The following is a 115,343-nucleotide window of genomic DNA, read 5'->3' on the forward strand; positions in this document are numbered from 1 at the left end:
GGCTGGTGGGCATTCTGTTCTGCCTCAATGCCTGGATCGGCGCCCGCTATCGCAGGAAGGCCCGCAAGGCCGATATTCCGGGCGGCGCCTTCTGGGGCATTCTCACCGGTCTCACTAGTTTCGTATCGCATTCCGGTGCGCCGCCGTTTCAGATGTATGTCCTGCCGCAGCATCTGGAAAAGCTCGTCTTCGCGGGCACATCGACCATCCTCTTTGCCATCGTCAACGCCGTGAAGCTCGTTCCGTACTGGCAGTTGCAGCAGTTTTCCAATCTCGACCTGTCGATGGGCCTCTGGCTGATCCCTTCTGCAGTGATCGGCACTTTCGCGGGTGCCAAGCTGACACGGCTTCTGCCGGATGGGCCCTTCTTCCTGCTCGTGCAACTGACGCTGTTCGGGCTTTCCATCAAGCTGATAGCCGATTGGGTCATGCCGTATTTCTTTGGTTGAGACGCTTTCGCAGTTCTTGCCAGATGCCTTCGCTTCCGCCACCATGTGCGCGAAAGTAAGGGGAGGATGTGCGAGTGGCAGACGCGGATGCGATCATCATCGGCGCGGGGCTGGCCGGTTTGGCCGCAGCGAACGAACTGACCAGCGCGGGCAAAACCGTCATCCTTCTGGAACAGGAAGGCGAGAACTCCATCGGCGGTCAAGCCTTCTGGTCGCTGGGCGGCCTGTTCATGATCGATACCCCGGAGCAGCGCCGTCTTGGCATCAAGGACAGTTTCGACCTCGCCGCACAAGACTGGTTCGGCTCGGCGCAGTTTGACCGACCCGAAGATCTTTGGCCCCGGAAATGGGCCGAAGCCTATCTGCAATTCGCGACCGGTGAGATGCGACCATGGCTGCGCAACCTCGGCATGCGCTGGTTTCCCGTTGTCGGCTGGGCAGAACGTGGCGGCGCACTCGCCCACGGGCATGGCAACTCGGTGCCGCGTTTTCACGTCACATGGGGCACGGGCCCAGGCGTCGTAGCCCCATTTGAACAACGGCTGCGAGACGCAATGGCGAAAGGCCTTGTCACGCTGAAATGCCGCCACCGCGTCAGTCAGATCACCAGCGCGAACGGACGCATAACCGGCGTTTTCGGTGAAGTGCTCGCCCCTTCGACGGCTGAACGCGGTCAGCCATCTTCCCGAGAAGTTATTGGTGAATTCGCATTTGGCGCTGACAACGTTATCGTAACGTCCGGCGGTATTGGCGGCGATCCGGAGCGCGTGCGCCGGGCATGGCCGCGCGAGAGGCTTGGCAATCCGCCGAAGGAGATGGTGCTGGGCGTTCCAGCCTATGTGGACGGGCGCGGCATCGATATGGCGGTAGAGGCAGGCGGACACGTCATCAATGCTGATCGCATGTGGCATTACACCGAGGGTTTGCGCAACTGGAACCCGATCTGGCCCAATCATGGCATCCGCATCCTGCCCGGACCATCGTCGATGTGGTTCGACGCACGCGGCAACCGGCTGCCAGCTCCCTATCTTCCCGGCTTCGATACGCTCGGCACACTCAAGCACATTCTCTCCACCGGCTATGACTATTCCTGGTTCATTTTGACCGAAAAGATCATCCGCAAGGAGTTTTCACTGTCTGGTTCCGAGCAAAACCCCGATCTGACCGGCAAAAGCTGGAAATTGCTGCTGAAAAGCCGTCTCGGCAAAGCCCCGCCGCCGCCTGTCAAAGCCTTTATCGACAACGGCGCGGATTTCATAACCGCCAAGACGATAGAAGAGTTGGTCGCGGGCATGAACACTTTGAGCGGCGAAAAACTGCTCGATGTGCGACGCATTCGCGACCAGATCGAAGCGCGGGACCATGAAGTGGTCAATCGTTACACGAAGGACGCGCAGATCATGGCGATCCATAATGCGCGTGCCTATATCGGTGACAGGCTGACGCGCGCCGTACCGTTGCATGCGCTGCTCGATCCGGCCAACGGCCCGCTGATCGCCGTCAAGCTGCATATCCTGACGCGCAAGACGCTGGGCGGCCTGCACACCAATCTCCAGTCGGCAGTTCTGGGCGAGGATGGCGAGCCGATCCCCGGCCTTTATGCGGCGGGCGAAGCCGCCGGTTTCGGCGGTGGCGGTTATCACGGCTACAATGCGCTGGAAGGCACATTTCTTGGCGGCTGTATATTTTCCGGGCGGGCGGCAGGCCGGGCAGTCGCTTCGATCTGAATCGTGAGGTAGCTCCCGATAAGGCCGCCAACCAACTGATTCAATGAAATTTTCAGCCGTATTGTCTTCAACGAAGACCAATGCGCGTTATCCTGTTTTCTATATGAGATTTTTATATCCCGGCCGGTTTCCCCGTCTCGAAACCCTATGCCGTAAGGTCACATAATCCCTGCATGGCAAAAAGCCTTCACAACAGGGAGCCCCGCAAGGGGACGACATTATGGACATCGCCGTCCTGGCAATCGGCATCGGCTTCTTCGCTCTGCTCTTCGGCTATCTGCGCGTCTGCGAAAAGCTTTGAGGGCGTAACATGCTGATCGAATACATCGCTGGCGCTTTGGTCGCCATCTTCATCGCGATCTATCTTCTTTATGCGCTCATTCGACCGGAGCGGTTCTGACCGGCCCCACGAATAGCGGCCCTGTAGGGGCTTGGGAAAAACCATGACAATCAATGGATGGATACAGATCCTCGTCTTTTGCGGGATCATCATTCTGCTCGTAAAGCCGCTTGGCGGTTATATAACGCGTGTCTTCAACGGCGACCGGACATTCCTCTCGCCGGTTTTCGTGCCTGTCGAACGCGGGCTATATCGTCTTGCGGGCACAGGCGAACGCGAGGAGCAGCACTGGACGAGCTACACCGCCGCCATGCTGCTGTTCAATCTGGCCGGATTCCTTCTGCTTTATGCCATGCAGCGGTTTCAGGGCGTATTGCCCTTCAACCCCATGGGCATGAGCAATGTGCCTGCCGATCTCGCCTTCAACACCGCCACCAGTTTCGTGACCAACACCAACTGGCAAAATTACGGCGGCGAAAGCACCATGTCCTATCTGACCCAGATGGCCGGACTGACGGTGCAGAACTTCGTCTCCGCCGCAACGGGCGTGGCAATCGCGATGGCGCTTATCCGAGCTTTCTCGCGCAAATCAATGAAAACGCTCGGTAATTTCTGGGTCGACCTGACGCGCTGCACGCTCTATATCCTGCTGCCGATCTGCATCGTGATGACGCTCGCCTTCGTCGCGCTTGGTGTGCCGCAAACGCTTGGCGCATATGCGCAGGCCACGACGCTTGAAGGCGCGCGGCAGGTCATTGCGCTTGGGCCGGTTGCATCGCAGCTGGCAATCAAGATGCTCGGTACCAATGGCGGCGGCTTCTTCAACGCCAACTCCGCACATCCGTTTGAAAACCCCGACGCCATCTCCAACATGATCCAGATGGTTGCGATATTCGCTATCGGCGCATCGCTGACCAATGTCTTTGGCCGTATGGTCGGCAATGAAAAGCAAGGCTGGGCGATCTTTGCGGCCATGGGCGTGCTGTTCGTTGCAGGCGTGGCCATCTGCTATTGGGCAGAAGCTGCGGGTAACCCGCTGATCCACGCGCTCGGCATCGACGGCGCGAATATGGAAGGCAAGGAAGCCCGTTTCGGTATCGCCATGTCCGCCCTTTTCGCCGTGGTCACGACTGCTGCATCCTGTGGCGCGGTCATTGCCATGCATGACAGCATGATGGCGCTTGGCGGCATGATCCCGATGATCAACATGATGCTCGGTGAAATCATCATTGGCGGTGTCGGCGCAGGTTTTTACGGCATCATCCTGTTCGTCATCGTGGCGATTTTCGTGGCTGGTCTGATGGTCGGTCGCACGCCTGAATATCTGGGCAAGAAGATCGAGGCCAAGGAAGTAAAGATGGCGATGCTGGCCGTCCTCTGCCTGCCGCTGTCGATCCTCGGCTTTACGGCAATCGCCTCCGTCATTCCGGCAGGCTTGAGTTCCATTGCCAATCAGGGACCGCACGGTTTTTCGGAAATCCTCTATGCCTATACGTCGGGCACCGCCAATAACGGCTCGGCATTCGGCGGGCTCTCCGGCAACACGCCCTGGTACAATATCACCATCGGCCTTGCCATGCTGATGGGGCGCTTCCTCGTCATCGTTCCCGCCATGGCCATTGCCGGATCGCTGGTCGCCAAGAAAATCGCACCGCAATCGGCAGGCACCTTCCCGACCCATGGTCCGTTGTTCGTAGGCTTGCTGATCGGCGTCATTCTGGTTGTCGGCGGGCTGATCTTCTTCCCCGCGCTGGCGCTGGGACCGATCGCCGAACACCTCGCCTTGATCCAAGGAAAGACCTTCTGATGCTGAAACCATCGAGTTGCATTCTGTCGATCCTCGCTGCCGCCGTCGTGCTCATTCTGGCCGTCAGGCTGGTGAGTCAGCTCGTGGGGCAATAGCGGGATCGCGCCAAGCAGTCCGGTTTGCACATTAAACTACTGGAGCCTCGTTATGAGCCAGTCCAAATCCGCGAGCATTCTCGATGCCCGCATCCTTATTCCGGCGGTTGGCGATGCCTTCCGTAAACTGAATCCGAAAAGCCTTGCCCGAAACCCGGTCATGTTCGTCGTGGCCGTCGTTTCGGCCCTCACCACGGTGCTGCTTGCAAAAGACATCGCGACCGGTGGGGCCAATGTCGGCTTTTCATCGCAGATCGTGCTGTGGCTCTGGTTCACGGTGCTGTTCGCCAATTTTGCCGAAGCGGTTGCCGAAGGGCGCGGCAAGGCACAGGCGGAATCGCTGCGCCGCACACGCACCGAAACACAGGCCAAGCTTCTGAACGGCGACAGCAAGACCGATTACAAAACCGTCGCCGGAACCAGCCTCAAGGTCGGCGATATGGTTCTCGTCGAAGCGGGCGACATCATCCCGTCCGATGGCGAGGTGATTGAGGGTGTCGCTTCGGTCAATGAAGCCGCCATTACCGGCGAATCCGCACCTGTCATCCGCGAATCCGGTGGCGACCGTTCCGCCGTCACCGGCGGCACGCAGGTCCTGTCGGACTGGATCAGGGTGCGCATCACGGCGGCTCAGGGCTCGACCTTCATCGACAAGATGATCAGCCTCGTGGAAGGCGCCGAGCGCCAGAAAACCCCGAACGAGATCGCGCTCAACATCCTGCTTGCGGGGATGACACTGATCTTCGTTCTGGCCGTGGTGACAATTCCAAGCTTCGCGACCTATGCTGGCGGCTACATCCCGGTCATCGTGCTGGTTGCCTTGTTTGTAACGCTGATCCCGACCACCATCGGCGCTCTGCTGTCGGCCATCGGCATCGCAGGCATGGACCGTCTGGTGCGCTTCAATGTGCTGGCCATGTCGGGCCGGGCGGTCGAAGCGGCAGGCGATGTCGACACTTTGCTTCTCGACAAAACGGGCACGATCACGCTCGGCAATCGTCAGGCAACCGCCTTCATGCCGGTAACCGGCATCAGCGAACAGGAACTGGCCGACGCCGCGCAGCTGGCCTCGCTTGCCGATGAAACACCGGAAGGTCGGTCCATCGTGGTTCTGGCCAAGGAGAAATATGCCATTCGCGGTCGCGATATGCAGAACCTGCATGCGACTTTCGTGCCCTTTACGGCACAGAGCCGCATGAGCGGTGTCGATATCGACGGTTCGTCCATCCGTAAGGGCGCTGTGGATGCCGTGCTGAAACATGTGGGCCAGAACCGTGCGACCGAAGAAAAAGTCACCCACGAACTGCAAGCCATTGCCGATACGATTGCAAAATCCGGCGGCACGCCGCTGGCCGTGGTCAAGGATGGCAGGCTGCTTGGTGTCATCCATCTCAAGGATATCGTCAAAGGCGGCATTCGCGAGCGCTTTTCCGAACTGCGGCGCATGGGCATCCGGACGGTGATGATCACCGGTGACAACCCCATGACGGCAGCGGCAATTGCCGCAGAAGCGGGCGTGGATGATTTTCTGGCGCAGGCAACGCCAGAGAACAAGCTGGCGCTGATCCGCGAGGAACAGGCTAAGGGCAAACTCGTCGCTATGTGCGGTGACGGCACCAATGATGCGCCAGCGCTTGCACAGGCCGATGTGGGTGTCGCCATGAACACCGGCACGGTGGCTGCCCGCGAGGCAGGCAATATGGTCGATCTCGACAGCGATCCGACGAAACTCATCGAGATCGTTGAAATCGGCAAGCAGCTCCTGATGACACGCGGCGCGCTGACGACCTTCTCCATCGCCAACGATATCGCGAAATATTTCGCGATCATTCCGGCCATGTTCCTTACGTTCTATCCGCAGCTCGGCGCGCTGAACATCATGAACCTTGCCACGCCGCAAAGCGCCATTCTCTCGGCCATCATCTTCAACGCGCTCATCATCGTGGCCCTGATCCCGCTTTCGCTGAAAGGCGTGAAATACAAGGCCGTTGGCGCAGGCGCCCTGCTCTCGCGCAACCTGCTCATCTACGGCCTCGGCGGCGTCATCGTCCCGTTCATCGGCATCAAGGCCATCGATATGGCCATCGTTGCCCTTGGTCTCGCATAAGGATTTTCACCCATGTTGAAGCAACTTCGTCCCGCATTGGTCATGATCGTCGCGCTCACCGTGATCACCGGGTTCATCTATCCGCTCGGCATGACCGGCATTGCTCAGGCAATCTTTCCGCAACAGGCCAATGGCAGCCTGATCGAGAAGGACGGAACGGTCATCGGTTCTGAGTTGATCGGCCAGAATTTTAGCGGCGACCGTTATTTCCACGGACGCCCATCCGCCGCAGGCAAGGATGGCTACGATGCATCCAGCTCGGGCGGCTCCAATCTCGGCCCCACCAATCCCGCTTTGATCGAGCGGATCAAGACCGAGGCCGAAACCTTGAAACAGGCAACGCCTGACACTGCGATCCCTATCGACCTCGTGACTACCTCGGCCAGCGGCCTCGACCCGCATATTTCGCCGGAAGCCGCCCTTTATCAAATACCCCGTGTCGCCAAGGCGCGAGGCATCAGCGAAGCCGCTCTACGTGGCATTGTCGAGCAGCAGGTGGAAGACCGTGAGCTCGGATTTCTCGGTGAACCTGTGGTCAACGTCCTGAAACTCAATCTTGTTCTGGACAGAACCGCAGCTAAATAAAGTAGAATACGGGCGGCGCAAACGATGCCGCCCGCTTCGCAGGAGCATTATCATTAATGTCGGACGACATTCGCGCTGACAACACCCGGCCCTCTCCCGATGCCCTGCTCGAACAGGCGGAGCGCGAAACGCGTGGCCGCCTCAAGATATTTCTGGGGGCGGCTCCCGGTGTCGGCAAGACCTATGAAATGCTGATGTCCGGCAGAGCACGCAAGGCAGATGGCGTCGACATGGTGATCGGCGTTGTCGAAACCCATGGCCGCCGCGACACCGAGGCCTTGGTGGACGGGCTGGAAATCATCCCTCGCGCCAGCGTTGCCTATCACGGCCATGAACTGGAAGAGATGGACATTGACGCGGTGTTGGCGCGCCGTCCGCAGCTGGTTCTGGTGGATGAACTCGCCCATAGCAATGCGCCGGGCAGCCGTCACCCCAAGCGCTATCAGGATGTGGAGGAAATCCTTGCGCAGGGGATAGATGTCTACACCACGCTCAACATCCAGCATGTCGAAAGCCTGAACGATGTGGTGGCCCAGATCACACGCATTCGTGTTCGCGAAACCGTGCCGGACAGCATTATCGACCGCGCCGACGATATCGAGCTGATCGACCTCACGCCCAGCGACCTCATCAAACGACTCAATGATGGCAAGGTCTATCTTCCCAAGACGGCCAAGCGCGCAATCCGCAACTATTTTTCGCCCGGCAATCTGACGGCGCTCCGCGAACTGGCGCTGCGGCGCACCGCGCAGCGGGTAGACGAGCAGCTTCTCACCCATATGCGCGCCCACGCCATCGAAGGCCCGTGGGCGGCGGGCGACCGTATTCTCGTTGCCGTGGATGAACGGCCGCGCAGCGCATCTCTCGTGCGCTATGCGCGCCGTCTGGCCGACCGGCTGCGCGCGCCCTGGGCGGTCATTCACATTGAAACGCCGCGCTCTGCCAATATGTCGGAGGATGAAAAAGACCGGCTGTCGGCAACCATGCGTCTTGCCGAACAATTGGGCGGCGAGCCGATCATCATTCCCGGCCAGACAGTGGCGGAAGACATTATCCGCTATGCCAGCACGCATAATTTCACGCAGGTGGTCGCCGGAAAATCCGCCAAGCCGCGCTGGCGCGAAATTGTCGAAGGCTCGGTCGGGCACGAACTGATCCGCCGGGCAGGCGCCATCGATGTGCACATTACGGCAGGTATAGATCAGGAGGCGGCCAGCACCGCGCGCAAGGTCAAGACCGCTGCCCCATCGGCAAGCCTGCAAATTCTGCCCTATGCAATCGGCACGGCAGTCGTCGCAGCCGCGAATGGCGTCGGGCTGCTGCTCGATCAGTTTCTCGATGTTCGCAGCATAGCGCTGGTCTTCGTCGTCGGCGTTCTCGGCGTTGCGGTTACGCTTGGTCTGTGGCCTGCGCTGTTCGTTTCCATCATCAGCGCCTTTGCCTATAATTTCTTCTTTCTGCCGCCGCTTTACACGCTGTCCATTGCGGACCCGGAAAGCGTGGTGGCCCTCGTCTTCTTCCTCCTCGTCAGCTTTGTAGCCAGCAATCTGGCAAGCCGCGTGCAGCGTCAGGCAGCATCGGCACGGCAGCGCGCGCGCATGACCGAAGATCTCTATCTTTTCAGCAAGAAGCTCGCGGGCACCGGCTCGCTGGACGATGTGCTTTGGGCAACGGCATTCCAGATCGCATCCATGCTGAAAGTGCGTGCGGTTATCCTGCTGCCGGAGCGCGAGAGCATCGCGGTGCGCGCTGGATACCCGCCAGACGATACACTCGACGATGCCGATATCGCCGCTGCCCATTGGGCTTGGGAGCACAATTTGCCCGCAGGGCGCGGCGCGGATACGCTGCCCGGTGCGCGCCGCCTTTACCTTCCACTGCGCACGGCGCGAACTTCGGTCGGCGTTATCGGTCTCGACAATGATCGTCAGGGACCGATACTCACGCCCGAACAGCAAAGACTGTTCGAAGCGCTGGCCGATCAGGCCGCCATCGCCATCGAGCGTGTGCAGCTGGTGGAAGACGTCGAGCGCGCAAGGCTTGCCGCAGAAACCGACAAGTTGCGCTCCGCACTTCTGACCTCGATCTCGCACGACCTGAAAACCCCGCTAGCGGCCATCATGGGCGCCGCGACCACATTGCGCGAATATCATGGTTCCTTGCCCGCTGAAGATCAGGCCGATCTCTATCAAACCATCGTGGACCAGTCTGAGCGCCTCAATCGCTTCATCGCCAATCTTCTCGACATGACCCGCATTGAAGCGGGTGCAATGGAGCCGAACCTCTCTCCGCATTATATCGGTGATATCGTCGGTGCCGCCTTGCACAGAGCCGCAAAAATTCTTGCGCGTCATGCGGTTCGCGTATCGGTGCCCGCCGATCTGCCGATGCTGCGGCTGGATGCGGTTTTGTTCGAGCAGGTTCTGTTCAATCTCCTCGACAATGCCGCGAAATACGCGCCGGAAGCCTCTGAAATTGCTATTGAAGCGCATATCAGCGGCACGCGGCTCGTTCTGGAGATCGCCGATCAGGGGCCGGGCATTCCTGCCGATGACCGGGAACGGATTTTCGACAGTTTCTACCGCGTTCGCAAGGGTGATCACGTACAAGCAGGCACGGGCCTTGGCCTGTCCATCGCGCGCGGTTTTGTCGAAGCAATGGGCGGCACTATCGCCGCTCGCAATCGTAGCGACCACGACCATAATCGGTCTGGCGCGGTCTTCGTCATCTCACTGCCGCTACCATCTGGCGACGCTGAAACGGAAACAACGCAATGAATACGCAAAGCGTCAAAGTGCTGATTGTTGATGACGAACCGCCGATTCGCAAGCTCCTGCGGGTCGGGCTGACCACCGAAGGTTACACGACCGTTGAGGCTGCCAATGCCACTGAGGCGATGGAGAAGATCGAGGCTGAAAGCCCTGACCTTGTGCTGCTCGACCTTGGTCTGCCGGACATGGACGGCCACCGGCTTTTGCTGCAATGGCGGCAGGAAGGGCGCAGCCTGCCCATCCTCATTCTTTCAAGCCGCACCGACGAGGTGGGCATCGTCAAGGCGCTGGAACTCGGCGCTGATGATTATGTGACCAAGCCCTTCGGCATGCGCGAACTTGCGGCTCGCATCCGCGTTGCGCTCCGTCACAAGCTGCAACAGCAAGGCGAAAAGCCGATTTTCCAGAGCGGCGGTCTTTCGGTTGATCTGGTGCGGCGCATCGTCAAGGTCGATGGCAACGACATCAAGCTGTCGCCCAAGGAATATGACATTCTCCGCCTTCTGGTGCAGCATGCGGGCAAGGTTCTGACCCATCAATATATTCTCAATCAGGTCTGGGGCCCGGCGGCAGATGTGCAATATTTGCGCATCTATGTGCGCCAGCTTCGCCAAAAGATCGAAGCCCTGCCCGACCAGCCGCAATATATTCTCACTGAAACCGGTGTTGGCTATCGCCTGCGCGAAGCGGACGCCCTATAATCAGAAAGACGCTGAGAAAACCGGTAACGGAGATATTCGATGGTCGAGCTGACGAACAGTCTGGACAATCTGGAATTCATCATTGCGAAGGCGCGCGAATATGACGTGCAGGTGCCCGCAGTGGATGAAGACTCCGGCTCCAATCCCGGTGACGACAGAGACGTCGATATTCTCGATGCTTCGCTCGACAATCCGACCCGGAAAGAGCTTTTCGCCGCCATCCGCTCCCTGAATGAAGACCAACGCATCGAATTGCTTGCCTTGATGTGGGTTGGACGTGGCGATTTTTCGCCCGAGGAATGGGACGAGGCCTTGTCCACGGCAAGCGACCGTCATAACGGGCGCGAGGCAAAATACCTGATCGGAACGCCGCTTCTGGGTGATTATATCGAGGAAGGCCTCGTATCGCTCGGCATCGATGTCGAAGCTTACGATAATGAATAAGAAAAATTGATGATCCCATCCGTCCTTCTGTTTTGACGCTGCCATATCCGGGCATTAAGGTTGCCCGCAAATGCATGCCGGTTCGATTTGGATCGGCTTGCAGAACAACATATGGGAATTCAAAAAACGACGGAGGAAAGCGCCATGCTTCAGAAGAACCTGGTTCAGAAAACGGATTTTTACATCGACGGCGCCTGGCGGGCTCCAATCGAGGCCAAGAGCATCGAAGTCGTCAATCCGGCCAATGAAAAGCCCTATGCGGTGATCTCGGGCGGCTCGGCTGCCGATATCGATCTCGCGGTTGCGGCTGCCCGCAAGGCATTCCCGGCATGGGCCGAAACGCCTGCGAAGGAGCGTATCGCCTATATCCGCCGTATCGCTGAAATCTACGATTCCCGCATGGATGAAATGGCCAAGGCCATTTCGCACGAAATGGGTGCGCCGATTACGCTTGCGCGTGAATCGCAGGCTGCTGTCGGCGTGTCGCACATCAAGGCTTTTGTCGCTGCCTTCGAGAATTTCGAGTTCGAAGAAATTCTTTCTCCGAAATTTCCAAACCAGACCATCGTGCATGAGCCAATCGGCGTTTGCGGGCTGATCACCCCGTGGAACTGGCCGATGAACCAGATTGCACTGAAGGTCATCCCAGCGATTGCCGTCGGCTGCACGGTCGTGCTCAAGCCGTCTGAAATCGCACCGATGTCGGCAATGCTGTTCGCAGAATTCGTTGATGCAGCCGGTCTGCCAAAGGGTGTGTTCAACCTCGTCAATGGTGAAGGCCCGGTGGTCGGCGAAGCCCTGTCGCAGCACCCGGATGTGGACATGATGTCCTTCACCGGCTCGACGCGCGCAGGCACGGCGGTTTCCCGCGCTGCCGCAGCGACCGTCAAGCGCGTGTCGCTCGAACTCGGCGGCAAGTCGCCGAACATCGTCTTTGCCGATAGCGATCTGGAAAAGACCATCGAGCGCAGCCTTGCCCATTGCTTCGAGAACACCGGTCAGTCCTGCAATGCGCCAACGCGCATGCTGGTTGAGCGCTCGGTCTATGACAAGGCCGTCGAATTCGCGAAGAAGGTAACCGAAGGCACCAAGGTCGGCGATCCTGCAGAAGAAGGCGATCATATCGGGCCGCTTTCCTCGTCGATCCAGTTCGAGAAGGTCCAGAAGCTGATCCAGAAGGGCATCGACGAGGGCGCACGTCTCGTTGCTGGCGGCACGGGCCGTCCGGACGGCTTCACGGAAGGCGATTTCGTCAAGCCGACTGTCTTCGCCGACGTCAACAACGACATGACCATCGCACGCGAAGAAATCTTCGGACCGGTGCTGGCCATGATCCCGTTTGAAACGGAAGAAGAAGCCATCGCCATCGCCAATGACACGCCTTACGGTCTTGCCGCCTATATCCAGACCGGCAGCCCGGAACGCGCCAAGCGCGTTGCACGCAAGCTTCGCGCCGGCATGATCCAGATCAACGGCACGTCCCGCGCTCCGGGCAGCCCGTTCGGCGGATACAAGCAGTCGGGTAATGGTCGCGAAGGCGGCAAGTGGGGTCTTGAAGACTTCATGGAAGTGAAGCTCATCAGCGGCTGATCTTGACCGGCAAATGTGAAAAATGAAAAAGCGCCGTTAAACGGCGCTTTTTCTTTATAAAACTTGCTCTTCGAACCGGATAATCAAGCAACCGGCGTGGATGGCAACAAGGCTTGCAAGGCATCGTAGCATGCCAGCACCGTTTCCATTTGCGCGGTGTGGCCTTTGACGAACGCGCTGCCATAGATCGTCTCATCCGGATATTCGGTGATGAGCGTCAGTGGCACCGTGTGGCGATCATCGACGCCGACAAGGCACGGGAAACCATTGATGATGCGGAAGCCCGTTTCGCCTGCATGTTGCTCGAAAAGCCTGATCTGCGCGTTGTTATAGGCAACCAAGCCGTCAATGGCGGCCAGATGTTTTGTCACGCGGTCGATCAGTTCTTCTGCTTCCTTTTCCCAGGAGGCATGGTGGCGGATGATCAGGAAAAAGCCCTTCGGCAGCGTCCACATGGCGAAGGAACGCGGCACATAGCCGGAGAGTGGGCGCGTCCATTCATGCGACGGATAGCCGTGCAGATTGACGTGGAGTTTCGCGTCCGTCCGCTTTTCAGCCTCGACGCGAATGGCCTTTTCGTAAAGCCCTTCGCCGCTGCGATATTCCAGATCGTCACCGAGCGCCGTATAGCGCGCGGCGTGATGCATGTGATGCGGCTGAAGTGCGCAAAGCCGTTTGTGTATCTCGTATCCGTCCGGGTTTTCCTGCGGGGAGATCGTGAAATGCGCGCCCTCGCGCGTCGCAAGCCGGTTGGCCGCGCGCAACGCGCCAACAACACCTGTCGTCTCATTGGCATGCTGACCGGCGCTGATCATCATCGCGGCATCGCTGCCGTTGCGATAAGTCGCGCGTACCGTTCTGCCAGAACGGGTTTTCGCTTCAAATGGCTCACCGCCCAGTCTGGCGATTTCACGGCGGATTTGATCGGCGGAAAGCGGCGCTTCCGCTGTCTCCAGAACCTGTTCTGCCGTCAATGCATCATCGGTGGAAAGCGGTCGCGTTTCCACTTTGACGGATGGTTCGGCATCGCGAAAACGGACTTCCGGCACGATCTGGCCCGGTTGCAAGCCACGGTCGCCAACCGGGCGACCCGACTTTTTCTGGAAAACCTCGAGCAGCGAGAAATAGATATCCTCATGCATGGCTTCGGTGAGGCTCAGCGTCTCCTCATCGTAAGGCAGGCGGCGGTCGGTGATTGGCAAGCTGACCGCGATGTTCAGCTCATCGAAATAGGGTTCGCCGCGCTTCCAGTCATGGGTCGCGATGGTCGAGACCGTGTCATGAAAGAGCTTTTCATAGGATGTCTCATAGCGTGCACTTTCCGTCTTGCCGCCTTGCGTGACCGTCAGCCAGCCGGTTGGCGACACCAGCGTTTCGCCGATAAAATCCACATGCACGCGGTTCGGTGCAAAAACCCGATGGCTTTCGCTATGACCATCGGCAAAGGCCAGATCGACTTCATAATGAAAGTCGTCATTGCCCGAAGCTGCGAAAGTCACCTCCACCTTCGGCAGCAACGCGGACAAGGGATAGGTTTCGAGCAGGAAACGGTTCTGTACGCAGGCGTCATGGCGCGGATAGCGGATTGCAGCAGACTTCAGTGCCGAGCCATCCACTTCCTCCAGAAAGAAATGCAGAAGCGGCTTGTAAGCCGAATGCAGCCGTGCCTCGACGCCTGCTTCACGCAGCTTCGTTTCGGCGGCAAAGCGGCTCGGCTGATCATCGAACAGCCATGCGTCCACCGTCGCGCCGCGCATTTCCGGTTTCAGAAAGTGCTCGACAAGCGCATGAACGGTGCGCGGATAGGTTTTCTCAAAAAGCACGCTCATCGGGAAGTCCTGCCGGTTGGGTCGAGGCTGTCACGCAGCCAGTCGCCAAGAAGATTGAGGCCAAGCACGGTGAAGAGAATGGCGAGGCCCGGGAAAATACTCACCCACCATGCGGTCTGGAGATAGGTGCGCCCGTCGGCCAGCATGCCGCCCCAACTTGGAATGGTCGGATCAACACCGAGGCCGAGGAAGGTCAGGCTCGATTCCAGCAGAATATTGTTGGCCACATTGAGCGTCATCAGCACGATCACCGGACCGAGCAGGTTCGGCAGCAGATGCTGGAAGATGATCCGCCAATCCTTCACACCTATGGCGCGGGCGGACAGGATGAACTCGCGCTCGCGCAGCGACAGCACCGAGCCGCGCACCAGTCGCGCATATTGCACGCATTGCGAGACGATCAGCAGGATGATGGTGTTGAACAGTCCGCCGCCCAGAATGGCCATGACCGTGATGGCAAGCAGGATGAACGGCATGGCCAGCTGAACATCGACAAAGCGCATCAGCGCCATGTCCCAGAAGCCGCGATAATAACCTGCGACGAGCCCCATGATCGTGCCGATAACCACAGAGCCGATCACCGAAACGAAACCGACAAACAGCGAAATCTTGCCGCCTGTGATAACCCGCGCCAGCACGTCACGCCCCAGCGGATCGGTGCCGAAAACATGGGCCGGATTGACGAAAGGCGGCGTCAGGCGCGCCAGAAGATCAATCTTGTTGGCGCCGCCCGGAAACAGATAGCCGGAGAAAACCACCGCCAGACAGATGCAACCGGTCAGCACGACGCCGACGATGAATTCAAGACTCGCAAAACGCGAAAACAGAACGGATGAGGTTTTGGTTGCCATGGGTCCTACTCCGTGCGGATACGCGGATCGACAAGGCCATAGGCGATGTCCACGAGAAGATTGACGCCGATGATCAGCATGGAAAGGATCGCGATGGTGGCCTGCAGGACAGGATAATCGCGCCCGGCAACGGCGTCGAAGGCAAGCGTGCCCATGCCCGGCCAGTTGAACACGCGCTCCACCACGACGATACCGCCGAGAAGACCGCCAAACTGAAGGCCGAGATAGGTGATCAGCGGAATGGCGCAATTGCGCAGCGCATGCTTGTAGAGCACCTTGTTCTCGCTCAAACCCTTGGCGCGCGCCACCATGATATATTGCGATTGCAGCGTCTCCAGCATCGCCGTGCGCACAAGGCGGACATTGGTTGCTGTCAGGATGATGCCCATGGTGAGCGCAGGCATGATGAAGCTTGCAATGCCGCTCATGCCGCTTGGCGGCAGCCATTGCAGCGTGATGCCGAACAGCAGAACCAGCATCGTCGCCAGCCAGAAGTTCGGGAAGGACAGACCCACCAGCGAGCAGATGCGGATGAGCTGATCTGCCCATTTTCCACGCGACACCGCAGCCTTGATGCCAAGTGGGACGGAAATCACGATGGAAACGAACAGCGAGGCGAAAGCCAGCATCAACGTGGCAGGCAGAGCGCCAGCGACGAGCGTGGAAACCGGCGTGCCGCCAAGGAAACTTCGCCCCAAATCCATTGTGAACAGTCCCTTGAGGAACTGCCAGTATTGAACGAAGAACGGCTGGTTGAGACCGAGACCTTCGCGGATGCGTGCGAGGTCGGCTTCGGTGATGCTGCCAGCGCCTTGCGTCAGCATCAATGCCGGATCGCCTGTCAGGCGGACCGCGAAAGCGACAAGCAGCGTCATCGCGACAAGCACGAACAACGCCTGCAAAATTCGTTTGATCAGAAATCCGGCCACCAGTGCGCCTCCGAAATGCTGCGGCAAGCCGGTCATATCCGGCTTGCTGTATTGTCATTCTTGCTTACTCGACAGTGACGTCCGTCAAACGCAGACGGCTGTCAGGCACCGGCACGAAGTTCTTCACACGCTTGTTGACGCCGAAGATTGCCTTGAGATTGTAGAGCGGCATTTCCAGTGCGCGGTCGGCTGCGTAATGCGCGATTTCCTGCAGGAGCTTTTCGCGCTCGCCGCGATCAATAACCGAGCGCTGCGCTTCCAGCATCTTGTCGAGCTTTTCGTCCTTGTCGTACGGGTTCCACTTTTCGCCCGAATGGTACATGGAATAGGCGGTGTTATCGTAGTCGAAGGTCCAGCCGCCCCACGCCTGCTGGAACATCGCGCCGGTCTTCCCCTGCGGGATGACATCGTTCAGCAGAACATTGGTGTCGTAAGGCTTGATGGTTGCATTGACGCCGACCATCTGCAGGAAGCTTGCGATAGCCTGTGCCACTTCATTGAAGCTTGCATCCTGACCGCGCACGTCGATCTGCACATTTGCGCCGGGCTGAACGCCCGCTTCTTCGAGCAGCTTCTTCGCGCCTTCCGGATCGTAAGGCAGCGGCTTCATGTTCGGGTCGAAACCGAAGGACAGCGAACCCTGGAAACTTGCAATCGGCTCGGCCTGACCTGCCAGAATGGACTGGATGATCGCGTCGCGATCAACCGCCATTGTCAGCGCCTTGCGCACGCGTTCATCCTTGGTGATGCCGTCAGCCGTGTTGAAACGCAGGGCATAGACCGTCGGGCCTGCGGTTGTGACGAGTTCCAGCTTCGGATCGCTCTGAATGGTGGGGATCATGCCAATCGGAATGGTCGGCGGGATGACCAGATCGACGCGACCGGCCTGAAGTTCGGCAACAGCGGTCGAAGGCTCGGTGATGAAGCGATATTCGAGTTCGGAAAGCTTCGGCGCGCCGCCCCAATGATCGGCGAAAGCCTCAAGCTTGATGTTGACCTTCGGCTCATAGGAAACGAATTTGAACGGTCCGGTCCCGACCGGATGAGTGTTGAAATAATCGTCGCCCTTTTCCTGAATATATTTCGGCGGAACAATCATGCCGCCATAACCGGCCAGCTTGGTGATGAGGACCGGGTCCGGCGCCTTCAGATGGAAATCGACAGTCTTGTCGTCGATGACTTCCACCTTTTCGATGGCGATATAGTTGGAACGCTGCGGGCCTTTCGCGCCTTCCTCACCGAGCAGGCGATCAAAGGTGAACTTGACTGCTTCAGCATTGAACGGCTCGCCATCGTGGAACTTGACGTTCTCACGCAGATGGAAGCGGATGCGCTTGCCATCATCCAGCTCGTCCCAAGAGGTCGCAAGCGCCGGAACGATCTTGAGGTCTGGTCCGCGATAGACGAGACCATCGAAAATATTGGTAGCAACAGAAGCCCAGTTGACGAGGAAAGTGTCGATCGGATCCCAGCTGCCCGGGTCCTGCGGCGACGAAACGGTCAGCTTTCCGGCAGCGAAAGCCGGAGCAGATGCAAACACTGCCGCCGAGAGAGCGGAAGCCATAAGAACGGCTTTAAGTGTTTTCCTTATCATTGTTTTTTCCCCTTTGGGTTTCTGTTGAACTTTGTGCGTCAGGCTGTTTCGGCCACGAAATGCCCGGTTGCGACCTCGCGATGGCGATAGATCGGCGGCTTGTCATCGATCCGGCGCGTCGTGCTTGGAATTTCACCTTCCAGCGCAGGCCGGTTGGTGCGCGCCGACGGATCGGCAATCGGCACCGCCGAGAGAAGCCGTTTCGTGTAGTCATGCGACGGCGTTTCGAAAACCTGCTGCCGCGAGCCGAGTTCCATGATCTGGCCGAGATAAAGAACCGCAACGCGATGGCTCATCTTTTCGACCACCGCCATGTCGTGGCTAATGAAGAGATATGCCAGTCCCTGCTCTTTCTGCAAATCCATGAACAGGTTGATGACCTGCGCCTGAATGGAAACATCGAGCGCCGACAGGGCTTCATCGGCGATGATGAGCTTCGGCTTGGAAGCAAGCGCCCGCGCGATGCAGACACGCTGGCGCTGACCACCGGAAAACTCGTGCGGATAGCGCTTGGCGTGTTCCGGGCCGAGGCCAACCCGCTCCAGCAATTCCGCCACACGCGCATTGATTGCCTTGTCATTGTCGAGAAGGCCATGCGTGCGGATGGGTTCTGCAATGGAAAAGCCAACCGTCTTGCGCGGATCGAGCGATGCGAACGGGTCCTGAAAAATATACTGCACTTCGCGGCGCATGGCGTAGCGCTCGGCAGCGCTCATGGCCGAATAGGCCTTGCCGTTGAAGCGAATATCGCCGGAAAGCGGCGTCTGCAGTTGCTGGATGGTGCGCCCAATGGTCGATTTTCCCGAACCGGATTCGCCGACCAGCGCCAGCGTCTCGCCCGGATAAATATCGAAGGCGACTTTCGAAACCGCGTTGCAGACATGCGTGACCTTGCCGAACAGGTTCTTCTTGATCGGAAAGCGCACGTAAAGATCGTCCACGGAAAGCAACGGTTTGTCACTATAACGCGCCGTGTCCTGAATGCGCTCCTCACCCGTCAGAACAGGCACACCGTCGCGCATGGTCATGACCGGCATCCGCTTGGGAAAAGCTTCCCCCGTCATGCTGCCAAGCTTCGGCACTGCCGACAGCAGCGTCTTGGTATAGGCATGTTCCGGCTTCGAGAAAATCTGACCGACCGGGCCTTCCTCGACCTTCTTGCCCTTCCACATGACGACGACATCGTCAGCCATTTCCGCCACCACACCCATGTCGTGCGTGATGAAAATCACCGCCATTTCAAGCTCTTGCTGCAAATCTCTGATGATGTGCAGTATCTGGGCCTGAATGGTCACATCGAGCGCGGTCGTCGGCTCATCTGCGATCAGCAGTTTCGGACGACAGGCAAGCGCCATGGCGATCATGACGCGCTGGCGCATACCGCCGGAAAGTTGATGTGGATAGCGTTTCATCAGACCTGCCGCATCCGGCAATCGCACCATTTCGAGAAGCCGCGTCCCTTCGGCAAGCGCTGCCTGCTGGGTCATGCCCTCATGCAGCATCAGCACTTCGGATAGCTGGTTGCCGATGGTGAAAACCGGATTGAGCGACGTCATCGGCTCCTGGAAGATCATGGCGATCTCCTTGCCGCGAATGCCCCGCATTGTCTTCTGATCGGCCTTGAGCAGATCGCGTTCGCCGAACAGAATGCGCCCAGACGGGAATTTCGCACCGCTCATATCGGCAAGCCGCATGATGGAAAGCGACGTGATGGACTTGCCCGAACCGGATTCGCCCACCACAGCCAGCGTGCGACCGGGATGGACCGAGAAGCTCAGATCGTCAACGACACGACTCGCGCCAAATTCGACACTGAGGCCATCGACGGTCAGGAGAGGTTTTGAAACTGGTTCGCTCAACTCGGTTCCGCTCAAACTTTCAACCCTCTTAAAGTGTGATGGCAGACCGCGTGGCCTGATTGAATGCACCGGACATGAAGCGCAAAAGGGCAGCCACTTCGGAAAGCGTTTCTTCCGAAGGGCGCGCATTGGCAGTGGAATCGACCAGAAGGCGCTCGCGAATCTGCGCATAGCGCGCGCAGGCGTCCGCGCCCTTGGCGGTGATCTTCACCGTCTTTTCCTTTGCCGCCTTGCCGGTCGTCAGCAAGCCCGCATTTTCAAGCTTGCGGATGGCATAGGTGGCAATATGCGTGTCTTCAATGTCGAGAACGAGGCAGATATCGGCAAGCTTCTTCTCCCGATCACGGTGGCGGATCGAATGGAGAATCAGCACTTCGATTGGCGACAGTCCCGGCAATCCCGCCGCAGCCATGCAGCGAACCATCCAGCGCGAAAAGGCGTGCGATGCGAGAATGAGGCCGTATTCAACCTCGGACATGCCGGGCGAACCGCCTTCAGCCAGATGCGCGGATGAGACAATGGGGCCGATCGAGGCAACCGGGCGCAAATGCTTGGGCAGCGTGACTTCATCGAAACCAGCCTCCTGCATTTCGTCTCCGGTTTCAGGCTCTTCCTCAAAAGCCTTATCTTTACCCATTTTGAAGCTCCCGCTTTTATGTGAATTTTATGTCATCATCTTATCGACATTTTGTCAATAAAATGTGACTATCAATTTCAGAAGTGTTTTCAGAATACACAACTCAATGCATCTGGAATTTTGTGTGAGGGAGCCAGCGATGAGCGGAACGGGACGCGGAGTATGGGACTTCTGGATCGACCGCGGCGGTACGTTTACGGACGTCATCGGGCGGGATCCGCAGGGCCAGCTCCATGCACGCAAGGTTCTCTCCGAAAACCCGTCTGCTTATAAGGATGCCGCCGTTCACGGCATTCGCCTGCATCTTGGCCTGAAGACCGGCGAAGAAGTTCCCGCCGGAATCATCGGCGAAGTTCGCATGGGCACGACGGTCGCGACCAATGCGCTTCTGGAGCGTAAGGGCGAGCGGCTGGCCCTTGTCACCACCAAGGGCTTTCGCGATGCGCTGCGCATCGGCTATCAGGAACGCAAGAACATCTTTGCGACCGAAATCATCAAGCCGGAAGCGCTTTATGAAAAGGTCGTGGAGCTGCACGAACGCGTTCAGGCAGACGGCACAGTTGAAACGGCGCTCGATCCCTCCGAGGCCGAAGCAGCACTGGTTGCATTGAAGGAACAGGGCTACAAATCCGTCGCCATCGCCCTCATGCATGCTTACAAATTTCCCGCGCATGAGGCTGAAATTGCTCGCATCGCACGCGGCCTCGACTTCGAGCAGGTCTCCGTCAGTCACGAAGTTTCGCCGCTGATCAAGCTGGTGGGGCGCGGTGATACCACGGTCGTCGATGCCTATCTGTCGCCGGTTCTCCGCCGTTATGTTGCGCAGGTATCCAACGAGCTGGATGTCGAGCGCACCGGCGCGCGCGTCATGTTCATGATGTCGTCCGGCGGTCTCACGGCAGCCGACCTGTTTCAGGGCAAGGATGCGATCCTGTCCGGCCCGGCAGGCGGCGTTGTCGGTCTCGCCCGTACCGGCGAAACGGCTGGTTTCCCGAAAGTCATCGGCTTTGACATGGGCGGCACCTCCACGGACGTTGCGCATTTCGACGGCGAATATGAACGGGCCTTCGAAACGGAAGTTGCCGGGGTGCGCGTCCGCGCGCCCATGATGCTGATCCACACCGTTGCCGCAGGCGGCGGCTCGATCCTGCATTATGATGCCGGACGTTTCCGCGTCGGCCCGGATTCCGCAGGCGCCAATCCCGGTCCGGCCTGCTACCGCAACGGCGGACCGCTTGCCGTCACCGACGCCAACGTCATGCTGGGCAAGCTGTTACCGGAATTTTTCCCGGCGATCTTCGGTCCCGAACAGAACCAGCCGCTTGATGTGGAACGGGTGCGTGAACTCTTCACCGCACTCGCAGCCGAAATCGGCGATGGCCGTTCGCCAGAAGCCGTTGCCGACGGCTTCATCCGCATTGCGGTTGCCAATATGGTCGAGGCGATCAAGAAAATTTCGGTGCAGCGCGGCTATGATGTGACGCGCTATGCGCTCAACTGCTTTGGCGGCGCGGGTGGTCAGCACGCCTGTCTCGTCGCTGATGCACTTGGCATGAAGAATATTCTTCTTCATCCGATGTCCGGCCTGCTTTCCGCCTATGGCATGGGTCTGGCCGATATTCGCGCCACCCGTCAAAAGGCGCTCGGCGTCGCGCTCGATTCGAGCGCGCCCGTAGCCCTGAGGGAGCTGGGTGAAGAACTGGCGCAGGAATGCGTTGCCGAACTTCTGACCCAGGGCATCGAGGCCGCAGCCGTGCAGCGTCATCTGCGCGCCCACATCCGCTATGCGGGCACAGACACTGTGCTCTCCATTGAGGCCACCTTCCCCTCTGAGGACAATACCAACCGTCTTCGCGCCGAGTTCGAGGTGGCCCATAAGCGCCGTTTCGGCTTCATTGCTGAAAACAAGGCTCTCGTTATCGATGCCGTGGAAGTCGAAGCCGTTGGCGGTGGTGCAGGCGAAACCGAAAGCGCCCAATCGCTCGACAGCGATCTGGAAGCTGAAACCGCCAAGCGGACCCGCTTCTTCTCGCAAGGCGCGTTGCACGATGCGGGCGTGGTCCTACGCGAGCAGATGCAGCGCGGCCAGACCGTTACCGGCCCGGCGATCATCATTGAGAAAAACCAGACTATCGTCATCGAAGATGGCTGGCAGGCCCGCCTCACCGCCCATGACCACGTGGTGCTGACGCGCATCAAGGCGCTGCCCGTGCGCACGGCTATCGGCACCGAAGCCGATCCGGTCATGCTGGAGATTTTCAACAATCTCTTCATGTCCATTGCCGAGCAGATGGGCGTGACGCTTCAGAACACCGCCTATTCAGTGAACATCAAGGAACGTCTGGACTTTTCCTGCGCGGTTTTCGACGCAGCAGGCAATCTTGTCGCCAATGCGCCGCATATGCCGGTGCATCTCGGTTCCATGGACGCATCGGTTGCCACCGCTATCCGCGAAAACAGCGACATCAAGCCGGGCGACGTGTTTCTCATCAACGCGCCTTATAATGGCGGCACCCATCTGCCCGACCTCACGGTCTGCACGCCGGTTTTCGATGACGATAATCGCGAAATCCGCTTCTGGGTCGCAAGCCGTGGCCATCACGCCGATATTGGCGGCATTGCGCCGGGTTCCATGTCGCCGCTTGCGGTCAATATCGAGCAGGAAGGCGTCTATATCGACAATTTCAAACTGGTCGATCGCGGCACGTTCCGCGAGGAGGCGCTCGCCGCTCTCCTGACTGGCGCCACCTACCCCGTCCGCAACCTGACGCAGAACGTCAATGATCTGAAGGCGCAGATCGCCGCTAACGAAAAGGGCGTGGCCGAGCTGAAAAAGATGATCGGTCTTTTCGGCGAGGATGTCGTGAAAGCCTATATGGGCCATGTTCAGGACAACGCCGCCGAAAGCGTGCGCCGCGTGCTCGACAAGCTGCCGGACGGCCATTTCACCTATGAGATGGATCAGGGCTGCCAGATCGAGGTGCGCGTCACCATCGACAAGGAAAAGCGTGAAGCGACCGTCGATTTCACCGGCACATCGGAACAGCGTTCCGACAATTTCAATGCGCCGGAGCCCGTCACCCGCGCGGCTGTGCTCTATGTCTTCCGCGTGCTGGTCGAGGGCGACATTCCGATGAATGCGGGCTGCCTGCGACCAATCAGGATCGTTGTGCCGGAAGGCTCGATGCTCTCGCCGCAATATCCAGCGGCAGTCGTGGCAGGCAATGTTGAGGTCAGTCAGGCTGTCACCAACTGCCTGTTCGGCGCGACCAAGGCAATGGCCGCAGCACAAGGCACCATGAACAATCTGACCTTCGGCAATGACGAATATCAGTATTACGAAACCATCTGTTCCGGCGCGCCCGCCGGTCCCGGTTTCAACGGTGCCGATGCTGTGCACACCCATATGACCAATTCGCGCCTGACCGATCCGGAAATTCTGGAAACCCGCTTCCCCGTCTTGCTGGAAGACTTCCATATTCGCGAAAATTCCGGCGGCAAGGGCAAATGGCATGCGGGCGACGGCACAAAGCGCACGATCCGCGCATTGAAGACGCTCGAATTCGCCATTCTCTCGGGGCATCGCCGCGTGGCGCCTTTCGGTCTGGAAGGCGGAGAAGCTGGCCAGACGGGGCGCAACGAAGTGCGCCGCAAGGACGGTTCGGTCGATGTACTTGGCAATTGCGACCAGACTGTTCTGGAAGCAGGTGAAGCCTTCACCGTCATCACGCCGACCGGCGGCGGTTTTGGCAAGCCTGAGTAAATCGTTCCCGTAAGCGACCAAATTCCAACGATAAATGAAGCGCCGCCAGCTAAAATTCTGGCGGCGTTTTACGTTCCGACGTAGCAAAATCGCCCCACGGATAAGTGGCTAGCGAACGCTTTTTCCGCCCTTCCGATCCACACCGGAAAATGTTAGAATTATTCACCCAAATTCGTCCGATAATTAGGAACACATCCTAATAATTGTGCCTTAATGGTCGTTTTGGACGCATCTTTAGAATTAAATTTCTGCGATCAATAGAACATCAACCAGTTCACGGATACCGAAAATGAAATTCGCTCAGATCATCGCTACCGCAGGCATCATTCAGGCAGCTCTCTTCACCGGCGCAATGGCCGGAGAAAATCTCGACGCCATCAAGTCGGCGGGCGTACTGAAGATCGGCACCGAAGGCACCTATGCGCCTTTCACCTATCACGACAAGGACAACAAGCTCGTCGGCTTCGACGTGGAAATCGGTGAAGCCGTGGCTGCCAAGCTCGGCGTCAAGCCGGAATTCGTCGAAGGCAAGTGGGACGGTCTGATCGCCGGTCTCGACGTCAACCGTTATGATGCCGTTATCAATCAGGTTGGCATCACCGAAGAGCGCAAGAAGAAGTTCAACTTCTCCAACCCTTACATCGTTTCCAAGGTTGTTCTGATCGTCAACGACAAGAACGACACGATCAAGGATTTTGCCGATCTGAAAGGCAAGAAGTCGGCACAGTCGCTGACAAGCAACTACGGCAAAATCGCCAAGGAAGCCGGTGCGGAACTCGTGGCCACCGACGGTTTCGACCAGTCGATCCAGCTCGTTCTGACGGGCCGCGCCGATGCGACGCTCAATGACAGCCTGTCCTTCCTCGACTTCAAGAAGCATCAGCCGAAGGCTCCGGTCAAGATCGTGGCCGAGAAGGAAAACGCTGACGCTTCGGGCATTATCGTTCGCAAGGGCGACGACGATCTCGTTGCAGCCATCAACAAGGCGCTGGACGATATCAAGGCCGACGGCACCTACGACAAGATCGCACAGAAGTATTTCGGTCAGGACGTTTCCAAGTAAGCTCCTGATCGCCGGAAATAGAGAAGCCGGAACAGGATTCCGGCTTCTTTTTTGTGACGATAGACAATTATTTCTAGGCTAAGCGCCGCTTTTAGTGTCTGAATCAAAAAGCGGCAGGCCGTGGCGAAAATGGTGATTTCGAGAACCGGAGCGCAGCGTACTTAAAGGTACGTGAGCACCGGAAGCGTAGAAATTGCCATTTGCAGACCGGCATGGCACTTTTGGATCAGACACTTAGCGAAGGAGCCGTACTACGTGCCTGACTGGCTACAACTCATGATCGAGTCGCTACCGACCCTTCTCTGGGCGGGGCTGATCTTCACCATTCCACTGACCTTGCTATCCTTCATCTTTGGTCTGGCGCTGGCTCTTTTGACAGCGCTCGTCCGGCTTTTCGCTCCGGTCTGGCTTTCGTCGATTGCGCGCTTCTATGTCTGGATATTCCGTGGCACGCCGCTGCTGGTGCAGCTTTTCGTGATCTTCTATGGCTTGCCGAGCATGGGCATTTATCTCGATGCATTCCCGGCGGCGCTTATCGGCTTCACGTTGAATGTCGGCGCCTATAGTTCGGAAATCATCCGGGCGGTAATCTCATCCGTGCCCAAGGGCCAATGGGAAGCTGCCTATTCCATCGGCATGAGCTGGCGTCAGGCATTGATCCGCACCGTTTTGCCGCAGGCGACCAGAATCGCCGTGCCGCCGCTTTCCAACACATTCATTTCGCTTGTGAAAGATACGTCGCTCGCCGCCGCAATCACCGTGCCGGAGCTTTTCCAGTCGGCACAGCGCATCGTCGCCACAACCTACGAACCGCTGATCCTGTATATCGAAGCCGCGCTGATCTATCTGGCGCTGAGTTCGATATTGTCGGCCCTTCAGGTACGGCTTGAGCGACGCTTCGGGCGTTATGGCGGCACGCTGGAGACAAACGCATGATCGAGCTGAAACACATCGTAAAGCGTTTTGACGACGCTGTGATCCTCAACGACATCAATGTCACTATCTCCGAAGGCTCGGTTACTGCTCTCGTCGGCCCGTCAGGCGGCGGCAAGAGCACGCTTCTGCGCTGCATCAACCTGCTTGAAGTGCCCACATCCGGCAGTCTGTCGCTGGGCGGACAGACGCTGACTTTTGAGCCGGGACGCAAGCCAAGCTGGCAGGCGATCCAGTCCATCCGCCGCCAGACCGGCATGGTGTTCCAGAATTTTCAACTGTTTCCGCACCAGACAGCGATCCAGAATGTCATGGAAAGCCTCGTAACCGTGCTGAAATGGCCAAAAGCCAAGGCCCGCGAGCGCGCCATGGAGCTGTTGCAGAAAGTTGGCATGGCGCATAAGGCCGACGCCTGGCCGTCGACCCTGTCCGGCGGACAGCAGCAACGCATCGCGATTGCCCGCGCTCTGGCGCCGTCGCCCCGCGTGTTGCTGTGCGACGAACCCACCTCGGCGCTCGATCCGGAACTCGCCTCGGAAGTGGTGGACGTTCTGAGCAAGCTCGCCAAGGAAGGCACGACGATGGTGATCGCCACCCACGATCTGCGCCTTGCCTCCAAGATTTCCCAGAATGTGGTGTTTCTGGAATCAGGCAATATCGTCGAAACCGGCTCCGCACACGACGTCTTCTCGCGCCCGTCCCGTGAGCGTACCAAGCAGTTCGTCGCGACCATCAACGCCGCGCATAGTTACGACATCTGACCGACCATTTTGTCTTTCAGGAAAGGGCTTTCGCATTTGCGAAGGCCCTTTCGTTTTTGGCCTTATCGCAATTCATACGATCTTTTCGAAATTTTCCGCCGAGTCTCACCGGCCTGCCCCTTGGTAAAAGAGAAAACCGCTGTTACATTAAGGGCAACGTAATAAATCAAGCGTCCTGCTTGCGTCCTTTCGGTTCGCGCGGCGCTTATAAGGATCAGTACCTTGAAAAACCCCGAGGAGCGCCCCGTAGAAAAGGCGCAACAAGGGGCGTCCGGCGGACAATCGGGAAATGCTCAAGCCCGGAATCCGTCGACTAACGGCAAGCGCAAACCGCGCAAGGAAGCCGTTGCAGAAGCCGGGAATGCGCGTAGCGCACCCGATTCAGGACGCCCAAAGCCGCAAAGTGAAGCGGATGACAAGGGTTCCGGCAGCCAGCGGAAGCGTGCGCGCCGTCGTCACCGTGGCAAAGCGGCACGGCGACCGGAAGCGGCTGTCGCGCAGAAAGCTGCCGAAGACACCACTCTTCAGGAAGCCAAGTCCCCCGGCAAAATTTCGAATCGCCGCAGGCGCGCCCGCAAGAAGAAGCAGGCGCAGCAGCAGAATAATGCCGCGCCGCGGACCGCCGAAAACGCGCCCAAGAGCGCGCACGAAACGCCGCGTCGTGACAATCACGCGCAAGCATCGTCGCATGCCAAGCGGAAAAACGGCGCTGCACAACCGCCACGCCACAACCACGCCGAAGCGCCGCTTTACGCAGCGCTCGACCTTGGCACGAACAATTGCCGCCTGCTGGTCGCATCGCCGACCCGGCCGGGACAGTTCCGCGTCGTGGATGCGTTTTCGCGGATCGTGCGCCTCGGCGAAGGGCTGAGTGCTACCGGCAGGTTGAGCGACAACGCCATGCAGCGCGCTATCGAAGCGCTCAAGATCTGCCGTGACAAGCTGGCTGGCAAGAAGATCCGCCGTTCGCGCCTGATAGCGACCGAGGCTTGCCGTGCGGCTTCGAACGGCGAGGAGTTTCTGGAGCGGGTACGCGAAGAAACCGGGCTTGAACTGGAAATCGTCGATCGCCAGACGGAAGCGCGTCTTGCCGTTTCCGGCTGCGGAACACTGGTTGCGCGCGAGACGGAAGCGGTCGTTCTGTTCGATATCGGTGGCGGTTCCTCTGAAATCGCACTGATCGACGTTTCGCAGCGCCGGTCTCCGCGCCTTGCCGAACATATCATGGCATGGACCTCCCTGCCCGTGGGCGTTGTGACGCTTGCGGAGCGTTTCGGTGGACGCAACGTCACGCAGGAAAGTTTCGAGGCGATGGTCGGTCATGTGACCGAGCTTCTGTCCAGCTTTGCCGAACGGCACTGCCTTGGCCAGCTCGCTACAAGCCCGCGTTTCCATTTGCTCGGCACATCCGGTACGGTTACCACGCTGGCGGGTATTCATCTGGGGCTCGAACGCTATGACCGTCGCCGCGTCGATGGCATGTGGATGGGCTCGGAAGACGTGACGCAGATGACGAGCCGTCTTCTGTCCTGGGATTTCGACGCGCGTGTTGCAAATCCATGCATCGGTGCAGACAGGGCCGATCTGGTGCTTGCGGGCTGCGCCATTCTCGATGCCATCCGCAAGGTCTGGCCGAGCGAAAAACTTCTGGTGGCGGATCGCGGCTTGCGTGAAGGCATCCTGACCGAACTAATGTCGCGCGACGGCGCATGGCGGCACAATCGCGCGCAATTGCGCCAATAAATGCGCTGTTGGCGCTAGAACAGGCAACTGAAAATGAGCAAAGCAGGCGGAAACAAGGGCGGCACGAAGACGGGTGCCAAAACGGGCGGACGCGGTGGTGCGGGCACCAGCAATCTGCACGTACGCGTGAAGAAAAAGGCAGGTACGATCAAGGAATCGTCGCGTCGCTGGCTGCTGCGTCACCTGAATGACCCCTATGTGCACAAGTCCAAGCAGGACGGCTATCGCTCGCGCGCGGCCTACAAGCTGATCGAAATCAACGATCGCTACGATCTGCTCAAGAAGGGCCAGAAGATCATCGATCTTGGTGCCGCACCAGGCGGTTGGTCGCAGATAGCAGCCAAGATTGTCGGTTCCACCGACGAAGATCCGCATGTTGTCGGCATTGACTATCTGCATGTCGATCCATTGCCGGGCGTCACCCTGCTGGAGATGGACTTCCTTGATGATGAAGCGCCGCAGAAACTGATGGAAGCGCTTGGCGACAAGCCCGATCTCGTCATTTCCGATATGGCTGCGCCGACCACCGGCCACCGCCGCACCGATCACCTGCGCACGGTACACCTGTGCGAAGTGGCGGCTGAATTTGCTGTCTCGGTGCTCAAGCCCGGCGGTCACTTCCTGACCAAGACTTTTCAGGGCGGCACGGAAAATGAGCTTCTGGCCATGCTGAAGCAGAAATTCCGCTCCGTGCACCACGTCAAACCGCCCGCATCGCGTGCGGAATCAGTCGAGCTTTATCTGCTCGCACGTGATTTCAAAGGCTGATTTTCAAACGAAATCGCAAAGTCATGACAGGGGCCGCCGCGGCCCCTGTTATTTGCCCGCTGACGAGTTTGCCGCTTCGACTACGGCACGCTCTGTGCTCTTCGGTTTAACGACAGTCGGCCCAGCCAACTCGTGTCCCGCGTCTGGTGAAAGCCGCGCAAACCAGAAGAATGCGACAACGGACACCAGGGCCACGACAATAAAGCCGACATGGAAGTCGACCAGGGCCAGCGGTGCACCGCGCACGCCGCTGCTGATTTCCAGCACGCCGCCTGCAAGGGCAACGCCAATCGCCAGTGAGACCTGTTGCGCAACGGCGGTGATCGGCGTTGCCTGACTGGTCTTTTCATCCGGAATTTCAGCATAGGCCAGCGCATTGACGCCAGTGAAGAACAGGGACCGCGCAAAGCCGCCGACCAGCAGGAAGCTGAGAATGATCCAGATCGGCGTCATGGGCGTGAACAGGCTGTTGACCGCAATAAAGCCCGCCGAAATGATCGAGCCCGACATCAAGGCGCGCCGGAAGCCGATCTTAGCGAAAATCCGCTTCGCGCCAAACTTCATGCTGATCGCGCCGATGGCCGAAACGAAGGTTATCATACCTGACTGAAACGGCGTGAAGCCGAAGCCAAGCTGAAACATCAGCGGCAGCAAAAACGGAATTGCGCCGATTCCGAAGCGGAAAATACTGCCGCCCAACACGGCCGACCGGAAAACCTGATTGTCGAACAGCCGAAGATCGAGCAGCGGATCTGCACTGCGGCGGGCATGGATGATATAAAGCACCGAACTGACCAGACCGACCGCCACCGTCACGAAACCGATGGCGGGCGGCAGTGCAGGCAGACTTACCACAGACAGGCCGAAGACCACGCCGGACATGGCAATGCCGGACAAAAAGAAGCCGGGCCAATCGAGGCGCTTGACGATGCGCTCGTCATTATCGGGCAGAAAGCGCGTGGCGAACCAGATACCAATAACGCCGATAGGCACATTAATCAGGAATATCCAATGCCATGTGAGAAAGGTCGTGATGAAACCGCCGACCGGTGGTCCGACCAACGGACCGACCATGGCGGGGATCGTCAGCCATGCCATGGCGGAGACGAGTTCGCTGCGCGGTGTCGAGCGCACCAGCACGAGACGCCCCACCGGCGTCATCATCGCGCCGCCCATACCTTGCAAAAAGCGTGAGACGACAAAGGCAGTCAATGAATTGGCCGCCGCACAGGCAATCGAGCCGACGACGAAGACGGCGATTGCGGCCCGGAAAACATTCTTGGCTCCAAATCGGTCGGCCATCCAGCCGCTGATCGGAATGAAAACCGCGAGTGCGACCAGATAGGCTGTCAAAGCCAGCTTGAGTGCAATCGGACTGGTGCCAATGTCGGCGGCAATCGCTGGCAAAGATGTCGAAATGACATTCGAATCCATCTGCTCCATGAAAAGAGCAATTGCCAGCACAAGTGGAATGATGCGGTTCACGGTGAATTTCCGAATAAGCCGTGCTTTTACATAAAGCTTATCAAAGCTATGTCGTGCTTATTGGTAGATTGCTAGCCAATTTTTTCTCACATTGTGGTGACTTAGGCCCAGTTTGCGCGGTTTATTGGCTCAAAAGCCCGTCACTTAGCGCCCAACGGAACAAAAGACACGCATTTCTCACGACAGATTTCAATCGTTCACAATTGTGTAAAGCGGGGTTGCGCATGCCGTAACGGACTGTTACATTCGGTAACAGTTTCACGAAGCTTCGAGTCTGGAAGGGGTGGTCCCGGCTCAAGGAGGTAGGAAATGAACGATATTACGAGAACTGCACTTGTTTATGGCATGATGATCATTTCGCTGAACACAGCGCTTGCGATCGGTCTTTTGGGACTAGATTTCCTGCACTAAGCTGGCCGCCCGATGAGGCTTGGCCCGTGTTTATGATGATCGCGTATCGAGTTTGATTTTGCCCTCCAGGCAAATTATGAAAAAGAGCGCTTCTGATTTATCGGAAGCGCTCTTTTCAATTTCTGGGGCTTTCGCGTGTTTGAAAATCAATCACGCGCCTTTGTCATAGGCAAATTTCAGACCTTCACCCAGCTTGCACTTGAAGATTCTGGTTTCTCCAATCTGGTCATGAGTTTTTGGAGAAAATCTCCAGATGATGATTGTCGCTGTTTCATCCGGCAAAACCCGGTAGCGGACAAACTGTTGAAGCGGAGTGTCATCACTTACCGTTTCATGATTGTGCGCATAGACGATTGCTTCATCAGGAGCAGGTTTGCTTAAAAAGGCCTGGATGACTAGCCCACCGGTAAAGCCTTCCGGCCTTTGCTTCGTACCTGATGTCTGCTCGCACTTGTCCAGCTCCAGCAGCGACGTTGTCCGCTGCCCGGAATATAAATGTTGCTTTAGGGTTGCGAATTGATCGATGGATTCTGCTGCATGGGCGGGTGCTATCCCGCTCATGCCGATGACCATCAGCAACGTGCCAATCTTCCTGCGCATCGTGTGACCTTTCGTTCGATCATGATGCGCTTTAGGCTAAACCTCTTGTAAACAAACACTATTCCAAGAATTAGCTTACTAATTTTCCGCCAATCAGAGAATGCGTCCCTGACTGGTCGGATCGAAGAACACCGACTTGTCGAGATTGAAGGCAAGGCGTGAAGCTTGGCCTGCCACGATGCGCGCATCGGCACGCAGGCGGGCAACCACATGCTTACCGCCAAGGCGGGTCACCGCAAACGTGTCCGAGCCCGCCGGTTCGACCACATCGATCAGGCAATCGCCTTCCACGACCGCACCCGCATTGCGATCCGCGCCGTCGGGATCGGTCAGCGCTTCCGGACGGATTCCGAAGACCACCTGCTTGCCCACATAGTCGCCAAGAGCTTGCGGTGCGTTCTTCAACGGAAGCGTCAATGCCTGCCCGTCACCACGATCAAGCGAGATTGCATAACCCGAGCCATTCTTCTCAACAGCGACCGTCAGCAGGTTCATCGCTGGCGAGCCCATGAAATCCGCCACGAACATGTTGGACGGGTTGTTGTAGATCTCCGCAGGCGTGCCGAACTGCTGCAAGACGCCATCTTTCAGCACCGCGATCTTGGTCGCCAGAGTCATGGCTTCGATCTGATCGTGCGTCACATAGACGATGGTTGTCTTCATGCGGTTATGCAGGCGCTTGATTTCGGTACGCATATCCACGCGCAGCTTCGCGTCGAGGTTCGACAGCGGTTCATCGAACAAAAAGACCTGCGGATTGCGCACAAGTGCGCGACCCATCGCAACGCGCTGACGCTGGCCACCGGAAAGCTGGCTCGGCTTGCGGTCGAGCAGATGGCCGATCTGCAACATATCGGCCACTTCCTGAATGGCCTTGTCGCGCTCGGGCTTCGGAACTTTGCGAATTTCCATGCCGAAAGCGATATTCCCGGCAACCGTCATGTTGGGATAAAGCGCATAGGACTGGAAGACCATGGCGATATCGCGCTGCGACGGATGCAGACCGGAAACTGACTTGCCCTTGATCGCAATGTCACCGGATGTGATCGGCTCGAGACCGGCAATCGTGTTGAGCAGCGTGGACTTGCCGCAACCCGACGGGCCGACGAGAACCAGAAAGCCGCCTTCCTCAATCTCGATATTGATGTTCTTCAGGATCGAGACAGTGCCGTAGGACTTATAGAGATCAGTAATTTTCAGAAACGACATAGTGAACTTATCCCTTGACGGCGCCGGACATCAGACCGCGCACAAAGTAGCGGCCGGACACGATATAGACGATCAGCGTCGGCAGAGCGGCCAGAATGGCAGCTGCGAAATGAACGTTATATTCCTTGACGCCTGTGGAAGAGGAAACGAGGTTGTTGAGCGCCACCGTCATCGGCGTGGAATTCGCGCCGGAGAAGGATGCGCCGAACAGGAAGTCGTTCCAGATATTGGTGAACTGCCAGATCACGGACACGACGATGATCGGACCTGACGACGGCAGCAGAATGCGCCAGAAAATCTGGAAGAAACTGGCTCCGTCAATCTGCGCAGCGCGCACCAACTCGGTCGGAAACGCTTCGTAATAGTTGCGGAAATAGAGCGTGGTGAAGCCGAGACCATAAATGACGTGCACCATGATGAGGCCCCAGATCGTTCCGGCAATACCGAAAAGTCCGAGCATGCGCGCCATGGGGATCAGCACGATCTGGAACGGGATAAAGCATGACAGCAGCAGCAGGCCGAAGAAGATATTCGAGCCACGGAAGCGCCATTTGGTCAGCACATAGCCATTCAGCGCGCCGATAATGGTGGAGATTGCCACGGCGGGCACGACCATCAGAATGGAATTGATGAAGAACGGTTTCAAGCCGGTGGGCTGCACGCCGATCTGCGCTGTCGACCATGCCGAAAGCCACGGCGCGATGGTCCATTGCTGCGGCAGGTTCAACATGCCGCCCTGACGGATTTCTTCCAGCGGTTTGAACGAGTTGACCAGCATCACATAGAGCGGCAACAGATAGTAAATGGCAAAGAGCAGAAGCGCGGTATAGATCAGCGCGCGCGTCAGCTTACCGCTGTTGATGGCGTTATCTTGCGACTGGGCGCTCATGACCGCGACCCTCCGCGAATTTCCGAATAGAGATAGGGAATAATGATCGAGAAGATCATCGCCAGCATGACAATCGCCGACGAAGCGCCGATACCCATCTGGTTACGGGTGAACGTATAGGAATACATGAATGTCGCCGGGAGTTCAGTCGCCTGTCCCGGTCCGCCGCCGGTCAGTGCGATGACAAGATCGTAGGCCTTGATCGCCAGATGCGCCAGCACCACGAAAGCCGACAGGAAAACCGGGCGCATCAGGGGAATGATGATGCGGCGATAGATCGTGCCGGTCGAAGCCCCATCGATCTGGGCCGCCTTGATGATTTCGTTGTCAACGCCGCGCAGCCCCGCAAGGAACATGGCCATCACGAAACCCGATGATTGCCAGACGGCGGCAATCACCAGACAATAGATCGCCATGGTGTTGCTCTTGATCCAGCCGAAGGTAAAGCTTTCCCAGCCCCACAGATGCATGGTGTTTTCAAGCCCGATGCCCGGATCGAGAAACCACTTCCATGCCGTGCCGGTCACAATGAAGGACAGCGCCATCGGATAAAGATAGATCGGACGCAAAAAGCCTTCGCCACGGATCTTCTGGTCGAGCAGAATGGCCAGAAACAGGCCAATCACCGAACAGATGATGATGTAGAGCGACGCGAAGATCGCCAGATTGGTGATCGCCCGCCACCAATGCGGCAGCGCCCAGAGTTTCTCATAATTGGACAATCCCACGAAGCCGTAGGATGGCAGCATCCGGCTGTTGGTCAGCGAAAGCACGCCAGTATAAATGATAAACCCGTAGACGAAGACGAGGACGATCAGGAAGCTTGGAGCCAAGACCAGCTTGGGGATGATTTCCTGCAATCGGCTGTTACGCTGCATATTTGCGCCACCCAGTTTGCGCCGCTCGTGATGCCCGATGAACAGGCATTCGAGACGATCGTTTCAGCGGCATTTATGCATGACCGGAGAACGACCCGGCTGCAAAATGCGTTGGTCCAACGATGCCTTCACAGGTTCCGATGGAACCATGCAAGACAACATCATGCAATGCTTGTTCTGAATTCCGAAATTGCTGATCCGGCTGGTTGCGAGGCCCACTCTGGAACCCCGGACCGGATAAAAAACGTCCGGGAGATTTAAGCTCCCGGACGCCTGTTCAGCGTATTACTTCGCAGCAGCGACAGCCGAGACGAGTTCCTTGACAGCATCTTCAGAAGAGAGCTGTCCGTTGAACTCGCGGGTCACCACGTCGTAAATCGCGTTCTTGACGGCTGCAGGATTGGCATAGCCGTGCGCCATGGAACCGAGCATCGTGCCCTTGCCATCAGCTTCCTTCAGGTCGGCGATAGCCTTCTTGCCGCAAGCATCGAAAGCAGTATCCGGCACATCGGTGCGTGCAGGAGCCGAGCCCTTGACCACGTTGAAAGCGGACTGGAAGGTCGGGCTTTCAACAGCCGAGGCCATTTCCATCTGAGCAGGGATCTTGTCTTCGGCAACCTTGAACATCGCGAACATGTCGGAGTTGAAGGTCACAGCGCCCTGCGTGCCCGGATAGCGCATGCAGACGAAATCTTCGCCCGGCTTCTTGCCAGCCTTCACGAATTCGCCCTTGGCCCAGTCGCCCATGAACTGCAGACCGGCCTTGCCTTCGATGACCATGGCCGAAGCCAGGTTCCAGTCGCGACCGGAGAAGTTGTCATCGACATAGCTGCGCAGCTTGGTCATGCGGTCGAAAGCCTGCTTCATCGTATCGCTGCCCAGAGTTTCCGGGTCGAGATCGACAAAAGCCTTCTTGTAGAAGTCGGTGCCGAACGAAAGTACGACGGCGTCGAAGATCGTCGCATCCTGCCAAGGCTGGCCACCATGGGCGATTGGCGTGATGCCCTGTTCCTTGAACTTGTCGAGAAGTGCGATCAGCTCATCCCAGTTTGCCGGTTCCTTGCCGCCTGCCTTGTCGAGCGCGGCCTTGTTGATCCACATCCAGTTGGTGGTGTGGACGTTCACAGGTGCAGCAATCCAGTGATCTTCATACTTGGCGAATGCCTGCAACGGAGCGGGAATGACCTTGTCCCAGCCTTCCTTGTTGGCAACTTCGTCGAGATTGCCGAGAGCGCCCTGCTCGGCCCAGTCGCGAATGTCGAAGCCGAGCATCTGAACGGCTGTCGGCGCGTTGCCAGCGGTAACGCGAGCGCGCAGAACGGTCATGGCTTCAGTGCCGCCGCCGCCGGCAACAGGCATGTCGGTCCAGCTGATGCCCTTCTTTTCGAGGTCCTTCTTGAGAACGTCGAGCGCAGCAGCTTCACCGCCAGCGGTCCACCAGTGCAGAACTTCAACATTCTGCTTGGCGTCAGCAGCGTTTGCGACAGGCGCCATTCCGGCAAGCAAAGCGCAGGCAGCCGTACCCATAGCGGCGAGTTTCAAAAGTTTATGCATGTCTACCTCCCGTAGAAACAAACGAAACTTGTTACACCGGATCGCCGCGCTGGGATTCCCGTCCCAACCGCACAGCTATCCGTTTTTGAATTTCCTTCGTCCTGTCCGCGCCTTGAGGCGCAAACTGAAACCGGCCGCTCCATACAACCGGCTCCTCCTCATTCACTGCCGCAACCCGGTGCAGAGAGATGATCTCCGCCGGATACCCCGGCCAACTGATGCGACGTGCTGCGATGTCCTCCAAACCATCTTTACGCCGCCTCACCCCAATTGACAACGTTGTCTTTTATGAATGAACCGCATCCACCAGACAAGATGTATTGCCTAGGATAGGCTGAAACCCGGGATAGGTGTCAATATCCCCGATATGATAAATAGCGAGAAATTTAATCGATTAAAATTTTAAGTCGTATTCCACAGCCAATTTCCTATGAGAAATGAAGTGTTTAGGCGCTTTATCGAGGTTTAGCAGCCATCGTCTAAACCTTTGAATAAGCGTAAACCAGAAATGCCGATACCCGCTCTTTAATGGGATAAAAATCCTGTGAACCGACTGGACAATATCGCCGCGCCCACTTAATTTGAGCGTGCTTACGCAATAGTGCGTGGGCTTGTTCTCGGGGCGGGGTGAGATTCCCCACCGGCGGTATGGAAAGCGATTTCCGAGCCCGCGAGCGCCTGAAAGACGAAGCTGATTCGCTTCATCGGTCAGGGTCAGCAGATCCGGTGAGATGCCGGAGCCGACGGTATAGTCCGGATGAAAGAGAGCAAAAGAGCGTGACCTATTGCGTCTTCCGACGCGAGTAATGCGTTCCTTTGTGCGCCCTGATTCTAGTTTCTTGAGGAACCTATGAACCAGAGCTATCCGAACAAGACTTCCTTCAAAGTAGCCTTCATTCAGGCTCGCTGGCACGCCGACATCGTCGACGAAGCCCGCAAGAGCTTTATTGCCGAACTGGCCGCCCAGACAGGCACCAATGTCGAAGTAGAAGTCTTCGACGTTCCCGGCGCTTATGAAATTCCACTTCATGCCAAGACGCTGGCCAAGACCGGCCAGTATGCCGCCATTGTCGGCGCGGCTTTCGTCATCGACGGCGGCATTTACCGTCATGATTTCGTGGCGACGGCTGTGATCAACGGCATGATGCAGGTACAGCTTGAGACCGAAGTGCCGGTACTGAGCGTCGTTCTGACCCCGCACCATTTCCATGACAGCAAGGAGCATCATGACTTCTTCTTCAACCATTTCAAGGTGAAGGGCGTCGAAGCGGCTCATGCGGCCTTGCAGATCGTTGGCGAACGCAGCCGTATCGCCGCATTGGTCTGATCGTTCACTGGAACGGCCCCGCATGGCGGGGCCGTATCTCAGTCGGCCACAATACGCTCGCCATGGGTGTAGACGTCGAACTCCTCGCCACGCACGATGGCGACAAGAGTGAGATTGGCCTCGTCCGCTGTCCGAATGGCCAGAGCCGTCGGCGCTGAAATAGCCGCCAGCACAGACGCGCCGAGCTTCACTGCCTTTTGCACCATTTCAACGGATACCCGGCTTGTGATCACGGTGATCCCGTGTTCCGTTTCAGTATTCGTACGCGCCAGCGCGCCAACCAGCTTATCCAGCGCATTGTGTCGGCCGACATCCTCGCGCGCGGCAATCAAGCCCTGCTGTGGCCTGTAGAAACCTGCGGCATGAACAGATTGGGTGGTTGCATTCAATTGCTGTTCGCGCCCGAGTGCGGCCATTGCCACAGCGATAGTGCTCGCCGAAAAGCGATGCTTGTCCGCCTTGAGCGGCGTTACCGGGCGCAGAGCCTGCTCGATGGAATCAATACCGCACAGGCCGCAACCAACCGGGCCCGCCATGAAGCGGCGACGCGCCGCCAGCCGCTGTTCCGGCAATTCGGCAAGGCGCATCTGCACATCGACCCCTTGCGCGAAAGCGACAACCTCGATGCTTTCGATCTGACTGGCATCGTCGATAATGCCTTCGGTCAGACTGAAACCGACAGCGAAATCCTCCAGATCGGACGGCGTTGCCATCATCACAGCCTGTGTGGAGCCATTATAGCTCATCGCGACGGGCACCTCTTCCGGAACAGCGCGGTGCCCTTCCTGGAAGCCTGAAACACGATGTGCAAGGCGCACCACATCCTGACTGATCTTGGGTATCGTCATGTCACTCGCCCGCTGTTTCCGCATCCCAACACATCGCTACAGTTTGATGTGGCATCATATCGGGTTTTCTGTATGGTGCCAGCGAACAGGCATGCAGCACAAAGCATTTCGGCCATAACCGAATTCAATTTTGTGTATGAAAGGCAGCGCCGATAGCGAGGATAAAATGGATATTCGCCAGATCGACGACAATTACTCAGTCTCGGGCCAGATTTCGCCCGACGACGTGCGCGACATTGCGGCAGAAGGCTTTCAGACGATCATCTGTAACCGTCCAGACGGCGAAGGCGGCCCGGAACAGCCGGATTTTGCCGAAATTGCGCGTGTTGCAGAGAAAGCTGGCCTCGCCACCTATTACATTCCGGTGGTTGGCGGCCAGCTGACGCAGGATGATGTCGATGCCATGGCCGCGGCGCTCGACGAAGCGGAAGGTCCGTTCTTCGCCTATTGCCGCTCCGGCGCCCGTTCTACGAATATTTACGGGATCGTGCAGAGCCAAAAGCGCGGATAAAGAACGAGCGCAGGCTATACGGGCGGTGAGTGCGCAAGGGCATTGTTTCAGTTCTTGCAAACATAAGGCTCACCGTCCCGAAAGTCGCGTACGACGACCGAAGACGCCCTGCTGGTTATGTGCGCAGTACTGGCGGTAATAGGACAGACCGGCGCGAACCACAGTTGCGCCAACGCCACCGGCGACGAGCATCCAGCCAAGCGCCTGCACCCAATTGAACGTATCCAGTCCGCCGCTCAGTGCGACGACCACAACGCCGGCCCACAGAAGGGCAGCGGTGCGACGCCAGAACACCGGATTGAGTTCATCGAAAACCGCCTTCCACAGCGAGTGGACAAGGCAGGCGAAGAAAAGAGCCGCGGCCAGCCCGATGTTGAGCAATTCGACCGGGAGCCATTGCTGCGAAGTAAGCATAATATCCATCATCCAACTTAAGCCGCGATACGTCGGGTTAAAGCCGCCACATGGCTTTTCCTTCCGAACCGAAGGTATTGTTTACGTTGCACATCCAGGCATCGTGCTTTCCAACAAAAACAGATTTTGTTTCTTGTCTGGTTTCTTGCCCGATGCTTCAGCCCCATTGAGCTGTCAATTTGTGGCTTCAACGTGTTAGAAGCACGGAAAGCTCCTTGTAATAAATTCACTTATTATTGCGATCACGCGAAATATCGTGTTGAAAACATTATACTATCCCGGCCGCCCTCCGATAGGTCAGCCGCCGCAATCCCCTTGATAGTCTTGGACAATTCGCCTTCACGCAATGCTCGCGCAGGGTGGCGTAACGCGCTCCAAAAGCGCGTCACGCTACTGTCTTGTAACAGCGTTGAAACAATTTGGCAGAGTATTCAGCCTCGGAAGCGAGGCCAGAACTTGGGGTTATTCACAGCGCCAAGCAAAAAGGTTCATTCTCACTCGTCCACCAGCTTCTTGTAGGGAACGTTATCCGACGGATCGGCGGCCCCCGGCGTGTGAGCAGGACGCCCGAACAGGAAGCCTTGCACCTGTGCGCAGCCTTCTTCGATCACCATGCGGTGCTGATGGAAATTCTCGATGCCTTCCGCCACGACCGGCAGATCGAGACTGCGCCCAAGCCCGACAATCGCCCGCACAATCGCATGGGAGCTGACATCGGTTTCCATCGTATTGATGAAGCTGCGGTCGATCTTGATCTTGTCGAATGGAAAGCTCTGGAGATTGTTCAGCGAAGAATAGCCGGTCCCGAAGTCGTCCATCACGATGCGCACGCCGAGCCTCTTGATACGGCGCAGCAGTTCCAGCGTCGTTGGCCTGTCCTTGATCAGCGCTGCTTCGGTGACTTCCAGTTCCAGTCGATATGGCTCAAGCCCGGTTTCTTCCAGCACAGCAGCAACCGTTTCAGGCAGATTGGTCAGGCGGAACTGGATCGGCGACACATTGACGGCAATCGTCAGATGACGTTCCCATGTCGCGGCTGTCCGACAAGCTTCCCGCAGTACCCATTCGCCAAGGGCGATAATCACGCCGGTTTCCTCAGCAATCGGAATGAACACTTCCGGCGGGATCGATCCGCGCTCAGGATGCGTCCAGCGCAGCAGTGCTTCATAGCCCTTGCAAGAACCGTCGGCCGTTCCGATCAACGGCTGATAGGCGATGGTGATCTGACCGCGCGACATGGCCTGACGCAGATCAGCTTCCAGCTGCCGTCTCTCGGTGATTTCGCGATCCATTTCCGGCGAGTAGAACGCGACCATGCCCTTGCCGCTCGTCTTGGCGCGATAAAGTGCCACGTCGGCTGCATGGCGGAGCGTTTCGGCATCGCGGCCATCGGTCGGATAGATGGCAACGCCGATACTGACGCCGACCGCCGTCTGGTCGGCGATCATATTCATCTCCGCCTTGAATTCTTCCAGTATCCGTTCGGCAAGCTTGCGCGCGCCGGAAGGCTGCGGCACGCCCACTTGCAGGATGACAAACTCGTCGCCGCCAATGCGCGCAGCCGTATCAACGCCGCTGATCGTGCGCCGCAAAATATTGGCAACGGTTTTCAAAACCCGGTCGCCTTGCGCGTGACCGAAAATATCGTTCACCGCTTTGAACCGGTCGAGGTCCAGCGCAAAGACAGCGCAACGCTGCTGTGAGCGCCCGCCGACTGCATTGGTCAGCCGTTGCTCGAAAAAGGCGCGATTGGGCAGGTCAGTCAGCGCATCATGGTTTGCCATATGTTCGATCTGGCGTTGCGCAGCGCGCTTTTCCGTCAGGTCGCGCACAGCAAGAACCTCACAAGACTTGCCCTGATATTCAATCGTGTGGACGGCGAGTTCGAAAATCCGCTGGTCGTTTTCCTGACGGGGTTTTGCCTCGACCGCCGCCTGACGCGGTGCAGCCGCAGGCAGACCGTCCGCTGTCAGCAACAGATCTTCCGGCGAACGACCGACCAGCGCCTTTTCATTGCTGTTCATCAGTCGGGAGAACCGCGCATTCACTTCGACGATCCGGTCATCGCGGATGACGGCGAGACCATCCAGCGTCGCATTCGCAAAGCCCTTCAAATCCGTCATGTAGCGGTCAATGAACACGGCAGCGACAGTCATGAACGCAATGAAGCACGACACCGTCGCAACAGCGCCGACGATCCACATGCGGCCCGTGCCGAGCGGATCAGCCGCAGGCAGGCTTGGGTCGGGGATCAGCGTGGTTGACGACATGGTGGTGAAATGCAGAACGCAGATCGAACCGACACCGAGAACCGTGGCTACTGAAATACGCATCCAGCGCCCGGACAGGCGCATCACTTCGAAAGCGCCAGCAAGCATCAGCGTTGAGACAACAGCGCCGACAATGATCGGGACAAAGTCGAACTGCACGGTAGCAGCGGCGTTAACAGCGGACATACCGGTGAAATGCATCGCGGCGATAACCAGCGCGCCGCAGAGTCCGGCCAGCAGATTTGATGTCGCGCTGTTGAAGTCGAACAGGCGCAGCATGACCCAGAACCCGGCGATCGCAATGATCGCTGAAAGCGTCGTGATGATGAGATCGAACTCTATCGCCACCGTGCCCTGATAGGCCAGCATTGCCACAAAATGCGTCGCCCAAACGCTCAGGCCGCCCGCAAAAGCGGCGGTCGCAAGCCAGCTGTCACGGCGATGATCGGCACATTCTTCCGCCCGCGCGAGCAGAAGGAAAAAGGCAAAAACACCAATGAGAGAAATGACCGCAGCCAGAACCACGATGGGTCTGTCATGCTGGACGGATATGCACTCTATAACTTTGAACATAACACGCCCCCGCTTTCATTTGCGCAAGGCCGCCGTCGGCCCGCACCGAAGCATTTTTGTGTTTTTGTTATACAACGCATAATTGTTTAGCCCAGACTACTTAAGCAATTATAAATCCGAGCTAAAAGCGCACCGGATACCAAAGTGTAAGGTCTATACTTAATTCGCTTACTATATTAGATAGTAGTAATATTATCGAACTTATTTGCCAACCCTGCGGCCCACGCGGGCAAGCAGGATAACCGGCACAATGCCAATGACCACAATGGCGAGTGCGGCAATCGACGCTTCTTCATATGTACCGCGCGCGGCTTCGCCGTAAAGATGCGTTGCGAAAGTTTCCATATTGAGCGGGCGCAGCAGCAATGTTGCTGGCAACTCTTTCACGCAATCCACAAAAACCAGCAATCCTGCGGCAACAATTGCCGTCTTGGAGAGCGGAAGGTGAATGGAGCGGAATGTCGCCGTCACGCTGCGTCCAAGGGTGCGTGACGCATGATCGAGTGATAGCGGAATGCGTTCCAGCCCCGCATCAATGCCCCCAGCAGCGATGGCCATGAACCGCACGCCATAGGCATAGACCACCGCAGCGCCCGAACCGATCAGGATCAAACCGGCAGGCACGCCAAAGAAATATCCCGCCAGTTGATTGAAGACATGATCGAAGCTGCCGGACACGACGAGAATACCAATCGCGATCACCGTACCGGGCGCGGCATAGCCCATGGTGGACAGACGATAGAACCAGCGGGAGGCGACGCCCGGAAACAAACGCACGGCGTAAGCCACCATCATGCCGCACACCAGCACGATCGCCGTCGCAATCGACGCCAGCAATATGGTGTTGAACGCTTCCCCGGCGAGACGGGGGGATATGCCCGCAAAGCGCGCGCGCTTGACTGCTTCAACCAGCAGATAGAGCGCAGGGCCTACAAAGCCGACGATGACCGGCAACGACCCGAGAGCGAAAAGCCACAATCCCCTTGCGACGGAGACCTTCGACGGCTCGAACCCACGCGAATGGCGGATATTGGAGGCAAAGCGCTGTTTGCGCCGCGCCCAACGCTCCAGCGAAACCAGCGCCACCACGATCAGCAGCAAAGCCAGCGCGAGCTGCGCCGCGCCCGGCAAATCAGAGCGTGTGATCCATGTGGTGTAGATCGATACCGTCAGCGTGCGAACGCCGAGGAATTCCGCTGCGCCAACATCGTTCAGCGTTTCCATCAAGGCGAGGCTGACACCAACAGCCACAGCCGGGCGCGCCAGTGGAAGCGCCACCCGCCAGAAAATGCCGCGACGGCTGACGCCGAGTGTCCGCGCCGCATCCATGAGACTGGCCGACTGGGTGAGAAACATTGCCCGGGTCGGGATATAGACATAAGGATAGAGCACGAAGCCCAGCAGCAGAATGCAGCCGGTCATCGAGCGAATATCCGGCAAGCGAAACTGGCGCGGGCTTTCAAAGCCGAGCACATAGCGGATCGCGCCTTGCACCGGCCCTATCGGATGAAGAATATCCAGATAAGCATAGGCGACAATGTAGGTCGGCACCGCCAGCGGCAGCAACAGCGCCCATTCCAGAATGCCGCGCCCGCGAAAATCATAGGCCGTCACCAGCCACGCCATCGACGTTCCCACGAGCGCTGCAATACAGCCGACGCCGAGCAGAAGAATGACCGTATCGGCAAAGGCGGTCGGCAATAATGTGGAGAGCAGATGCTGCCACAAGCCTGCCGAACCTTGCAAAGCCTCGCGAGCGAGCGCCAGAACCGGCAGGAAAACAAGGATTGCAATCACCGCCGAAGCCCAAAGCCAGACACGCCCCGCCTTTGCAGGCCGGAAGAGCGAATGTCGTGCTTTGGCGGGCATATTTGTCATCGTGCTCGTCATATTGAAACGCCGGCGCATGAAGCACCGGCGCTTTGTTCATACAGTCATTGCGGTTTTAGTTGTCGAAGCCAACCTTATCAACCAGTTCGCTGGCTTCCTTGCGATGGCCGACGATTTCAGTCAACGGAACCTTGTCGATCTTCAACTCACCGAACGACTTCACAATCGCATCGACCGGAGCGCCGGGCTTCACCGGATATTCGTAATTGGCCTCGGCATAGATCTTCTGTGCTTCGTCGGAGACGAGATATTCGAGAAGCTTGATAGCTTCTTCCTTATGTGGGGCATTCTTGGCCACGGCTGCGCCGCTGATATTGACCTGCGTGCCACCGTCCTTGAAGGTCGGGAGAATAACCTTGATGCCCTCGCCCCAGCCCTTCTGCTCATCGCCGCCCTTGCCCGAACGCATCAGGCCGACATAATAGGAATTGGCAACAGCGATATCGCAAATGCCGCCGACAATATCCTTGGCGCCGTCGCGGTCGCCACCGGCAGCCTTGCGAGCCAGATTGGCCTTCAGGCCGGTCAGCCAGGCTTCGGTCTTTTCTGCGCCGTAATGGGCGATGTAATCGGCAAAAAGCGCGGTATTGTAAGGATGCTGACCGGCGCGAATGCAGATCTTGCCTTTCCACTTCGGGTCGGACAGGTCTTCGTAATTGATGGCGTCGAGTTCCAGATCCTTTGCGGCATACACAACGCGGGCGCGCAGCGACAGCGCATACCAGTTGCCCTTGGCGTCACGAAGCTGTTCCGGCACGGCTTCGCTCAAGGTTTTGGATTCGACCGGCTGGGTCAGGCCCTTTTCCGCGAGATCAACGAGGTTACCCGCATCGACAGTCATGAGAATGTCGGCAGGAGAGCTTGCGCCTTCCGACGCGACGCGCTCGGCCAAACCGTCCTTCAGGAACACCGTATTGACCGTGATGCCAGTCGACGCCTTGAACGCGTCAAGCAGAGGCTGGATCAGGCCCGGTTCGCGCGTTGTGTAAATATTCACCTCATTGGCGGAAGCAGTTCCGGGTAGAAATGTCGCTGCAACGAGAGCAAGGCCGGCACGCGCGAAAATGGGCATATTACCTCCGTTTGGAATAGTTCCAAATAAAATGATGAGTGATGCAATCAACTTATATTAGCTGTTTCTGATCCGGTCAATCACCGCGCCAGGCAAAAGCGAACCAATCGAAATCAGCTGTGGAAGATCAAGGCCTTATCGTGATCGAAACGAACAAACACATGATTGACGGTGCTTGGCACACGGATGGGCGTGCGCAGACGCAAGCGCAATGGAGCAGCGTCGGCATGGAGCACCAGTTCCTCTGTTTCGCCAAGGAAGGTGCGCATCTCGATCAGGCAACGCAGATCGCCGGAAACAGCATCGCCATCTCCAACGATATGCAGATCGCCGGGGCGCAGATAGACGGAGACGTCCTTCGCCGATTGCAGCGCTTTCGGCGCTTTGAACGAGCCGAAAGCAGTATCCACCACGCCGCTTTGCAAGGCACCGGGAATGACATTGAAATCGCAAAAGAAGTCTGCCGCATAACGGCTTTCGGGACGATCATGGAGATCGCGCGCGGTGCCGCTTTGAACGATCTCGCCTGAACGCATCAGCACGACGCGGTCACCGGTCGAAAGCGCCTCCTCTGCCTCATGCGTCACGATGATTGCGGTTGTACCGAGCGCGCGCAAAAGGCTGACCGTCTCGCGACGCACCTTTGCCCGCAGGCCCCGGTCCAGATTGGAAAACGGCTCATCCATCAATAGAAGATGCGGCTTCGGCGCGAGCGCGCGTATCAGCGCCACACGCTGCTGCTCACCGCCCGACAGCATATGCGGATAGCGCTCGGCCATATGCGACAGGCCAACAAGTTCAAGCAGTTCGACCACCCGCTCCTGTGCCGCATCACGGCGCATTTTGCGCAGACCGAACAGGACATTGTCGCGCACGCTCAAATGCGGAAACAGCGCATAGTCCTGAAAGACCACGCCGATATTGCGCTTGTCGGGTTCCACGAAGGTGGTTGGAGAGGCAAGCACCTTGCCGCCCATACTCAGCGAGCCGCCATCTGGCGCGTCGATACCGGCAATAATGCGCAGCATGGAGGTCTTGCCACAGCCGGAATGGCCGACGAGGCAGATGATCTCACCGGCCTGCACATCGAGCGACACATTGTTGAGCGCAAGAACAGAGCCAAACTGGCGGGTAACGCCCGAAAGTGTCAGAGCTGGACCAGATGCTCCGGTTTCTTCCTGCAATTGCTCAATCTGATTGCGCGCGTCCATGCCTGACCGGAATCCCCATATCCATTCCGTCGCATATAGACACTGTTTTTCAGCTTCGCCACTAAAACAGGACCGATTTTCTCAAGAACTGGATAAGCACCTCCATCTTTTTAAGAATTCGATGTTGCTTTGGGTATCAACTTGGTTGATTGCGAGCAAAAAGCGGAGCATGTTCGGCACTCTTCCGCATGCCCAATCACACTTCAGGAGAATGACCATGGGGCCCGTCACGGACAAGGTCGCGACAGCCGAACGCCTGCCGCAAGAAACGAAAATTGCCATTATCGGCGGCGGCGTTATCGGTGTTTCCACCGCCCTGTTTCTGGCCGAACGCGGCATCCCGGTCGCCCTGTTCGAGAAGGGTGAAATCGCAGGCGAGCAATCCAGCCGCAACTGGGGCTGGTGCCGCCGCACGGGCCGCGATACCCGCGAAATGCCGCTTATCGTTGAAAGCATGCGGCTTTGGGATGGAATGAACGAGCGCACGGGTCGCGAAACCGGCTTCCGCGTGACCGGCATTGCCTATGCGGCTGAAAAAGCCGAACAGATGGCGAGTTACGAGCAGTGGATTGCCGCCGCCCGCGAACATGGCATTGAAACCGACATTCTGAACAGCCAGCAGGCCGAGGCACTGGCTCCCGGCCTGACCCGACGCCTTGCAGGCGGCATGATCACGCCACTCGACGGTCGCGCAGAGCCGCAAAAAGCTGTGCCCGCCTTCGCCGCCAAGGCGCAGGAAGACGGTGCCGTCATCATGCAGAACTGTGCCGTGCGCGGCATCGAGACGACCAATGGCCGTGTCACCGCCGTTCTGACGGAAAAGGGCCGCGTGCGTTGCGAGGCTGTCGTGGTGGCTGGCGGGGCCTGGTCGCGCCTGATCATATCGGAGTTCAACGCCCGCCTACCGCAGCTCAAAGTGCGCTCGTCGGTGTTTCGCACCACGCCGATTGAGGCCGGTGTTGAACCTGCCATCGCCTATTCGGATTTCGCACTGCGCAAGCGGCTTGACGGCGGCTATACGGTTGCAAGCCTCGGCGGCTCGATCGCCGATATCGTCCCCGACAGCTTCCGCTATCTGAAGGATTTTCTTCCCTCGCTGTCGAGCGGCGAGTGGTTCAATGTACGCTTTCGTTTCGGACAGCGCTTTTTCGAAGAAGCGTTCCAGTGGAAGCTGCGTCCTGCCGATCAGATCTCGATCTTCGAAAAAGTCCGCACACTGGACCCGGAACCACACCGCGCCGCCAATGCGGCCATTCTGGCAAAGCTGAAACAGGCGATCCCGGCCTTCGCATCTGTATCGATTGCGCAGGAATGGGCGGGGATGATCGACACCATGCCGGATATCATTCCGACCATTTCGCCAATCCCTGGTGTTGAAGGCCTGATCGTCGCAACCGGCTTTTCTGGCCATGGCTTTGGCATCGGGCCCGGTGCTGGCCGTCTGGTTGCGGATATGGTCAGCGGCGAAACGCCGGTGGTCGATCCATCGCCGTTCCATATTTCCCGCTTTTCCGATGGCTCAAAACTGCGCATCGAAAACTGGGGCTAAGCCAGACGCAACACAATCCCCGGAGCCGACAACTCCGGGGCATTTAACGCGGACTATTCAATCACGCCGCAGGCAAAGCGTGCGCCACCGCCACCGAGCGGCTTTGGCTCATCCGAATAATTATCGCCGCCAACATGGATCATCAGGGCGCGGCCCTTGACCTCGTCCAGCGATTTGAGGCGCGGCGAAACCACACTGCCGGTAATCTTGCCGTCTGCATCCGCTTTCAAGAGCGGCAGGTCGCCCATGTGGCCCTCGCCTTCCGGCCCCATATGGTGCTTGGTATGGCCCGGATCATAGTGACCACCAGCCGCCTGTGCGGCAACGGTCTTTCCGTCCTGTTCCGCTGGTGCACAACTTCCCTTCTCATGGACATGGAAGCCATGTTCACCCGCAGCGATGCCCTGAAGATTGGGCGTAAATTGCAGGCCGTCAGCGGTTTGCGAAATCGTAATCGTGCCGAGTTCCTTGCCCTGTCCTGTGGGCAGCGCTTCAAACATTTTCACGCTCACACCGTCCGCAAAGGCGGGCACGGTCGCAAGCGCCAGTATCGAACCTAAAATCAAACTGCGCATCGTCTCCTCCATCCTCAAATTCGTTTCCGATGCAGGATTAACGTGCGGACGAGCAAATTGTTCGGTCTTCGCATGGTGCGGATGATTGCGCGGCGGTGTTCCGCCGCGCAATCCGGCATCGGATCAGACCGTCACAAACTGTCCCATCATGCCGACATCTTCATGCTCCAGCACATGGCAATGGAACATAAACGGATGGCTGGGCACGGCTTCACGGTCGAAGTGCACCAGAAGCTCCGCCTTGCCATCGATCAACGCAGTATCCTTCCATCCCGATTGATGGGCGGGGGGAGCCTTGCCGTTCAAGGTCAGGATACGGAAAGAAGCCCCGTGGATATGAAACGGATGCGCCATTTCCTTCGTGGTCAGCTCCCATATTTCCCATGAACCCATCTTGGCCTCGACATCGATGCGCTTCATGTCGAAGGGTTCGCCTGCAATCGCCATGCGCACACCGGACGTCAGCGCATCCAGCGCCGGACCTGCCTCGGCAGATGTACGGCTGCCGTGCATCATATCGTGGTTCATCTCACCACCCTGCATAGCCCCCATATCCATCTTGCCCATATCCATATTACCCATGTCGTGGCCAGCATGCGGGTCTGTGGCAGGCTTTTGCATCATAAGCTTCATGTTTTCAGCCATACGCTCATCAAAGAAGAATGAACGCCTGCGCACCGATTTGCTGAGGTCTGGCACTTCCGGCGCTTCCAGATTTGCCGGTATGTTTTTGACACTTCCCTTGAGAGCACTATCGACAACGAACCGCATCAGCATCTGGTCCTTGCCGCCGCTGTCATCGCTTGCAGTCAGAAGTTCGACACCTTCGTTACCTGTCGAAAAGTCGACCAGCACCTCATAACGCTCGCCGGGGCTGATCGTCAGCCGCTCGACAGCTTCCGGCTTGCCGGTGAAGCCGCCATCGGAAGCAAACACATGCAGCGGACGATTATCGCTGAAACGCACATGGAAATTGCGCGCATTAGCGCCGTTGAGAATGCGCAGGCGCACAACTGTCGCAGGCACTTTCGCTTCGGGCGAGATAACGCCATTGACGATCAGCCGGTCCCCGCGAAAGCCATGCATCAGATCCATGATATCAGGCTGATACACCTTGTCGCCCTCAATGACACGACGGTCCTGAAGCACCAGTGGAATATCATCCACACCATAGATTTCCGGCAGGCCGCGCTCCGCATCCTTGCCGTCGCTGACGATCATCAGTCCGGCAATTCCCATATGCGCCTGACGGGCGGTCGAACCATGCAAATGCGGGTGAAACCAGTTGAACGAAGCGGGTTGATTGACCGTTACCGTCGGTTCCCAGCGACTTCCTGCCGGAACGAGATTATGCGGCCCACCGTCAAGGACCGATGGGACGAACAGCCCGTGCCAATGCAAGGTCGTCTCCTCATCCATGTCGTTCTCAACGGCGAGCGTGACGCTTTCGCCATTCTTGAGGCGCACAACAGGACCAAGATAGGTGCCATTGATACCAGCGGACGCCGCATCACTGCCCGACTCGAAAGAATGGCGGCCTTTGCCGATCTTGAGCTTTACGACACCCGAGGCATCGGGTTCCAGCAAGGGCGGCATGGGCAGGCTTGGGCCCTGAGCCGCCGGGGCCATTTCCATGGCGCCATGGTCCATGTTCTGATGCGTATCCTGCGCAAAACCGGTCAAAGGGCGAATGGCGGCAAGACTTGCCGCGCCCGCGCCAAGCGCGAGCAGACGACGGCGAGTTAATCCACGCATGGTGAAGTCTCCAAATAGAATTCCAGACAATAATCCTGACGCCGCCGATGGATCGGCAGCGCATTCGGCGATTAAAGCGGGAGTGCTATTGGAGGTCGGAGAAGGTCGTGCCGGGGATTGCTGCTCATTGCAGCAACGAGCGGAGGAAGACCGAAATCCTGTGACGGTGCAAGCACACCGATATCGGCAGTCAACTGAACAATACAGCCGCAGGTCATCATCACACAGGCGACGGGCGCCTTTGCACCATGATCCGTGGGCGCTTGTTGCTCCGCATGATGAGACGCGGGCATCGTGCTATCAGCGGATTGCTGTTCGCTCATGTGACAGCCAACGGAAACGCCTGCCGTCGGCATATCATGCGCCATGGCATAGCAAAGCTGTGTGGAACCCAGAAACAGCAGTGACAGAACCGCCACCAGCATACGCGACTGTACGTGCAGGACGGAAAGTCCCCACATGTTGCGTCTACCGCTGATGTTGCGTTTCATGAACTGCATATCCGCATCCAAGCTGATGCCCAACTGGTTATTGACCCGAATCTAGGGATGCCGTGCGACAATTGAAAGGCCTATTCTTGCCTCCCATGATTTTGATCACACTTTCACTTTTGTTTCGAAAAGAAGAGTTCTGCGTTCATAAAATTACGCAAACACCCTTTTCTGCTTGCGATTCCGTATTGCAAGGTTTTAAAGAACCTCATCTTGGCTGTTCCGCATTTTAACAGCCCACCAAAAACGGATAAGAAAAATGACTGTCGCTCAAGCGGTTGTTCCGCAGCAAAACTCCGCGCGCCGCGTTCTGGCCGCAAGCATGATCGGCACAACGATCGAGTTTTTTGACTTTTATATTTACGCAACGGCGGCGGTGATTGTATTCCCGCATCTGTTTTTCCCGGCCAGCGATGGCAATTCGGCTCTGCTGCAGTCGCTTGCTACCTTTGCGATCGCCTTCTTTGCCCGCCCGATTGGCGGCGCGCTGTTCGGCCACTTCGGCGACCGGATCGGCCGCAAGGCAACGCTGGTTGCAGCGCTCATGACCATGGGTATTTCCACGGTCGCCATCGGCTTCCTGCCGACCTATGAATCCATTGGCGTCTGGGCAGCTCTCCTGCTGGCGCTGTGCCGTCTCGGTCAGGGCCTCGGCCTCGGTGGTGAATGGGGCGGCGCAGTGCTGCTGGCAACCGAAAACGCACCGGAAGGCAAGCGCACCTGGTACGGCATGTTCCCGCAGCTTGGCGCGCCGGTCGGCTTCATTCTGGCAACGGGCATTTTCCTGTTTCTGGCCGAAGTCCTCACCGAGGAACAGTTCTTCGCCTTTGGCTGGCGTGTTCCGTTCATTGCCAGTGCAATTCTCGTTGCAGTCGGCCTCTTCATTCGCCTGAAGATCGCTGAAACGCCGGAATTCCAGAAGGCCATCGACAAGGCAGAGCGCGTTGAAGTACCGGTTGCCACGCTGTTCAAGCAGCACAAGCTGAACCTGTTCCTCGGCACCATTGCAGCAGTCGCAACCTTCGTGCTGTTCTACCTCATGACCGTGTTTTCGCTCGGTTGGGGCACGCGCGCGCTCGGCTACAGCCGTGAGGAATTCCTCGTTCTGCAAATGATCGGCGTCGTGTTCTTCGGCCTGACCATTCCGCTGTCGGCTATCCTGTCCGACCGCTACGGCATGCGTCCGGTGATGATCATCGTCACAATCCTGATTGGCGCCTATGGCCTGATCATGGCTCCGCTTTTCATGGGCGGCACGGCGGGCGTTCTGGCCTTCCTCATCATCGGTTTCGGCCTGATGGGCATGACCTATGGTCCTATCGGCGCAGCACTTGCCGAGCCGTTCCCGACCTCGGTACGCTATACCGGCGCATCCTTGACCTTTAATCTGGCCGGCATCCTCGGCGCATCGGTCGCGCCTTATATCGCGACCTGGCTCGCCACCCACTATAGCTTTGACTATGTCGGCTACTACATGGTGGCTGCTGCCGTGGTCTCGCTGATCGGCTTTACCTTCATCTCGTTCAAGCGCGGCCGATAAGGCCAAGCTCTCGAGCAAACAAAAGCCCGCGTGGATCGCTCCACGCGGGCTTTTTCGTTTCTGTTGTCGAAATATTATTCGACGTCAGCAGCTTCCAGCGCAATTGCGACCGACTGTATGATCGATGCAAAACGTGCAGCCGTCTGGATGACGTCTGTCGTCACATTGGCCTTGCGCAGCACATCTTCATGCGCGTCAATGCACATGCCGCAACCGTTGATCGCCGACACGGCAAGCGACCAAAGTTCGAAATCGACCTTGTCTACGCCCGGATTGCCAATCACATTCATGCGCAGCTTGGCCGGCAGTGTGCGGTAGTCCTTGTTGGAGGCCAGATGCACGAAGCGGTAATAGACATTGTTCATGCCCATGATGGATGCAGCCGACTTTGCAGCCTGCACCACCGATGCGTCAACCTTGCCTGCGGCTTCGGCAGTCAGCGCCTTGCGCACATCAGCATTGCGCGAAGCGATGCCGCAAGCCACGAACAGACCATATTTCTGCTGCGGGGTCAGCGTTTCGTCGCTGGCCATGGACGACAGGTTGAGGCGGACATCCTTGGCGAAATCCGGGATTTTTGACTTCAGATCGTCAATCGACATGGAACCCTCTTATTGCTTATTTCTGGATAAAAGAAAGGCGGGCCTTAACCCGCCTTTTGATTGGTTGTGCGAGGCAGATCAGGCTGCCTTCAGCGTCTCGCCACCGACTTCGCGGTTGCAAGGGCACAGTTCGTCGGTCTGCAAAGCATCGAGAACGCGCAGCGTGTCCTTCGGAGCGCGGCCAACATTGAGGTTGGTTGCGTAAACGTGCTGGATCGTGTTGTCCGGATCAACAACGAAGGTGTAGCGGTAGGCAACGCCATCCGGCGAACGAACGCCGAGGCCGTCAACCAGCGAACCATTGGTGTCGGCAAACGACCAGATCGGCAGCTTGTCGAGATCCTTGTGGTCGCGACGCCATGCCAGCTTCACGAATTCATTGTCGGTGGAACCGCCGAGAACAACAGCGTCACGGTCTTCGAAATCCGAAGCCAGACGGGCAAATTCTGCGATTTCAGTCGGGCAGACGAAGGTGAAATCCTTCGGGTAGAAGAAGATAACCTTCCACTTGCCTTCGAAGCTCGTTTCCGTCAGCTCTTCGAATGCCGAAACACCGTTTTCTTCGTGATGGTTGAAGCCGGGCTTTACGCCGGTGACCTTGAAAGAGGGAAGCTTATCGCCAATACCGAGCATCTTAACACCTGCCTGTAGATTCTATAAATATTCAGAAAATTCTGAATATTCAGAACTTTCTGCTTGCGAGTCATCTATAGTCGGCTTGCTCCTATCGGTCAAAGCGATTAAAGCGATTGTTCATATCGATTATAACGATAAGCCCTTCATTTCATGCTCAATATCAGCGTCCGCCAGCTCCACTATTTTCTCTCGCTCGTACAAGCTGGCTCCTTTTCGCGTGCAGCGGATGCCGTAGGCGTCACCCAGTCTACGTTGAGCGCCGCCATTCAGGCTCTGGAAGCGGAACTGGGCGTCACATTGATCGACCGTACGGGCCGACGCATGCAGCTATTGCCCGCCGGAGAGGATTTTTTGGCCCGCGCCCGTGATATTGTGGCGCGCATCGAAGAACTGCCCGAACATGCGCGACAGGCCGAGCGTCCGCTGACCACGCGCCTGCGGCTGGGCGTCATTCCCTCCGTTGCGCCCTTTTTCCTGCCGAAAGTTCTGCCAGCGACAGCCAAAGCCTTTCCCGAGCTGCAATTGACGGTTCGCGAAGGGCTGACGCGCAGCCTGCTGGAAAGCCTGCGCTCCGGCACGCTGGATGTCGCGCTCGTGGCGCATCCCTATGATCTCGACGAGTTCGAAATGGCAGAAATCGGACACGATCCGTTTTTTCTCGCCGTGCGTCGCGACCACGCGCTTGCCAACAGGGACCGCGTCGATGCCGACGACGTGCTGGACGAGCCGTTTCTGCTGCTGGAAAGCAGCCATTGCCTGCGTGAACATGTGATGGCGGCCATCGGCTCAAAGCCCGCGCAAAGCGGCGGCGATGTGCATGCCACCAGCATAATGACGCTGGTTCAGCTCGTACAGTTCGGCATGGGCGTCACGCTGCTGCCGGAACTGGCGGTCAAGGCCAATGTGGCGCGTGGCACCGATCTCAGCATCGTGCCCTATGAAGGCAAGAACAATTACCGCTCGCTGGTTCTGGCGTGGCGGGCAAATGCGGCCCGGCGCAACGAATTCCAGTTATTCGCCAGCCATCTGCGCAACAACTGCATGGGCGGCGAAGCCTGACAGTGACTACAGAACACCCCAGGCGCGGAAACGACCGCGCCCCGTCATTTCCCGCAGGTTGAGTTCACTGACCAACTTCAACGCGCCCTGCTGCGTGACCTGCAATTCCTTCTCGATCATCTGGCTTGAAACCAGCGGATTGTTCAGGATCAGCTCCATCAATTGCGGCAAACGCGACGAGGAACGGCGACCCTTCAGCTTGCGCTGCATCTGCTCGCGCGCCAGCATCAGGCGGTCATGCTCCTTCATGCCCGCTTCGGCAGCCTCTTCGATTGCCGCCAGAAAAACCTTGAGACGCATCAGCCGGTTCGGCGCACGGCGCTCATTGGGCTTCTTCGTCTGCAACCCGACACTGATCGCTGGCAGGTGATGGGCGGCAATGCCCGACTGGCTCAGGAACGACGCCGTCAACAGGCGGCCAATCCACGATGACCGTTGCACCACCTGCATCGAAAACCAGGCGTCATGCATGATCGCAGCGCGCAGGAGCGGCGGCAAATGCCGGGTTGAATCGAAAATATCGCGCCATTCCTGCAGTCGCTCGGCCTCGTCCCAGTCGTCTTCATAAATCAGCGTATCGCGTGGCAACGGCTTCGGCTTGCGGGCTTCGCTGGTCACCCCCTTTAACAGGGCATCAGTCCGCGCCAGAAGCGCATCGATATCATCGAGCAGCGGATCACTGTCATCATCTTCGGACAGGACGGATGGCTCCGGCTCCGGTGTTTCGGCGATATCGGGGTTAAGCCCCAAGAGCTGCCGCATACCGACAGGACTCATCGCCCAGCCCGCCGCGCGGCTCGCAATCTGACGACGCATGCGCAACACGGCATGGGCGACGGTCAGGGCATGGCTCGGCGTGCGGCTATCCATCAGCGCATCATGGAGCACGAGGTCTTCCAGATGTACCAGTTCGCCTTCCAGCCACATGGATGAAACGGCATCATGCATATGCATGCGCCGTATCAATCCGTCAGAGATGGGAGAACGCGCCAGCCGCTCGTCCAGCCGTGTCAGCGCGGCAGTCGCGCCGGTCACGGCCAGGAAAAGCTCCTCAAGCGGCAGGTCATCGATTTTGTAAGCCATATCCGCATATCGCAGTCTCGCGACCGGAAAGGCAAACGGAAATGATTACCTAGGCAAGAACGTCCGCAACTTTCACCGTGCGACCATCCTTGACCGAGCGCAACGCCGCCTCGGCCAAAGCAAGGGCCTGCAAGCCATCCTCGGCGGAAGGCGACGGCGCTTTGCCGCTATCCAGCGCATCGATGAACGATGCGATTTCAGCCGCATAGGCCTGCGTATAGCGCGTCATGAAGAAATCATGCAGCGGCGGGCGGGTGTAACCATGCTTCGAAGCAACCTCAATCGATACCGGACGCTGGTTTTCCGCCGATGCCGCACCCAGCGATCCATGCACTTCGATACGCTGATCGTAGCCATAGGAAGCGCGACGCGAATTGGAGATAACGCACTGGCGACCGGAAGCCGTGGTAAGGATGACGCTGGCGCTATCAAAATCGCCAAGCTCGCCAATCTTCGGGTCCACGAGCACCGAGGCCGAGGCCGAAACACTGTCGATCTCCTCGCCGAGAAGAAAACGCGCCATGTCGAAATCATGGATCGTCATGTCGCGGAAAATCCCGCCTGAAACCTTGATGTATTCGGCTGGCGGCGCACCGGGATCACGGCTCGTGATCGTCACCATTTCGACCTTGCCGATCTGGCCATCGTCAATCGCCTTGCGGACAGCTGCAAAATGCGGATCGAAACGACGGTTGAAGCCGAGCATCACCTTCGCGCCGGTCTCCTTGATGACTTTCAGGCAAGCGCGCACCCGGGCAATGTCGAGATCAATCGGCTTTTCGCAGAACACCGCTTTGCCCGCCCGCGCAAAGCGCTCGATCAGATCGGCATGGGTGTTGGTCGGCGTGCAGATCAGCACGGCGTCAACGTCATCTGACTTTTCGATCTCATCGATTGTGCGCACTTGCGCACCGGCGGCGTCAGCAATGGCATGCGCCGCCGCTTCATTGGCGTCGGCGACCGCGACCAGTCTGGCGCGCCTGTCCGACGCTATCGCGCCCGCATGAACCTTGCCGATGCGACCTGCGCCAAGCAGTGCCAGACGTGTCACCATTGCCTTATCCCTCCCAGGAAACAGCCGTTGGACGGCTACAAAAATGCTTGATATTCCTACTGATGCATTTACCGCTAAATTGCCCCGTTTATTGGGGATCACGCGCAAGGCATATTGGAATATTTATTCTATTTTGCTAGAATGTAGCATAAAGATTGTCAAGATACCCTTTTGGAAAGTCCGCAATGGATAGTGTATCCGCTTCATCCCCAGCCCCGACGACCGTCAAGGAATTTGAAGCGCGTCTGCTGGAAGTTTCAGACCGTCTGCCGAAACGGCTCAAGCAATGTGCGGATTTTGTCGCAGCTAATCAGGACCGTATCGCGGTTTCGACAGTTGCGGAAATGGCCGACGGCGCGGGCGTTCAAAGCTCTGCCTTCATGCGGTTCTGCCAATTGCTCGGCTTTTCCGGTTTTTCGGAAATGCAGAAGCTTTTCCGCGAATCCTATGCCGGCGGCTGGCCGGATTACTCGACCCGCCTTGAACATCTGCGGGAGACGGCAGCCAACAGCGCACCTGCCTTGCTGGCCGAATTTGCCGAAGCCGGACGCACATCGCTTGAAAGCCTGCTCAAGACCATAGAACCGGAAGCGCTTGAAAGGGCCGTCGAGATTCTCGCGCGCGCCGAGACGATCCATCTGGTCGGCATCCGCCGCGCATTCCCGGTGGCAAGCTATCTCGCTTATGCGCTGGAAAAGATGCAGGTTCCGGCGATGCTGCACAGCGCTGTCGGCAAGCTGGAAAACATGCATGCCATCCGCAAAGGCGATGTGCTTTTGGCGATCACTTTTTCTCCCTACTCCGCTGAAACAGTCGAGATGGCGGAATCAGCCGCTGCACGCGGCATTGATGTCGTGGGCATCACGGATACCATCGTCAGCCCCCTGAGCAAGCTTTCACGCCAGACCTTGCTGGTGTCCGAAGTGGATTTCGGCGCTTTCCGCTCTCTTTCCGCAACCCTTTGTCTGGCCATCGCGCTTGCCGTCGCGGTCGGCACCGCCCGCCAATCAGGCTAGAGCAGTTCCAGTTAAAGCGGAATCGTGGAACCGCTCTATCTATTTGTTTCTACGCATTGTCCTACGCAAAACCGCTACGCACTTTTGCTGGAAATGCTTGCATTCTATTTTTCGGTTGAAATGGAATAATAAATCCATTTTAATCAGAAATGGAATAACTGCTATGCGCACAGAATCGCATTGCGGTCATCATAAGAGGTGCCGAGGGAGGAAGCGCATTTCATGGAGAAGCCGCTCGACTTGATAACGATTGGCCGGTCTTCGGTGGACCTCTATGGCGCGCAGATCGGCGGCCTTCTCGAAGATATGGCGTCCTTCAACAAATATGTTGGCGGCTCACCGACCAATATCGCGACGGGCACCGCCCGGCTCGGCCTCAAATCCGCGCTGATCACGCGGGTCGGCGACGAACATATGGGCCGTTTCCTGCTGCGCGAGCTGGAACGGGAAGGTGTCGACACACGCGGCATCGTCACCGATCCGCAGCGTCTGACGGCACTTGTCATTCTGGGTATCCGTGACCAGCAGCATTTCCCGCTCATCTTCTACCGCGAGAACTGCGCCGACATGGCGCTCTGCGAAGACGATATCGACCCGGATTTCATCGCTGAGGCCGGATGCGTGCTTGCGACCGGCACCCATCTCTCGCATCCGCGCACAGAAGCGGCGGTCCTCAAGGCACTGCGCCTTGCGCGCCAGAATGGCAGCCGAACCGCGCTCGATATCGACTTTCGTCCCAATCTCTGGGGCCTGTCGGGCCATGGCGATGGCGAAAACCGTTTCATCGAGTCGGTTGCCGTCACGGCAAAGCTGCAATCGAGCCTGCCGCTTTTTGACCTCATCGTCGGCACGGAAGAAGAGTTTCACATTGCTGGCGGCTCGACCGACACGCTCGCAGCCCTCAACGCTGTTCGCAAGATCACCGATGCCGTCCTCGTCTGCAAACGCGGGCCGATGGGTGCAGTGGTTTTCGAAGGCGCCATTCCGGACAATCTCGACAAGGGCCAAAGCGGCGAAGGTTTTCCCATCGAAGTTTTCAATGTGCTGGGTGCAGGCGACGGCTTCATGTCCGGCCTGTTGCGCGGCTGGCTGAAAGGCGAAGACTGGCCGACCAGCCTGAAATTCGCCAATGCCTGCGGCGCCTTCGCCGTCTCCCGGCATGGCTGCACGCCCGCTTATCCAAGCTGGGAAGAAATGCAATATTTCTTCCGCACTGGCATTCGCAATCAGGCGCTTCGCAAGGATGCGCAACTGGAACAGGTGCACTGGTCCACCAACCGCAATGGTGAATGGCCGCATATGCGGGTCTTTGCTTTCGATCATCGCATACAGCTGGAAGAAATGGCTGCCGAAGCTGGTGTGGATAGTGCCAAGATCGGTGAGTTCAAACGCTTGTGCCTTGACGCCGCCTTGCAGGTTTCCGGCGGAAGCGGCGGCTATGGCATTCTCTGCGATGGCAGGCTGGGCCGCGACGCGCTCTACCGCGCGGCAGGCTCCGGTCTGTGGATCGGGCGACCGACCGAATGGCCGGGATCTCGTCCGCTGGAGCTTGAACCGGACCTTGGGGCCGATTGCGGCGGCCTTGTGGAATGGCCGGTCGAGCATGTGGTGAAGCTTTTGTGCTTCTACCACCCGGACGATACGGCGGACATGAAGGCTGAACAGGAAGCAACCGTCAAACGGCTTTTCACGGCGGCGCGTCGCAACCGGCTGGAATTTCTGCTGGAGATCATTCCGTCCAAGGCTGGGCCGGTCGATGACGAAACCGCCGCGCGCGTCATCCAGCGTTTCTACGATATCGGCGTCTATCCTGACTGGTGGAAGCTGGAACCGATGAAGACCAAGGCGGCCTGGGCCAATGCCTGTGAAGCCATCACCCGCAACGATCCATACACGCGTGGTATTGTCGTCCTTGGGCTTGATGCACCAGCGGAGGAGCTGGAATCGAGCCTCGCAATTGCGGCAGGCTTCGATCTTGTGAAAGGCTTTGCCGTCGGCAGAACCATTTTTGGTGATGCAGCGCGCAAATGGCTGAACGGCAAGATCAGCGATGATGAGGCCATTGCCGAAATGGTCGCGCGCTACAAAAACCTGTGCGATGTCTGGGACAAAGTGCGCAGACACTGATTCATATGTCGGGAGGAGACATGACAACCGTTCGACTGACCGCCGCGCAAGCGCTGGTGCGTTATCTCGCGAACCAGATGACGCCGGAAGGCGACACATTCATCGTAGGCGTCTGGGCCATTTTCGGTCATGGCAATGTGGCGGGGCTGGGCGAAGCGCTCTATGGCATCCGCGAGCAACTGCCGACATGGCGCGGCCATAACGAGCAGACCATGGCCCATGCGGCCATTGCCTATACCAAGCAGCTTGGCCGGAAGCGCGCCTGCGCCGTCACATCCTCCATCGGCCCCGGCGCGACGAATATGGTAACAGCGGCGGCGCTGGCCCATGTGAACCGCCTGCCCGTTCTGCTTATTCCGGGCGATGTTTTCGCCAATCGCGGCCCTGATCCTGTGCTGCAGCAAATCGAGGATTTCGGCGATGGCACCATGACCGTCAATGACTGTTTCCGCCCGGTGAGCCGCTATTTCGACCGCATCACCCGACCGGAACAGCTTCTCACTGCCTTGCCCCGCGCCTTCCGCACCATGACCGACCCCGCCGATTGCGGCCCGGTGACGCTCGCTTTCTGTCAGGATGTTCAAGCGGAAGCCTATGACTGGCCGCTGGAATTCTTTGCGCCCAAAGTCTGGCATTGGCGTCGCCCTCCACCGGATGAGCTGGAGCTGGCAACCGCCATCGCAGCTATAAAGAGTGCATCCAAGCCTGTGATCGTCGCGGGCGGCGGCGTGCATTATGCCGGCGCACATGAGGCTTTGAAACAATTTGCCGAAACGCACGGCATTCCCGTCATCGAAACGCAGGCGGGGAAATCCGCGTTGCCATGGGATCACGCGCTCAATTTTGGCCCGGTCGGCGTGACAGGTGCTGATAGCGCCAATGCCATTGCCGCCGAAGCGGATCTGGTGATCGGCATCGGCACCCGCTTTCAGGATTTCACCACCGGCTCATGGGCGCTATTCAAGCATCCCGGACGCAAGCTGTTGTCGCTCAACGTCCAGCCCTATGACGGGTCCAAGCATAATGCATTGCCTTTGGTGTCGGATGCTCGGATCGGGTTGCAGGCACTCGCCGCCGGGCTTTCAGGTTACAACCGTCAGCCCGTCGACACGCGCTTGAAAGACAAATGGTTTGCCGATGCAGACCGGATCACCGCTGCGCCCACGGAAGGCAATGCCCTGCCCACCGATATGCAGGTCATCGGTGCCGTACAACGCCAGTCACGCGAAAACACGGTTGTCATGTGCGCAGCCGGCACGATGCCGGGCGAGTTGCACCAGCTCTGGAAAGCCGGGCGCGCCATGTCCTATCACATGGAATATGGCTTCTCCTGCATGGGCTATGAAATCGCGGGCGGCCTTGGCGTCAAGATGGCGGAGCCGGATCGCGACGTCATCGTGATGGTTGGCGATGGCTCCTACATGATGGCGAATTCCGAACTCGCCACCGCCGTGATGCTTGGCCAGAAAATCACCGTCGTCCTGACCGACAACCGGGGCTACGGCTGCATCAACCGCCTCCAGATGGCCACCGGCGGCGCAGAGTTCAACAATCTGCTCGATCATTCGGCCCATGTGAACCCGTCGCAGATCGACTTTGCCGCACATGCCCGCGCCATGGGCGCTGACACGCGCAAGGTCACCTCGATCAAGGAACTGGAAGCGGCCCTTGCCGAAACGCGCGAAAGCCCGCGCACAAGCGTGATCGTCATCGATACCGATCCCTATCCAACGCCTGACACCGGCGGCTGGTGGTGGGATGTCGCCGTGCCGGAAGTATCGGAGCGTGAACAGGTGCGCGCAGCCCGCCGTGACTATGAAGCCCAGCTCAAGGAAAGAAACTGATCGATGATCCTTTACGGCACCAATCCCATTGCCTGGTCCAATGATGACGACCGCAGCCTTGGCGCGCATATCACGCTGGACCAATGCCTTGATGAAGCAGCGAAAATCGGCTTTGACGGCATCGAAAAGGGCCATAAATTTCCGCAGGAACCACAAGCGCTAAAGGCCGTGCTGGAACCGCGCGGATTGCGTTATGTCTCAGGCTGGCACTCGCTGAACCTGCTCGCCAATTCGGTCGAAGACGAAAAGGCCGCGATGCAGCCAGCGCTCGATCTTCTGAAAGCCATGGGCTCGAAGGTGATCATCGTCTGCGAAACCTCCAACGCCATTCATGGCGATAACGACAAGCCGCTTGCCGAGCGCCCTGTGCTGGAAGAAGCCCGTTGGGTAGACTTCGGCGCTGGCGTCGAAGCCCTCGCCGCCCATGCCGCTGCGCAGGGAATTGCTCTCGTCTATCACCACCATATGGGCACGATTGTGCAAAGCGAGGACGAAATCGACTTGCTGATGCAACATACCGGCCCGGCAACCAAACTCCTGCTCGATACCGGACACTGCCTGTTTGGCGGCGGCGATCCTGAGCGCGCAGCAAAAAAGCATATGGCGCGTGTCGGCCATATCCACGCCAAGAATGTTCGCCCGACCATTGCAACCGAAGTCAGCGACCAGAGCCTGTCCTTCCTTGAAGGCGTGCGTCGCGGCGTATTCACGGTTCCCGGCGACAAGGACGGTGCAGTCGATTTCGTGCCCGTTCTGAAGCAAGCAGCCGGACACGGCTATCAGGGCTGGCTTGTCATCGAAGCCGAGCAAGACCCGGATATTCGCAACCCGTTTGAATATCAGACGCTGGGGCTGAAATCGCTGAAAACATTCGCCAGGGAAGCAGGGCTCGACAAGGGAGACTGAGACATGGCCAATCTGTTACGCAAACCGCAGGGCGCGCATGGCAAAGTCCACGACATCACACCGGAAAGCGCCGAATGGGGCTATGTCGGTTTCGGTCTCTACCGGCTGAAACCCGGCGACACAGTCTCTGAGCGGACCAACACCACCGAGGTCATTCTGGTTCTGGTGGAAGGTAAGGCAAGAATTACCGCATCCGGCGAAGATTTTGGCGATATGGGCGAACGCATGAGCGTGTTCGACAAGCTGCCGCCGCATTGCGTCTATGTTCCAGCCGAAAGCGACTGGATCGCGATGGCCACGACCGATTGTGTTCTGGCCGTCTGCACCGCACCGGGCAAACCCGGACGCAAGGCGCAGAAACTTGGCCCCGAAGGCCTGACGCTGGAGCAGCGCGGCAAGGGCGCCAACACGCGCTACATCCACAATATCGCAATGGAAGGCCGCGATGTTGCCGACAGCCTGCTGGTGACGGAAGTTTTCACCCCACAGGGCAACTGGTCGTCTTACCCGCCGCACCGGCATGATGAGGACAACTATCCAGATATGACCTATCTGGAGGAGACCTATTATCACCGGCTCAATCCGGCGCAGGGTTACGGCATCCAGCGCGTCTTCACCGAAGATGGCAGCCTTGATGAGACAATGGCCGTTTCAGACGGTGATGTCGTGCTCGTCCCGAAGGGGCATCACCCCTGCGGCTCACCCTATGGCTATGAGATGTATTATCTCAATGTCATGGCCGGGCCATTGCGCAAATGGCGCTTCAAGAACCATCCCGACCACGACTGGATTTATCAGCGCGATAATCCAACCTCGTAAAAAAGGAAACCAAGAAAGAAATAATGCCAGTACAAATAAACTAAATTGTATTTATAGTTAGATGCGTCAATTTAAATTAATGAATTATGGATTCTTATGTCGAAGACGGTAAAAATATACAATACGAAAGCCGAATGTTATTTGGTATGCGAGAAATCTCTATTTTCCGACGGGACTTATCACGTAAGACTGGATAGCGAAGTAAACGATACCCCGAGTTTTTACGAAACTTGGACTCTGGTTGGAGTAGTCCCAGATGAAAGCACCTTCTTTCTGAGGATGGAACCCCTTGACGCAAATCTGATTGCTTTCTACACGAAACCAAACGATTGCCCTATTGCAAGGGCAGTCAAGGCCGTTAGCGCATCGCCTGTCGAACTAATATACAACGCATATACCAAGACGATCATCACGAATGCTGGAAGCGCTTCTCTGTATCTTTCCAGCAAAGCAGAGGATGTGGATGGGGAGGTGGATATGAATGTTTACTTTACTCCTGACGTAGCCGGTGAATGGGAAATAAAATAGGTCTGAAAGACAGCCCCGGAAATCCGGGGCTTTTTCTTATAATCCAGCGACTTTCTTCAGATCGCCCACTGCGCCGGGACCGGCAACGAAGACCTTGTTCCCCTTGGTGAGGTTTCCACCATCGGTCGGAAAAGGATGAGTATAACCACCAGCCTCGCGCACAAGGCAGATGCCCGCCATGCAGTCCCAAGCGCGCATAAAGGGCTCGTAGTAACCAACGAGACGCCCAGCTGCCACATAGGCAATCATCAGCGCGCCAGAACCGTTGCGAATGAACGTGCCGCCTGCTTCAAGCAGATTCTCGACGATCTTCGCAATCGTCTGCGGGGCGACGTGATGGTTTGCACCAATACCGGTAACCGCATTGCGAATGGTACGCGACGGATCGAGCGTCAGCGTCTTGCCGTTGAGGGTCGCGCCCTGCCCTTCGGCTGATACATAAAGCTCGTCGAAGCATGGCGCATAGATGACACCGACAACGGGTTCACCATCCTTGAGAACAGCAATGGAAACGCACCAGCTCGGCATGCCATTGACGAAGGGGCTGGTCCCATCAATGGGATCGACCACCCAGGTATAACCGGACGATCCCGCATTCAGCCCGAACTCTTCACCGAGAAATCCGTCTTCGGCAAATTCTTCCGAAACCCGGGCGCGAATGAGCTGCTCGACATCACGATCTGCGATAGACACCACATCCTGCAAGTCGCCCTTGGTTTCGATCACCAGCGTTTCGCGACGATTAAAATAATCCAGCGCCTTCGTACCCGCTTCCTGCGCGAGGGTCTGTGCAAGAGCAAGCCGCGTGTCGAGATCCTGTCTAGATTGCAAAGTCATGGCTGTTTCCCAGTGAGAATCGAACGAATGAACGTTCGATGCGCCTATCCTTCTCCGATGACAAATCTATGAACTCAAAGAAAAAGGCGGCCCGAAAGCCGCCTTTTCCAAACATTCAAATGACAAGCAATCAGCCGATTGCCATCAGGCTGGCATTGCCGCCCGCAGCCGTCGTGTTGATCGAGGTGGAAACCTCTTCCAAAAGCCAGTTGAGGCAGTAGGCATCGTCCTTTGCGGCCAGTTCTTCAGTCGATGCAGCCTGCGTCAGAACCAACGGTCCCGGCAGTCCTGCGATCTTCTGGTTGACCTCCAGAATACGCGCGCTGTCGCCTTCCACAAGTGTACCGGCGAAAGGCGCATCCGCCTGCCAGTCCTTGCTCCAGCTGATACGGGCAACGACACTGGCCGGAAGGTCCTTCAGGCTTGCCTGCAAGCCGGAAGCCGCATCGATTGCAGCCGTGTTACCGGTAGCAAGCACTGCCGTCAGCTGGCGATAGAGACCGATTTCGGTCTGCGGAACCAGCAGGATGCGACCGCGCGGATGCAGCGCATAGAGGTTACGTTCGCCGACCGGACCCGGCAGCTCGATATCGAGACCAAGCGCCGAAACACTGCCCGTCTCACGCGCTGCCTGCGCCAGATCGTTCATGCCACGCTGGCCGAGCCACTTTGCGAAATCCTTGAGAGCGGCATCGGTGTGAACCGAGCTGTGACGCGGCGGGATCGGCGCGGTATCGACCAACCGTCCGAGATAGAGCGGACCGCCAGCCTTCGGGCCGGTGCCAGACAGGCCACGACCGCCAAAAGGCTGCACGCCGACAATCGCACCGATGACGTTGCGGTTGATATAGATGTTACCGACGCGGATGCGGTCAGCGACATTGGCGATGGTTTCGTCAAGACGCGTATGCAAACCGAAGGTCAGGCCGTAACCCGTCGCATTGATATCGTCGATCAGGCGCTCCATGTCGTCGCGCTTGTAGCGCACCACATGCAGAACCGGGCCAAACACTTCACGCTTCAAGTCGCGTAGTGTTTCAATTTCGATGATGGTCGGTGCAACATAGGTGCCCTTGGCCGTCTCCGGTCCAAGCGGCAGCTGTTCAACCTTGCGGCCAAGCTCACGCATACCCTGAATGTGCTTTTCGATGATACCCTTGGCTTCGTCGGTGATGACCGGGCCGATATCGACCTTCAACTTGTCGGTGCGCCCGATGGACAATTCGCGCAGCGCGCCCTTCAGCATAGCCAGAATGCGGTCGGCCACATCTTCCTGCAGGCAGAGCACACGCAGTGCCGAACAGCGCTGGCCGGCGCTGTCGAAAGCGGAAGCGATAACGTCGAAGACAACCTGTTCTGCAAGCGCCGAAGAATCGACGATCATCGCGTTCTGGCCGCCGGTTTCAGCAATCAGCGGAATCGGCTTGCCATTTGGCAGCAGACGGGACGCAAGCTGGGCCTGAATAAGACGCGCAACTTCCGTCGAACCGGTGAACATCACACCACAGGTTTCAGGCGCTGCAACCAGTGCTGCACCGATATGGCCATCGCCGGGCAGAAGCTGAAGTGCATCCGCCGGAATACCGGCTTCATGCAGGATACGCACGCCCTGCGCAGCAATCAGCGGCGTCTCTTCGGCAGGCTTCGCCAGAACGGGATTGCCAGCGACAAGTGCTGCAGCAATCTGGCCGGTGAAGATAGCGAGCGGGAAGTTCCACGGGCTGATGCAAACGATAGGACCGAGCGCCTTATGGGCAACGCCAAATGTGCGACGGGTCTGTTCGGCGTAATAGCGCAGGAAGTCGATGGCTTCGCGCACTTCGGCAATGGCGTTCGGCATGGACTTGCCCGCTTCCCGCATCACCAGACCGAGCAGTTCCGGCATGTCGCGCTGCATGATGTCGGCAGCGCGATCAAGGCAAGCGGCACGCTCAGCAGGTGCAACCGCCGACCAGCTTGCAGTCGCGGTCTTTGCGACAGCCATAGCCTTGGCAACATCGGCGGCATCAATTTCCGTAACCGTGCCGACAACATCTTCGCGATCACCCGGGTTGAGTACCGGACGGCTTGCGCCTTTGACCTTGATGCCTGCAACCTGCGGCTCGGATGTCCAGTTACAATCTGCCGTTGCTTCAAGCTTCTTGCTCAGCGCATCGAGCGTCACTTCGTTGGACAGGTCGAAACCTGCGGAATTCTGGCGAGCGCCGTAAAGGCCTTCCGGTAGTGCAATCTGGTCATGACGCGCACCGACGACAGCCATCGAGCGCACGACCTCGACCGGATCGGCAACGAGTTCATCGACCGATACGTTCTCATCGCCAATGCGATTGACGAAGGACGAGTTCGCACCGTTTTCGAGCAGACGGCGGACCAGATAGGCCAGCAGCGTTTCATGCGTGCCAACCGGCGCATAAATACGGGCCGGACGGCCAAGCTTGGACGGGCCGACGACTTCGTCATAGAGCGGTTCGCCCATGCCGTGCAGGCACTGGAATTCGAACTGGCCGGTTTTGAAATCCTGTCCGGCAATGTGATAGATCGTCGCCAGCGTCTGCGCATTGTGGGTCGCAAACTGCGGGAAGACAGCATCAGTTGCTGCCAGCAGCTTGCGGGCGCAGGCGATGTAGGAAACGTCCGTGTGCACCTTGCGGGTATAGACCGGGAAGTCTTCCAGACCGTCCACCTGTGCGCGCTTGATTTCGGCGTCCCAATAGGCGCCCTTCACCAGACGCACCATAACGCGGCGTTTGTTACTCCGAGCCAGATCGATGATGAAATCGAGCACGAACGGGCAGCGCTTGCCATAGGCCTGCACCACGAAGCCGATGCCTTCCCAATCGGCCAGATCCGGATCTTCGATCAGGCTCTGCAACAGATCGAGCGACAGTTCCAGACGGTCGGCTTCTTCGGCGTCGATATTGAGACCGATATTGTAGGACTTGGCGATTGCAGCAAGCGCCTTCACCTTGGGCAGCAGTTCACCCATGACGCGTTCGCTTTGCGAGCGGACATAGCGCGGATGCAGCGCCGAAAGCTTGATGGAAATGCCGGGACCGTCATAGATGCCACGCCCGGCAGAAGCACGGCCAATGGCGTGAATGGCTGTTTCGTAATCCTTGTAGTAACGCTCGGCGTCGGCAGCGGTGGTCGCGGCCTCGCCCAGCATGTCGTAGGAATAACGGAAGCCGCGCTCTTCCAGCGGCTTGGCACGCTTCAGCGCTTCGTCGATGGTTTCGCCGGTGACGAACTGCTCGCCCATCATGCGCATGGCCATATCGACGCCACGACGGATGACAGGCTCGCCGCAGCGGGCGATAAGGCGCGTCAGCGCAGCCGAAAGGCCGCGATCATTGACGGTATTGGTGAGCTTGCCGGTAACGACGAGGCCCCAGGTGGCCGCATTGACGAACAGCGAACGACCGCCGCCAATATGGGACTTCCAGTCGCCATTGGAAATCTTGTCGCGGATGAGCGCATCGCGGGTTGCCATGTCCGGAATACGCAGCAGCGCTTCGGCAAGGCACATCAGCGCCACGCCTTCCTGGCTCGACAGCGAATATTCATGCACCAGACCTTCAACGCCGGTGCCCTTGTGCTTGGCGCGCAGCGCCTCGATCAGCTTGCGAGCGGTAGCACGAACGGATTTGCGGGTTTCTTCCGGGAGCGTCGCCTGCTCAACCAGAGCCGTCACACATTCCGCTTCCGAACGGCGATAGGCGCTCGTAATGATCTGACGCAGAGCGCTCTGCTCGCGGATTGGCGGCGCAAAATTCTGGAAAACCGGATTTGTTGAAGCGGGAATTTTATCGGTCATGATGCAAGGCTCGCAAAAGAGAACAGGCCCGGGCGTAGCGCCCAGTTTACCTCTGTTTTATTTGGGTGCACACTATCATCGGCGCAAATTGCATTCTGCCTTGAATTGAACCATATAAAGGAAAAACGATCTTATTATTGCGATCTATAAAGGCAAAATGAATGCGAAAAATAGAGTCTGTAGACGATCTGGATCAGTTCGACCGGCGCATTCTGGAAGTCCTGAGCGAAGACGGCAGAATTCCGGTGACCGAGCTGTCAAAAAAGGTCGGTCTTTCCAAGACGCCATGCCAGGCGCGACTGAAAAGACTGGTTGATGAAGGCTATATTCTGGGCTTTCGCGCAGCGATCGATCCGGAAAAACTGGGTATCGATCACATCGCCTTCACGACCGTCAAACTGTCGGATACGCGCGAGGCGGCGCTCAACGCTTTCAACATTGCCGTTCGCAAGATTCGAGAGGTTGAAGAGTGCCACATGATCGCAAGTTCATTCGACTATCTTCTGAAAGTGCGAACGCCCAATATCCGTCGCTACCGTGAAGTGCTGGGCGAAAAGATTTCCAGCCTGCCCAATGTGGCAAGCACATCGACCTTCGTGGTGATGGAATCCGTCAAGGATAATCGCCCCGTCAGAGTCTATCCGGGCGCAATCTGACCAAAAGAAAATGGCGAGCAATGCCCGCCATTTCCATTTTCCAGTGTGGAACTGATTAGTTCAGGCCGAGCGTGCCGCGCAGCGTGGACAGGTCTTCTGCCAGTGTCGTCACCGGACCGGCAAGCGCCTTGCGGTCGTCTTCCGACAGCTTGTCATAGGTCTCGTAACCGTCGCCCTTCTTGTACTTGGCAAGAATATCGTCAACGGTCTTGAAGTTGGCTTCCACCTTCTTGATCAGATCAGGATTTTCCTTTTCGATCAGCGGCTTGAACAGCTCGACAATCTTCTGTGCGCCATCGACATTGGCCTTGAAATCCCAAAGGTCGGTGTGGCTGTAACGGTCTTCTTCACCGGAAATCTTGCCAGCGGCCACTTCTTCCATGAGCGCGGCTGCACCACCCACGACCTTTTCAGGCGGAACGGTCAAGTCTTTCACGCGCTTCTGGAGTTCCAGAACATCGGCATAGAGCTTGTCGGCAAAAGGAGCCAGGCCATCGGTCGTGTTCTGTGCGAACAGACCATATTCGAGGCGATGGAACCCGGTGAAGTCGTCCGACTTCTCGCCATTTTCATGATCGTCGGCGCGGCTGTCGATGGATGCATCGAGATCAGCGAAAAGCTCGGCAATCGGCTCGATCTTTTCATAAGAGACGCGTGAAGACGGATAGAGTTCCTTGGCCTTCGCCAGATCGCCAGCCTTGATCGCATCCGTGAAAGCCTTGGTATCCTTCACGAGAATGTCGAGGTGCTCCTGCACATAGACCTTATAATCGGCAATCGGCTGGACGAGATCCAGCGGCGAAACCTCGGCCTTGGCAGCACCGAAGCTGAGCGAGAGCGCGACGGCGCAAGCCGATGCTAATAATGGCAGACGATACTTCATGTTTAGCCTCTCCATGATGATCGACAGAGCGTTCCGGCCTCAACCGTTCAAAACGCTCTGTCATCTTGTTGCGCATTTCACCAAACAGCTTGGGCCAGTTGGAAAATGCCTCCACCTCACCCGCGGGCGTTTTGCGGCCCGCTCGCCGCAAGCAATCCACGTGCGTAATAGTCCTGATCGTCCTTCACGCCCGGCAGCGCGAAGAAATATCCGCCGCCGATGGGCTTGATATATTCTTCCAGCGGCTCGCCATTGAGGCGGTTCTGGACGGTGATGAAACCCTTTTCGAGATTGGCCTGATAGGCGATGAACAGCAGTCCCATATCGAGCTGACCCGACTTGGTGACGCCGTTCGAATAGTTGAAAGGACGCCGCAGGATCAGGTTCTCATGCGCCATTGCATCGCGCGGATTGGCCAGACGGATGTGCGAATCCATCGGCGTGACCTTGCCTTCGTGATCCTTGGCGTAATCCGGCACATCGGCTTCGGTCTTGCCGTCGAACGGCGCGCCGCTATCCTTGCGACGACCGAAAATCGTCTCCTGCTCCTGGAGGGGTGTGCGATCCCAGCGCTCCACCATATTGCGGATGATGCGCACCGCGACATAGCTGCCATCGGCGGCCCAATCGGGCTCGTCGCTTTCCTTCTGCACCCAGACAACCTGCTGCATCAGCTTCTTGTCGGAGGCATCCGGATTGGCCGAACCATCGCGGAAACCGAGGAAATTGCGTGCGCTTTCCTTGGCTTTCGGTGAATGCGGCGGCTGGACAGGCACAGTGCCTTCCTGCTTCCAGCGCACCATCAGCAAATCCGGCATGTTCTTCATGATATCGCGGAGCGCATGAATATTGGTGTCCGGTGTATTGGAGCAGAACTGGATCATCAGATCGCCGTGGCAGATATCCTTCTGCAAGGCGTCATTGGGAAAGCCCGTCATGCGCTGCAACTGCTGCGGTTTCATCGGCTTCAAGCCAAAACGGTCATCGAATAATGAGTGGCCGAGCGCGATCGTCACGGTCAGATTGTCCGGCGTCACGGTCGGGCCAAGAATGCCTGAATCCGATGGGGGAAACTTCGCATCAAGCTGCTGCGGCTCGCCGCCCTTCATCAGAAAGGCTGCGCGCTCGGTCAGGAGTTTGAACATGCGTTCGAGTTCACCGCGATCCCGCGCCAGAACGTCGAAGGCCGCGACCAGACCAGCCGCCGGGCGTGCATTGACAATGCCCGGCTGATGAACGCCATGGAAAGGCTGGCTTTCGTGAATTTTGTCGCTTTCCGGCGCGTTGGTCACGCTGTCGGAAGACAGCGCATGAGCCGGTTGCGGGCTCAACACGCCCGCCACGGTGCCGGCAATGCCGGTTGCCCCGGCGCCAAGCAGCAATGCGCGGCGTGAAGGTGAAACAGGATTATCAGTTTTCAAAAATTTCTTGGTCATTAATCCACTCCCAATTGATCGCGGAGTTTAGAGAATTGGGCGGCGAGCGAAGCGGCGCCGTCCTTTATCTTCGTCTTTTCATCAGACGAGAGATTGTCATAGGCCTTGAAACCATTGCCTTCGGCATTGGCGCTCAAAAGAGCCTTCACCGCAGCCAGTTCCTTGTCGATGCCTTCAAATGCCTTCGCATCGACCTTGTCCACGATGGGACGCAACACATCAGCCGTCTTGGCCGCACCTTCAATGAGACCGGCAAAAGCCTGCAGGTCGGTATGGGCATAGCGGTCTTCACCCGTATCGCCTGCCGTGGAGGCGAAGCGATCAAGCGCCGATGCGGTGCCTGCCAGCATGCGATCCGGCGAAATACGCAGAGCGCGAATACGCTCCTTCAATGCACCGGCATCCTGTGCCAGCTTGTCCGCAACCGGGGCCAGACCTTCCGCCGATTTCTGCTCGAACAGGCCATACTCGATGCGATGCAGGCCGCCGAAGGCGGAATCCTGCTCACGCTTTTCGAAATAATCCGCGCGGGCATTGATGGCCGTATCCAGATCGGAGAAGGCTTCCGAAACAGGCGCAATGCGGGCATAGGCAGCGCGGGCCGGACCATAGGCGGCCTGCGCAGTTTCGAGATTTCCGCTGGCCACCGCAGCCGACAGATCGCCGGTCGCCTTCTGGAATTCCGCCACTTCGGTTGCGAGATAAATCTGATATTCCGCCAGCGCGCCGATGAAGGCGGTCAGCGGCAGCTTCTTGCCCTTTTCGGCATCGCTTGCGGCAGACGGCGTAACCGTCAGCTTGCCACGCGGATTGGACAACAGACCACAGGTGATCTGATATTCGCCGGGCGCGAGTTTCGCGGTGATTGTCTGCTTGAAACCGGGCGCGATATTCTCGCGCTCTTCCAGCACCATGACGCCGTCGAGAATTTCCCACTCGACCGTGCGATCAGACTTGTTGACGATCTCGAACACCGAGCGGCCAGCCGGAACGGTCAGTTCGTTCGGCTCGCAGCTTTTCGCATTGATCGCCACCTGAATCTTGCCTTCAGCATCCGCATGGCGCGCCTTGTCCGAAACGCGCGAGGCGTAATAGAATGCCGCGCCCGCGGCCACGAGAAGCAGCACAGCCAGCACCAGTCCAATGCGAACCAGATTGCGGGAAAACGGTTCGGTGGCTTTAGGGTTCGTCATGAAAATCTCTTTGACTAGGCGCTATGCTTAGCCTGCGCACCCTGAACGGGCGCAGACGATGGCATCAGGAAAAGGATGAGGGCCGGAACAAGGAAGGCGACATAGGCCACGACTTCGCTCACGGTCGGCGTAGCGATGTAGCCGAAGATACCGGCCAGAACCGAACCGAGCGTGCTGTCGAGCGGTAGAATGTCGCTTGCATCGAAAACCACCGTCTGGAAATGGTTCCAGAGACCGGCTTCATGCAGCGCCATGACCGAATTGACCAGAATGCCAGCGGCGATGATCAGGATGAAAACGCCCGTCCAGCGGAAGAAACGGCGCAGATTGAGCCTCAACCCGCCCTTATAGATGCAATAGCCAACGGCAGCGGCGAGCAGCACACCCAGCAGTGCACCAAGCGGCGCTGCGGGCCCTTCGCTTTGCTGGAACGCGGCCAGCAGGAAAAAGACCGACTCTAGCCCCTCGCGCGCGACGGCGAAAAACACCATCAGGATAAGGCCGACACCTTTATGCGTCGGCGTTTCGAAAGCCGCATCGATGGAGTGGTGCAACTCGGCCTTGATCGAGCGTGCAGCCTTGCGCATCCAGAACACCATGGAGGTCAGCACGAAAACGGCGATCAAACCAATGATGGCTTCAAACAGCTCCTGCGCCTTTTGCGGAAACTCCGCGCTCAGAATTTGCAGGATCGCCCCAACGGTGAGCGACATAGCAAGCGCCAGAAGAATGCCGATCCAGACAACCGGCATCCAGGCGCTGCGTCCCGTCTGATGCAGATAGCTCGCGATGATGCCGACGATCAGCGCTGCCTCCACGCCTTCGCGGAACATGATGAGAAACGGTACGAGCATTTCGATCTATCCAAACAGACAGAGAAACAGGTCCGCCCCCTTCGATCAGGTCTCGGGCAAGTTCTCGATCAGCCTCAGCCTTCTTCAACGAAGTGCGCTGCACATCCGTCCGGCGCACAAAGCACGCTCTTAACTTTTCAATCCAAGCGTCGTGCTTACAAAAAATCGCTTTCGATTTAAGTGCCGACGATTGGTCACCTTTTATAAGTAGCTCGCGCCCACTGCAAGACAAATGAACATGACTACGATAGGAATGTTTTAGAATTATTCTAATGATTTCATGTGTTTATGGGAGCAATTAAGGCAAGCCTGACAAAACGTGGAAATTTGATCCATCCCGACTCATGGGCTATCCTACGGAAATGATTTTGTAATTTAGCGATCGCAGCCTGATCCGAAATGAAACACAACCCATGTTTGCATCGTTAGCCACGACCATAAACGGGTGAAAAAGTTCATAATCTTCCGAAATCGTCAAAAAAAAGCGACTGAGGGGTTGAACATTCAGGCTGACTGATCCATATCGGGGTTACTTACCGCTGTGCCTCCTCCCATTGCGCGCGGTAAGTGTTCCCCTCTGGAGGTTTGCCCAAGTGGCACCTTCATAACTAAGCCGGACTTCTTAGTCCGGCTCTTTTTTTGCCCAAATTTCAGTTGCGCTCAATAAAAAGAAGCTCCACCGAAGTAGAGCTTCCGCATGAAAATCAACTTATGTTGGGAATCTACCAGATTCGGTCAGCACGTATGATTTCCATAAGAATCTATGCAGCAACGCTTAGGAGGCGTACCCTCCCACCAACATTGTACTGGAGCATCAGACCCGTTGGGCGAAACCTCAGCTTGCGATTCAATTGAGCCAAATCCAGTATAAGTAAACGCGGCCAACGCAATCGAGATAATAAACTTCACAATTTCTCCAGCTTATCGATATGTTACGTGATTCAACACGATGAATATATGCGCCAACTGGCACCGCTCCCGAAATCCCAAGTTACAATAAAGATAATGCCATTAAAAAAGCGCCGCGTTCCGCGGCGCTTTCGTATTTTCAATCACCAGACTGGCAATCAACCATAGGCTGCAACTGGCGGGCAGGAGCAGATGAGGTTTCTGTCGCCGCCGACATTGTCCACACGGCTGACGGGAGGCCAGTATTTCGCCGTCGCGTCGAATTCGCCGCCAAGGGCAATGGCCGGGAAAACCGCTTCCTCACGGGTGTAAGGATGCGTCCATTCGCTGGCCAGCGTATCGCCTGCCGTGTGCGGTGCATTGGCGAGCGGATTGTCGTCGGCAGGCCAGACACCATCGGCAATCTTCTTCGCTTCACCCGCAATGGCAATCATCGCATCGCAAAGACGGTCGATTTCCGACTTCGGCTCGGATTCCGTCGGCTCGATCATCAGCGTGCCGGCAACCGGCCAGGACATGGTCGGCGCATGGAAACCATAGTCGATGAGGCGCTTGGCCACGTCCTCCACGGTTACGCCTGCGCTATCCTTCAAAACACGCGTATCCACGATGCACTCATGCGCCACCCGATCATGCGCGCCCGTATAAAGGATCGGATAAGCGTCCTTCAGACGATGCGCGATGTAATTGGCGTTGAGGATCGCAGCTTCAGTCGCCTTCTTCAGACCCGCACCACCCATCATGCGGATATACATCCAAGTGATGACCAGAATGGACGCGCTGCCAAACGGCGCAGCCGAAACGGCGTGCTTGGAACCAAGGTCGACATGACCCGGCAGATAAGGCACCAGATGCTTTGCAACACCGATTGGACCAACACCCGGACCGCCGCCGCCATGAGGAATGCAGAAGGTCTTGTGCAGGTTCATGTGGCAGACATCGGCGCCGATATCGCACGGACGTGCAAGGCCAACGAGGGCATTGAGGTTTGCGCCGTCGAAATAGACCTGACCGCCATTGTCATGGACGATGTCACAGAAAGCCTTGATGCCCTCTTCGAACACGCCATAGGTCGACGGATAGGTGATCATGAAGGCGGCCAGATTATCGCGATGCTTCTCGGCCTTGGCCTTGAGATCGTCAATATCGATATCGCCATCCGGGCGGCAATTGACCACGACAACGCTCATGCCTGCCATCGAGGCGCTGGCCGGATTGGTGCCATGCGCAGATGATGGGATCAGGCAGATGTTGCGATGACCTTCGCCACGCGACTGGTGATAATGGCGGATCGCCAGAAGACCGGCATATTCGCCCTGACTGCCGGCATTTGGCTGCAGCGAAACACCCGCAAAACCGGTGATTTCGCAAAGCCATGCTTCGACGTCAGCCGTCATTTTCGCGTAGCCTTCGGTCTGTACCGAAGGTGCGAAGGGATGCAGATTGGCAACCGTGTTCCAGCTCACCGGCATCATTTCTGCCGCCGCATTGAGCTTCATGGTGCAGGAACCGAGCGGGATCATCGCGCGGTCAAGCGCCAGATCCTTGTCGGCCAGACGACGCAGGAAGCGCATCATCTCGGTTTCCGAACGGTGCGAATGGAATACATCCTGCGTCAGGAAGCCCTCACCCCGAACTTTATCATGCCCGTTGCCCGGAACGAGAACCGCATCGCCTTCGACTGCTTTCGCGCCGAACAGAACGGCCAGCGCGGCCAGATCATCTTCGGTCGAGGTTTCATCGAAAGTCACGCCAACCGTGTCGGCGTCGATGACGCGCAGCAGACGACCGCCCTTGTCGGCTTCGTCGGCTATCTTCGCAGCCTTGCCAGCCACCTTGACCGAAACCGTATCGAACAGGCTGTCACCGGCGATTTCGACGCCAGCGGCCTTAAGGCCAGCAGCAAAGCTTGCAGCAAGACCGGCAATGCGCGTTGCAATCGCCTGCAAACCAGCCGGACCATGCCAGATGGCATAGGATACCGCCATATTTGCGAGCAGCGCCTGCGCGGTGCAGATATTCGAGGTCGCCTTGTCGCGACGGATATGCTGTTCGCGGGTCTGCAGCGCCAGACGATAGGCCGCGCGGCCATGCGCATCGACCGACTGGCCGACAATGCGGCCCGGAATGATGCGGGTGAGTGGCTCGGACACGGCGAGATAAGCGGCATGTGGGCCGCCAAAGCCCATCGGTACGCCGTAACGCTGCATGGAACCGACAGCCATGTCCGCACCCCACTTGGCAGGGGCTTCCATGATGGTCAGCGCCAGCGGATCGGCAACGGCGATAACCAGCGCGCCCTTGGCCTTTGCATCGGCGATAACGCCGGTAAAGTCGCCATAAACGCCCCTGGTATCCGGCCATGGAACGATGACCGCAGCAGTGTTGTCGTCAACAGTGCTGCCAGCTTCAACCAGCCAGCCGAGCGGCTCGGCGCGCGTATTGACGACATCGACGGTCTGCGGATGCAGATCGCCTGCCAGAAGCACACGGCTGCGCTTGTCGCGGTGATGACGGCAGGCAACGCCCACGGCTTCGGCAACAGCAGTCGCTTCATCCAGCAGCGAAGCGCAAGCAACCGGCAGACCGGTCAGTTCGGCAACCAGCGTCTGGAAATGGAACAGCAGCTCCAGACGACCCTGGCTGATTTCCGACTGGTAGGGCGTATAAGCCGTGTACCAGGCCGGATTTTCAAACAGGTTGCGCTGGATCACCGGCGGCGTGTGCACACCATGATAGCCCGCACCGATGAAGCTCTTCTTCACCACGTTGCGGCCCATGATTTCGTTCAGTTCGGCCAGTGCCGCGTGTTCGCTCAAAGGCGCTGGCAGATCGAGCGCGCGGTTGAGGCGAATGGACGCCGGAACAGCCTGCGTGATGAGGGTTTCCATGGAAGGAAGGCCGAGCGCGGCCAGCATGGCGCGCTCGTCTTCAATTCTCGGCCCGATATGACGGGCAACAAAGGGAAGAACCTGCTGGATCATCGCTTTATCCTACCAGTGCGTCGTAACCGGCCTTGTCGAGGAGACCGGAAAGCTGGCCTTCATCTGAAAGCTTCAGCTTGAACAGCCAGCCATCGCCTTCAGCAGCCTGATTGATCAGAGCCGGATCGGACGATACGGCTTCATTGACTTCCACCACTTCGCCGTCAACCGGCGCATAAACGTCGGAAGCGGCCTTGACCGATTCCACAACCACGATGCCCTCGCCCTTGGAGGCGGTGCGACCGACTTCCGGCAGCTCGACGAAAACGAGGTCGCCCAGCTGTTCCTGTGCGTGGATCGTAATGCCGACAGTGGCGACGCCGTTTTCGACGCTGATCCACTCGTGATCTTCGGTGAACAGGATTTTGGCCATGGAAATTATCCTTTGCGATAGCGATGCGGTGTGAAGGGAAGCGCCGAAACGTCAACGGGAACCTTGTTGCCGCGAACGTCAGCGAAAACACGTGTGCCGGGGGTAGCGAGGCTGGCCTCGACATAGCCCATGGCAACCGGGAAACCGGCGGAAGGACCGAAACCGCCCGATGTGACTGTGCCGATCTGGCGGCCGCTTTCATCGAACAGGTCTGCGCCGCCGCGTACCGGCTGGCGGCCTTCCGGCTTGAGGCCGACGCGCTTGGCGCTCGCACCCTTGGCAATAGTATCAAGCACGGGCTTGGCGCCGTTGAAGGCAGCCTTTTCGCGCACAGGCTTGGTGATCGCCCAGGTGAGACCAGCGGAGACCGGATCGGTTTCCGGCGTAATGTCCTGACCATGCAGGCAAAGCCCGGCTTCAAGGCGCAGGCTGTCGCGGGCGGCAAGGCCGATCCACGCAACGCGTTCGTCGGCAAGAAGCTTGGTCGCCAGCGCGCGCGCCTCATCGGCAGGGAGGCCGATTTCAAAACCGTCTTCGCCGGTATAGCCCGAGCGGGTCATGAACCAGCCCTGCTTGGGCTCAAACCCGCTCATGAAGGCGAGATCAGCAGCACCGGCCAGACCGGCATCGACGATAACGCTTTCGGCTTCCGGGCCCTGAATGGCGAGGAACACGCGGTCGAGCGGATTGACCGTGACCTGCTTGCCGGAAGCGGCTTCGTTCAGATGCTCGATATCGGCATCGGCATTGCCCGCATTGGCGACGACCATGAAGCGGTCTTCACCGAGGCGCGTGACGATGAGATCGTCGAGAATGCCGCCCTTATCATTGAGGAAGAAAGTATATTTCGACTGGCCGGTCTTCAGCACCGTCGGATCGAGCGGGCAGGTTTCCGCCAGAAGTGCCGCAGCGTCGCTGCCGGAAACTTCGACCAGCTTCATGTGGGAAATGTCGAAAAGGCCCGCATGGTCACGCGTATGAAGATGCTCCTTCATAACGCCAAGCGGATAGGTGATCGGCATGTTCCAGCCTGCAAAGCCGCCGAAGCGCGCGCCAGCCTGTTCATGCAAGTCCTGCAAAGGCAGGGTATTCAAATGTGCGGTATCGCCCATAACAACTCCAGAGTCGCACGTATGCCTTCCGCAAAATGCGGTAGCTTCGTGCCCCTCTGTCTCAGGCCTGAGAGACTCGCATAGCAAAGCGCTACACTTACACCTTCGGCGCGGAGTTTCCCCCGACTTTCCAGAGTTGTCTTACCCGTCTGCGGTTCCTTGTACCTGAGAGATTTCGGGCGATTTCCCCTTCGGCGGCCAATTGGCGCTCTCCCGCAGACAGACAGTGAAAAAGCATTTGTAAAACGCATGCTTCGGCACCCGACACAAATCCCTTAGCTCAATCCGCTTTGGGAGTCATGTAGAATTGTGGTCTTCAACCGACAAATTCCAGAACTTTTGCGACAAAACTTGAGCCGCTTCGCCAGCCACCCGGGGATTGGCCGTCATGCATGTATAAATCGGAGATTTTCACTAGCTATGCTAAAAATGATAGCGACGGAGGCCGTTCAGACTCTCAAAAATGGTGATTTAGCCATGGAGAACGCCAATTGTGATAACATAATGACCGATCTGCGTAAAAAACATGCAATCTCCAAGCTTAATTGCACATCAGCTATGCAAATCTGGCTCTCCTTTTTCAGATCGCTCAAGCCTATATGCTGTTTGCAACACAGAGAGATAGATTTTACTAGGTGAGAGAAATGAACCTGATCCGCTCGTACAACAACTGGCGCCGTTACCGTACAACCGTAAACGAACTGAGCCGCCTGAGCCCACGTGAACTGAACGACCTCGGCATCCTGCCTTCGGAAATTCCGTTCGTCGCACGCAAGGCTGCTGCTCGCTAATCAGCGGGAAAAGCGCCACCAGAAGGCACTAGCCTTCTTTCAGGATCGCGACCTCTTAACCGCGCGGTCCTTACAGTTTCAAGAGCATTCAATTGCTCAAACAAGTTATCGCCGGGGTTTCCTCCTCCCATTTTTCCCTGGCGATCAAAAGACCGGACGTCCTCCTCCCCCCATTGTCCGGTCTTCCCCATAAGCACCCGTCGCTCCTCCCGCGACGGGTGTTTTTGTTTGTGGCGAACTGTTCAGCTTTCCTGTGAGGCAAGCTCTGCCGAGCCGCCCCTTGAGCCCGTCTTGTCCAGCAGCATCGAAATTCCGAACACAACTAGACCGGCAAGGGCCAACAACGCGCCGACCGTACCGGTCGATGTCCAGCCGTAGCCCCATGCAATCGCCAGACCACCGAGCCATGCGCCAAGCGCGTTGGCGAGATTAAGCGCTGAATGGTTGAGCGCCGCAGCGAGCGTCTGCGCGTCAGCAGCCACGTCCATCAGGCGGGTTTGCAGTGCAGGCACCAGCGCAAAGCCGCCGCCGACAAGAAGCACATTGAGGAAGGCGGTGAGCGGATGCTGCATCAGCAGCGGGAATGCCAGCATCACCGCCATGTCATAAAGCAGAACGATACCGACGGTTCCCATCACTGAACGGTCAGTCAGCCGGGAGCCGACAATATTGCCCAGCACCATGCCGAGACCAAACATGACGAAGACCAGCGGCATCCATTTCACATCGATATGAGAAACTTCCGTCACGGTGGCGGCGACATAAGAAAAGACGGAGAACAGCCCGCCCGTGCCGATAGCACCAATGGCAAGCGTGAGCAGCACCTGCCTGCGGCGCAGCGCGCCCAGTTCACGCAGCGGCGACGCGCCTTCAGCTGCGGGCAGCTTGGGCACATAAAGCGTCACCATCACCATGGTCAGAATGGCAATCAGCCCGACAGAACCGAACATGGCGCGCCAACCGGCCACCTGCCCCAGCCATGTCGCCAGCGGCGTGCCGCAGAGCGTGGCAATCGTCAGCCCCATCATCACACGTCCGACTGCTTGGGCGCGTTTGCCAGGTTCAGCCAACGATGCAGCAACCAGCGATGCGACGCCGAAATAAGCGCCATGCGGAAAGCCTGCGATGAAACGCATCATATAAAGACTGGAATAGTCCTGCATGAAAGCGCTGGCGAGATTGCCGAAGGCAAAGAGGCCCATGAGCAGGAAAAGGAGCTTGCGACGGTCCAGCCTCGCACCGATCACCGCCAACACAGGCGCGCCGATCAGCACACCCAGCGCATAGGAACTGATGAGGTGCCCGCCCTGCGGGATCGATACATTGAGATCGCGGGCAATATCCGGCAAAAGCGCCATGATGGCGAATTCGCCGGTGCCGATGCCGAAACCGCCAATGGCAAGCGCGAGTTCCGCCATGCGTTCGGACGAGCGCGGCGAAGGTTCCCGCATCGCAGCGGAAGACTGAAATTCTGACATGAACAGGCCTGAAGGGAGTGTAGGTTGTCTCGCACACCTACCACCCATTTCAGGCAAAGGCGATACGCCTTCTTGTCACGCGTAAAGTTCGAACGCGCATCCCGAAAAGTGCGAAGCGGTTTTCGGATAAGATGCGTGCAATAGATCAACCAGCGGCGACGACTTCGATTTCGACCTTGAATTCCTCACGGGTAAAACCGGAAACGATCATCAATGTCGAGGCTGGCGCTGGCTGCGGAAACAGCCGGTCGCGCACGTCCATATAAGGACGCATATGCGCACGGTCTGTCACATAGGCGTTGATGCGCACGACATTCGAAAGTTCCATGCCACCGTCACGCAGGATGCGACTGATATTCTCGAAGCAAAGCTCTGCCTGCGCGCCAGCATCTTCCGGCACACTTCCGTCCGGCGCGATACCGAGCTGGCCCGAACAGAACACCAGTTCGGCACCGGCTTTCACCTTCACGCCATGGCTATAGGCAGCGAAAGGCGCGGCCATGTCGGCGGGCAGCAAATGTTGCAAAGTGCTCATCGAATAATCCTTATGATTTGGGGGCGCTAGCCAGAAGTTCCTTCAAACGCGGCGCACCCGCTGCAATATCGGCTTCCGTAGGGTTGATACCGGCAGCCAGCATACGCCGCGCAATCATGTGATCCGCCGGGCGATTGATGGAATCGACGGCGACCAGCCGGTCACCGGCAAAATGGAAGACCGAAAAGGCATTATCATCGGGATTGCCCGACAGAATATGACGGTCGGCTTCGAACGACAGTCCTGCCGTCTGAAGCTTCATGTCGCCCTGATCGGACCAGAACCACGCCACTTCGCGGAACGGCGTGGCGCGACCGACAATGCTGCGGGCCACATGCTTGGCCTGATCGGTCGCGTTCTGCACCGATTCCAGCCGAACGCGACGACCGGCATGGAAATGATCGTAGCTCACGCAATCGCCGATGGCGTAAACATGGTCCACTGAGGTGCGCATATGGTCGTTCACGACAATGCCATTGTCGATGATAAGACCCGCGGCAGCGGCAAGCTCCACATTTGGCAGCGCGCCGGTGCCGATCACCACAATATCCGCAGAGAACACGGTTCCATCACTCGCCTTCACGCCCGTTACACGACCGTTTGCGCCCTCAATTGCCATCACGCCAAGCCCGACATGCAGCGTGATACCGGCGGCGCGGCTACGCGTTTCGACATGTGCCGAGATTTGCGTCGCGACGGAACGCCCGAGAACACGCGGAGCGGCTTCGATCAACACGGTGTTTTTGCCGAGCGCCAGCGCGCTATGCGCCATTTCAAGCCCGATAAATCCACCGCCGATGATCACAACATTGCTGATCGTCGGCATCAGATCAGCAATACGGCGCGCATCTTCCATGCGGCGCAGCGTGACGACACCGTCGAGGTCGATGCCCGGCATATCGGGAATGCGCGCTCGGGCGCCGGTCGCAAAGACCAGATCGGACCAGTTCAGCACACGACCGTCATCGAGGGTCACCGTGCGCTCGTTCAGCGATACGCCCTCGACCCGATGTCCGAACAGCATCTCGATATTATTGTCGCGATAGGCGCTTTCCGGACGCAGCACCAGGCCGCCATGTTCCGGCGCTTTGAGATAGGATTTGGAAAGCGGCGGCTTATGATAGGGAATATCCGCCTCATCGTTGATGAGGACAATGTCTCCGGCATAGCCTTCCTGACGAAGGCTGATTGCGGCCTGCGAGCCCGCATGGCCCGCGCCTATAATAATGCATCTCTCGTCCATAGGACCTCCGGAATTTTCCGCGCATCATAGTCATGTGCTGGTCTGTCGCGTGGCGCATCTACCACGGATTCACATCTTAATTACACGCCGCCCGCGATTTTTAAACATTTAGTTTGACCAATCGGTCAGATTGTTTAGTAAGGTTCCTGCTTCAATACGCCAAAAGTGCATCCCGAAAAGTGTGAAGCGGTTTTCGGACAAGATGTACTTCAATACAAATTTGGAGCGCCGCCTTGAAACGATATTGGTCCGATTACACGAGCGAGGCGTTTTCGCGTCTAGAGCGCGACAAGCTCGTGGCGGTGTTGCCCGTTGGCGCAATCGAGCAGCACGGACCACATCTGCCGATGTGTGTGGATGCAGCCGTCGCCGACGGCATGGTGGCGGAACTGATCAAGCGTTTGCCCGATACAAGCAATGTTCTGTTCCTGCCGACACAGGCCATTGCCAAGAGCAATGAACACAAGCGCTACCCCGGCACGCTGACCTTTTCAGTCGAGACCGTCATCCGCATGTGGTGCGAGATCGGCGCATGTGTGGCGGCCAGCGGCGTGCGCAAGATGGTGCTGTTCAACAGCCATGGCGGCAATATTCCGGTAATGGACATTGTCGCCCGCGAATTGCGTGTCCAGCACAATATGATGGTGTTCTGCCTCAACTGGTTCGGCCTTGGCATGCCCGATGGCGTTTACAGTGAGCACGATCTCAAGCACGGCATTCATGCTGGCGACATGGAAACATCCGTCATGCTGGAAATGCACCCCGATCTGGTCGTGATGGAAAAGGCGCAGGATTTCCGTACGCTGACCGAAGTTTTCGCCGACGACTACAAGCATATCAGCCTTGGCGGCGGCGCAAAGCCCGCATGGCAGATGCAGGACATCAATACCTATGGCGCAGCCGGCAATGCATCGATTGCAACCGCCGAAAAAGGCCGCAAGACCATCGATTTCGCCGCCGACCAGCTGATTGAAGCGCTGGGCGAGATTGAGCGCGCGCCGCTCTCCTGGCTCAATAACCAACCTGCCTGGTAAGGACGATGAGCGTGGCCTCCAACTCGCAAAACCAGTCACCCCTGATCGACATCAATGGCGTCTACAAGCAGTACGGCACCGGCGTCATGGCCGTGAACGACATGTCGCTCAAGATCGAGCAAGGCCAGTTCGTCAGCTTTCTCGGGCCTTCGGGCTGCGGCAAGAGCACGGCTCTGCGCATGATCGCCGGACTAGAATCGGTTTCGGCTGGCGAAATTCGCGTCAATGGCCATGCTCCGGGCAAGGGTTCTTCCGGCGCGCAGGACATCGGCTTCGTTTTTCAGGAGCCGACGCTGATGCCTTGGGCCAGCGTCTACGACAATGTCTATCTGCCGCTGCGCCTTTCCGGTGTTTCGCGCAAGGAAGCCAAGCCCCGCATTGAAGAAGTGCTGACGCAGGTTGGCCTGTCACGCTTTGCCAATGCCTTTCCGCGTGAGCTTTCGGGCGGCATGAAAATGCGCGTTTCCATTGCGCGCGCTCTGGTGACGCGCCCGCGCCTGCTTTTGATGGATGAGCCATTTGCAGCGCTCGACGAGATGACGCGCTTCAAACTCAATAATGATGTGCTGCGGCTTTGGCAGGAGCACGGACTGACCGTGATTTTCGTGACCCACAGCGTTTACGAGTCGGTCTATCTCTCCAACCGCGTGATCGTGATGGCGGCGCGTCCGGGTCGTGTCGTGGCCGATATTCCCATCATCGGCACTTATCCGCGGGCTGAAAACTACCGCACCACGGATTCTTACGCGAAATATTGCGCCAAGGTTTCCGATACGCTGACCGCGACGCTTTCCTCTGAAGATATCGATCACTGAGGACATGCAAATGAACCAGATGCAAAACGAACTGCCAGTCCTCAATTCCGAACAGGATCGTCTCGCCCGGCGCGAGCGCACCCTGCGCATTCTCATGCCGACGCTGGCGATCATCATCGCGCTCGGCATCTGGGAAGGTCTGGTGCGCTTCTATGAAGTGCCACATTACCTGATCCCGGCTCCGTCGCTGATTGCCGAAACGCTTTTCAAGGATGGCCCATCGCTGATGGCTTCCATGTGGTTCACCGTCAAGCTGACGTTGATCTCGCTGGCCTGCGCCATTATTGGCGGCGTTTTGCTCGGCATGGTGTTTGCGCTGTCGCGACCGATTGAAATGGCATTCTTCCCATTCGCCGTCATCCTTCAGGTGACGCCGGTGATCGCCATCGCACCGCTTATCCTGATCTATGTACGCGATACATTCTCGGCGCTGCTCATCTGCGCATGGATTGTCGCCTTCTTCCCGATCCTGTCCAACACGGTGATCGGATTGCGCAGCGCCGACCATAATCTGCGCGATCTGTTCAAGCTCTATCGTGCCTCGCCGTGGCAGCGCCTGCGCTATCTGCTGGCTCCAAGCGCTCTGCCGTATTTCATGGCGGCCCTGAAAATCGCTGGCGGCCTGTCGCTGATCGGCGCTGTGGTGGCTGAATTCGTCGCGGGCACCGCAGGACAGAGCACCGGCCTTGCATCGCGTATTCTTGAATCAAGCTTCCGCAATGAAATCCCGCGCATGTTTGCAGCACTTTTCCTTGTTTCGCTGCTCGGCATCGTGATCTTCCTGATCACCAGCTGGCTGTCGCGCCTTGTCCTCGGACGCTGGCACGAAAGCGAAATCCGCAGAGATCGTTAAGATGGAGATCGCTGACAAGCTGCAAGGCGTTGCCATCGCAGGCCGTCCGGGCCGATATGACATGCAGATCGAGCATCGCCGCATTGCCGCGATCACGCCGTCGCAGGTAACCGGCGGCGGTTGTGTGACGCCGCTTTTGGCCGATGTGCATGTGCATCTCGACAAGACCTTCACGATCCAGCGCATCGCGCAGAACGGCGACACCAAGGTCGAATGCCTGTTCGACGCCATCGACCTGATGAATACCGACCGCCAGAACTGGCATGCCGATGATATCCGTGCCCGCGCCACACGCGGCCTTGAGGCGGCTTTCGCGCAGGGCGTCGGCGCTATTCGCAGCCATGTCGACTGGACCAGCCCGGAAGTTCCGACCGCATGGCCGGTTCTCAACGAACTGCGTCAGGAGTGGAAAGACCGCATTGATCTTCAGCTCGCGGCCCTCGTTCACGGCGATCTGGTGCTGGAAGCCGGGCGCGATATCGCGGCCCGGGTGAAAGCCGATGGCGGCGTGCTTGGCGCGTTCTTCTATCGCAATGCCGATCTTGCCGCCAAGATCGAGGAAATGTTTCTTCTCGCTGTCGAAAACGATCTCGATCTCGACTTTCACGTCGATGAAGGTCTGGATGTCGAAGCCAACGGCTTTTCGCTGATCGTGGACGCTGCCCGTCGCCATCGCATGGCGGGCCGCGTGCTGTGTGGCCATGCCTGCTCGCTTTCGCTGCGAACGGCGGAAGAACTCACGCGTATTCTCGATGCCGCCGCGCAAGCGGGCGTCGCGCTCGTCTCGCTGCCCACCACCAATCTCTATCTGCAAGACCGGATCGGCGGAAAATCGCCACGCCTCCGTGGCGTGGCTCCGCTGAAAGAAGCACGCCTTTCCGGTGTTGAAGCCATGCTCGGCTCCGACAATGTGCGCGATGCCTTCTATCCCTATGGCGACTATGATCCGCTTGCGATCCTGCGCCTTGCAGCACCGGTCTGCCATCTGGAGCCGGAAGAATGGCTCGACAGCATCACCACCCTGCCCGCACGCCTGATCAGGAGCGAGCGCGTGCAGGCGCTGTCAGCAGGTGGTGCCGCCAATTTCATCTGGCACGACGCCGAAGACCTCAACGATCTCATCAGCCGTCCCCAAGCCCTCCGCCGTGTCTGGCGCGACGGCATTGTTTCGGACCATGTTTACGGGAGAAACCCATGAATTCTGTCGCCCCGCAGCGCATCTATGACTGGGCCGCATTCCGCGCCGAAATCGACGGCATCCGCATCTATGACGACCCCAAGCAGGTCGAGCTGCGCTCCCGCGATTACTTCTGGTACAGCCCGATCCTGACCGAAGATATCGGCCACTATGTCGGCGACCTCGTCGTCATTCCGAAGGATCAGGAAGAAGTGCGCCGCGTAGCGGCGGCAGCTGCGAAACTGCGCATTCCGATCACGGTTCGCGGCGGGGGCACCGGCAATTATGGCCAGTGCGTGCCCCTTGAAGGCGGTGTCATTCTCGACATGACCAAGATCGACCGCATCATCGCCATTGAGCCGGGCAAGGTGCGCGTTGAAGGCGGCGCACGCATTTCGCGTCTTGACGATGCCGTGCGCGAAACCGGACAGGAACTGCTGATGTATCCGTCCACCCGCCGCATCGCCACCATTGGCGGCTTCTTCTCAGGCGGTTCGGGCGGTATCGGCTCCCTGCGTCACGGCATGTTGCGCGATGACGGCAATGTCTATTCGGTCAAGGTTCTGACCGTCGAGCCGGAGCCGAAAATTATCGAACTGACGGGCCGCGATATCCACAAGGTCCAGCACGCATATGGCACCAATGGCATCATTCTGGAGCTGGAAATCGGGCTGACCAAGGCGACCGACTGGATCCATACCGCAGCGCTTTTCGACAGCTATGAAGCGACGCTGAACTTCTGCCTCAAGGCGCTGGAAGAAAATCTGGATTGCTATCTTCTGACCACTGTGGATCGTCGCTTTGCGCGCTTCTACACCAAGTTCGGCGATCTGTTCCCATCCGACAAGGATGCCGTTTTCGCCATGATCGCGCCGGAAGAGCGCCAGCGTTTTGCAGAGCTTGCGACCGAGTTCAACGGTCAGGTGTCGTTTTCCATGACGCTGGACGAATTGCACAAGGCTGGCCTGCAGCCTGCCTATGAATGCGGCTGGAACCACACCACGCTTCAGGCGCTGAAGGCGGAACCAGGCTGGACCTATCTTCAGGTTGCCTATCCGCGCCCCTTCGACCCGGCATTGGTGAACCGCCAGATCGAGCGCTATGGCGACACGCAATATATGCACCATGAAATGGCGCGCCTTGAAGGCGAAGTGCAGATTTTCGGCTTGCCGCTGGTGCGCTTCGAAACCCGCGACGCGATGTACAGCCTCATCGGCGAGCTTGAACAGGTCGACGGTTGCGACATCTACGATCCCCATGCCTATACCATCGAGGATGGCGGTATGAAGGAGATCGACAGCGTGCAGATCGAATTCAAGAAACTGGCCGATCCTTACGGTCTGCTCAATCCCGGTAAAACGCGCGGCTGGACCGCCGATATGGCACTTTCGAACTGATAACAGGGGAACGACAACAATGAAAAAAGCACTCTTTGCGGCAGTCGCCGCTTTCTCGCTCGGCCTATCCGCGCAGATGGCCTTCGCGCTGGACAAGGTGACGCTCGGCACCAACTGGCTGGCACAGGCCGGTCACGGCGGTTTCTATCAGGCGCTCGCCGATGGCACCTATGAAAAATACGGCCTCGACGTGAAGATCGAAATGGGCGGGCCGCAGGTCAACAACCGTCCGATGCTGGCCGCAGGCCGCCTCGATTTCCTGCTCACCGGCAACTTGCTTCTGTCCTTCAACAATGTCGCCAATGGCGTTCCGACCACGGTTGTGGCAGCCTTCTACCAGAAGGACCCGCAGGCTCTGATGGCGCATGACGGCGAATACAAGGACTTCAAGGATCTGGTGAACGCACCGACGATCCTGATTTCCAAGGACGGCCAGTTCTCGTTCTGGCCCTGGCTGGTGAAGGAATTCGGCTTCAAGGACGAACAGCTTCGCCCTTATGGCTATAGCCTCGCCCAGTTCCTCGGCGACAAGAAGACCGTGCAGCAGGCCTATGCGACCGCCGAACCGCTTTATGCGGCCAAGGAAGGCGCAAAGGTCAAGACGTTCCTGCTCGCTGATGAGGGCTACAACACCTATGCAAACACCATCGAAACGCGTCAGGAGCTGGTCGACAAGAACCCCGACCTCGTGCAGCGTTTCGTGACGGCTTCCATCGAAGGCTGGGTCAACTTCATGTATGGCGACCACAGCAAGGCCTATGAGATGATCCTCAAAGACAATGCGGATATGAGCAAGGAAACGCTCGACGCCGAACTGGCTAATCTCAAGGAACTTCAGCTGATCGACAGCGGCGACGCTCTCACCAAGGGCATTGGCGCCATCGACATGAACCGCGTCAAGGCGTTCTACGAGCTGGCGCGCAAGTCCGGCATCGTCAGCGGCGAAGAACTCGACATGAGCAAGGTTGCAACCGACGCCTTCGTCAACAAGGGCGCAGGCCTCGACATCAAGAAGCAGCTGGGCCAGTAAGGCTTCCCACGAAACGGAAAGCCGCCCGCATTTCTGAAATGCCCGGCGGCTTCCCTCCGACCACGGTTACAAATATGACGATCGACGACGAGAATGACGACATTGAGCCCACCGGACGGGACAAGGTTCTCGACCGCCGGCGGCGCATTCTCGGCGCGATCCGCACCGCTGCGATCGATGAATTTGCCGAAAAAGGTTTGGTTGGCGCATCCACGCAAGGCATTGCGCAACGCGCCGGCCTGACCAAGCCGCAGCTGCATTATTATATTTCCAGCAAGGAAGAACTCTACGAGGACATTATCGTCTTCATCCTCGATGAGTGGGAAGATATCTTCCTTGATGCCAGCGCGGAAGACGATCCGGCCAAGGTGATCCGCCAATATATTCGGGCGAAACTCGACTACAGCCAGAAGAACCCGAAAGCGTCGCGGCTTTTCACCACCGAAATAGCCAATGGTGCGCCCTATCTCAGCCGCCACTGGAACAAGCATGTCACCGCCACCCATCGCGCGGTCAAGCTGATCCAGTCATGGGTGGATACCGGCCGCATCAAGCCGGTCGACCCGCTGCTGTTCCAGATGCATATCTGGGCGGTGACACAGCATTATGCTGACTTTGAAACGCAAGTGCGCAGCATGATGGAAGTCGGCAAGGACGACCCGCTGGATTTCGAGCGCATCGAAAAAGAAGTCTCGACGCTGTTTCTGCGTGCCTGTGGCTTGGCCGACTGAAGCCTGCCGCGTCTATACTTGAATAGCAAAGCGCCGCCTGTTTTCAGGCGGCGCTTTTTGTTGTTATGCAGTCGCCAGATTGCCCAGCGCGTTTTCCGCCTTTGCCCGTTCTTCAGGCGTCAGTTCGAGGCGCTCTAGCTGCTCATCGAGAAGGATCGGCAGTGTGCCATCCGGATGCGCAGCGACAACGCCGAATGTCTCGTCGCTCTTTTCGTCATAGTGGAAAAAAGGCGCTTCCTTCTTGCCGAAAACGGTCACGATATGCGGCGGCTTTTTCGCGCCGGTCAGCGGGCTGTAACCGATGCGCGACTTGCCCATGCTGTCCTTGCGCGAAAGAATTTTCGCCCAGTAGAGCTGCAATTCCGCTTCGCTTTTCGCGGAGCCGACCGTCTTCGAAATATTGAGAAAACGCTTGATGAACAGGATCGAGCAGCCGAGCATGATGCCAAGCAGGACGACGCCCACCGTCAGGCGGTTCCAGAACTCATCGAGAGCCAGCGACAGCGTGACGTTTTCAGGATGCGACTTCTGCATCACGACATCGGTTTCATAATCGCCGCTTGAAAAGCTGACGAAAGAGAAATCGACGGATTTGATCAGGCGTTCGCCTTCATATTCATAGGAGATGTTGGCCTTGCAGTCGGTGATCATCTTCTTGGTCCGGCAATTGCCGTCGAAAATGGTCGCGTCTTCGATCACCACCGGATCTTGCTTGATCTGGTAATCCGCATAAAGGCCCGGGCCCCAGGCCCATACCACGACGAATGAAATAACAGGGAAAATAAGCGCCAGAAAAAGCATGCGCCAGCGATCGGCGAAGCCAGCTTTTCCTACCTTTATTTTGCGCGCGGGGAGAATTCCGGATAAATCCGGAAGAGAATAGGTTGTAGCCATGTTGCTAATAATTTCTGGATATTTTCTGGTTGGGAGGAGCCCGAACCTAACGCAACGTTAGCAATGACTTAAATAGCTTTTCTCGACTACCCAGTAACGTAAAGTTACACTTTTGAAACGAGTTGAACACTGTTTCCCGTTAAATCAGCGCAATCCTTCCAGTTCGGCAATGCGTGCAGCGCTGTCCTTTTCCAGCATCCGCGTCATTTCGCGAATGAGGGTTTCGGCCAGCACGAACAGGGATGCTGACGAATCCCATGCGGAGGGCACAGCCGTGCGACCAGCCAGCACGTGGCGCGCAACACGGGCAATCGGCGACAGCCACTGGTCAGTCACGAGAATGACCTCCACGCCTCGCGCCCGCGCCTTTTCAGCAAGCTTCAATAGACTGTCCTGATAACGGCGAATGTCGAAAACGACCAGCACATCGCGCTTGCCCATATCGAGCAAACGGTCGCGCCAGATACTTTCCTGACCGCCAAGATGGAACACATGCGGACGGATGATCGTCATATGCGCCGTCATATATTGCGCGATCGGGTCGGTGAAGCGACCGCCGATCAGATAAATATTGCCCTTGGCGTTCGAAAGCGCTGCCACCGCTTGCCGCAACTGCTTGGCGCCAAGGTGACGGAACGTCTCGCGGATATTTTCCTGCGTGTGTTCTACCGCCGGATAGGCCGTATCCGGGCTTTTGTCCGAGTTTTCGTTGCGGTGGTGCGGCGACTGCAATTGCGCTGCAAGTTCGTTTTGCAGATGCGCCTGAAACTCGGGATAGTTCTGGAAACCGAGCCGGTTCACAAAACGCAGAATCGTCGGTGAGCTGACCCCCGCCTGCGCGGAAAATTCGGCCACCGTCTTTAACCCCAGCATCGGATAATTGGCGATCAATGTCTGGGCTGCGGCCCGCTCTCCGGCGGGCATCGTATCGATCCGTTCATTGATGCGTTCTGCGACGCTGGCGCTTTCCGACAAGGCATTTTCCATTCGACGTTTCGACCCGACAACACTTGTGAATTGCGAGCCAAATTATATTTGACAAATTATCATACGACGTATCAAATAATCCGCAATAGCGCAGAAATCCAAAAAACGTAACATAAGTTACAGCGCAGGGAACAGACAGATGGCGGACGAGCGAGAGGAACGCCCGGCTTCGCATGAGCCGGTTTTTGTCGTCAACGAAACAGGGCAAAGCCCCTGGCTTTTCGTTTGCGAACACGCTTCCAATCATGTGCCGGAACGTTTCGACGGTTTGGGTCTGGGCGAGGATGCCCTCAGCGCTCATATCGCCTGGGACCCCGGTGCGGTTGAGGTTGCGCGGCATCTGAGCGCGGCACTTGATGCGCCGCTTGTCGAGTCGCGCCTGTCGCGCCTTTTGATCGATTGCAATCGGCCGCTGGACGCGCCGGACCTCATTCCGGAGGTCAGCGAGATGACGGTCATTCCGGGCAACCACGAGCTGAACTCGCTTGAACGCACGGCGCGAATCGACATGTCGCACCGTCCGTTTCATGCGCGCATTGAACAGCTGATTGCGGCGCGTGCTGCACGCGGTCTTCCATCATGGATCGTCACGATCCATTCGTTTACGCCGGTCTATCGCGATGTGGCCCGCCCCTGGCAGATCGGCATTATTCACGACGCGGATGAACGTGTGTCCGCGCCATTGATTGCGGCGTTGAAGCAGGATTCCGCGCTCAATGTGGGCGTTAATGAGCCTTACGCGCCCTCTGACCGCGTCTATTACACGCTGGAACGCCATGCGCGCCCGCGCAATGCGCCCTGCGCCATGATCGAAATCCGCAATAACGAAATCGCTGATGCAAAGGCGCAGACAGCATGGGCTTCACGGCTTGCGGAAATCTTCCGCAAGCTGAAAGCCTGATCAGGTTTTATGACAAGAGAAGAAGACTGAAAGTACCATCCGTATGAGTGAGTAGAGAGCAGAGATCAAAGGGGAACAACCATGAGCTCAGATTACTCCGATAAAGATAAAAGCGAGGACATCAAAGTCCTGCATGGCATGGGTTACGCTCAGGAACTGCAACGTTCCATGAGCCGATTTTCGAACTTCGCAATTTCATTTTCCATCATCTGTATCCTGTCTGGCGGTATCAACTCCTTCGCACAGGCCATTTCTTCCGTCGGCGGCGCCGGCGCAGGTATTGGCTGGATTGTCGGCTGTCTGATATCCGGCATGTTCGCCCTGTCGATGGCGCAGATCGCTTCGGCCTTCCCGACCGCTGGCGGCCTCTATCACTGGGCATCTATTCTCGGTAACCGTTTCACCGGCTGGCTGACCGCATGGCTCAACCTGCTCGGGCTGATCACCGTTCTGGGCGCGATCAATATCGGCACCGCCTTTTTCTTTCAGGGGACGTTCGGCCACCTTATCGGTATGGACACCTCGGCCGGGCACATCGTGCTCTTCGTCACGATCATCACCATCGGCCAGGCCCTGTTCAACCATCTCGGTATCAAGGTCACGACATTCCTGACCGACATTTCGGGCTATATCATCTTCGTCACCACCGCCGTTCTGGTTGTCGGCTGTCTGGTCTATGCGCCAGCGCTGGATTTCTCGCGGTTGTGGACCTTCACCAACTATTCCGGTGCGGCAGGCGGCGAAGTCTTCCCGCAGAGCGACAATATGGGCTATCTGTTCCTGCTCTGCCTGTTGCTGCCGGTCTACACGATCACCGGTTACGACGCCTCGGCGCATACATCCGAGGAAACCATTAAGGCGGCACATACGGTTCCGCGCGGCATCGTTTCAGCGGTACTCTGGGCTTCGCTGGTCGGCTGGATCATGATCTGCGCTATCACGCTGGCGATCCCGGACATGAATGCAGCGGCTGCACAAGGCTGGGGCATGTTCTTCGGCACCATGGACGCCATCCTGCCCGGACCGCTGAAGAATGCGATCTATTTCGCCATCGTCATCACGCAGCTTCTCTGCGGTCTGGCGACGGTTACGTCCGCATCACGCATGTTGTTCGCCTTCTCTCGCGATGACGGCATGCCGATCGGCTCCAAGACGCTCGCCAGCGTTTCGCCGAAATACCGCACGCCGGTCGCCGCGATCTGGACCGCTGCCTTCCTCGAAATCATCTATGTTTTCGCGGCGCAGTTCGTCTCCATCGGCGGCACCAATCTCTACACCATCGTCGTCAACTCGACGCTCGTCTTCCTGTTCCTGTCCTTCACCATTCCGCTCGTGCTGGCAATCTTCGCCTATGGCACGCCGAAATGGCCTCACCCGGGACCGTGGGCGATGTCGGGCGGCCTCTACAAGCTGGTGACATTCCTGTCGGTCGTCGGCATGGCAGTGATCTTCTACATCGCCGTGCAACCGCCAAACGACAAGGTGCTTTGGATCGTCGTCGGCTTCGTCCTGCTTGCCGGTGTTCTCTGGGTAACCGTCGAGAACAAGCGCTTCCAGGGCCCGCCGGTCGGCGACCGGATCGCCAAGCGTGCTGCTGAAATCGCAGCCGCAGAACGGGCCGTCGGCGAAACTGCCCACTAACCAGCAACTCTGGCCGGTTTGCCCGGCCAGAGCTTCCCATCGGAAATTTTTTGGAGAGCACAAGAATGGCTGGATCCCTATCGTTTGAAGAACTCAAGAAAGCCGTTTCCGCCGGAGATATCGATACGGTTCTCGCCTGCATCGTTGATATGCAGGGGCGCCTGATCGGCAAGCGCTTCTATGCGCCGTTCTTCGTGGAATCCGCCTATGACGAAACCCATGGCTGCAACTATCTCCTTGCCGACGATATCGACATGGAGCCGGTGCCGGGCTACGAGGCCGCTAGCTGGGACAAGGGTTACGGCGACTTCGTCATGAAGCCCGACCTTGCCACCATCCGGCTTGCGCCATGGCTGGAAAAGACCGCAATCATCCTTTGCGACGTGCAGGATCACCACCATCACGATCTGGCCCATTCGCCACGCGCTATTTTAAAAAAGCAGCTCGCCCGCCTGCATGAGCGCGGCTATCGCGCCTATTTCGCATCCGAGCTGGAATTCTATATTTTCGACGAGAGCTACAAGACGGCGCGCAACAAGCACTGGCAGGCCATGGAAACAGCCTCGCCCTATGTGCAGGACTATGTAATCCACCTCACCACCAAGGAAGAGCCGGTTCTGCGCGCCATGCGCAATCAGCTGGCTGCGGCAGGCATTCCCGTCGAGAATTCGAAGGGCGAATGGGGGCCAGGTCAGGAAGAGCTGAATGTCCGCTATGCCGAAGCGCTGGAAATGGCCGACCGGCATGTGATCATGAAAACCGCGATGAAGGACATTGCCGAACAGCACGGCAAGTGCATCACCTTCATGGCGAAATATGATTACAGCAAGGCTGGCAGTTCCAGCCATGTGCACAATTCGATCTGGAGCGCCGACGGCAAGGAATCGCTGTTTTTCGACCCGAAGGCGCCACATACGATGACGCCGCTGATGCGGTCATGGGTGGCGGGCCAGCTGAAATATGCGACCGACTACACCTATTTTCTCGCGCCTTACATCAATTCCTACAAGCGCTTTCAGGCAGGCACCTTTGCGCCGACCAAGATCACATGGAGCGAAGACAACCGCACGGCGGGCTTCCGTCTCTGCGGCGAAGGCACCAAGGCGATCCGCATTGAATGCCGTATCGGCGGGGCCGACCTCAATCCTTATCTCGCCTTCGCAGCGCTGATTGCCGCCGGGCTTCAGGGCGTTGACGAGAAGCTGGAACTGGAAGAACCTTTCGTGGGCGATGCCTATGGCGCGGTGAAACTGAAGGAAATTCCCTACACGCTGCGTGAAGCCGCCCTTGCTCTCAAGAACTCGTCTTTCCTCAAAGAGGCGCTCGGTGAGGAAGTGGTCAGCCATTATGTCCACACTGCCCATTGGGAGCAGATCGAATATGACCGCCGCGTCACCGATTGGGAACTGCATCGTGGTTTCGAGCGCTACTGACCGGCACCGGATATCTAGAGCGGTTCCTGTTTTAACAGAATCGTCGGAACCGCTCTATCCATTTGTTTTCACGCATTATCCGACGCATCGAAGCGGGATAAGAAATCAGTCCAGCGAATTGATTTCCCCGCGTAGACGCTTCGCACTTTTGCTGGAAATGCTCTAGAATACCATATGAAGGACATGCCCGATGAGCGGCACCGCCAAGATTATCTCGCCTATCGACGGTTCGGTTTATGCCGAGCGCCCATTTTTGAGCGAAACCGCCATCCAGTCCACGGTTGCTGCCGCGCGCGCGGCGCAACTTGCCTGGGCCGAACTGAGCATAACGGAGCGGGCACGCTATTGCCGTGCTGCGCTTGCAGCGCTTGCCGCGATGCAGGATGAAATCGTGCCGGAGATTGCCTGGCAAATGGGGCGTCCAACCCGTTACGGCGGCGAAAATGGCGGCGTTCAGGAACGCGGCCAGTACATGATCGACATTGCCGGGGAAGCGCTGGAACCTTATCTCCCAGCGCCGAAAGACGGCTTCCGCCGCTATGTCAAACATGTGCCGCTTGGCGTCGTGCTGGTGATTGCACCGTGGAACTATCCGTATCTCACCGCCGTCAACACCATCATTCCGGCCCTGATGGCAGGCAACAGCGTTATCCTCAAACATGCAACGCAGACGCTTCTGGCTGGCGAGCGCTTCGCACAGGCGTTTGAGAAGGCCGGGCTGCCCAAGGGTGTCTTCCAGAATGTCGTTCTGGATCATGCATCCACCGAAAAACTGCTGGGTTCGGGCACGGTCGACCATGTGAATTTCACCGGATCGGTCGGCGGCGGACGCGCCATTGAAAAGGCAGCCGCAGGCACCTTCATGACGATGGGACTGGAACTTGGCGGCAAGGACCCGGCCTATGTCCTGCCGGACGTCAATCTGGACCACGCCGTGGCCAATCTGGTCGACGGCGCTTACTTCAATTCTGGCCAATGTTGCTGCGGCATCGAACGCATCTATGTGCACGAAGATGTCTATGATCGCTTTGTCGACGGCTTCATTGATCTGACACGCCAATATGTCGTCGGCAATCCGCTCGATGCTGGCACGACGCTTGGGCCGATGGCGCAGGCTCGTTTTGCCGATCTCATCCGCGAGCAGAAGGCCGAAGCGCTGCGCAAGGGCGCCAAGGCGCATGTGAACATGAAGGTTGAAAATGACGCCGCCGGTTCGCCCTATATCGCGCCGGAAGTGCTCACCCATGTCGACCACCAGATGAGCGTCATGCGGGAGGAAAGCTTCGGCCCCATTGTCGGCATCATGAAAGTGCGCGACGATCAGGAAGCGCTGGCCCTGATGAATGACAGCATTTACGGCCTCACCGCTTCACTTTGGACCACGGATACCGACCGCGCCGCGGCGTTGGGTGACCGCATTGAAACGGGCACGGTTTTCATGAACCGCTGCGATTATCTCGATCCCGGCCTTGTCTGGACGGGTGTCAAGGATACCGGCAAGGGCGCGTCCCTTTCGCCGATTGGCTACGGCAATCTGACCCGGCCGAAATCCTTCCACCTGCGTGAAAAAATCTGATCTGACCCCTGTTCTGCCCCACTTTGAAAGCTATCGATATGACGACACTGACCGCTAAATGGAACTTCCCGACCACCGTTCTTTTCGGACCCGGGCGCATCAAGGAACTGCCTGCCGTTTTGAAGGCGGCAGGCATTGCGCGTCCGCTTTTCGTCACCGATCCGGGTCTGGCAAAGCTTCCCGTGGTCGCTTCCACACTGGCCGTTCTGGATGCGGCAGGCGTTCAATATGGGGTGTTTTCCGATGTGAAACCGAACCCTGTTGAAAGCAATCTCTATGCAGGCGTCAAGGTTTTCCAGGATGGCAAGCATGACGGCGTCATCGCCTTTGGCGGCGGCTCGGCGCTCGACCTTGGCAAGCTGATCGCCTTTCAGGCGGGCCAGACGCGTCCGGTGTGGGATTTCGAAGATATTGGCGACTGGTGGACCCGCGCCGACAGCAATGCCATCGCGCCGGTGATCGCCGTTCCAACCACCGCCGGCACAGGCTCGGAAGTGGGCCGCGCAGGCGTGCTGACCAACGAAGCCACCCACACGAAGAAGGTGATTTTCCACCCGAAAATGCTGCCGGTTACCGTCATCGCCGATCCGGAACTTTCCACCGGCATGCCGCCTTTCATCACGGCAGGCACCGGTATGGATGCGCTGGCGCATTGCCTTGAAGCCTATTGCGCACCGGGCTTCCACCCGATGGCGGACGGCATCGCGGTTGAAGGCATCCGTCTTGTGTTCGAAAATCTGCCCAAGGCCTATGCCGACGGCAACAATATCGAGGCCCGCGCCAATATGATGGCCGCTGCGGCGATGGGCGCAACCGCCTTCCAAAAAGGGCTTGGCGCGATCCATTCGCTGTCGCACCCGATTGGCGCGCTGTACGACACCCATCACGGCATGACCAATGCCGTCTTCATGCCTTATGTGCTGCACCATAACCGCGCCGCGATCGAAAAGCGGATTGAGCGTCTTGCGGATTATCTGGGCATCAAGGGCGGTTTCGACGGTTTCGTCGCCGCCATCGTGAAGCTGCGCAAGGACCTCGGCGTGCCGAACACATTGCCGGAATTCATCAAGGGGCTGGAGATGGACGACGCCCGCAAGGATCTGATTGCCGAGATGGCCATTGTTGATCCGACTGCAGGCGGTAATCCGACCGAACTCACCAAAAAGGATGCACTTAAGCTTCTGGAGAATGGCCTCCTCGGCAACGGTTGAGGATAGCGATTATTTCCCACAAAACTGCGCAACGTTTTGCTTGCAACAAAAATATAGAAAGCTAATAGTTAGGCCGACAAAACAAGCATCGCACCGAAGCGGGGGGCGATGCATCTGGAGAGCGGGTTCTTGGGGAGGAGCCCGCTCTCCTTCATTCTATTACTAGTCATTGGATCGATAGGCAGCCCGACTGATGCCGTGACGCTGCATCTTGTCGTAAAAAGTCTTGCGCGGAATGCCGAGCGCCTTGATCGTTTCCTGCACATTGCCGCTATTAGCGGCAAGTGTTTCGCGGATCAGCGTTTCTTCATAACGCTCCAGACGCTTCGGCAAAGGCTCCTGATCATCCGCCACCGGGCGGTTCGTGCTATTGGTGGTCGCGACACCGAGCGCCACCCGGTCGGCAAAGTGTGCAAGTTCACGCACATTGCCGGGCCACACGTGCCCCATCAGATGACGATGCGTGGCCGCGTCGATCTCAGGCACATCGCGGTTGAAGCGCTTTGCCGCACGCGTCAGAAAATGTGCGAAGAGCAGTGGAATATCCTCGCGGCGTTCCCGTAACGGCGGTATCGAAAGCGTCACCACATTGAGCCGATAGTAAAGGTCCTCGCGAAAATCTCCGCGTTGCGCCGGATCGCCGAGATCGATCTTGGCAGCCGCCACCACGCGCAGATTGACCGGGCGGATTTCATTGGTGCCGAGCGGAGTGATCTCGCGCATTTCCAGCACGCGCAGCAGCTTCACCTGCGTTGCCGCGGGCATGCTTTCAATCTCGTCGAGAAACAGCGTGCCGCCGCTTGCATGTTCGATGCGTCCCAGCCGTTTTTTCTGCGCGCCGGTGAAAGCACCGGCCTCATGGCCGAACAATTCGCTTTCAATCACAGTTTCGGGCAGCGCACCACAATTGAGCGCAACGAAATTGCCTTTGCGACGGCGGCTCCAATTGTGCAGCAGCTGGGCCACGACCTCCTTGCCGCTGCCGGTTTCACCCGCCACCAGTACGTCAACGTCCGTATCCGCAATGTCGCGCAATGTCCGGCGCAAGTTTTCCATCGCAGGCGTCTGACCGATCAGCGGCAGATCACCTTCCGCATCCGTCGCTGCGGCACGCAGCGCACGGTTTTCGAGCACAAGCTGGCGCTTTTCACCGGCGCGCCGAATGCTGTGAACGAGACGGTCGGCCGCAAAGGGCTTGGCAATGAAATCATAGGCGCCGTCCTGAATGGCCTGAACCGCCATCGGAATGTCACCGTGGCCGGTAATCAATATCACTGGAAGATCTGCGTCGATGGTTTTGATCCGCGCAAAGAACTGCAGGCCATCGATCTGTGGCATCCGCACATCGGAAACGACGACACCCTCAAAATCCGCCGTGATATCCGCCAACGCGTCGATGGCATTGCCATAATCGGCGACCGCAAAACCGGCAAGCTCCAGCGTCTGTCGCGTGGCGCGGCGCAAAGCCTTGTCATCATCGACCAGAATAACGGGAAGAGAATTATCCATCATGCTTTTCTCAATTCGACGCGGAAGACCGTACCCTCGGCACTGCTTTCCGCAGATATGGTCCCGCCATAATCGGTGACGATTTCCTTGACGATCACCAGACCGAGACCAAGGCCCTTTTCCTTCGAGGTGTTGAAGGGCGAAAACAGGTTGTCGCGAATATGTTGCGGCATGCCCGGCCCGTTATCCGATACGGTGACCAGCACCGTCTCATCTTTTGCCGTAGCGCGCACTTCAATGCGCCCTTCATGGCCTCTGACTTCAACCGCCTCCAGCGCATTCTGGAACAGATTGATGAGAACCTGCTCCAGCCGAAGGGAATGTCCGACGACACGCAAATCGGGCGGCGGCAATTCAATATCCAGCTGATCCATACGACCGGAAAAGCGGCTGCGCAGCAGCACAAGCGCGCCCGATATGACCTGACTAAGCGGGGTTGGTTCAGAAGGCGAGCGCCCCTTGCGGGCAAGAGCCTTAAGGTCGCCGGTGATGGTGCCGATGCGGTCGGTCAGTGCGGCAATTTCATCGAGATTTTCCGTTGCGGCATCCAGCTGGCTTCGCGCGAGGAAGGTCTTCGCATTGTCCGCATAGGCCCTTATCGTCGCGACAGGCTGGTTGATTTCGTGCGCGACGCCCGCCGCCACCTGCCCCATGATGGCCAGACGGTTGGCGTGAACCAGATCCTGCTGCACCCCCTGCAACATGGATTCGGTGCGATGATGATCGCTGATCTCCGCTTCGAGCCGGTCTCGCGCCAGACTAAGGTCGCGTGTGCGTTCGTCAACGCGCTGCTCCAGCTCCAGTTGTGTGCGCCCGGCAGCGGCAATGCGCGCCACGACCTTCTGCCGCCTGCGCAGCAGCAGCCCGGCAATCGTCGCAATAGCAGTCAGGATGATGAAGGCAATCAAGCGTGCCTCACGCACCGCACCGGGAATCTGTGGTTTTGTCGGGGCCATGCTGTACATCTGCCAGGGCGTGGATGACACCGTGGAATGAATGGCCAGAAACTGCGTGCTGCGACCCTCGCCCGGCAGTTGCGCATTCATCAGCAGCACATCGCCCTCGCCCACGGGCGTCATGGATAGCGGCAAAGGTTGCAACGGTACATCGCCGAATTGCAGACTGTCGCGGATGGATTGGGATTGTTCCGGACCTATACGACCGATGGTCATAAAACGCCATGACGGCAGGCTGGTTATGAGCACGATATTGCGCTCGTCTGTCACGAAAGTGGGACGCCCCGCATTGCGCCAGTCCTGTTCCAGATCGTCAAATTCCAGTTTGACGACAATAACACCGAGCGGCCCATTGGGGCCATCAACACGCCGAGAGATGTAAAGGCCCGGGCGAAAACTCACATTACCGAGCGCAAAATATTCCTCACCGCCGTTGATCAGGGCTTGCTGGAAATAGGGCCGGAACTTGTAATCATTGCCGACGAAACTGACCGGTCCACGCCAGTTGCTGGCTGCAATCGCGATACCGTCCATCCCGACCAGATAAATCACCGCCGCCTGCGTGCCCTCCGCAAGCGTTTCCAGTTTCCGGTTCGCGGGAACGATGGTCGCAGCAGTATTATCCTGAAGCGCCGACGCCAGTTCCTGATCCTTCGACAGGACAAGCGACAAAGCGCGTTGCTTGTCGAGGACAGCCCGCAGCAGCGCGGTGTTGAGATTGGCGTCGATACGCGCCTGTTCGCTCAGGGCCACGACGGCGCGCTCATGCGCGGTATTGCCGACCAGCCAGAACGCAAGCGCGAAGAACATGGCGCATATAAGCGCAAACAAAGCCCAGGCCCGCCGATTGGAGGCTCGAAGATCTGCTTCGTCAATGATAGGCGGCACAAGCTTGTTCATCGAAAATATTGTGCGATATTTCGCACAAATAGAAAAGGGGAATGTGTAAAAGTTCGCACAGTATTGGGTAAGCTCAACACCACATTTCTAATAATATTTATATTATTCAATAGGATAATTGATACCGCACAAACTGGCACGGACATTGCAAATAGAACCTCCAACAGCGGTCGAGGCCGTTGAAATCCCAGACTGAAAGGCTCGGGAGGCTGGACAGTATCCAGACTGAGCCAAACGGAGGACACAATGATTGCAGTTCCGACTGGCACGGCGGACGAACCGCGCGGCCGTATCCCGCTTTATAAGCATCTCTATTTTCAGGTACTGGTCGCGATTGCCGCCGGTATCCTGCTCGGCCATTATTATCCCGAGCTTGGCACGCAGCTGAAGCCGCTGGGCGATGCCTTCATCAAGCTGGTGAAGATGATCATCGCCCCCGTCATTTTCCTGACGGTGGCAACCGGCATTGCCGGAATGACCGACATGAAGAAGGTAGGGCGCGTTGCCGGCAAGGCGATGATCTACTTCCTCACCTTCTCCACGCTCGCGCTGATTATCGGCCTCATCGTCGCCAATGTCGTGCAGCCGGGTGCTGGCATGCATATCGACCCGGCCTCTCTCGACCCCAAGGCTGTCGCGGATTACGCCACCAAGGCGCATGAGCAGAGCATTACCGGTTTCCTCAGCAACATCATCCCGACGACGATTGTCGGCGCGTTTGCCGAAGGCGACATCCTTCAGGTGCTGTTCTTCTCGGTCCTGTTCGGTATTTCCCTTGCGCTCGTGGGCGACCGCGGCAAGCCGGTCACCGACTTCCTGCATGTCCTCACTGCGCCGGTTTTCAAGCTGGTGTCGATCCTGATGAAAGCCGCACCCATCGGCGCTTTTGGCGCAATGGCTTTCACCATCGGCAAATATGGTATTGGCTCCATCGCCAATCTCGCCATGCTGATTGGCACGTTCTACCTGACCTCGCTGCTTTTCGTGCTGGTGGTTCTGGGTGCAGTGGCGCGTTATAACGGCTTCTCCATTCTGGCTCTGATCCGCTACATCAAGGAAGAACTGTTGCTGGTGCTCGGCACCTCCTCTTCGGAAGCTGCCCTGCCAGCCCTGATGAACAAGATGGAACGCGCCGGTTGCAAGCGCTCGGTCGTCGGCCTCGTCATTCCAACCGGCTATTCGTTCAATCTGGATGGCACCAACATCTATATGACGCTGGCCGCCCTCTTCATCGCGCAGGCCACAGACATTCCGCTGTCATTGAGCGACCAGATCCTGCTGCTTCTGGTGGCCATGCTCAGCTCCAAGGGCGCCGCAGGCATTACCGGCGCTGGCTTCATCACGCTGGCAGCCACCTTGTCCGTCGTTCCGGCAGTTCCGGTTGCGGGCATGGCGCTTATTCTTGGTATCGACCGTTTCATGTCGGAATGCCGCGCACTGACCAACCTCGTTGGCAATGCAGTCGCCACCATCGTCGTGGCACGCTGGGAAAACGAGCTGGATCAGGACAAGCTTGCAGCCGCTTTGGCTGGTGCGCCGGTCATCACCGATGCGGTGCCACAGCTGGAGCCTGCAGAGTAAACCTTATTCTTCCCCCAAGCAGAAACGGCCCGCTTCATGCGGGCCGTTTTTTAAATGCCGCCGCCTTCGCCAAGAGAGCTGAAATGCTCAATCATGCGATCGATCTTCGGCGTCAATCCCGTGAACAATTCAAACGCACCAACCGCCTGAAAGACGGCCATACCGCCGCCATTGACGACACCGCATCCGCGCTTTGCCGCTTCGAGAAGAAGCTGGGTCTGAAGCGGGAAATAAACGATATCCGCCACCCAGTGCCGAGGCATCAGAAGGCTCGTATCCAGCGGTACGCCTGGATGCTTGGCCATTCCGGTCGGCGTGGCATGAGCCAATCCGTCGGCAGTCTCCAGAGCGGCAGCAATATCCTTGCCCGATTCAAACCGGCAGGCATCGTGCCTTGGTGCAAGTTGCGCAATCAGGGTTTCGGTTCGGGCAGCATCCAGATCGAAAACCTGAACGGTTCGCGCGCCCATCGTCGCCAGTGCATGCGCAACGGCCACCCCCGCCCCACCTGCGCCGATCAGCACAACATTGTCGACTTGGGCGTCAGGCAAAGCGCGGCGGAAGCCTTGCGCAAAGCCCCACCAGTCGGTGTTGTAGCCCGTCCTGCGGCCATTTTTGAATGTTACCGTATTGATCGAACCAAGTGCCGCCGCATCAGGCGATAATTCATCGACGAACTGAATCGCTGCCTGTTTGCAGGGATAGGTGATGTTTAACCCGGCAAAGCCGTCTTTCTCCGCCTGATCCACGAGTTGAGGCAGCGCTTCCACGCCTACGCCCAGCACCGACAGATCGAGCCGATCATAGCGGTAATCGATACCGTTCAAACGTCCTTCGTGCATATGCATGGCTGGAGTGCGAGAGGCGCCAATGCCGCTGCCAATCAAGCCCACGCGAACCGACCGCGTCACTGTTTCCGTCACGGAATTTAAACTCCACCCCTATCGTCCCACCATTATCGCAAGGCAGGTTTCTTTATGGAGAAAATGTACGAACTAGTTAGTCAGGTCAATCTGGCATGACGACTATTTTTGCACAGCGCGCGACATTGACCGCATTTTGGGCCTCACGATTTCAGATAGGCCAGGATCATATCCGCGATCAGCTTGCGATGCCGTGTCCGGTACTCATCGGCCATCAAATCCCGATCGAAAAGCGCGCCGAATGTATGCCGGTTGGCAACCCGGAAGAAACAGGCGGCGCTGATCATCTGATGCAGGTCCACCGGATCGACTTTGCGCGTGAAAACACCGCTTGCTTCACCGCGCGCCAGAATTCCCGCAATGATCCCGATCACCCCGGAATTGGTGCGCTGGAAAACACTGGAATTCTTCAGATGCTCGGCGCGATGGATATTCTCGATGCTGACCAGCTGAACGAAATCGGGATTGGCGTCGTCGTGATCGAACGTGGCTTCGATCAATCGGCGCATTGCCTCTTCAGGCTCGAAATCCTGAAGCTGAAGGCGGTTTTCCAGCGCCCTGATCTTGGCATAAGCCCGCTCCAGAACGGCCAGATAGAGGCCTTCCTTGCTGTCGAAATAGTAATAGAGCATCCGCTTGGACGTCTTGGTCTTTTCGGCAATCGTATCGACACGCGCACCCGAAAATCCCGAATGAACGAATTCCTCGGTCGCGACTTCGAGGATGTTTTCCTTTGTGCTGTCGGGATCGTTTTTCCGTCCCGCGCGGGCCTGTGCAAGCTCCACTGCGCTGTCCATCATAATCGTTAGGCTGTTTTAGAAATGTACGAACTGGTCTGTTATATAGGCGTATAGCGCCGCGAGGGGCAAGCGTGAGCAGCCGGACAGCATGCAATTAAGGCAAAACCGACGGCTTGATCTTTTGTACAGCAGCCAATTTGCGGCGCGTTGCCAAGCAGCAATATTGTTTCGTATAGACTTATTTGCGTAGATATAATGCAAAGCGCGATCAGCTTTCCATTGCGCCTTATTGCATGCCCGGTATAGGAAAGGCTGAATTGAACGTTTGCGCGCTTCATTCGCGACATGCAAGGCCACCCCTTTTCAGGCCGTCTTGCCCAACCCCCATCGTTGAAGCTGCGCCTTCGGAGGAGTGAATATATGCAATATTGCGGCAAGGCGTCTCGTCGGCTTCCCCAGGAGAGAAGACGATGAACGCCCAAGTGAAGCTCGCCCAATCCAGCGAACCCGGCACAACAGCCATCGAGCTGAAGAATGTGCAGATTTCGTTCAAGCTGGCCGATGGCGGTCGGTTTGATGCGGTTGCCGAAAGCAATCTCAAGGTCGCGGAAAACGAATTCGTCGCCATTGTCGGCCCGACCGGATGCGGAAAATCCACCTTGCTGAACGCCGTGGCCGGTCTTTTGACGCCAGCGCAAGGCATCGTCGAGATCAATGGCCAGCGACTGCAAGGGCTCAATCGCAAGGCGGGTTATCTCTTCCAGCAAGATGCATTGATGCCCTGGAAAACGGTGCTCGACAATGTCGCCATCGGCCTCGAAATTGCAGGCACGGCAAAGGCCGAGGCTCGCAAACAGGCCAAGGAATGGCTTGCCCGCGTCGGGCTTTCGAGCTTCGGCGATCGCTATCCGCATATGCTTTCCGGCGGCCAGCGCAAGCGCGTCGGGTTGGCGCAGGTGCTGATCCGCAACCCGAAATATCTGCTGATGGATGAGCCCTTCGGCCCGTTGGATGCGCAAACCCGCGTCATCATGGGCGATTTGCTGCTTGATCTCTGGTCGCAGGACAAGAAGGCGGTCATGTTCGTCACGCACGATCTTGAGGAAGCCATCGCCCTTGCCGACCGCGTCGTCATCATGTCTGCCGGTCCGCGCGCCCGCATCATGGCGGAGTATCGCATTCCGCTCGAACGCCCCCGCGAAATCTCCGAAATTCGCCTCGACAACCAATTCCACGAAATTCACCGTGAAATCTGGGGTGCGCTGAAGGAGGAAGTCCTCAAAGGCTATCAGCAGACCAGCGGAGAACGCGCATGAAAAAGCCCGTGCTGTTTCTGGCGCAGCTCAGTGTCGCTGTCGCCATTGTCCTCGTGTGGCACGTCTTCACCGCCACACATCTTTTCGGCAACCCCGCCAAGGCGAAGTTCTTTTTTGCTGCGCCGGGCGATGTCGCCTTGCGCATCTATAAATGGTTCGCCGAAGGCACGATCTGGTATCACCTCGGCATCACACTCCTCGAAGCCATGCTCGCCTTTGCTATTGGCTCGATCGCCGGTGTTCTGATCGGCTTCTGGTTTGCGCGCAAGCCAATATTGGCGGCTGTTTTCGACCCCTATGTGAAGGCCGCAAACTCCCTGCCGCGTGTTGTTCTTGCACCGATTTTTGCCCTGTGGCTCGGCCTCGGCATCTGGTCCAAGGTTGCGCTTGGCGTTTCGCTGGTCTTCTTCATTGTCTTCTTCAATGTCTATCAGGGCGTGAAGGAAGTGAACCAGACCGTGCTTTCCAATGCCCGCATGCTCGGCATGAACGAGCGGCAATTGCTGCGAAATGTCTATCTGCCATCGGCCTTGTCGTGGATGTTCTCGAGCCTTCATACCGCCGTCGGCTTTGCCGTCGTTGGTGCAGTGGTGGGCGAGTATCTCGGCTCGTCCGCCGGACTTGGCTATCTCATTCATCAGGCCGAAGGTGTGTTCGACGTCACCGGCGTTTTTGCCGGAATGCTCGTGCTGACCGTCTTCGTTCTGATCATCGACTGGGGCGTTACCATCATCGAGGAACGCTTGCTTGTCTGGCGTCCGAAGGCGGCAACCCACAACGCATAAAGGCGCGTGAATTTATTCAGGAGGAAAATCATGAAGATTACTCGCAGAGACGCCCTACTGGGCGCTGCAGCTCTCGGACTGGCGGGCATTGCTTCCCGTCTGCCAGCCTATGCGCAGGATGCATCGGCAACGCCTGAAAAGCCCGAGCTGATGTTCGGCGTCGGCGGCAAGCCGCTGTTTTACTACCTGCCGCTGACAATTGCCGAACGTAAAGGCTTCTTTGAAGAACAGGGTCTGAAAGCAACCATCAACGATTTCGGCGGTGGCGCAAAGTCGCTGCAAGCCCTGATCGGCGGTTCGGTGGATGTTGTGACCGGCGCTTACGAGCACACGATCCGCATGCAGAACAAGGGCCACGACATCAAGGCCATCTGCGAGCTTGGCCGCTTCCCCGGCATCTGCATCGGCGTGCGCAAGGACCTCGCAGGCGAGATCAAGACCATCGCTGACCTGAAAGGCCAGAATGTCGGCGTGACGGCGCCGGGCTCCTCGACCTCGCTATTCCTGCAATATGCGCTGATGAAAAATGGCCTGTCGGAAGACGCGGCCTCCATCATCGGCGTTGGCGGCGGTGCGAGCGCGGTTGCAGCCATCAAGAAGGGCGAAATCGCCGCTCTGGTCCATCTCGACCCGGTGATCACCCGTCTTGAAGTCGATGGCGATATCACCTTGCTGATCGACACCCGCACCGAGGAAGGCACGCGACAGCTGTTTGGCGGCACCAATCCGGCCGCAACTGTCTATGTGCAGCAAAGCTTCATTGATGCAAACCCGATCACCACGCAGCGCGTCGTCAATGCTTTCGTCAAATCGCTGGACTGGATTCACAAGGCGTCCGCAGACGAAGTTGCCGATGCCGTGCCGGAGGAATATCTGCTCGGCGACCGTGATCTCTACAAAACCGGCTTTGAGAAATCCCGCGCCATGTATTCCGAAAAAGGTCTGATCGCGGAAGACGGTTTCAAGAGCCTCTATGAAATGCTGAAGGCGCTCGATCCGGAACTTGCCAACGCGGATATTTCATTCGCGCAGACATTCGACCCGCGCTTTGTGCAGGCCGCAAAAATCTAAAACAAAAGAAAGACCGGGATCGCTTCAGATCCCGGTCTTTTTCTTAATCCAGAACCTGTTGCGGTGAGCTGTTATACGCCGTCGTGGGACGGACGGGCGATGTGCCGTTTCAACAGCGCGGCTGCAAACTCGAAATCCCCGGCTTCAATGGCCTGAAGAATTTCCAGATGATCCGTGCAGGCCTGGTGAATGCGCGCGTCGCACAGACGATCAAACTCGCAGGATTCCGTCAACCGCCGCAAATGGTTCTGCCAGCGGATAGTCTGGGTGAGAAACCGGTTATTCGCCCATGACACCAGTGTTTCATGGAAATTCGCATTGACGTCAAACCAGTAGCCGTCCGGGAAATCGGATATCGAGCGTTCGAGTATCTCGATCTGCGTCTTTTTCAGTTCGTGAAGCTCCGACAGCACCGGGCTGTAATCGGCTTGCGTCAGCGCACCGCATTCAATGACCATCCGGAAAGAATCGCTTTCATGGACGGCATGTTCGTTATCGAGCGCTTCCGCAAAACGCCAGCCATAGCCGGGCAGACGCTCAGCCAGCCCTTCGGCGGCAAAGCGCATCAATGTGCGGCGAACCGTACCGCGCGTTACTTCGAACTGATCGGCAAGGGCGGCTTCGGAAATTTCGAGACCCACCGCACCGGAAGCGCGGGCGGTCATCAGCCTGTGATAGAGGTCTTCCAAATCAGACGGCGGCAAAATCTCGTTGGAAAGCTCGTCATGTTCGGGAAAGCGCTGCAGCAGATAACCACGGTTCGGCGCCTGCGCCACAATTCCCCGCTGCACCAGAAGATGCAGGACCTGTCGGACGGGCGAACGGGAAACGTGCAGCTCGCGTGCAATTGCAGCGTCGGAAATGCGGTCGCCGATCTGCCAGCGCTCCTTGGTGATCAGGGTCAGCATCTTATGGGCAACTTCGACCTGAAGATTGCTCAAACCGGTTTGCGCCACTGTTCCGTCGGCTTTGGGTGCTGTCACGATGATGTTCACGCGCGGTCGATCCTCCATGACAAATTTATAACAGGAAACGCACCGCGCGGGAGTTCCATTCACGCAGGGGCACGCCAATGTGATCAGTGCGTGAAGACCGGAAGAAACAGTGGTTTTCTGGAAGGATATCAAGCGTTTGATGATCGGGGAGCAGCTTCGCTCAACCCGACACGCGCGCCTCAAATCGCGGAAGCGAGGTTCACAATAAAAAACAGGCGACAGATCAGAGACCTGTCGCCTGCCTATAACAATGGACTGGAGGTCACATTATTATCAGTCCGTCTTTTCAAGCTTCGTCAGACGATCCGACACATTTCTGCGCACATGAACCTAGCCAAAGCTTGTTTGGATATCGGAGCATTACCCCGATATCCGGTCTTCATACCCGTTATTAGAACGAGCGCTGGAAGCGAACGATACCGCCCCAAGCGTCCTTCTCGGTGACGCGATCGCGCCATTCGCCACCGAACTTGGTGTACGAAATTTCCGGGGTGATGGTGAAGCCAGGAACGAGCGTGTAAGCAACGTTAGCCGTAGCTGCGGTCTTGCCCCAATCGTCGTGTGCAGCCTGAATGTTGAAGACAGCCTTGTCGGTTGCCTTGAACTTCGCGCCACCCCAGACAGCCCAATCGCCGCCCCACTGGCCGTAGTTCTGCAGCGGGGATTCTTCCGAAGCGTAACCGCCCTGTACCCAAACCGAGAAACGGTCGGTGATGTTCACGTCGCCGCGAACCTTTGCAGACCACTCTTCGATGACCGAGTCGTAAGCTGCAATACCAGCGATCGAGCCCCAGCCGCCTTCGTACTTCAGACCGCCGAGGATGTGCGGGGTGTAGCCGTCGATGACATAGCCCTTGCCGCCTTCTTCAACAGCCAGGATAGCCGAGAAACCGTTGCCACCCTTATAGGTGTACGAGATCTGACCGGTGGTGTAGGAGCCTGCTGCGATCACGTCATCGTTGATGACGCCGCCGAGGTAACCGGTGAAGGTGTGGAATGCGGATTCGTCGATACCGACGCGGAAGCCGCCGAGCTGGATGTAGCCGATACGGAAATCAACATCGCTGCTGGTCGTGCCGTATACGCCGTCTTCACGACCGTTGGCCGCACCGTAGTTGAAGCGGGTTTCGGTGTAGGTCTTCAGCGTGCCGAGTTCGGTTTCCGAAGCGGTGTGGGTGCGAAGCGTGAAGCGAGCGCCCTTGTCCCAGCCCTTACGGTCGAGACCGGTGTAGACGTCATCGCCGCCCTTTACGTCATAACGGACGTAGCCGCTGATGCGCAGGCAGGTTTCGGTGCCCGGAATGTAGAAGTAGCCAGCGCCGTAAGCATCGCAAACGCGGACATATTCAACTGCTTCAGGTTCCGGCGCAACGATTGCGTCGGCGGCCTGTGCACCGGAAGCTGCAACCAGGGCTGCAGCGGAGCCGAGGAGAAGGCTCTTGATGTTCATTTCTGACCTCCAGGATCAAGTTGATTGAAGTTTCGATTTTTTTACGAGTCGTTTTTTACGATTGCATAATACGATTTTCATTGATGGTTTCGTTAGTCAATGGCGTTTTTTCCTATTAAGATACAGACCGTTACTTCCGAGACGACCGTTGAAAATCTGCAACACTCTAATTTAGCCAAAGCTCATCGAGCCCCCGTTTTTACGGGAGTTTCAGACTTTCAATGCCCCGGCAGTCCGGAACGTTTTTTGGAGGATTTCTGCAATGTCTTCGCTCGGCAGCGCCGTTCAGAAGACAGGCCCGTTAGAGGCCATGCAGATGACGGAAACGGCTACATGCCGCGTGCAACTTTCACGCATGCGAGCAACATCATGCGCTGCATCTGCATCGCGCAAGACATTTTCTCACCAGCACCGATAGCCAAACCCGCCATATTTTTACCCCTCTTCAACACAGAACCCAAAGCTCGTTGTCCCCCAACGAACTGCGGAATGGCCGGATGCTTCGCCTACTTCTGTTACAATCAGATGACGAACAGTGAGCGCCGCAACCTTTCTCTCCCTTTTTAAAGGAAGAGGAGCAGGTTTCAGCTTATAATTTTTCATTATTTTGCAGGGATTTAGCAAAAACCCCTATCAACCTGTGCATTTTCTTGCACTAACGCTAATTTTTCACGGTGGTTTCGCAGAACCCAAGGACGGGGTCGTGGAAAGATCCGTCACAGCGCAAATCAGACGTCCAGAAATTTGCACGAGCGACTCGCTAATCCTATCTGCAATATAAATTCATGGATAACCGCGCTGAAATTCGCAAATTTTTGCTTATCAATCGGCGCTTCATAGAGAAGCCGGAATAGATCGAAATCTCCACTCATCAATTATGACATTTATATGTAGGAAAACTGAATTTTCATTATTGATTTACAGAAAATTACATTCATCCAAAGCATTCATTCGTCGAATAACATTCATATAAACTTCATTGGATGACTTTGTTTTGACTCGTTATTAGGGCGTGCGCTCAAAAAGGTGCGCGTCTCAATATCGAGGGTTCTCATGCAGACCAAGGTTTTCAGCGCTATCGGCGCAGTTATCGCTACCGCTTTCCTCGCAAGTCCGGCCGCCGCCGAAAAGACCAAGATCGACTTCTGGTTCGGCAATTCCGGCGATATCGCCAAGCGCGTCGAGGAACAGTGCGACCGGTTCAACAAGTCGCAGAACGACTATGAAGTCGTCTGCACCACGCAGGGCACCTATGATGCCTCGCTACAGAACACGATCGCCGCATTCCGCGCTGGCAAGCAGCCGACCATCGCGCAGGTGTCGGATGCAGGCACGCTCGATATCATGCTGTCGGGCGCCTACTACCCGGCAAACAAGCTGATGGCCGATATGGGCTACAAAGTCGACTGGAACGATTATTTCTCCGGCATTTCCAGCTATTATGCGACGTCCAAGGGTGAAATGTATTCGTTCCCCTTCAACTCCTCGACCGCTTTGCTCTATTGGAACAAAGACGCCTTTGCCAAGATCGGCAAGGATCACGCGCCTGCAACCTGGGAAGAAGCGGCTGCCGATTTCAAGGCTCTGAAAACTGCCGGTTACGCCTGCCCGTTCGGCTTCGACATTTCCAACAACGAAGTCTGGCAGCTCGTCGAGCAGTTCGAAGCCGTGCATGGCGAACCCATTGCCACCAAGCGCAATGGTTATGAAGGCCTCGACGCCGAGATGACCTTCAACAAGGGCAAGCTGGTTAATTTCATCAAGGAACTGAAGGGCTGGTATGATTCCGGCGAAGCCGTCATCAAGTCCAAGGCTACCGGTCAGACCTTCATCGAAGCTTTCTCCGCTGGTGACTGCCAGGTCATCCTTACCTCGGTCGGCGACCACGGCAATATCGGTCGCACCGCCAAGGAAGGCATGAACTGGGGCGTCGCAATGCTTCCGGTTTACGAAGGCACCGAACGCAAGAGTTCCTTCGTTGGCGGCGCTTCGCTCTGGACGTTGAAGGGCAAGTCGGAAGCCGAATACAAGGCTGCCGCAGCCTTCTTCGACTTCATCGCCAAGCCTGAGGAAGCCCTCACCTGGTCGACCGTTACCGGCTATATTCCAGTGCGTAATTCAGGCTTCGAATATCTCCAGAAGCAGGGTTTCTATGACAAGGCGCCTTATGCCGGTCGTGAACTCGCCATCAAGAGCCTGACCGCCTCGCCTGCCAGTGACCCGGCACCGCATGGCATCCGTCTCGGCGGCCTTCTGCAGATTCGTCAGGAAATCGCCAACGGCCTACAGGCCATCTTCATCAACAATGAAGACGTTCAGGCATCGCTGGATGCATCGGCAGAACGCAGCAACCAGATCCTCCGCCGTTTTGAACGTACCTATAAGGGCGCACAGCTTCCCTGATCGTTCAAACCGCAACCTGATCGGCGCTTTCTGCGCCGATCAGTCCCTTTGCATGCACTATCATTCGGCTGCTGCCTTATAAGCGCCGAGGAAAGCGAATGACCTTCCATGGAAAAGCGCGTCACTTTTTCCTCCACGACAATCGGCCTTCTATTCGTATTGCCGATGCTGCTTTTGATCTTTGTCTTCTTCTATTGGCCAAGCGCACAGGCACTTTACTGGGCCTTCACGCTGGAGCAGCCATGGGGCGGCGGCAATGTCTGGGTGGGCTTCGATAATTTCATGCAATTGCTGCAAGACCCGATCTATTGGGGCGCGATTTCTCGCAGCCTGATTTTCGGTCTCGCCTCGACGTCTATTGCTATGGGCATCGCGCTGGTTCTGGCCCTGATCACCGACCGTGAGCTGCGCGGCAACAAACTCTATCGCTCGGTTTTCATCTGGCCCTACGCCATTGCAGCTCCTGCTCTTGGACTGGCATTCCGTTTTATTCTGGCTCCCGAAGCGGGACTTCTTTCGGTCATCAACCAGGTATGGCCCGGTTTATGGAACCCTGCCCTCGACGGCAAGGATGCGATGATCGCCGTCATCGTCGCCTTTTCATGGAAATATATCGGCTATAATTTCATCTTCTTCCTGTCAGCGCTTCAGGGCATTCCGCGCCCGCTCATCGAAGCCGCCGCCATGGACGGTTCGGGCCCGATGCGCCGCATCTGGGATATTCAGCTTCCCTTGCTGACACCAACCCTGTTCTTCCTATTGGTGATCAACATCACCGAGAGCTTTCAGGATTCCTTCGGCATCGTCGATGTTCTGACTCAGGGCGGTCCGGCCCGCGCCACGGAACTGATGGTCTACAAGATCTATTTCGACGGTTTCAAAGGCCTCGATTATTCCGGTGCTGCGGCACAGTCGATCATCCTCATGCTGCTCGTCATCCTGCTCACCATCGTCCAGTTCCGCTTCATCGAGCGGCGCGTGCATTACAAGTGAGGTCAGGATCATGATCGAACGCACCCCCGTCTTCAATTTCATCTGCTACGCGATTCTGGTGCTCGGGCTCATCATCGCGCTGCTGCCATTCGCAATCGTCATCATTGCATCGACGCTCGACATCGCAGCCGTCAACACAGTGCCTATGCCGCTGACGCCGAGCACCCATTTCTGGGAAAACATCCAGACCGCATGGGCACGTGCGGATCTCGGCACCAAGCTGCTCAACAGCCTCATTTTTGCCGCCGCTGTCGCGGCGGGAAAAGTGATCCTTTCAGCCATGGCAGCTTTTTCGATTGTCTATTTTCGCTTTCGCGGACGCCAGTTCATCTTCTGGATCATCTTCATAACGTTGATGCTGCCGCTGGAAGTGCGCATCGTGCCCACCTACTCGATTGCAGCCAACGCCTTGCAGCCATTCCAGACAATCTTCGACTATTCCGGCATTTCATGGTTGTTCGCGCATATCTTCGGCATCGAAATCAAGCTCGAATGGGGGCTGTTGAACTCCTATACCGGCCTTGTCCTTCCGCTTGTCGCAACGGCAACCGGCACATTCCTCTATCGCCAGTTTTATCTCACTGTTCCTGATGAACTTGCAGAAGCAACCAAGATGGACGGTGCAGGCGCGATCCGTTTTTTCAAGGATGTGCTGCTGCCCCTGTCGCGGCCCAATATGATCGCGCTTTTCACGATCATGTTCGTCTGGGCATGGAACCAATATCTCTGGCCGCTGCTGATCACCACCGATCCTAAATTCGGCATCGCAGTCACGCAGCTCAAGACACTTATTCCCTCCGAATTCGGCCTGCCCGACTGGAATGTCGCCATGGCCGGAACTCTCATCATCATGTCGCCACCGCTGATCCTC

At 57.6% G+C, this 115,343-nt stretch carries 93 protein-coding genes and 2 riboswitches (2 of these 95 only partly in view); of the genes, 48 read left to right on the forward strand and 45 right to left on the reverse strand.

Going from position 1 to position 115,343, the window contains the following annotated elements:
- From QBD01_RS12605 to QBD01_RS12650, 10 genes are all read left to right on the forward strand, one after another.
- A protein-coding gene (locus QBD01_RS12605; RefSeq protein ID WP_182519817.1) for a sulfite exporter TauE/SafE family protein crosses the window boundary here: on the forward strand, window positions 1–449 show its 3' portion. Its footprint begins 313 nt before the window's first position; the window shows 449 of its 762 coding nt (coding positions 314–762); the start codon falls outside the window, past its left edge; the stop codon is at window positions 447–449.
- 74 nt (window positions 450–523) lie between these two features.
- Window positions 524–2,176: an FAD-binding dehydrogenase gene (locus tag QBD01_RS12610; RefSeq protein ID WP_280993088.1), complete on the forward strand. Its 1,653-nt coding sequence runs from the start codon at window positions 524–526 to the stop codon at window positions 2,174–2,176.
- Window positions 2,177–2,486: 310 nt separating this feature from the next.
- The gene (kdpF, locus tag QBD01_RS12615) at window positions 2,487–2,576 is read left to right on the forward strand and encodes a K(+)-transporting ATPase subunit F (protein WP_078336841.1); all 90 of its coding nucleotides are present in this window, start codon (window positions 2,487–2,489) and stop codon (window positions 2,574–2,576) included.
- A 43-nt stretch (window positions 2,577–2,619) separates the two neighbouring features.
- Window positions 2,620–4,323: a potassium-transporting ATPase subunit KdpA gene (gene kdpA, locus QBD01_RS12620; RefSeq protein ID WP_280993089.1), complete on the forward strand. Its 1,704-nt coding sequence runs from the start codon at window positions 2,620–2,622 to the stop codon at window positions 4,321–4,323.
- Between the two features lie 147 nt (window positions 4,324–4,470).
- On the forward strand, window positions 4,471–6,525 hold the full coding sequence (gene kdpB / locus QBD01_RS12625; protein ID WP_280993090.1) for a potassium-transporting ATPase subunit KdpB: 2,055 nt from the start codon (window positions 4,471–4,473) through the stop codon (window positions 6,523–6,525).
- A gap of 12 nt (window positions 6,526–6,537) precedes the next feature.
- The gene (gene kdpC, locus QBD01_RS12630; protein ID WP_280993091.1) at window positions 6,538–7,110 is read left to right on the forward strand and encodes a potassium-transporting ATPase subunit KdpC; all 573 of its coding nucleotides are present in this window, start codon (window positions 6,538–6,540) and stop codon (window positions 7,108–7,110) included.
- A 56-nt stretch (window positions 7,111–7,166) separates the two neighbouring features.
- Entirely contained in the window at window positions 7,167–9,887 is a 2,721-nt protein-coding gene (locus tag QBD01_RS12635) for a sensor histidine kinase KdpD (RefSeq protein ID WP_280993092.1), read from the forward strand.
- Complete coding sequence (locus QBD01_RS12640; RefSeq protein ID WP_280993093.1) at window positions 9,884–10,582, forward strand: response regulator transcription factor; 699 nt, start codon at window positions 9,884–9,886, stop codon at window positions 10,580–10,582. Before QBD01_RS12635 ends, QBD01_RS12640 begins: the two co-directional genes overlap by 4 nt.
- Window positions 10,583–10,621: 39 nt before the next feature.
- Entirely contained in the window at window positions 10,622–11,026 is a 405-nt protein-coding gene (locus QBD01_RS12645; protein ID WP_280993094.1) for a DUF3775 domain-containing protein, read from the forward strand.
- Window positions 11,027–11,170: 144 nt separating this feature from the next.
- Window positions 11,171–12,616, forward strand: a complete 1,446-nt coding sequence (locus QBD01_RS12650; RefSeq protein WP_280993095.1) for an aldehyde dehydrogenase family protein — start codon at window positions 11,171–11,173, stop codon at window positions 12,614–12,616.
- Window positions 12,617–12,699: 83 nt separating this feature from the next.
- Here the strand turns inward: QBD01_RS12650 and QBD01_RS12655 are convergent, their stop codons facing one another.
- The 6 genes from QBD01_RS12655 to QBD01_RS12680 all read right to left on the reverse strand — a co-directional run bounded on the left by QBD01_RS12655 (window position 12,700) and on the right by QBD01_RS12680 (window position 20,315).
- Window positions 12,700–14,445, reverse strand: coding sequence for a peptidase M14 (locus tag QBD01_RS12655; protein ID WP_280993096.1), 1,746 nt, complete (start codon window positions 14,443–14,445; stop codon window positions 12,700–12,702).
- Window positions 14,442–15,296 carry an ABC transporter permease gene (locus tag QBD01_RS12660; protein ID WP_280993097.1) on the reverse strand — a complete coding sequence of 285 codons (855 nt, stop codon included), beginning with the start codon at window positions 15,294–15,296 and terminating at the stop codon, window positions 14,442–14,444. The genes QBD01_RS12655 and QBD01_RS12660 overlap by 4 nt, the downstream gene beginning before the upstream one ends.
- A 5-nt stretch (window positions 15,297–15,301) precedes the next feature.
- The gene (locus tag QBD01_RS12665) at window positions 15,302–16,225 is read right to left on the reverse strand and encodes an ABC transporter permease (protein WP_113533509.1); all 924 of its coding nucleotides are present in this window, start codon (window positions 16,223–16,225) and stop codon (window positions 15,302–15,304) included.
- A 64-nt stretch (window positions 16,226–16,289) separates the two neighbouring features.
- Complete coding sequence (locus QBD01_RS12670) at window positions 16,290–17,819, reverse strand: ABC transporter substrate-binding protein (protein ID WP_280993098.1); 1,530 nt, start codon at window positions 17,817–17,819, stop codon at window positions 16,290–16,292.
- 38 nt (window positions 17,820–17,857) lie between these two features.
- Entirely contained in the window at window positions 17,858–19,693 is a 1,836-nt protein-coding gene (locus QBD01_RS12675) for an ABC transporter ATP-binding protein (protein WP_280993099.1), read from the reverse strand.
- A 13-nt stretch (window positions 19,694–19,706) separates the two neighbouring features.
- Window positions 19,707–20,315 (reverse strand): winged helix DNA-binding protein, encoded by a 609-nt coding sequence (locus tag QBD01_RS12680; protein ID WP_280993100.1) that lies wholly within the window; start codon window positions 20,313–20,315, stop codon window positions 19,707–19,709.
- A gap of 139 nt (window positions 20,316–20,454) precedes the next feature.
- On the opposite strand from QBD01_RS12680, the gene QBD01_RS12685 reads away from it, so the two are divergent.
- The 6 genes from QBD01_RS12685 (at window position 20,455) to QBD01_RS12710 (ending at window position 29,346) form a co-directional block, all read left to right on the forward strand.
- Window positions 20,455–24,078, forward strand: a complete 3,624-nt coding sequence (locus QBD01_RS12685; RefSeq protein ID WP_280993101.1) for a hydantoinase B/oxoprolinase family protein — start codon at window positions 20,455–20,457, stop codon at window positions 24,076–24,078.
- Window positions 24,079–24,367: 289 nt separating this feature from the next.
- Window positions 24,368–25,141 (forward strand): amino acid ABC transporter substrate-binding protein, encoded by a 774-nt coding sequence (locus QBD01_RS12690; protein WP_078336827.1) that lies wholly within the window; start codon window positions 24,368–24,370, stop codon window positions 25,139–25,141.
- A 255-nt stretch (window positions 25,142–25,396) separates the two neighbouring features.
- Window positions 25,397–26,077 carry an amino acid ABC transporter permease gene (locus QBD01_RS12695; RefSeq protein ID WP_078336826.1) on the forward strand — a complete coding sequence of 227 codons (681 nt, stop codon included), beginning with the start codon at window positions 25,397–25,399 and terminating at the stop codon, window positions 26,075–26,077.
- On the forward strand, window positions 26,074–26,835 hold the full coding sequence (locus tag QBD01_RS12700; RefSeq protein ID WP_280993102.1) for an amino acid ABC transporter ATP-binding protein: 762 nt from the start codon (window positions 26,074–26,076) through the stop codon (window positions 26,833–26,835). The genes QBD01_RS12695 and QBD01_RS12700 overlap by 4 nt, the downstream gene beginning before the upstream one ends.
- Before the next feature lie 222 nt (window positions 26,836–27,057).
- A complete protein-coding gene (locus QBD01_RS12705) occupies window positions 27,058–28,578 on the forward strand; it encodes a Ppx/GppA phosphatase family protein (RefSeq protein WP_280993103.1) in 1,521 nt (506 codons plus the stop codon).
- A gap of 33 nt (window positions 28,579–28,611) precedes the next feature.
- A complete protein-coding gene (locus tag QBD01_RS12710) occupies window positions 28,612–29,346 on the forward strand; it encodes an RlmE family RNA methyltransferase (RefSeq protein WP_280993104.1) in 735 nt (244 codons plus the stop codon).
- Between the two features lie 48 nt (window positions 29,347–29,394).
- Here QBD01_RS12710 and QBD01_RS12715 read toward each other — a convergent pair whose 3' ends face one another.
- From QBD01_RS12715 to QBD01_RS12740, 6 genes are all read right to left on the reverse strand, one after another.
- Window positions 29,395–30,831 (reverse strand): DHA2 family efflux MFS transporter permease subunit, encoded by a 1,437-nt coding sequence (locus tag QBD01_RS12715; RefSeq protein ID WP_280993105.1) that lies wholly within the window; start codon window positions 30,829–30,831, stop codon window positions 29,395–29,397.
- A 561-nt stretch (window positions 30,832–31,392) separates the two neighbouring features.
- Window positions 31,393–31,842, reverse strand: coding sequence for a VirK family protein (locus QBD01_RS12720; protein WP_280993106.1), 450 nt, complete (start codon window positions 31,840–31,842; stop codon window positions 31,393–31,395).
- Between the two features lie 93 nt (window positions 31,843–31,935).
- Entirely contained in the window at window positions 31,936–33,051 is a 1,116-nt protein-coding gene (locus tag QBD01_RS12725; protein WP_280993107.1) for an ABC transporter ATP-binding protein, read from the reverse strand.
- Window positions 33,052–33,058: 7 nt separating this feature from the next.
- The gene (locus QBD01_RS12730) at window positions 33,059–33,940 is read right to left on the reverse strand and encodes a carbohydrate ABC transporter permease (protein WP_182519798.1); all 882 of its coding nucleotides are present in this window, start codon (window positions 33,938–33,940) and stop codon (window positions 33,059–33,061) included.
- Window positions 33,937–34,818, reverse strand: a complete 882-nt coding sequence (locus QBD01_RS12735) for a carbohydrate ABC transporter permease (protein WP_138784805.1) — start codon at window positions 34,816–34,818, stop codon at window positions 33,937–33,939. Before QBD01_RS12735 ends, QBD01_RS12730 begins: the two co-directional genes overlap by 4 nt.
- 285 nt (window positions 34,819–35,103) lie before the next feature.
- Complete coding sequence (locus QBD01_RS12740; RefSeq protein ID WP_280993108.1) at window positions 35,104–36,372, reverse strand: ABC transporter substrate-binding protein; 1,269 nt, start codon at window positions 36,370–36,372, stop codon at window positions 35,104–35,106.
- 609 nt (window positions 36,373–36,981) lie between these two features.
- A riboswitch (FMN riboswitch) is annotated at window positions 36,982–37,145 on the forward strand.
- A 77-nt stretch (window positions 37,146–37,222) separates the two neighbouring features.
- Between QBD01_RS12740 and QBD01_RS12745 the strand changes: the two genes are divergently transcribed.
- Window positions 37,223–37,699 (forward strand): 6,7-dimethyl-8-ribityllumazine synthase, encoded by a 477-nt coding sequence (locus tag QBD01_RS12745; RefSeq protein WP_280993109.1) that lies wholly within the window; start codon window positions 37,223–37,225, stop codon window positions 37,697–37,699.
- Between the two features lie 38 nt (window positions 37,700–37,737).
- Here QBD01_RS12745 and fdhD read toward each other — a convergent pair whose 3' ends face one another.
- Window positions 37,738–38,547, reverse strand: coding sequence for a formate dehydrogenase accessory sulfurtransferase FdhD (gene fdhD, locus QBD01_RS12750; protein WP_280993110.1), 810 nt, complete (start codon window positions 38,545–38,547; stop codon window positions 37,738–37,740).
- A 166-nt stretch (window positions 38,548–38,713) separates the two neighbouring features.
- On the opposite strand from fdhD, the gene QBD01_RS12755 reads away from it, so the two are divergent.
- Entirely contained in the window at window positions 38,714–39,058 is a 345-nt protein-coding gene (locus QBD01_RS12755) for a TIGR01244 family sulfur transferase (RefSeq protein ID WP_078337067.1), read from the forward strand.
- A 69-nt stretch (window positions 39,059–39,127) separates the two neighbouring features.
- Here QBD01_RS12755 and QBD01_RS12760 read toward each other — a convergent pair whose 3' ends face one another.
- From QBD01_RS12760 to QBD01_RS12780, 5 genes are all read right to left on the reverse strand, one after another.
- Window positions 39,128–39,481 (reverse strand): hypothetical protein, encoded by a 354-nt coding sequence (locus QBD01_RS12760; RefSeq protein ID WP_280993294.1) that lies wholly within the window; start codon window positions 39,479–39,481, stop codon window positions 39,128–39,130.
- 485 nt (window positions 39,482–39,966) lie between these two features.
- The gene (locus tag QBD01_RS12765; RefSeq protein WP_280993111.1) at window positions 39,967–42,315 is read right to left on the reverse strand and encodes an EAL domain-containing protein; all 2,349 of its coding nucleotides are present in this window, start codon (window positions 42,313–42,315) and stop codon (window positions 39,967–39,969) included.
- Between the two features lie 201 nt (window positions 42,316–42,516).
- A complete protein-coding gene (locus QBD01_RS12770; RefSeq protein ID WP_280993112.1) occupies window positions 42,517–44,193 on the reverse strand; it encodes an iron ABC transporter permease in 1,677 nt (558 codons plus the stop codon).
- Window positions 44,194–44,260: 67 nt separating this feature from the next.
- On the reverse strand, window positions 44,261–45,277 hold the full coding sequence (locus tag QBD01_RS12775) for a Fe(3+) ABC transporter substrate-binding protein (RefSeq protein WP_280993113.1): 1,017 nt from the start codon (window positions 45,275–45,277) through the stop codon (window positions 44,261–44,263).
- Window positions 45,278–45,390: 113 nt separating this feature from the next.
- Window positions 45,391–46,488: an ABC transporter ATP-binding protein gene (locus tag QBD01_RS12780; protein WP_280993114.1), complete on the reverse strand. Its 1,098-nt coding sequence runs from the start codon at window positions 46,486–46,488 to the stop codon at window positions 45,391–45,393.
- A gap of 217 nt (window positions 46,489–46,705) precedes the next feature.
- Here QBD01_RS12780 and QBD01_RS12785 point away from each other — a divergent pair, with 217 nt between their 5' ends.
- On the forward strand, window positions 46,706–48,037 hold the full coding sequence (locus QBD01_RS12785) for an FAD-binding oxidoreductase (protein ID WP_280993115.1): 1,332 nt from the start codon (window positions 46,706–46,708) through the stop codon (window positions 48,035–48,037).
- 53 nt (window positions 48,038–48,090) lie between these two features.
- Here QBD01_RS12785 and sodC read toward each other — a convergent pair whose 3' ends face one another.
- The 3 genes from sodC to QBD01_RS12800 all read right to left on the reverse strand — a co-directional run bounded on the left by sodC (window position 48,091) and on the right by QBD01_RS12800 (window position 50,867).
- Complete coding sequence (gene sodC, locus QBD01_RS12790; protein WP_280993116.1) at window positions 48,091–48,612, reverse strand: superoxide dismutase [Cu-Zn] SodC; 522 nt, start codon at window positions 48,610–48,612, stop codon at window positions 48,091–48,093.
- A 123-nt stretch (window positions 48,613–48,735) separates the two neighbouring features.
- Window positions 48,736–50,367 carry a multicopper oxidase CueO gene (cueO, locus tag QBD01_RS12795; protein ID WP_280993117.1) on the reverse strand — a complete coding sequence of 544 codons (1,632 nt, stop codon included), beginning with the start codon at window positions 50,365–50,367 and terminating at the stop codon, window positions 48,736–48,738.
- Window positions 50,368–50,438: 71 nt separating this feature from the next.
- The gene (locus tag QBD01_RS12800) at window positions 50,439–50,867 is read right to left on the reverse strand and encodes a hypothetical protein (RefSeq protein ID WP_280993118.1); all 429 of its coding nucleotides are present in this window, start codon (window positions 50,865–50,867) and stop codon (window positions 50,439–50,441) included.
- Between the two features lie 250 nt (window positions 50,868–51,117).
- Here QBD01_RS12800 and QBD01_RS12805 point away from each other — a divergent pair, with 250 nt between their 5' ends.
- A complete protein-coding gene (locus QBD01_RS12805) occupies window positions 51,118–52,398 on the forward strand; it encodes an MFS transporter (RefSeq protein ID WP_182519785.1) in 1,281 nt (426 codons plus the stop codon).
- A 74-nt stretch (window positions 52,399–52,472) separates the two neighbouring features.
- Here QBD01_RS12805 and QBD01_RS12810 read toward each other — a convergent pair whose 3' ends face one another.
- Window positions 52,473–53,000 carry a carboxymuconolactone decarboxylase family protein gene (locus QBD01_RS12810; RefSeq protein ID WP_280993119.1) on the reverse strand — a complete coding sequence of 176 codons (528 nt, stop codon included), beginning with the start codon at window positions 52,998–53,000 and terminating at the stop codon, window positions 52,473–52,475.
- 78 nt (window positions 53,001–53,078) lie between these two features.
- Complete coding sequence (locus QBD01_RS12815) at window positions 53,079–53,633, reverse strand: peroxiredoxin (protein ID WP_109367204.1); 555 nt, start codon at window positions 53,631–53,633, stop codon at window positions 53,079–53,081.
- A 153-nt stretch (window positions 53,634–53,786) separates the two neighbouring features.
- Between QBD01_RS12815 and QBD01_RS12820 the strand changes: the two genes are divergently transcribed.
- Window positions 53,787–54,695, forward strand: a complete 909-nt coding sequence (locus QBD01_RS12820; protein ID WP_280993120.1) for a hydrogen peroxide-inducible genes activator — start codon at window positions 53,787–53,789, stop codon at window positions 54,693–54,695.
- Between the two features lie 6 nt (window positions 54,696–54,701).
- Here QBD01_RS12820 and QBD01_RS12825 read toward each other — a convergent pair whose 3' ends face one another.
- Both QBD01_RS12825 and iolG read right to left on the reverse strand, forming a co-directional pair.
- A complete protein-coding gene (locus QBD01_RS12825) occupies window positions 54,702–55,778 on the reverse strand; it encodes an RHE_PE00001 family protein (RefSeq protein ID WP_280993121.1) in 1,077 nt (358 codons plus the stop codon).
- Between the two features lie 49 nt (window positions 55,779–55,827).
- The gene (gene iolG, locus QBD01_RS12830) at window positions 55,828–56,832 is read right to left on the reverse strand and encodes an inositol 2-dehydrogenase (protein ID WP_280993122.1); all 1,005 of its coding nucleotides are present in this window, start codon (window positions 56,830–56,832) and stop codon (window positions 55,828–55,830) included.
- 185 nt (window positions 56,833–57,017) lie between these two features.
- Between iolG and QBD01_RS12835 the strand changes: the two genes are divergently transcribed.
- The 6 genes from QBD01_RS12835 to QBD01_RS12860 all read left to right on the forward strand — a co-directional run bounded on the left by QBD01_RS12835 (window position 57,018) and on the right by QBD01_RS12860 (window position 64,072).
- The gene (locus tag QBD01_RS12835; RefSeq protein WP_182519780.1) at window positions 57,018–57,848 is read left to right on the forward strand and encodes a MurR/RpiR family transcriptional regulator; all 831 of its coding nucleotides are present in this window, start codon (window positions 57,018–57,020) and stop codon (window positions 57,846–57,848) included.
- Between the two features lie 222 nt (window positions 57,849–58,070).
- A complete protein-coding gene (gene iolC, locus QBD01_RS12840) occupies window positions 58,071–59,975 on the forward strand; it encodes a 5-dehydro-2-deoxygluconokinase (RefSeq protein ID WP_280993123.1) in 1,905 nt (634 codons plus the stop codon).
- A gap of 20 nt (window positions 59,976–59,995) precedes the next feature.
- Window positions 59,996–61,819: a 3D-(3,5/4)-trihydroxycyclohexane-1,2-dione acylhydrolase (decyclizing) gene (gene iolD, locus QBD01_RS12845; protein WP_280993124.1), complete on the forward strand. Its 1,824-nt coding sequence runs from the start codon at window positions 59,996–59,998 to the stop codon at window positions 61,817–61,819.
- Between the two features lie 3 nt (window positions 61,820–61,822).
- A complete protein-coding gene (iolE, locus tag QBD01_RS12850) occupies window positions 61,823–62,725 on the forward strand; it encodes a myo-inosose-2 dehydratase (protein WP_280993125.1) in 903 nt (300 codons plus the stop codon).
- Between the two features lie 3 nt (window positions 62,726–62,728).
- Window positions 62,729–63,544 (forward strand): 5-deoxy-glucuronate isomerase, encoded by an 816-nt coding sequence (gene iolB, locus QBD01_RS12855; RefSeq protein ID WP_280993126.1) that lies wholly within the window; start codon window positions 62,729–62,731, stop codon window positions 63,542–63,544.
- A gap of 96 nt (window positions 63,545–63,640) precedes the next feature.
- Window positions 63,641–64,072: a hypothetical protein gene (locus QBD01_RS12860; protein ID WP_280993127.1), complete on the forward strand. Its 432-nt coding sequence runs from the start codon at window positions 63,641–63,643 to the stop codon at window positions 64,070–64,072.
- A 36-nt stretch (window positions 64,073–64,108) separates the two neighbouring features.
- On the opposite strand, the gene QBD01_RS12865 is transcribed toward QBD01_RS12860, so the two are convergent.
- Window positions 64,109–64,909, reverse strand: coding sequence for an inositol monophosphatase family protein (locus tag QBD01_RS12865; RefSeq protein ID WP_280993128.1), 801 nt, complete (start codon window positions 64,907–64,909; stop codon window positions 64,109–64,111).
- Window positions 64,910–65,039: 130 nt separating this feature from the next.
- A complete protein-coding gene (putA, locus tag QBD01_RS12870; protein WP_280993129.1) occupies window positions 65,040–68,723 on the reverse strand; it encodes a trifunctional transcriptional regulator/proline dehydrogenase/L-glutamate gamma-semialdehyde dehydrogenase in 3,684 nt (1,227 codons plus the stop codon).
- 161 nt (window positions 68,724–68,884) lie between these two features.
- Here putA and QBD01_RS12875 point away from each other — a divergent pair, with 161 nt between their 5' ends.
- A complete protein-coding gene (locus QBD01_RS12875) occupies window positions 68,885–69,379 on the forward strand; it encodes an Lrp/AsnC ligand binding domain-containing protein (protein ID WP_280993130.1) in 495 nt (164 codons plus the stop codon).
- A 55-nt stretch (window positions 69,380–69,434) separates the two neighbouring features.
- On the opposite strand, the gene efeO (QBD01_RS12880) is transcribed toward QBD01_RS12875, so the two are convergent.
- The 7 genes from efeO (QBD01_RS12880) to gcvT form a co-directional block, all read right to left on the reverse strand.
- Entirely contained in the window at window positions 69,435–70,262 is an 828-nt protein-coding gene (gene efeO, locus QBD01_RS12880; RefSeq protein WP_078336796.1) for an iron uptake system protein EfeO, read from the reverse strand.
- Between the two features lie 116 nt (window positions 70,263–70,378).
- A complete protein-coding gene (efeB, locus tag QBD01_RS12885) occupies window positions 70,379–71,698 on the reverse strand; it encodes an iron uptake transporter deferrochelatase/peroxidase subunit (protein ID WP_280993131.1) in 1,320 nt (439 codons plus the stop codon).
- Window positions 71,698–72,891 (reverse strand): iron uptake system protein EfeO, encoded by a 1,194-nt coding sequence (gene efeO, locus QBD01_RS12890; protein ID WP_280993132.1) that lies wholly within the window; start codon window positions 72,889–72,891, stop codon window positions 71,698–71,700. Before efeO (QBD01_RS12890) ends, efeB begins: the two co-directional genes overlap by 1 nt.
- Before the next feature lie 14 nt (window positions 72,892–72,905).
- Window positions 72,906–73,745, reverse strand: coding sequence for an iron uptake transporter permease EfeU (efeU, locus tag QBD01_RS12895; protein WP_280993133.1), 840 nt, complete (start codon window positions 73,743–73,745; stop codon window positions 72,906–72,908).
- 1,067 nt (window positions 73,746–74,812) lie between these two features.
- Complete coding sequence (gcvP, locus tag QBD01_RS12900) at window positions 74,813–77,635, reverse strand: aminomethyl-transferring glycine dehydrogenase (RefSeq protein WP_280993295.1); 2,823 nt, start codon at window positions 77,633–77,635, stop codon at window positions 74,813–74,815.
- A 7-nt stretch (window positions 77,636–77,642) separates the two neighbouring features.
- On the reverse strand, window positions 77,643–78,011 hold the full coding sequence (gene gcvH, locus QBD01_RS12905) for a glycine cleavage system protein GcvH (protein ID WP_078336790.1): 369 nt from the start codon (window positions 78,009–78,011) through the stop codon (window positions 77,643–77,645).
- A gap of 5 nt (window positions 78,012–78,016) precedes the next feature.
- Window positions 78,017–79,123 carry a glycine cleavage system aminomethyltransferase GcvT gene (gene gcvT / locus QBD01_RS12910; RefSeq protein ID WP_078336789.1) on the reverse strand — a complete coding sequence of 369 codons (1,107 nt, stop codon included), beginning with the start codon at window positions 79,121–79,123 and terminating at the stop codon, window positions 78,017–78,019.
- 142 nt (window positions 79,124–79,265) lie between these two features.
- Window positions 79,266–79,349: riboswitch (glycine riboswitch) on the reverse strand.
- 418 nt (window positions 79,350–79,767) lie between these two features.
- On the opposite strand from gcvT, the gene QBD01_RS12915 reads away from it, so the two are divergent.
- Window positions 79,768–79,914 carry a DUF1127 domain-containing protein gene (locus tag QBD01_RS12915; protein ID WP_078336788.1) on the forward strand — a complete coding sequence of 49 codons (147 nt, stop codon included), beginning with the start codon at window positions 79,768–79,770 and terminating at the stop codon, window positions 79,912–79,914.
- Between the two features lie 242 nt (window positions 79,915–80,156).
- Here the strand turns inward: QBD01_RS12915 and QBD01_RS12920 are convergent, their stop codons facing one another.
- The 3 genes from QBD01_RS12920 to QBD01_RS12930 all read right to left on the reverse strand — a co-directional run bounded on the left by QBD01_RS12920 (window position 80,157) and on the right by QBD01_RS12930 (window position 83,170).
- Window positions 80,157–81,392 (reverse strand): MFS transporter, encoded by a 1,236-nt coding sequence (locus tag QBD01_RS12920; protein ID WP_280993134.1) that lies wholly within the window; start codon window positions 81,390–81,392, stop codon window positions 80,157–80,159.
- A gap of 145 nt (window positions 81,393–81,537) precedes the next feature.
- Entirely contained in the window at window positions 81,538–81,927 is a 390-nt protein-coding gene (locus QBD01_RS12925) for a RidA family protein (RefSeq protein WP_280993135.1), read from the reverse strand.
- A 10-nt stretch (window positions 81,928–81,937) separates the two neighbouring features.
- Window positions 81,938–83,170 carry an FAD/NAD(P)-binding oxidoreductase gene (locus QBD01_RS12930; protein ID WP_280993136.1) on the reverse strand — a complete coding sequence of 411 codons (1,233 nt, stop codon included), beginning with the start codon at window positions 83,168–83,170 and terminating at the stop codon, window positions 81,938–81,940.
- Window positions 83,171–83,403: 233 nt separating this feature from the next.
- Between QBD01_RS12930 and QBD01_RS12935 the strand changes: the two genes are divergently transcribed.
- The 7 genes from QBD01_RS12935 (at window position 83,404) to QBD01_RS12965 (ending at window position 90,207) form a co-directional block, all read left to right on the forward strand.
- The gene (locus tag QBD01_RS12935) at window positions 83,404–84,204 is read left to right on the forward strand and encodes a creatininase family protein (RefSeq protein WP_280993137.1); all 801 of its coding nucleotides are present in this window, start codon (window positions 83,404–83,406) and stop codon (window positions 84,202–84,204) included.
- A gap of 5 nt (window positions 84,205–84,209) precedes the next feature.
- Window positions 84,210–85,019, forward strand: a complete 810-nt coding sequence (locus QBD01_RS12940) for an ABC transporter ATP-binding protein (protein WP_280993138.1) — start codon at window positions 84,210–84,212, stop codon at window positions 85,017–85,019.
- A gap of 10 nt (window positions 85,020–85,029) precedes the next feature.
- The gene (locus QBD01_RS12945) at window positions 85,030–85,872 is read left to right on the forward strand and encodes an ABC transporter permease (RefSeq protein ID WP_171058738.1); all 843 of its coding nucleotides are present in this window, start codon (window positions 85,030–85,032) and stop codon (window positions 85,870–85,872) included.
- A gap of 1 nt (window position 85,873) precedes the next feature.
- On the forward strand, window positions 85,874–87,070 hold the full coding sequence (locus tag QBD01_RS12950) for an amidohydrolase family protein (RefSeq protein ID WP_280993139.1): 1,197 nt from the start codon (window positions 85,874–85,876) through the stop codon (window positions 87,068–87,070).
- A complete protein-coding gene (locus QBD01_RS12955) occupies window positions 87,067–88,446 on the forward strand; it encodes an FAD-binding oxidoreductase (RefSeq protein WP_280993140.1) in 1,380 nt (459 codons plus the stop codon). Before QBD01_RS12950 ends, QBD01_RS12955 begins: the two co-directional genes overlap by 4 nt.
- Before the next feature lie 19 nt (window positions 88,447–88,465).
- The gene (locus QBD01_RS12960) at window positions 88,466–89,476 is read left to right on the forward strand and encodes an ABC transporter substrate-binding protein (RefSeq protein WP_280993141.1); all 1,011 of its coding nucleotides are present in this window, start codon (window positions 88,466–88,468) and stop codon (window positions 89,474–89,476) included.
- A 74-nt stretch (window positions 89,477–89,550) separates the two neighbouring features.
- Entirely contained in the window at window positions 89,551–90,207 is a 657-nt protein-coding gene (locus QBD01_RS12965; protein WP_182519758.1) for a TetR family transcriptional regulator C-terminal domain-containing protein, read from the forward strand.
- A gap of 63 nt (window positions 90,208–90,270) precedes the next feature.
- Here the strand turns inward: QBD01_RS12965 and QBD01_RS12970 are convergent, their stop codons facing one another.
- Together QBD01_RS12970 and QBD01_RS12975 are read right to left on the reverse strand one after the other, a co-directional pair.
- Window positions 90,271–91,008 carry a hypothetical protein gene (locus QBD01_RS12970; protein ID WP_280993142.1) on the reverse strand — a complete coding sequence of 246 codons (738 nt, stop codon included), beginning with the start codon at window positions 91,006–91,008 and terminating at the stop codon, window positions 90,271–90,273.
- Window positions 91,009–91,245: 237 nt separating this feature from the next.
- Complete coding sequence (locus QBD01_RS12975) at window positions 91,246–92,088, reverse strand: MurR/RpiR family transcriptional regulator (RefSeq protein WP_280993143.1); 843 nt, start codon at window positions 92,086–92,088, stop codon at window positions 91,246–91,248.
- A 139-nt stretch (window positions 92,089–92,227) separates the two neighbouring features.
- Here QBD01_RS12975 and QBD01_RS12980 point away from each other — a divergent pair, with 139 nt between their 5' ends.
- The 5 genes from QBD01_RS12980 (at window position 92,228) to QBD01_RS13000 (ending at window position 98,850) form a co-directional block, all read left to right on the forward strand.
- Window positions 92,228–92,989, forward strand: coding sequence for an N-formylglutamate amidohydrolase (locus tag QBD01_RS12980; RefSeq protein WP_280993144.1), 762 nt, complete (start codon window positions 92,228–92,230; stop codon window positions 92,987–92,989).
- Between the two features lie 81 nt (window positions 92,990–93,070).
- Entirely contained in the window at window positions 93,071–94,630 is a 1,560-nt protein-coding gene (locus QBD01_RS12985) for an amino acid permease (RefSeq protein ID WP_280993145.1), read from the forward strand.
- 65 nt (window positions 94,631–94,695) lie between these two features.
- Window positions 94,696–96,063 (forward strand): glutamine synthetase family protein, encoded by a 1,368-nt coding sequence (locus QBD01_RS12990; RefSeq protein ID WP_280993146.1) that lies wholly within the window; start codon window positions 94,696–94,698, stop codon window positions 96,061–96,063.
- Window positions 96,064–96,253: 190 nt separating this feature from the next.
- Complete coding sequence (locus QBD01_RS12995) at window positions 96,254–97,639, forward strand: aldehyde dehydrogenase family protein (RefSeq protein WP_280993147.1); 1,386 nt, start codon at window positions 96,254–96,256, stop codon at window positions 97,637–97,639.
- 38 nt (window positions 97,640–97,677) lie between these two features.
- Complete coding sequence (locus QBD01_RS13000; protein ID WP_280993148.1) at window positions 97,678–98,850, forward strand: iron-containing alcohol dehydrogenase; 1,173 nt, start codon at window positions 97,678–97,680, stop codon at window positions 98,848–98,850.
- 162 nt (window positions 98,851–99,012) lie between these two features.
- Here QBD01_RS13000 and QBD01_RS13005 read toward each other — a convergent pair whose 3' ends face one another.
- The gene (locus QBD01_RS13005) at window positions 99,013–100,359 is read right to left on the reverse strand and encodes a sigma-54 dependent transcriptional regulator (RefSeq protein ID WP_280993296.1); all 1,347 of its coding nucleotides are present in this window, start codon (window positions 100,357–100,359) and stop codon (window positions 99,013–99,015) included.
- Window positions 100,359–102,215, reverse strand: a complete 1,857-nt coding sequence (locus QBD01_RS13010) for an ATP-binding protein (protein WP_280993149.1) — start codon at window positions 102,213–102,215, stop codon at window positions 100,359–100,361. Before QBD01_RS13010 ends, QBD01_RS13005 begins: the two co-directional genes overlap by 1 nt.
- A 246-nt stretch (window positions 102,216–102,461) precedes the next feature.
- Between QBD01_RS13010 and QBD01_RS13015 the strand changes: the two genes are divergently transcribed.
- Window positions 102,462–103,796 carry a dicarboxylate/amino acid:cation symporter gene (locus QBD01_RS13015; RefSeq protein ID WP_182520725.1) on the forward strand — a complete coding sequence of 445 codons (1,335 nt, stop codon included), beginning with the start codon at window positions 102,462–102,464 and terminating at the stop codon, window positions 103,794–103,796.
- A 50-nt stretch (window positions 103,797–103,846) separates the two neighbouring features.
- Here the strand turns inward: QBD01_RS13015 and QBD01_RS13020 are convergent, their stop codons facing one another.
- Both QBD01_RS13020 and QBD01_RS13025 read right to left on the reverse strand, forming a co-directional pair.
- Window positions 103,847–104,719 carry a shikimate dehydrogenase gene (locus tag QBD01_RS13020; RefSeq protein WP_280993150.1) on the reverse strand — a complete coding sequence of 291 codons (873 nt, stop codon included), beginning with the start codon at window positions 104,717–104,719 and terminating at the stop codon, window positions 103,847–103,849.
- 143 nt (window positions 104,720–104,862) lie between these two features.
- Complete coding sequence (locus tag QBD01_RS13025) at window positions 104,863–105,516, reverse strand: TetR/AcrR family transcriptional regulator (RefSeq protein ID WP_280993297.1); 654 nt, start codon at window positions 105,514–105,516, stop codon at window positions 104,863–104,865.
- Window positions 105,517–105,929: 413 nt separating this feature from the next.
- Between QBD01_RS13025 and QBD01_RS13030 the strand changes: the two genes are divergently transcribed.
- From QBD01_RS13030 to QBD01_RS13040, 3 genes are read left to right on the forward strand one after another with little or no spacing between them, the layout of a single operon-like run.
- Window positions 105,930–106,775 carry an ABC transporter ATP-binding protein gene (locus QBD01_RS13030; protein ID WP_280993151.1) on the forward strand — a complete coding sequence of 282 codons (846 nt, stop codon included), beginning with the start codon at window positions 105,930–105,932 and terminating at the stop codon, window positions 106,773–106,775.
- The gene (locus QBD01_RS13035; RefSeq protein ID WP_078336767.1) at window positions 106,772–107,560 is read left to right on the forward strand and encodes an ABC transporter permease; all 789 of its coding nucleotides are present in this window, start codon (window positions 106,772–106,774) and stop codon (window positions 107,558–107,560) included. The genes QBD01_RS13030 and QBD01_RS13035 overlap by 4 nt, the downstream gene beginning before the upstream one ends.
- 30 nt (window positions 107,561–107,590) lie before the next feature.
- Entirely contained in the window at window positions 107,591–108,631 is a 1,041-nt protein-coding gene (locus QBD01_RS13040; protein WP_280993152.1) for an ABC transporter substrate-binding protein, read from the forward strand.
- A 71-nt stretch (window positions 108,632–108,702) separates the two neighbouring features.
- Here the strand turns inward: QBD01_RS13040 and QBD01_RS13045 are convergent, their stop codons facing one another.
- Together QBD01_RS13045 and QBD01_RS13050 are read right to left on the reverse strand one after the other, a co-directional pair.
- Window positions 108,703–109,626 (reverse strand): GntR family transcriptional regulator, encoded by a 924-nt coding sequence (locus QBD01_RS13045; RefSeq protein WP_280993153.1) that lies wholly within the window; start codon window positions 109,624–109,626, stop codon window positions 108,703–108,705.
- Window positions 109,627–110,017: 391 nt separating this feature from the next.
- Window positions 110,018–111,076: a porin gene (locus tag QBD01_RS13050; RefSeq protein WP_280993154.1), complete on the reverse strand. Its 1,059-nt coding sequence runs from the start codon at window positions 111,074–111,076 to the stop codon at window positions 110,018–110,020.
- Window positions 111,077–112,129: 1,053 nt separating this feature from the next.
- Here QBD01_RS13050 and QBD01_RS13055 point away from each other — a divergent pair.
- The 3 genes from QBD01_RS13055 to QBD01_RS13065 all read left to right on the forward strand — a co-directional run.
- Entirely contained in the window at window positions 112,130–113,479 is a 1,350-nt protein-coding gene (locus QBD01_RS13055) for an extracellular solute-binding protein (RefSeq protein ID WP_280993155.1), read from the forward strand.
- A gap of 108 nt (window positions 113,480–113,587) precedes the next feature.
- Entirely contained in the window at window positions 113,588–114,472 is an 885-nt protein-coding gene (locus tag QBD01_RS13060) for a sugar ABC transporter permease (RefSeq protein ID WP_280993156.1), read from the forward strand.
- Between the two features lie 10 nt (window positions 114,473–114,482).
- On the forward strand, window positions 114,483–115,343 hold the 5' portion of the coding sequence (locus QBD01_RS13065; protein ID WP_182520733.1) for an ABC transporter permease subunit. Its footprint extends 54 nt past the window's final position; 861 of the gene's 915 nt are visible here — the first part of the coding sequence; it begins with the start codon at window positions 114,483–114,485; the stop codon falls past the right edge of the window.

Origin of the sequence: Ochrobactrum sp. 19YEA23, from assembly GCF_029909865.1 — a bacterium.
GTDB lineage: Bacteria > Pseudomonadota > Alphaproteobacteria > Rhizobiales > Rhizobiaceae > Brucella > Brucella gambitense.

What these genes read in the sequence shown, in the direction of transcription:
- kdpF (WP_078336841.1), top strand. Translation starts at nt 2,487, where the DNA reads ATGCTGATCGAATACATCGCTGGCGCTTTGGTCGCCATCTTCATCGCG.
- kdpA (WP_280993089.1), top strand. Translation starts at nt 2,620, where the DNA reads ATGACAATCAATGGATGGATACAGATCCTCGTCTTTTGCGGGATCATC.
- kdpB (WP_280993090.1), top strand. Translation starts at nt 4,471, where the DNA reads ATGAGCCAGTCCAAATCCGCGAGCATTCTCGATGCCCGCATCCTTATT.
- kdpC (WP_280993091.1), top strand. Translation starts at nt 6,538, where the DNA reads ATGTTGAAGCAACTTCGTCCCGCATTGGTCATGATCGTCGCGCTCACC.
- QBD01_RS12635 (WP_280993092.1), top strand. Translation starts at nt 7,167, where the DNA reads ATGTCGGACGACATTCGCGCTGACAACACCCGGCCCTCTCCCGATGCC.
- QBD01_RS12640 (WP_280993093.1), top strand. Translation starts at nt 9,884, where the DNA reads ATGAATACGCAAAGCGTCAAAGTGCTGATTGTTGATGACGAACCGCCG.
- QBD01_RS12645 (WP_280993094.1), top strand. Translation starts at nt 10,622, where the DNA reads ATGGTCGAGCTGACGAACAGTCTGGACAATCTGGAATTCATCATTGCG.
- QBD01_RS12650 (WP_280993095.1), top strand. Translation starts at nt 11,171, where the DNA reads ATGCTTCAGAAGAACCTGGTTCAGAAAACGGATTTTTACATCGACGGC.
- QBD01_RS12655 (WP_280993096.1), bottom strand. Translation starts at nt 14,445, where the DNA reads ATGAGCGTGCTTTTTGAGAAAACCTATCCGCGCACCGTTCATGCGCTT.
- QBD01_RS12660 (WP_280993097.1), bottom strand. Translation starts at nt 15,296, where the DNA reads ATGGCAACCAAAACCTCATCCGTTCTGTTTTCGCGTTTTGCGAGTCTT.
- QBD01_RS12670 (WP_280993098.1), bottom strand. Translation starts at nt 17,819, where the DNA reads ATGATAAGGAAAACACTTAAAGCCGTTCTTATGGCTTCCGCTCTCTCG.
- QBD01_RS12680 (WP_280993100.1), bottom strand. Translation starts at nt 20,315, where the DNA reads ATGGGTAAAGATAAGGCTTTTGAGGAAGAGCCTGAAACCGGAGACGAA.
- QBD01_RS12685 (WP_280993101.1), top strand. Translation starts at nt 20,455, where the DNA reads ATGAGCGGAACGGGACGCGGAGTATGGGACTTCTGGATCGACCGCGGC.
- QBD01_RS12690 (WP_078336827.1), top strand. Translation starts at nt 24,368, where the DNA reads ATGAAATTCGCTCAGATCATCGCTACCGCAGGCATCATTCAGGCAGCT.
- QBD01_RS12700 (WP_280993102.1), top strand. Translation starts at nt 26,074, where the DNA reads ATGATCGAGCTGAAACACATCGTAAAGCGTTTTGACGACGCTGTGATC.
- QBD01_RS12710 (WP_280993104.1), top strand. Translation starts at nt 28,612, where the DNA reads ATGAGCAAAGCAGGCGGAAACAAGGGCGGCACGAAGACGGGTGCCAAA.
- QBD01_RS12720 (WP_280993106.1), bottom strand. Translation starts at nt 31,842, where the DNA reads ATGCGCAGGAAGATTGGCACGTTGCTGATGGTCATCGGCATGAGCGGG.
- QBD01_RS12725 (WP_280993107.1), bottom strand. Translation starts at nt 33,051, where the DNA reads ATGTCGTTTCTGAAAATTACTGATCTCTATAAGTCCTACGGCACTGTC.
- QBD01_RS12730 (WP_182519798.1), bottom strand. Translation starts at nt 33,940, where the DNA reads ATGAGCGCCCAGTCGCAAGATAACGCCATCAACAGCGGTAAGCTGACG.
- QBD01_RS12735 (WP_138784805.1), bottom strand. Translation starts at nt 34,818, where the DNA reads ATGCAGCGTAACAGCCGATTGCAGGAAATCATCCCCAAGCTGGTCTTG.
- QBD01_RS12740 (WP_280993108.1), bottom strand. Translation starts at nt 36,372, where the DNA reads ATGCATAAACTTTTGAAACTCGCCGCTATGGGTACGGCTGCCTGCGCT.
- QBD01_RS12745 (WP_280993109.1), top strand. Translation starts at nt 37,223, where the DNA reads ATGAACCAGAGCTATCCGAACAAGACTTCCTTCAAAGTAGCCTTCATT.
- fdhD (WP_280993110.1), bottom strand. Translation starts at nt 38,547, where the DNA reads ATGACGATACCCAAGATCAGTCAGGATGTGGTGCGCCTTGCACATCGT.
- QBD01_RS12755 (WP_078337067.1), top strand. Translation starts at nt 38,714, where the DNA reads ATGGATATTCGCCAGATCGACGACAATTACTCAGTCTCGGGCCAGATT.
- QBD01_RS12760 (WP_280993294.1), bottom strand. Translation starts at nt 39,481, where the DNA reads ATGGATATTATGCTTACTTCGCAGCAATGGCTCCCGGTCGAATTGCTC.
- QBD01_RS12765 (WP_280993111.1), bottom strand. Translation starts at nt 42,315, where the DNA reads ATGTTCAAAGTTATAGAGTGCATATCCGTCCAGCATGACAGACCCATC.
- QBD01_RS12770 (WP_280993112.1), bottom strand. Translation starts at nt 44,193, where the DNA reads ATGACAAATATGCCCGCCAAAGCACGACATTCGCTCTTCCGGCCTGCA.
- QBD01_RS12775 (WP_280993113.1), bottom strand. Translation starts at nt 45,277, where the DNA reads ATGCCCATTTTCGCGCGTGCCGGCCTTGCTCTCGTTGCAGCGACATTT.
- QBD01_RS12780 (WP_280993114.1), bottom strand. Translation starts at nt 46,488, where the DNA reads ATGGACGCGCGCAATCAGATTGAGCAATTGCAGGAAGAAACCGGAGCA.
- QBD01_RS12785 (WP_280993115.1), top strand. Translation starts at nt 46,706, where the DNA reads ATGGGGCCCGTCACGGACAAGGTCGCGACAGCCGAACGCCTGCCGCAA.
- sodC (WP_280993116.1), bottom strand. Translation starts at nt 48,612, where the DNA reads ATGCGCAGTTTGATTTTAGGTTCGATACTGGCGCTTGCGACCGTGCCC.
- cueO (WP_280993117.1), bottom strand. Translation starts at nt 50,367, where the DNA reads ATGCGTGGATTAACTCGCCGTCGTCTGCTCGCGCTTGGCGCGGGCGCG.
- QBD01_RS12800 (WP_280993118.1), bottom strand. Translation starts at nt 50,867, where the DNA reads ATGCAGTTCATGAAACGCAACATCAGCGGTAGACGCAACATGTGGGGA.
- QBD01_RS12805 (WP_182519785.1), top strand. Translation starts at nt 51,118, where the DNA reads ATGACTGTCGCTCAAGCGGTTGTTCCGCAGCAAAACTCCGCGCGCCGC.
- QBD01_RS12810 (WP_280993119.1), bottom strand. Translation starts at nt 53,000, where the DNA reads ATGTCGATTGACGATCTGAAGTCAAAAATCCCGGATTTCGCCAAGGAT.
- QBD01_RS12815 (WP_109367204.1), bottom strand. Translation starts at nt 53,633, where the DNA reads ATGCTCGGTATTGGCGATAAGCTTCCCTCTTTCAAGGTCACCGGCGTA.
- QBD01_RS12820 (WP_280993120.1), top strand. Translation starts at nt 53,787, where the DNA reads ATGCTCAATATCAGCGTCCGCCAGCTCCACTATTTTCTCTCGCTCGTA.
- QBD01_RS12825 (WP_280993121.1), bottom strand. Translation starts at nt 55,778, where the DNA reads ATGGCTTACAAAATCGATGACCTGCCGCTTGAGGAGCTTTTCCTGGCC.
- iolG (WP_280993122.1), bottom strand. Translation starts at nt 56,832, where the DNA reads ATGGTGACACGTCTGGCACTGCTTGGCGCAGGTCGCATCGGCAAGGTT.
- QBD01_RS12835 (WP_182519780.1), top strand. Translation starts at nt 57,018, where the DNA reads ATGGATAGTGTATCCGCTTCATCCCCAGCCCCGACGACCGTCAAGGAA.
- iolC (WP_280993123.1), top strand. Translation starts at nt 58,071, where the DNA reads ATGGAGAAGCCGCTCGACTTGATAACGATTGGCCGGTCTTCGGTGGAC.
- iolD (WP_280993124.1), top strand. Translation starts at nt 59,996, where the DNA reads ATGACAACCGTTCGACTGACCGCCGCGCAAGCGCTGGTGCGTTATCTC.
- iolE (WP_280993125.1), top strand. Translation starts at nt 61,823, where the DNA reads ATGATCCTTTACGGCACCAATCCCATTGCCTGGTCCAATGATGACGAC.
- iolB (WP_280993126.1), top strand. Translation starts at nt 62,729, where the DNA reads ATGGCCAATCTGTTACGCAAACCGCAGGGCGCGCATGGCAAAGTCCAC.
- QBD01_RS12860 (WP_280993127.1), top strand. Translation starts at nt 63,641, where the DNA reads ATGTCGAAGACGGTAAAAATATACAATACGAAAGCCGAATGTTATTTG.
- QBD01_RS12865 (WP_280993128.1), bottom strand. Translation starts at nt 64,909, where the DNA reads ATGACTTTGCAATCTAGACAGGATCTCGACACGCGGCTTGCTCTTGCA.
- putA (WP_280993129.1), bottom strand. Translation starts at nt 68,723, where the DNA reads ATGACCGATAAAATTCCCGCTTCAACAAATCCGGTTTTCCAGAATTTT.
- QBD01_RS12875 (WP_280993130.1), top strand. Translation starts at nt 68,885, where the DNA reads ATGCGAAAAATAGAGTCTGTAGACGATCTGGATCAGTTCGACCGGCGC.
- efeO (WP_078336796.1), bottom strand. Translation starts at nt 70,262, where the DNA reads ATGAAGTATCGTCTGCCATTATTAGCATCGGCTTGCGCCGTCGCGCTC.
- efeB (WP_280993131.1), bottom strand. Translation starts at nt 71,698, where the DNA reads ATGACCAAGAAATTTTTGAAAACTGATAATCCTGTTTCACCTTCACGC.
- efeO (WP_280993132.1), bottom strand. Translation starts at nt 72,891, where the DNA reads ATGACGAACCCTAAAGCCACCGAACCGTTTTCCCGCAATCTGGTTCGC.
- efeU (WP_280993133.1), bottom strand. Translation starts at nt 73,745, where the DNA reads ATGCTCGTACCGTTTCTCATCATGTTCCGCGAAGGCGTGGAGGCAGCG.
- gcvH (WP_078336790.1), bottom strand. Translation starts at nt 78,011, where the DNA reads ATGGCCAAAATCCTGTTCACCGAAGATCACGAGTGGATCAGCGTCGAA.
- gcvT (WP_078336789.1), bottom strand. Translation starts at nt 79,123, where the DNA reads ATGGGCGATACCGCACATTTGAATACCCTGCCTTTGCAGGACTTGCAT.
- QBD01_RS12915 (WP_078336788.1), top strand. Translation starts at nt 79,768, where the DNA reads ATGAACCTGATCCGCTCGTACAACAACTGGCGCCGTTACCGTACAACC.
- QBD01_RS12920 (WP_280993134.1), bottom strand. Translation starts at nt 81,392, where the DNA reads ATGTCAGAATTTCAGTCTTCCGCTGCGATGCGGGAACCTTCGCCGCGC.
- QBD01_RS12925 (WP_280993135.1), bottom strand. Translation starts at nt 81,927, where the DNA reads ATGAGCACTTTGCAACATTTGCTGCCCGCCGACATGGCCGCGCCTTTC.
- QBD01_RS12930 (WP_280993136.1), bottom strand. Translation starts at nt 83,170, where the DNA reads ATGGACGAGAGATGCATTATTATAGGCGCGGGCCATGCGGGCTCGCAG.
- QBD01_RS12940 (WP_280993138.1), top strand. Translation starts at nt 84,210, where the DNA reads ATGAGCGTGGCCTCCAACTCGCAAAACCAGTCACCCCTGATCGACATC.
- QBD01_RS12945 (WP_171058738.1), top strand. Translation starts at nt 85,030, where the DNA reads ATGAACCAGATGCAAAACGAACTGCCAGTCCTCAATTCCGAACAGGAT.
- QBD01_RS12950 (WP_280993139.1), top strand. Translation starts at nt 85,874, where the DNA reads ATGGAGATCGCTGACAAGCTGCAAGGCGTTGCCATCGCAGGCCGTCCG.
- QBD01_RS12955 (WP_280993140.1), top strand. Translation starts at nt 87,067, where the DNA reads ATGAATTCTGTCGCCCCGCAGCGCATCTATGACTGGGCCGCATTCCGC.
- QBD01_RS12960 (WP_280993141.1), top strand. Translation starts at nt 88,466, where the DNA reads ATGAAAAAAGCACTCTTTGCGGCAGTCGCCGCTTTCTCGCTCGGCCTA.
- QBD01_RS12965 (WP_182519758.1), top strand. Translation starts at nt 89,551, where the DNA reads ATGACGATCGACGACGAGAATGACGACATTGAGCCCACCGGACGGGAC.
- QBD01_RS12970 (WP_280993142.1), bottom strand. Translation starts at nt 91,008, where the DNA reads ATGCTTTTTCTGGCGCTTATTTTCCCTGTTATTTCATTCGTCGTGGTA.
- QBD01_RS12975 (WP_280993143.1), bottom strand. Translation starts at nt 92,088, where the DNA reads ATGGAAAATGCCTTGTCGGAAAGCGCCAGCGTCGCAGAACGCATCAAT.
- QBD01_RS12980 (WP_280993144.1), top strand. Translation starts at nt 92,228, where the DNA reads ATGGCGGACGAGCGAGAGGAACGCCCGGCTTCGCATGAGCCGGTTTTT.
- QBD01_RS12985 (WP_280993145.1), top strand. Translation starts at nt 93,071, where the DNA reads ATGAGCTCAGATTACTCCGATAAAGATAAAAGCGAGGACATCAAAGTC.
- QBD01_RS12990 (WP_280993146.1), top strand. Translation starts at nt 94,696, where the DNA reads ATGGCTGGATCCCTATCGTTTGAAGAACTCAAGAAAGCCGTTTCCGCC.
- QBD01_RS12995 (WP_280993147.1), top strand. Translation starts at nt 96,254, where the DNA reads ATGAGCGGCACCGCCAAGATTATCTCGCCTATCGACGGTTCGGTTTAT.
- QBD01_RS13000 (WP_280993148.1), top strand. Translation starts at nt 97,678, where the DNA reads ATGACGACACTGACCGCTAAATGGAACTTCCCGACCACCGTTCTTTTC.
- QBD01_RS13005 (WP_280993296.1), bottom strand. Translation starts at nt 100,359, where the DNA reads ATGGATAATTCTCTTCCCGTTATTCTGGTCGATGATGACAAGGCTTTG.
- QBD01_RS13010 (WP_280993149.1), bottom strand. Translation starts at nt 102,215, where the DNA reads ATGAACAAGCTTGTGCCGCCTATCATTGACGAAGCAGATCTTCGAGCC.
- QBD01_RS13015 (WP_182520725.1), top strand. Translation starts at nt 102,462, where the DNA reads ATGATTGCAGTTCCGACTGGCACGGCGGACGAACCGCGCGGCCGTATC.
- QBD01_RS13025 (WP_280993297.1), bottom strand. Translation starts at nt 105,516, where the DNA reads ATGGACAGCGCAGTGGAGCTTGCACAGGCCCGCGCGGGACGGAAAAAC.
- QBD01_RS13030 (WP_280993151.1), top strand. Translation starts at nt 105,930, where the DNA reads ATGAACGCCCAAGTGAAGCTCGCCCAATCCAGCGAACCCGGCACAACA.
- QBD01_RS13035 (WP_078336767.1), top strand. Translation starts at nt 106,772, where the DNA reads ATGAAAAAGCCCGTGCTGTTTCTGGCGCAGCTCAGTGTCGCTGTCGCC.
- QBD01_RS13040 (WP_280993152.1), top strand. Translation starts at nt 107,591, where the DNA reads ATGAAGATTACTCGCAGAGACGCCCTACTGGGCGCTGCAGCTCTCGGA.
- QBD01_RS13050 (WP_280993154.1), bottom strand. Translation starts at nt 111,076, where the DNA reads ATGAACATCAAGAGCCTTCTCCTCGGCTCCGCTGCAGCCCTGGTTGCA.
- QBD01_RS13055 (WP_280993155.1), top strand. Translation starts at nt 112,130, where the DNA reads ATGCAGACCAAGGTTTTCAGCGCTATCGGCGCAGTTATCGCTACCGCT.
- QBD01_RS13060 (WP_280993156.1), top strand. Translation starts at nt 113,588, where the DNA reads ATGGAAAAGCGCGTCACTTTTTCCTCCACGACAATCGGCCTTCTATTC.